Raw genomic sequence first — 113,772 nt, forward strand, 5'->3', positions numbered from 1 at the left:
GATCGGTCGTCAGCATAGTGAAGGTAGGCGGCTTATTGCCGACACCTTCTCGCCAAAGCCCCGCTATGACCATGAACGGAGAGCCGTTCAGAGTGAATCGATGTTTCGCTTTGGGGTACTTAGTGCCGGTAAATTCGAAGAACGCCGACGCCGGAACGAGACAGCGCTTGCTGTTGCCGAACTGGCGGTCCTCGGAGCGGAAGTTGAAGACAGGTCCGCCTTTTGGTCCGGACGGCGGAAAACCGAAGGTCATCGAGGCCAGTTCGATGGTGTCGCCGGCGGCGCACATGATGGGCGCGGGGTCGTTGATGCGAATGTCATCCGCCTTGGGTAGATCGAGCTCGGTCTGGTGGGCCGGGATCTTGAGCGCGAGCGACCCCATCATCCGGCAATATTCGGCCCAGGCGATATGCTGCTCGTAGTCATTGCACATGAAAAGCTCCGGATCTGTGATCTCCGACAGGCCCATGGCATATCTTGACGAGGACCAGGAGGAAACACATATCGATCGCGGGCGAAGGCTGCTGGTGGCTTGCGCCTATTCAGAAACAGGAAAATTCGTTCGACTTGGAGGATCTGATGAACGATCGGATGTTCGATAGCCCCGTTTTCGTGAAGGACGGAACCAGTCTTATCCAAGAGATTGCTTGCCTCGAAGACGCGCTGGAATTTCTCTACGAGTGGCCCAGGAATCGCCGCGGGCCTATTTACGATACGGCTCTTCGCGCCTGCCAAAGAGCGTTCGACCGTGACTACCCGTTGCCCGCGGCAAGGCAGGCATTCGCCGGCTTCGCAAAGGCTGCTAAAATCCTTGAGGAAGTCGCAACGCCGCTGCCCTGGATGGCCGTCAAATCCGGTCACAGCGGTGGCTTGGCAATCTGATTGCTTCAAATGGGAGGTCATGATGCTTTCGAAGCCATTCGGAAAGCCGATCCGCGTATGGGTCGGCCTTGGTTTTCCCCGCCAACTGAACACCGTAGTCGACGCCTACCAGTTTGCGCAGGAATGGTGCGGAAACAGTCCTGAACAAAAAGCTGCCGTTCGTGCTTGCAAGGCCGCGCTGACCGGTGGCGTTGACGCCGAAACCGCGCGTGGGGTGTTTGTCGCCTTCGCCCGGAAAAAGGATATCCTGATGGAGGATATCGCGATGCCGGTCATGACGGCTGGACCGCGTGCACACCACGCTTGAGGCCCATATAGGGCGGCAGTGGTCGCGCTGCCGCCCAGCGCTACTCCGGTAGCCCCGGGGTAAAATGGATGATGGCATCGAGGATTGTCCGGTAGAGACTGTCGACGTCCTCGTCGATTTCGTGGCGCTTGATCCCGACCGCCTTGGCGTCAGCAATCAGTTTGTGCGTTAGCTCGTCGATCGAAACCGCATCGGCGTTCGCCGTCTCGGGAAGGTTGTTTTCAATCCACTTGTGCAGGAAGTCGATGCCGCGTTTGCTCATCGCACTTAAGCCGGCTTACGACATTAGGTTCCGGCGGGCGGCTCGCTAACGCCGGTTTCGTCAAGCTCTGCCCTCCAGCCGGTCACTCACGGGCCTGGCTTTACCAACACCTGCCACGGGCTCGCCGTCAAGCTTTGGAGCCACACGTCCCGAACGCAACTCAGTTCGCACGGCTATATTAGGTTCCAGAATGTACTCGGTAACTTCGTGGGGAACAACTCTGACGTCCCTAGCTTGATAGCGCAGGGGCTACGGGCAATGGACAACGAACTGGCCGACCTTGATCACAAAAAGGAACTTCAGGCGAATGCGCTCGCCCGTGAGACTGGGATTACCGTTGACGAGGCGCTGATGCTCATCGAGCTGGTAGGGCCCCATCGCGGAGCTATGCTGCGGGTGGCCAAGATAGTGCAGGCACAAAAGTCCGGTGGCCCCGCGGCAAAGCAACTCGATCCAACTCCGACAACCGATGCCAGTTGGGGCGGTTGACCTATACCTGCCGCTGCCGGGGAACTTTAAGCTTGCATCTCTGTTTTCAGGGGTAGGAGAAAACAACAATGCCCGACAACAAGACCAAACTCGATTTCCGCGACCGAAATAGAGTTGCAGGCGACGAGGAATATGAGGTTGGCTACTTCGCCAGTAAGTTCGGACTGACTATTCCGGAGGTGAGGGAGCTTATCGCCAAGCACGGCAATGATCGCGAGACGCTGGAACGAGAAGCCAAGGCGCTCGGATCAAGGTAGCCGCGGTGACAAAGCCTGCCGGCCCCGGACAGTCCCGAAAATTAGGGAAACGTCGCAATTGCCCGTTTGCGCACCAGGCGATCATCTCACCCCCTGCGCAGGTCACGGTCTCGCCCCCTGTGCAGGTCACGGTCGCTTGATCCCGACGCCTGATTTGGCCCGGCAAAGTCTGTCGATGTGCGCGGAGCAAGCGCGCTTTCCCGTCCAAAGGAGACGCCTATGGCGCCTACCAAGTCGACGAGATGGGCGACGATCAAGTTGTCGCACGAAGCGCCGTCACACCACTTCAGCAATTGCTGCCGTGGAGGGTGTCACGGGGCGCCCGATAGCCCCCCGAACCTCCGAAGAGCATTGGTTTCGAGTGGTCGATGAAACAGCGTCTGCCGTGTTTGAATTCACGGTCGCCCATAAGGAATTTGCGGCCGGCTATCGCCGAGCGGCATAAAGAAAGAGCCCGCTGGCTCTTTACTCCGTTCGTACTTGGCGTTCCTGTGGTCGGAGCCCGGTGGGCCCGCCCCTCTGGCGGGGAAGCGGGCCCGGTCAAGGTTTGCCATTCTTGACCAGCAGCGAGGGGGTGCTGCCACTATTGAAACCAATCGCCAAATATCAGGTTCCGCTAATGCAGAAAAAAGCCCGCCCCTCCCTAAGGAACGACGGGCTTCCAAGCGACCGAAGAATGGGTTGGGTCGTTAGGTCGCTATCGCTTGCTTTGCGGGCTCCCGACATCTCCAACATTGTCTCGCAGGTTTTGTCCAGAAGGCACTACGAAGGATGTCGCAGTCGAAAGCCGCAATCCTGTTTCTGAATTGACATCTGCCGGTCCGTCTCCCCCAACTATGGCGGGAGCACCTGAGTTGGCTTCCAAGCGTCCGTTTGCAATGCAAGGTGCGGGCGATACTGAAAACTACGCCTTACGGCCCGCAAGCGAATCGCCTCGCCAGTTAGTATGCAAACATCGGCTTACTTTCGACCCTAAAAATCAATCACCGCTTGGAACATGCACATGGGGTCGAATGTTCAACTATAGGTCGATCTAAACGGTGTCCCGTGCAAGAATACTATGTTGAACAGATGATCGGCGATGCGATCACCACGTGGCACGTGGTGAGGGCCGGAACGCCAGAGGAGGCAGCGCGCAACGCTACTGGCCGCAACGTAACAGTTCGGACTGCCGAGCATATCTGGGTCAGGGTGACCGACGAGGATCTGCGACGCGTATATGAGTTCTGCTTTGCCCAGGGCCAATAATGGAAGCCTTTACGCGATGCTGTGTAGGAGGATAGGGAGGAATTCATGCGGCGGCTTTTGGCGGGCATTATCTTCGCTGGCGGCGCTGTGGCGGTCCCTGCCGGCGAGATTGAGCGGGGGGAATTCTATCCACTTTCATACTCGGAAGTGGAGACTATGGAGGCCGCCGTCCGACAGGTTTCGAAAGTTCCATCATCGGCCCAATTTTCCGGAGTGCAGGCTACACGCACCGATAAAGACCTGCTGAACGTCTGTGGCTTTGTGATCAGGGCAGAAGCCGGCTCAATTCCGTTTATCGGAGTCATGGAGCCTGGTGGCCGCTTCATGTTGGTTCTCTTAGGCAAGGACGAAGCCACTCGAGTTACGGTCATCGATCTGTGCAAGCGCGGCGGAATTGACCTCTAGGATCAGAAATGCCGCTTTCGTCACTCAAGGCCGATGGTTTTATTATGACGGACTTGCGCGATCTCCGGGGCGCCCGGCGGCTTCTGCTTCAACCTTGGCCAACCTCGCCTTGATCTCTTTCGGGTCGGCGTGTTCTAGCCCGACAACGTCGTTTCGCGTTTCATTGAGTGCAACGATGATCTCATCGAGCTTGGCGTGAATGGCGGCAGTGTCCCGGTAGCCCTGTATCAAAACGACGCCGGTGATTATGATTGCTGCTACTGACAGGCCGTAAGTCACGACATTCGTCAGGCCGAAAGGCACCAAGGCGCTACAGACCACCATCGCTATGACCATTACATAGAAGCCCGGCGGGCGTGACAGAAAATCGGCCGCGACGAAAAGGATCTTGTTCATCCAAGTCCACCATCTTTGTAGTGCATGGCGGCAAGAATGACCTTGAACACGCTGCCAACCTCCGGCGATTTTTCCTGGGGGCGATCCCGTTCCTTCAGTGGCTTTCGTGGCCAAGCCGCGCGGATCGCTGATGGCTCTAGGGATCGCGGTGATAGCGTCCGGCAATACTCAGTCATCCGTTTGCCGAGGAAATGCCGCGTGTACTCATCAAGCTCTCACGACAGAAATAACTAAGCAGCGGCTGCCCAACGCACTAGGCAAACGCTCCTCATGAGCACTCCCTTTTCGGCAGGAGGGGTCGGGACGAATGGCCACATTTTTGTTTATACCGACGTAAGCCAGACAGAGAGAACGACGATCGCGACAGAGAGCGGCACGGCTAGAATTAGGCCAGTTTCAACTAAGCGGGTTTCGGTATCGCTGAACACTTGGCGATCTCCTATGCATGATGCATTGAAGGTAAAATCTCCGAACACCGATCCGGTTCCACTTTCGCTATAGAAAGCGAAGCTCCCCTTTAGCTTTCGCGGCCCTTTGAGAGGGCTTGGAATGGCGTTGGACCCTGGGAACGTGCGACTCTCAATACACTTCAACAATCTTTCGCCTCGGTCTTCCAGAACACGACCGGCGGCTCGCCGGTCCTGGTTCGGCGCCTTCGATGCATTGAGTGAGCGGTTGTTCTCGCAGACGTGCCTATTTTCGCTTCGCGAACTTGGCGCTCGGCCCAACCGCAATTCGATACGCCCGATCAGCGGCCGGCGACCACCACCGCGAACGCGGGCCGACTAAGATGGCGTACACCTTCCGATCCTTGCCAACCCGCAATGCCTAACGCAAACCTAACCGGTGTGCGCTACGTCGTTTTGGACGCCTCATCCGACCCGAGCACGCGCTCTCGAATGGCCTCTTCGGTCTTGTGTGCAGTCGATCTGACGACGTTGCCAACACGCCCCGCCAATGTCTCCGCGTCACCGCTCGAACTTTGGCGGTCAGCCTCGTCCTTGACCGTTTCATATGCCTCGGCCGCGACTTCCTTGACCTGCTCCAGACCTTTGTCGAAAACATTCTGAGCAGACTCGCGCAGCTTGTCGCGGTATTCGCCGAGTTGCTCGTCCTCCATGGCGGTGTGGGGGAGCATCACCCCAATCGCGGTGCCGATTGCAAGGCCGAGGGCTGCGATAGCTAGAGGCTCGCGCTGGAACACCTCCTGTACTGTATGCCGCGCGCTAGCAGACATATCTCCTGCACTCGAGGCAAACTGCGCTGCAGTCTGCTTCAGTCTCTCGCCCGCGTCTGTTGTCGCGTTGACTGCTACCCCGGCTGCATCGCTTACCACTGATGCAGCTAGCTTACTGGCGTCAGAAACCCTTACTCCGATTCCGGAAACTTCATTGCCGAAGTCATCATCATCACGGTCCCCATCCTGGGATACGTCGTTAGCGTTTCTACCGGCCCGATATGCACCGGTGGCAGCGCTTCCATGCGACGCGCCACTTCCAAGCATCAACCAAGCCAGCCCTGCGCCAACGAGCGTGAGTGGCAACGGGTTGTCCCTGACCTGTGCCCTAAGATTACCGAGCATTGCGGATCCGTCACCGCCAGTGAATATTCCGGCAAATTCATCGATCAATTGGCCCGGGCTCATTTTGTTGCGGATCGAATCCGCAGTGTCAGACACTTTCGCTCGAGCAATGTCGGCCTCCCGCTCAAGCTCGGCTGCAGATTTGTCGCTCATCTTATTTGTTCCTTGATCACGCGCACGTCGCGCTTAAGTTGGTCTTGTGTGCGATCGGGTGTCAGCTCGGACGGGGCCATGCTGGCAATTCCGGAGCGCATGAGAATAGCTCCGAGTGCCGCGACAACTATGCCGACCAATAGCGAGGACCATCCGGCCCCCAACCCGACATTCGCCAAGGCGATCACGAGCGCTTGCAAAAGCACGACCAAAGCGGCCAGAAGACATATTGCGCCTCCGACAATCTCGACTGCACCCGCGCCTGCCTTACTCAGTTTTTCCGACATTTCCGCCCGCAGCAGATTGCCTTCGGTCTGAAGCAAAGTCGTAACCTGCTGTGCCAGATCGCTTACAAGCGTGGCGAGGCTGCGGTTGTCCTGGTTGTCAGTCATGGGTTTGCTCCAGGGTTTGCGTTACTCCAGTCATCGGCAGGCTCGCCGGCCTGCTGCACAGTTTTGTTTTCATTTGGCGAAGCCCAATCGGTTTGCGATTGGCGTTTTGCTTCGGCCGACGCAGACTGGGGCGAACTCTTGATAAATCGCCCGAGCGCCAAGCCTGCCAACACTGAACCGGCGATCAACGCCCCTGGGTTGTCCCTGCCGAATGATTGGATCTCACCAAGAACTTCTTCGAATGGTTTGTCTTTCACGGAAGAAGAAAGTCGCTCGAGGCCGCCTGCGGCATCAAGGACGAACTTCGAAGCGGTGCGTTGGTCGCTGTTGGCCAAATGCTCGCTTGCCGCTCGCAACGCTCCGCCAAAGGCGCTCAGGTTGGCGCTGACATCACGCTGTGTCCCTTCAGCCTTGTTGAATAGCGCTTGCTTAACTTCCGAAGCGTAGTCACCGGCTTTCCTCGTGAGTTCGTCGCGAGCGTCATGCAGCGTCTCTGTCGCAGTCTGCTTTTCCTGCTGAAAGCGATCGGACAACTCGTTCTTTGCTGTTTCGAAATCGGCCTGCTTAGGGCCCTGATCGTCTTTGCGTGGCATGGTATCTCCTAATGGAATCCGAGGAAGGAGAGGATCGCAAGCACAACGACGACAAGGCCGATGAGATAAATAACGCTGTTCATGATGCAATCTCCTCCACTCCAAAACGAACTAGCCCGAGACCCTCAGGTTCCTCGGCGACAAAAATTTTTCTTGGTGAGAGCCAGCCCACCTCCCAACTTCCCTTTCCGCTTTCCTGCTGCAGCAGGTCTGGGTTCTCAAACCACCTCCAATCGCGATCGCATCGGCACTCCCGCGATGACGCCGAAGTGGCACCGAGACCGATTGGGTACCAGAGGGTGAAGAGGCCAACAGTGGCTCCCGGGAACGGGTCTAAACCACCTAGGCTTAGCCCAGGACCGGCAAGCGCAACGACAAGTGAAAAGCTGCAACAAGCAACACCCCAACGACAACCGAAGGCCAACGATCAAGCGAAAGTATTAGACAGCACTACTAGTTATTGTCCGACACGGTAGGTTCGCTTTATCCGCGCCATCGTTGCTTGGCCGCAAAGCCAGCACGAGAGTTCATCAGGAAGGAACTCTAGGCGCGATGTGATGCCGGTGTTGCAATGTCTACGAAGCTGCCATCAGGCTCGGCAATCCAAATGGTCCGCTAATATCCTGCGTGTGGTTCTCTTAAGGAACAAGTAATGTATTATGCGCCTCATGCCTTTAGAGCGGAGATTATGGCCCCTCTCCAAGTCATCCTCCAGAAACGGCTTGGGGAGACGAGCAATGTCCGCCGGGACGCCGTCGGGAAGCTCGCAGTTTCGGGAATATTGTTTTCAATCCACTTGTGCAGGAAATCGATGCCGCGCTTGCTCATCGCCCTCAAGCCGGCTAACGGCATTAAGTTCCGATCGCAGCGCTTGATATCAAATGAGGGCGCGCAGTCTCTAAAAGGCTCTATTGTCTAGCCAGGTCGCCGCCCATCCGGCAAAGGCGCTTGGATGTAGGTGCTTTCGCCCGCAAGAAGAAAGCGAATGCCTCATCAGGAGATTTCGGCTTCGTTGAGATCGCGGAAAAGCCCGGAACAGGAAATAGGATCAACAATGGGAAAAGCCCAAGCCAGTGCAGACCCTGAAGCTCACGATCATCCCTATGATGCTGATGTCTTCGCCGAAAAGTATGGGCTGACGCAGAAGGCGGCAGAGGTGATACTTTTTTCGAATGGCCCTTCAAAGATCGCTTGTGACGCAGCTGCCCGTGCATTCCGGGCTGCGGTAGCGATGAGAAGCAATCGTCAGCGCGATCATTAGTTTTCGTCGCTAAAATCCCGCGGCGAGACAACGTCTTCCTCACCTCGCATGTGGCCGAGTTTCCGCGCAGCTAGAAGGTTTCGCAGATGAAAGGTCCCGCTGACATAATTTCTTGGGAACAAGTGTCGGCATCAAAGCTTCCTGACTGATGATCAGGAGAAGCGGTGATGGGCGACAAAGACGATGCGGGACGCTCTCGGCCGCAGGATCTCCAAGCGCAAGCGCTTGCACGAGAAACCGGTATAACCTTTGAACAGGCACTGGAGCTTATACAGCTAATCGGGCCTGAACGATCATCATTGCTGCGAGAAGCGAGAATCCTAAAGAACCGGGAACCGGGATGCGAACCATGACAGAGTTAGCAGCTCTTGGTACCCGGGCGGTACCTGATTAGTGGCGTCGTGCAAAGTGGTGGAGCACTTCCTTCCTCAAGGCGCCCAAGCAATTGGCCTTTCCCGTCCCGGGATTGGCACTAAACTTGGGATCACGAGCTGGTCCTGATCTGCGATCTGTTCAACGGTGCCATTTGCCGTCAAGAAGCAGGGTGGCCTGAAAAACAGGAGCGGGCTCACCGTCACGCACGGAGATGATGATTTTCATCATTCGAGGCAATGCCTCCCTGGCAATTTCTAGCGCCAACTCCAGCGCCAAATCCGGCACGAGAGTGCGCGCGAGAAGTTCGGTCCCAACCAAATCGGGTTCGTCAATCTCGTCTCTTTGAACGTCGAAGTAGAATCTGGCCACCGCCATCGTCCTCGGTTTGCGAAGAAACCGATTGACCGGCCGATCCCGCGCAGGGTTCTGGCTTCCGCCGCAGCAACAGACAAAGGGAAGTCAATCCTTACAATTCGCGACGAACCATACTCAACATAGGGCAGCAGGAGATTCGTTGCTAGGGCTGCGCTAACCTATGTTAAGGTGAAAGCCGGATTTGGCCTTAAATCTCAGGTGACGCGTCACGACAGGTTTGCATATGGCCCCCAACTTTCTCAGCCGGAAACTTCGCAATTTCATGCATCTCGATAAGATCGATCTTGCGCTCCTGGACTCCGTCATTAGCAAGACGCGCACTGTCGCTGCACATGTCGATTTGATATCCGAAGGCGAGAAACCAAGCGACGTCCATTTAGTCCTTCAGGGCTTTGCCTGCCGCTACAAAATTCTCCAAGATGGGCGGCGCCAGATAATGGCCTACCTCGTCCCCGGTGACATCTGCGATCTACACGTCTTCCTACTTGATCATATGGACCATTCGCTTGGGACATTATCAACATGTGAGATCGTTGATCTTCCGCGTACGGTCGTCTTGGAACTGCTCGATCGCCCCAACATCGCCAGAGGCCTGCTCCTAAGCACGATGGTTGATGAGGGCACGCTGCGGGAGTGGCTGGTCAACATCGGGCAGAGGGAAGCTGAGCCGAGGGTAGCTCATTTGCTCTGTGAGCTTTTGGCAAGACTGCGATCGGTGGGGCTGGTGAGCGATCAGAAATATACGCTGCCTCTTACGCAGGTGGAATTGGCTGACACCATGGGCATGACCCCAGTCCACATGAATCGAGTGCTGCAGTCGTTGCGGCGCAAGGCGCTCATCAGCCTCGAAAGCAATCAGCTCACAGTTCTGAATTCGAAGAGGCTGGAAAGCGAAGCGGGCTGGAATCCCAACTACCTTCACCTTCGAAAGGTTGCGGCAGCCGCTGCGGAGTGAACGGCACCTCCTTGTTTGCGTATCATTTTAGGTTTGCTGTATTCACATATGTTGTGGCCCTCGTTTCGCCAGAGGGCTTAGATCGAGCGATGGGAAGAGCGAACCGAACCCGGAACCTGATTTCCGAAGCCCATCCGTACGATGCCAGCTACTTTGCCAGAAAGTGGGGGCTTTCGCCTAAGGCGGCCGAGGTGCTTCTCTTTGCGAATGGACCTTCTCGAAGACGGTGTGACGCTGCTGCGCGGGCGTTTGTGGAGGCGGTAGCCTTTCGGAATAAAGTGATGGCAGCGGATTAAGAACTAGCTTTCAGCCGGAAATTTCCCTGAGGTTTGATGTTCAACGCCAACCGCCGCTCACGCAGCTGAGCAGTCTTCTCCTGTCGTGCTTTCCGCTCAGCCTCTACGGCGAGCCGAAACTCACGGTCAGCCCGTTCAAGTTTTTCTTATCGACCCGTCGTTGAGCCAATCTGCTAAACCATGCACATAAGATTTTCGCGTCGCCGGACGCGCGCTTGTGCGAGCAGCCGGGCTTCGTCGCGCACCCCGGCCTGGAACATTTCAATCAATGATGCTCCGATCAGTTCAGCCTCTTCCGAACCCCTTTGAAGACCCACGTCTGCACAAAGCTGATCAAATACCCGTTGCAAAAGCTGAATCTCTTCAGGTTGAATTCCGCAATGGCAGTTTCGAAACATCTCTGCGACCCCTTTGGAGCGGCGAGAGCGTCTATGCTCCCAGCATCGGTGGCCGTTTCGTCCCGCTGCTGGCTGGAATTAAGCGACCGCGTGATGAAGTTGGTCAATAACATATGTGAAGGGGCGGCAGCTAACGGCGATGCCATAGTAAGGGCTGGAAATGATTCTACTGAGCGCGGGAGACGGCGCGCAGTGACTCAAGGGAATCCTCGACAGGCCATCTTGCCGCGTGCGCTCACTCCGTAACCTAAGGCGCGGCCGGCTGCGCCGGCTGTAGGCCCTGTTGGTCTCCGCCTGTGCTCGATTGTGGAGTCGGACTCCTATCGACCTTGGGGTTCTGATCGACCGGCTCGACATTCATAGTGTCTGTCTTCGATTTTACAAGATCGCCCGACGGAGAGGCTGGGCCGGTAGACGCCGGCCCCCCGCCTTGTTCCGTAGATGGTGTCTTTGCCTGCTCCCCGTAGAGCTCAGCGATGCCCCAAGCGGCTGCCGTCAGGAGCAGTGCCGATATCAGGATTGTGAAACCGTGGCGGCCCCATCCACCTTGGCGAGCTTCAATTTCGGGGATGTTTTTCGGCATGTCCAAACTCCGGTGAGATGGCCCGCGCCGACTCGGCAAGATGGGCGATGGATCCAAGCGTACACCTTCCGGCGCGCGCCCTCGCTGCCCCAACCCGCCATTGCTATCCAGGTTCCCAGTCCAACAAAAAAAAGCCCGCCATTGCTGTGAAATGGCGGGCTTTGCCGATCGGGGGAGGGTTGGAGAAATGCCAATTGGGTGCTTGGCAACTCGTCCCGCCAAGAGAGGTTCCTGCTCGCAACCAAAATGCTCCTGCACCGTTATGCCGCTCAAAAAATTGGAGATGCGGGCATGGGCAAATTTCTTCCGCTAACGGTTAAGTTTCTCGATGGCCAATCAATGGTGGTCTCTTCGCTATACGAAGCCGAGATCGCCCTGCAAGCACAGTGGCCCAACAAGCAAGCTGCTGTTTTCAAGGACGCTGGTCGGCTGATTGCCGGAGCCAAAGACGGGACGTGCAATCCGGCGGTTGCATTTGCGGCGTTTAAAGCCGCTGCCGCAGCACAACGAGTGCTTCAGCCTACGAAGCAGAGTGCAGCCCTTGGGATGCTGGACGATGTGGCTAAAGGTTTCACAAAGTCAGATTCTTCCTGAGGCCCCAGCGGCAGTCTCGCGGCTCAGCAACACATGGCGCGCCGCCAATGACGACCTACTTTCTGCGCTTCAGAGGGAACGTGGCGTCGCCGTCGTCCTTGCCGGACAAGATCCGGGGGTTGGCGCTCGAAACACCATCGTTCTTTCCGCCCTCGTGGTTTTTCTCAGACTGGCCTTGCGCGTCTGCTTCCGGGCTCTTCCTTGTAGAGCCTTTGGACGTGCGAGCATTTTGGATGTCGGGTTTCGTAGACATGATGCCTCTCCTTTGACCCGACCAACTCAGAAAGGCAGCTTAAAGTTCCTGCGACCGTCGAGCGTGCGCGTCCTTCGGGCTCGACGGGGAGTCTAGGGCCGAAGGCCGTCCTGCCGGATTGATTGTGCATCCAATCGATTGCGGGAGATGCGACGCAGACGCTGCAAGCGGCTTTGGCACGGGTCTTCGGTTCTACCCCGAAGTGAGCATCCTCCAAGCACGGCTGTTGACCTCGTTCATTGTCCCACACCGCCCGCGTTTCGCTTATCTGGCAAAGCAGTTCCAAATTGAACGACGTTCTAGGGAACGCAGTCTCTCTGGAGCCCAATTCAGCGAAAAGCTCCGAGCCAAGGCATCCAATAGCGATTTGAGACGTTGGGACTGACGTCACAAGGCGTCCAGTTGGACCAGCCGTCCGTTGGCGCAATTTTGGAGACAATAAAATATGTACATTCCCAAGGGAGCAACCGTCGCGGTGGCTGACGGCGAGAGGCTGAACTTATTTCGCAATTCAGGCGACGAAGCCAATCCCAAGCTGACAGCCTCGGTGGTCGAAGACGTGACTAACGAGAACAAGGGATCTGGTGCACGTCACCAGAGCAGCTCCGCCAATCCGGACAACGGTCAAATCGAGGAAGATAGTTTCGCCGCTGGGACCGCCGAGTTGCTCAACCGCCAGGTGCTAGGCGGGAAAATCGCCGACCTGATCATTATCGCGGCCCCCCGAACGCTGGGGGAGCTTCGAAAGCACTATCATCAAAAGCTCTCGGCCGTGCTGATCGGAGAAATCGCTAAGGATCTCACCGGTCATTCGGTGCAGGACATAGAGAAGACTGTAGCGAGCGCTTAGGCGGCCCAATCCGAGCTTTACCTCCATTCCGCTCCAATCAATTGAAGGGACTTTTACGTTTGAAAAAATCAACTGGGCTGCTGGCCGCAGCAATGTTCTCCCTGGCGGGGCCGGCTCATGCCACTGACGCCGACTTCCTGAAATCGTTTGGCGGAAGCTGGTCCGGCAAGGGCACAGTCAAGGTGGAGGCTGACTCCAAGCCGATTGCGATCAACTGCAAATTTGCTTCTCAAGCGACTGACAACACGTTGTCGCTAGATGGCAAATGTACAGGTTATGTGGTTTTCTCGCGGGCGATCGGAGCCGACGTCAAAACCAATGGCAAAACCTATACCGGTATCTACACTGGTTCGAGTACTGGCCCTGCCGGTCTGAATGGCAAGCGTTCGGGCAGCGCTCTGATCCTTGGCATTCACTGGGCGAAAGAGGTCAACGGGGACCGATCGGCTCAATTGAAGCTGGAAAAAGTCGGCAGCAATGGAATGCGTCTGACGACGATGGACAAAGACCCGGCGACGGGCAAGACCATCGTGATCAGCGACATTAATCTCGTCCGCTGATTGCATCACACCCCGATGTTGGGGACCTAGGATGGCAGGAGCTACCGCGTCAACCCCGCCGCGCGGAGAGCGTCCTCGATTACTTTCGTGATGCCGACGGCAGAATTTCGCGGCGGCGCAGGTCGCTGCGATTGTTCTTGCGGTTCAAGTCGAACCACGTGCGGTTTCTCTGCCAGACCATTAGTTTGCAAGGCTGTAGCGGGTGCAGTTACCATTTTGGCATCTTGCGTCGCCGTGCGCTTGTCACTTGACACTCCGAGGCCCCAGAAACTGGCTATATCACGCGTGGACGATATCCCGACCTCCAACATGAATGGCCCCGCCGCGCCTAGTCCATCATCACCGGCTGTCTTCAATGGAGTGCCATGTCCCATACCGGCAACGGTAAGTTTCTCTATCACCTCTTGGCCGTTGACGTCGCACCATATTTGCCTCGTTTTGCCACCGGTTTTTTCTGTGTGCGCCGGCAAATCGTCCACGCCGTGAACCCCTTGCCATTGCGCCACGATCGCATCCGCGTTGGCAGGCACGACTATGTTGTCGGATGACCCTTGCCAAATAGCGATTTTAGGCCAGGGTCCTTTGTGGGATGCTGCTTCACGCAACAGCCGCTGCATTCTTGCAGTGGACGGGCCGCCATGACCACGCATGCGATCGAAGGCTTCGGGGATTGTCGACGCGATGCCATAGGCAAGCCCTGCTATGATCGCGCCACCAGCGAATACCTCCGGATAGGCCGCCAACATCACATTTGCCATGGCGCCGCCAGCCGAAAGGCCAGTGATAAAAATTCGCTCACGATCGAGCCCATACGCTTCGACCACCGCCTCGATCATCTGGCGGATGGAGAGCGCTTCCCCCCCGCCGCGCTTGATATCTCCAGGCGCAAACCAATTGAAGCAAAGATTGGCATTGTTAGCCCGTCGCTGTTCGGGGAAGAGAACGGCGAATCCCTGCTCGACCGCAAGTTGCGACCAGCCGGAACCATGATCATAGGCGGCTGCGCTCTGGGTACAACCATGGAGGACGACTACCAGCGCAGCTCCATCTTCCAAATTGTCGGGAACGAAGAGGCGTGCTCGCAAGGCGCCAGGATTGGAACCGAACTCGGCAATCTCGGAAAAACGCGTATGGCCGGGTGGCTCGGAGAAACCCGGTCGGCTACGCGTCGCCGCAAGGCGGGCAATCGTATCTGAGAGATTTCGCAAATGCGTATCCTGTCTACCGTTATGGTGCGCAATGCACTCGCACAACATCGTTGCCGTGCGGCACAATAGCAAACTTACCAAGGGTCAACCCCAGTGGAAGCCTTTGCCCCTGTCTATCGAGGGAAGTTACCTTCGGATGCGAGCAACCAAGCGAAGAGATTAACCTGGTTTTATCGCATATCGTTCGGAACAAAGCCGTCAGGCGCTTGTTAGGGTCCATAGCACATGTGTGCCTAACAAGGATCCACTATTCATGAAAATCCGATTGCTTTTGGCCTCACTGGCCACCGCTACAGCTATGACCTTCGTACTGCCGGCCTTCGCTGCAGACAATGCGCAAGACTTCGTCGACAAGGCCGCCATCGGCGGCATGTTCGAAGTGGATACGAGCAAGATCGTCGAAGGCAGGGCTCAGGATCAAGGTGTCAAGGACTTCGCGCGGAAGATGATCGACGATCATGGCGCGGCCAACGCCAAGCTCGAGACAATTGCCGGCGAACAGAAGCTGAAGGTGCCGACGGAACTGGACGCCAAGCACAAGAGCGAGCTGGACGCTCTGCAAAACAGCAAGGACCCGGTGGACGGAACCTATGTCCAGATGCAGCGCGATGCGCATTCCGATGCGGTCAAGCTATTCGAGAGCTATGCCCAGGACGGCGACAACGCCCAGCTGAAAACCTTCGCGCAGGAGACCGTCCCGACGCTCAAGATGCACCAGGAGATGATCGAAAAGATCGCGGCGACTATGGGCACCGAGCCTTCAGCGACAAGTTCCGAGACGCCGACCGCCACGGTGGGTGACGCGCCAGATCCGACTCCTCCGCTTTCCGGCGCAAACAGCTTCACCGAGGACCAGGCCAAAACCCGCATCCAGGATGCCGGGTTCTCGGATGTGTCGAAGCTAACCAAGGACGATCAGGGCATCTGGCGAGGCCAGGCAAACAAGGACGGCAAGAACACCACCGTGGCGCTGGACTACAAGGGCAACATCGTTGCCGGCACCAACTGAAACAGAGATCGAGGAGATCAAAGACATGAAAACCGTAACCGGACTATTCGACAATTACGATGACGCCTCCGATGCTGTCGGCCAGTTGGAAGCCAGCGGCGTCCCCCATTCCGATATCAGCATCGTCGCCAGCAACTCGACCGAATGGTATGACAACGGCGACAGCTCCAAGGCCGCAGAAGATGCAGCCGGCGGTGCCGGCGTTGGCGCCGTCATCGGCGGTGCTGGCGGGTTGCTCACCGGCCTAGGCATCATGGCCATTCCGGGCGTCGGTCCGGTCGTGGCTGCCGGATGGCTGGCCGCCACTGCTGTCGGCGCCTTGGGCGGCGCGGCCGTTGGAGGGGCTGCGGGCGGCATCGTCGGCGCCCTCACTGATTCCGGCGTGCCGGAAGAGGATGCCAACGTCTATGCAGAGGGCGTGCGCCGCGGTGGAACTCTGGTCACAGCCAAGGTCGACGAGGACCTTGTCGCTGATGCCGAGAGGATCCTGGGCCAGAGCAAAGTGAATCTCGATGAACGCCGCTCTAAATATCAGGCGGGCGGCTGGAACGAGTTTGATGCCGCTGCTGAGAACTACACGCCAGAGGAATTTGGCCGCGACGGCGCTCGCGACGTCAACCGGGTTTGATCACGTCTACCGGCCGAAGCACTAAGTTTCGGCCGGTAGGTTCTTTGGATAGCGACAGACGAGTTTCACGGATTTTCCATGGCTGTCGGAAGGTCGTACCCTGAAGAAGCCAGCAGACCGATGGCTAAATACCTCATCATCCCGTTTTAGGCTGGGAACGCTAAATTACCAGGAATCGGCCCCTTGAATCGCATGACCATCCGCGTTCTGCGGTTATGCAGTCGAAATCTGCGTTATAGTTCTCTGTCATGATGCCATTTATTATGAGTCTGAACGTTTTACCGGTTTTCGCTAGTCAAACAAATCGAATTGCGACTCCAAAAATCGTCAAATGGACATCAATCGTTTTCTGGTGGGAACATCACTGTCGCATAGCAGTTGCGCCTCAGTGAACTCTAACCAAGGAAACTGAAATGTTTTTACGTGTCGATAAATTACAAATAGAACTCCCCGCCCCTACCCTGGCGGATCCCAATGCCGGTGCTGCTTTGCAAGAATTGCTGGGCGGAAAATATGGTGAAATGTCGACTCTTGGAAATTACCTGTTCCAGAGTTTCAATTTTCGCAGCAAGTCCAAGCTGAAGCCATTCTACAGCCTCGTCGCTGCAATCACCGCCGAGGAACTCGGGCACGTCGAATTGGTTAGCAACGGCGTCGCGATGTTGAACAATGGCCCCGACCTTGAGGGCGCCGATGAGGAGGATGGCGGAGACATCTCCGGCGCTCCCTACGAAGCGATGAAGGACGTTCGGCTTGCGGGAGCCTTCTTTTCCAACGCCGGCGGCGCCATGCCAATGAACGCCAATGGCTCATCCTGGAATATGGATTTCGTCACGACGACCGGAAATGTTATCGTCGATCTCCTTCATAATTTTCATCTCGAATGCGGCGCCCGGCTGCACAAGTTGCGGGTCTACGAATCCTTGACAGATGCAACTGGTCGCGAAATCTGCGGGTATCTTTTGGTGCGCGGATCAGTGCACGCACACGCATATGCGCTGGCCATCAAAAATCTGACAGGCGTCGAAATTGAGAAGATGCTACCAACGCCCAATATCTACCTCGGCAACATTCCGGAGTGTCAGAAATACCTCGACGAAGGCTCGCATCGCCGCCTCTATACGTTCAGCCCGGAGGACTACACCGATATCGCCGGAATCTGGGGCCAGGGTGAGATGGCGCTGCCCGGTGACCCGCCTGGCGAACTGGAAGTTATCGAAGGGATGCCGGACGGTGGCAAGATCCATCAGCTCAGCGGCGTGCCCTCTGCATTCACTCCGGACTATGCGCCCGAAGAAATGATGGAAATCGCAGCCAAGCTTTACAAAGCTTCGCGCTGATTGCCCGGCGTGGTCGCAAATGGCCGCGCTTTCCGCCTTTCCGACTTTGAGCCCTTCATCCGAATGCTCGATGTGCCAGTGGAATCTTACCGTCGATCTTCGATCGCCGCGTCGTCAAAGCAATGGAACTCTCCGAGGGGGGCAGAGTTGTGCTCGACATAAGGAGACGAGGGAAGGTGCGACCAGCAGAAGCATCAGTGCAGATCCTGCATCCGGGTATGATGCAAAACACACTGGCCGTGCTTGATCGAGCGCGGAGCCTGACCCTCCAGACCTCTAGTCCCATACGGGCGTGTGTCACGGAGCCGAAATGCTTGAGTCACTCTACCTGAACCTTGGCCAGCACGATGCACTTTCGGACGAGGAGAAGGCGCTGCTGGCAGGCGCAATGGTCTTCGAGAAGCATTTCGCGACCGGACAGGATCTGGTTTCGGTCGGCTCGAGGCCCACCTACAGCACACTGATCCTCGATGGCCTGGCGGCGCGATACAAGGTCTTGGAGGATGGTGGACGGCAGTTTACCTCACTGCAGGTGCCCGGCGACTTTGTCGATCTTCACGCCTTCCTCCTGAAGACAATGGACCACGGCATTATTGCGCTTTCGCCTTGCCGCGTGGTCGTTGCCGACCACAGTCGTTTGCGCACTATTACCGAGCAGGCTCCCCATCTCACACGGTTGTTGTGGCTGAATACGTTGGTGGACGGCGCCATCCACCGTGAATGGATAGTGGCTATGGGCAGGCGGTCGAAGGCAGCTCATCTGGCGCATCTTGTGTGCGAACTCTTCGTCCGACTTCAGGTGGTGGAGCGGACGAACGGCATGAGTTTCCACCTGCCAATTTCGCAGACCGAACTGGCTGACGTGCTTGGCCTCTCGGTCGTGCATATGAACCGGGTGATCAGCGCCTTGCGAAAAGTGGGCGTCATTAGCTGGGGCAACCACATCGTCACCATTCTTGATTGGAATCGACTAACGGAAATCGCCGAGTTCGACCCTACCTATCTCAGCATGAACCGAGAACCTCGATAAACCCGTTCTTGCCATCCGCTTAACATTTGAGCGCGACAACGTCCCTGGAAGGTTGTCTCCTGGTCTGTCGCCGGCCAACAATGGGCTCCGGCGCTTGAGAGCTCGCTGTGCTCCCGCCCCCTAAGGAGCCAAGATGGAAGACAACAATCCCGTGCGGGTGTCCGCATTCGACATTCATATCGTGCGAGAGGCCTTCAGGTCGTCCATCGCCGATGGCCTGGTGGGAGAGAGCCGCTGGAACCAACACGCAACAGAGCTGCTCAGGGAATTGACGGGCACCGTCCATGTCGATGCCGAAATTGTCGAATGGATCATTCGCAAGGAGCCGATCAAAGGCCCAAGTCCTAGTTGATCCGAATCCTCGGTCGAACAACCACTCGGCGGCTGGTGTACCGAGAAGATTTGGGGCAGCGCAAGAGGCCTGAGGTTAGGAACCTAACACTACGCTATGTCTTATTCCACGACGGCATTTTCCCGCTCGTCATCGGAGGAAGTCGAGATGGCGCGCTACTTTTTGCGATATACATGACGGCAACGAATTTACAGGTGACGAGGACGGAGAAATCTGTGGTTCCCTATCCGACGTCAGTGACTACGCGGTAAGCGTCTTGCCTGATATTGCCCGTGAGGAACTCCCAAACGGTCCCAATCGGCTCTTCTGGATTAAGGTGCGTGATGAAGACGGGACATATATCTTCCGTGCTTCGCTTGCCTTGGCCTCAGCCCGGCTGGTTGAAAATGCCAACGGTCACCCCCACCCTGGAGAAAATCTGAAGTTGGCGGCTCTCAGACGGACGAGAGACCAAGTCAAGGCAATCAGGCGCGACCTGGCCGAGGATGGCTTGTCAGCCGAGATGCACGAGATTGATGCTCTTATCGGCATAGCGCAAACCGAAGCTGAACGGATGATCAAAAGCCTGTTCGCATCTGCTGCTACGCTGCCTGGCTCTGGATAGGCTCGGCGCAACCAACAAGGGGCGCCCCCGGGCCTTCAGACGGCTCAAACGAGCGGACTATTAGCGCGAATGTCTACCTGCAGGTTCCCGCCGAGCATTCTGGAATATGATTGAACCTGCCGGCGATCTTTCAACTTCGACAGGAACAAGCACCCCTTCCACGCATTGCCTTTCGGACGGACAGGAGATGTCAAATGGAACTCATGAACACAGTGGTACGCCGGGACATATCCGGCAACGTCGTGGAATTTCTCGGCGAAGGCGGCGAAGCGGTGAGTGTCACCATCGCCCCAGGCTACGAGGGCAAAGCAGACAATGAACTCGTTGAAACTGCGAAGCAAATGATGGTTCAGATTGTAGCTTTCGGTCGGCCGACTGTCGGCATCCCAGTGAGCCGGGCACCTTCTGAGCTCTACACTTTTGAATACCAGGACAAGGGAATTGTCCGGATAATGGCGGGCATATCCTTGCCAAATCTGAAGGCGGTTCAGGATGAGGTCAACCGATCTGCAGAGGATCTTTGGAGGGACGCACTCGATAAGGCTGAGGCACCGGTGGGATGGGCCGTAAGGGCTCGAAATGCAAGCGGCGAGATCGTGGCGGCTTGCACCTACGAGGAGCTTCAACTCCGCGACACATAAAATTTACTTCCGCCGGGAACGAGTAGTCAAACGGATGGTTATTGGGGCGCCTCCAGTCGACGAGGCGGTGACAACAACAAAAAGGAAAAACGCGATGGCGACGAACAAGGCATCGTCCAAAGGCCTCAACGAACTTTTTCACGACACTCTCAAGGACATTTACTTCGCAGAAAAGAAGATCCTCGCGACTCTGCCGAAGATGGCAAAGGCGTCGCAGAGCGCCGATCTGAAAGCTGCTTTCGAAAAGCATCGAGGCGAAACGCAGGAGCACGTTTCTCGTCTCGAAGAGGTGTTCGAAGTGATCGGCAAGAAGCCGGCCGCGAAGACATGTGCTGCCATCATGGGCATCACCGAGGAGGGCGCCGAGATCATGGAGGAATACAAGGGGACCCCTGCCCTCGACGCTGGCCTGCTCGCGGCAGCACAGGCTGTGGAGCACTACGAAATCTCTCGCTACGGGACTCTGCGCACCTGGGCTTCCGAACTCGGCCTGACCGAAGCGGTCAATCTCCTTGACCTGACACTCGGCGAGGAAAAAGCAACCGACGAGGCGCTCACCGAGCTTGCTGAGTCGGCCGTGAATGTCGCGGCGGAAGCAGCCTGACGAGGACGGGTTCCATTGATCCTGGCGTCGCGAGCCCTGGTGGTGGACCACCCGGGCTCGCCCGCGCCACTTATCGTGCACCGGCATCAAAACTCGAAGGAGAATGAGATGGGCTTTTTCGGCAAATATTTCTCCGGCCTCGGCGGCAAGAAGCCGGCAGAGAAAGAGAAGACCGGCGACATGCGCAAGGATACCGGGGCGGGTCCGGCGATAGCGGCCCACTCTAAGGACGCCAAGACATCGGCTGCCACAGGCCAAAATCCCACGGCCGCAAGGAAGAAGGCAGGTAATTGATGAGGTCGGGAGGTTCGCCGGCGAATTAGGCACCGATCGAGAGACGTCAAACAAGAAGCAAGACGACGGCAGATAAAGCTCACGCGACCTGCGAAAGAACCGCTCCATCCAGGTCGCATTTGGCAATGCCATAGCGCCAACGATGGTTCGTGCCTTCGCGCCTGCATTGATAGAACAAGGTCAGTTCACGCCCTTCGATGATAACGGTCGAGTGTCCATTTTCTCCAGGCTCGCCGGGTTCAAGCACCGGACCGAAAGTGCGATACGGCCCTTCAACGCGGTCGGCGATAGCGAAGAAGACGCGCTGTCGGCTGCCGCGAGGGCCATCAGGCAGGAAGCACGTTGCGTTCAGCAGGATTCGCGCATCCGGCAACTCGACTAGCTGGGCCCCTTCGATACCCCATTCATAGTCAGGGTGCTGGCGCGGATTGTGGTGTGGCAATTCTGTGTGGTCGAGAATCTTGCCTACGCGCTTCCATGGTCCAAACCAGGAGTCTGACTGGCTGCGTGCAAGATAGACGTCCGGCTGCGGCACCTTTGTAAATTTCGGCATGCCCGAATAGACGATGTAACGCTTGCCGCCGATGATCGCTGGATGCGGGTCGTAGATCCCGTCTTCATCGGTGCCTGGCAAGGCCAGAATCGCCGAACTGACAAGGACCCAATGAAACCCATCATTGGAAACAACATGCTCACAACGGCCGCCCGACTTCATGAATTCGGTTTGAATGAACATATGAAAGACGCCGCTTTCATGGATGACGCCGGGAGCGGCTACGCCCGACCCGCTAACCGGCAGGACGATGGGCCCGTGTTCCGTCCATGGACCATAGAGATCAGCTGCGGTGGCGTGAAGAATTCTCCAGGTTTCGCTGGCAACGGTGCCGCTCGAGCCGAACATGTGCCAAAGCTTCCCGTCGAAGACAGGACAGGGATCTTTCACATCATCCACAGCGGCTGGATGAAACAGTGGAAAAACGTTCGATTCAAAGTTGATCGACATCGGTTCACCCAATCGCTGTCCGGCACCAATTCGCTGTCCAATTCCTATGCGAGGCGCCTGACTCGTTTCATCGGCTGTTAGCTTTGTAATAGCGTCGATTAACGCACGATTAACAATTGTTGCGCGCCCCTCGCGGTTGGGACGCTCGGCCCTGCCGATCGACATCTCTCTCCGGTCCGTGGGCATCGACCAGTGAATCGGATTCGTAGCGGAACGAGTTCCTTTTTGGAAAGTTAGAGCCCTGGGTAATAAATCACAATTGAACGCTGTGATTAACATTTGTTGTACGAACGTCCACCGTTCCTGTCGAAAGGGCTTTAAAATGGAAATCGCTGTCGGAAAATCAAACCTCAGAATATCGGCAGCAGATCCATCGACCATTCTGTGTTTATCGCATCTACGTTGGAATTTCGTACATCAACGACCCCAACACCTCCTCACTCTTGCTTCCAAGACGAAGAATATAGTCTATTTCGAGGAACCCATTTTTGAGGACGTCCCTCAAGCATTTATGCGTTCTAACAAGGTTTCGCCGACTATCAGAGTCGTCACGCCGATCCTTCCCCTTGGAACAAGTCAGTTGCACGCAGACGCGGCCCAACGCCGGTTCCTCGACCTGCTAGTCGCCGCTATCCCCCAGGAGCGGCTGACCACCTGGTATTACACCCCTATGGCACTGCGTTTCAGCGACCATCTCCTTTGTGATGTGTGCGTCTACGACTGTATGGACGAGCTTTCGGCTTTCAAGGACGCGCCACCTGAACTCGTCGAGTTGGAACGGCAGCTGTTGGAACGTGCTGACGTCGTGTTTACGGGAGGCCAGAGCCTCTATGAAGCCAAACGAAGCATGCATCGAGCGATCTTTCCGTTTCCCAGCAGCATCGACTTCACGCACTTTCATCAGGCCAGAGGTCCAGGAACGGACCCGGTCGATCAGGAACATATACCGCATCCCCGGGTGGGCTATTTCGGCGTGATTGATGAGCGACTGGATGTCGACCTTGTTGCAAAGACGGCCTTGGCGATGCCTGACGTCCACTTCGTCATGATCGGACCGGTGGTCAAGATAGATCCCGCTGGTCTTCCTGCCGCAGACAATCTGCATTGGCTGGGTGGGAAGGATTACGCTGACCTGCCCCAGTACCTCAGGCATTGGGACGTCGGATGGATGCCCTTCGCCCTGAATGCAGCCACCCGCTACATCAGTCCAACCAAAACACCAGAATTTCTTGCTGCGGGCGTGCCGCTTGCTTCAACCGCGGTCGTGGACGTCGTGCGGACCTATGGCGCCGAAGGTCTGGTGGACATCGTGGACGCCGATGACGTTGAGCTGACACTTCGGTCGGTTTTGGCTCGACCTCGCGACCACGTGTTGACGCAGGTGGATGCCTATCTGTTGGACATGTCGTGGGAGAGAACGTGGGCTGGAATGGCGGCTCGCATCCAGCAAGCTCGCTCGACCAAAAACGTATTGCCGTTTCGGCGGAGCGCCTGACCATGTTCGACTGGTTGATCGTCGGTGCCGGTTTCGCCGGCAGTGTGCTCGCGGAGCGCATCGCATCGCAGAGGAACGAAAGCGTTTTGCTAATCGACAGGCGGAGCCACATCGGCGGCAACGCCTATGACCGCTACAATGAGGCCGGAATTCTTGTTCATCAATACGGGCCCCACATCTTCCATACCAATGCTCAGTCGATTGTTGACTATCTCTCGCAGTTCACAGCGTGGCGGCCTTACGAGCACCGTGTGCTGTCGTCGGTGGATGGGAAGCTCCTACCGATTCCGATCAATCTCGACACCATCAACAAGCTATACGATCTCGATTTGACATCGGAACAACTCGAGCAGTTTTTCCTCTCCCACCGGGAGCCGGTGGATGAAGTGCGAACGGCCGAAGATGTAGTCGTAGGCACAGTCGGTAGGGAGCTCTACGAGAAATTCTTTCGTGGCTACACCAGGAAGCAGTGGGGTGTGGATCCGTCTCAATTGAATAAGTCGGTGACAGCTCGCGTCCCGACCCGCACCGATCGCGATGACCGCTATTTCGGCGACAGTTTTCAGAGCATGCCGGCCGGCGGCTATACCCGCATGTTCCAGCGCATGGTCGACAACCCCAAAATCAAGATCATGCTGCAAACCGACTACAGGGAGATCCGGGACAGGATTCCGTTTCGGCGCATGATTTATACGGGGCCGGTAGACGAATACTTTGACTGGAGTCTTGGTCGCCTGCCTTACCGATCATTGAGGTTCGAGCATGTGACGCTTGATTGCGCCCAGTTCCAGCCCGTCGCTGTCGTCAACTTTCCGCAAGCGGAAGAGTACACCCGTATCACGGAGTACAAACATCTTACGGGGCAGACGAGTCCTCAGACGAGCCTGACCTACGAATATCCGACCGACATCGGCGACCCATACTATCCCGTGCCGCGGGCTGAGAACGAGGCCCTCTACAAAAGATATGAAGCGCTGGCGCGAGCCACTGCCGACGTTTGGTTTGTAGGCCGACTGGCTACATATCGCTACTACAACATGGATCAGGTGGTAGGTCAGGCGTTGGCGACCTTCGCTCGAATTCAGAAAAATTTGCCTGTAAGCAACGCGCTGCTCCGGGCTGAGGCCGCCGAGTGAACAATCCGCTCGAGATGTGGGGCGGCGTGGAATGCAGCCATGTCCGCACTCACGAGGCGGTGCGCAACCAGTTGGATGAAACAGGGCATGTAAACCGGATTGAGGACCTCGATCTGATCGCTGGCCTCGGCATCCGAACGCTTCGCTACCCAGTGCTTTGGGAAATGGTTGAGCACACGTCGGGCTCCTACGACTGGAATTGGGTGGACAAGCGCCTGCTACACATCAGCGAACTCGGAATGCGACCAATAGCCGGGCTGATGCACCACGGAAGCGGTCCGACATGGACCCAAATCCTCGATCCCGACTTTCCCGAGATGCTCGCTCAATATGCAGGCCGAGTTGCACAACGCTATCCATGGATAGAGCTGTACACACCCATCAACGAGCCGCTCACGACTGCCCGCATTAGCGGGCTATACGGGCTGTGGTATCCGCATAGCACTGACGAGGCCACGTGCCTGCAGCTGACGGTCGCGCAATGCCGGGCGATAGCGCTGGCGATGAAGGCGATCCACAAACATGTCCCGTCGGCTCGCCTTGTGCAGACAGAGGACGTCGGGCGTGTTTTTGCAACTCGGCGGCTCGCTTACCAAGCGGATCATGAGAACCAACGCCGATGGCTGGCCCTGGATCTCTTGGCCGGCCGCGTCGATGGTAGGCATTCCTTCTACCGAAGGCTGTTGGATGCCGGGATTGATGGTCGACATTTGTCGGCTCTAGTCGAAGAGCCTTGCGTACCAGATGTCATCGGCATTGATTATTACCTGACCAGCGACCGAATGCTCGATGACAAGATAGATCGGTATCCCGACGAGCAAATAGGTGGAAACGGCATCGACAGGTATGTCGATATCGCCGCTGTTCGGTCCAACTGCCAAGATGATTCAGGCCTGGAGCAAAGGATCAACGAACTCTGGAACCGCTATCACCTGCCCATCGCGGTAACGGAATTACACAACGGATCCACTCGCGACGAACAGGTGCGTTGGCTCGTCGATGGATGGAATGCAGCGCAAGCAGCAAGAGACAGTGGGGTCGACATCTGTGCGGTCACGGCGTGGTCGCTTTTTGGCGCAGTCGATTGGAACTCGATGTTGCAGAAGCAGGATGGGTTCTATGAGAATGGTGCGTTCGACATACGCGCAGGAGTACCTCGGCCGACTGCTGTCGCCTATGCGATTACAGATCTCGCCAAGCATGGGTCTACCGATCATCCCATATTGGATCGCCCCGGTTGGTGGCGAGAAGAAAGCGCTTACGAGAACGGCGGGCGGCCACTCTTGTTGGTAGGATTTGGTCGACTAATCTCAATCATCGAGGAACGCTGTTCCCTGAGAAGGCTGACGGTCTGCGCAGCAAGGCCAGACAACATTCAACCACTCCTTGCGAAACATGGCGCATGGGCAGCAATAGGAGTCGAAGAAGGTCACCCGGCACGCAGTGGCTCATCCGCTGCGCCCGTCAAGATTTCTTGCCGCTACCCCGATGGCGGGGATTTATTGCTGCAAAGTGACTACACACGCTCCCCTATCGAAGTGGCGAACGCAGTTCTGGATCTGATTATAGACGATCAGAGGGGCGCGTTTGAGTTGTTACACTACGGCCCTGGCAATCAGTATGAGCTGGTGCCTCTACCTGATGTGAATAGCGACGGACATTCTCGGAAAATAGCACGCAACGTCGGCTTTCTTTGCCAAGCTCGCTGAAACAGCCTAGCGACGCTAGCGACGAAGGCGATCGAGTGCCAAATGCGAGCTGCCGTGGTCCCTCCTTTTAGTAACTTTGGATCAGCACAGCAGACAGCGACGAGCTCGGCAGCATCCGCACATGCAGGCCGCGTCGTCGAATTACCCGGTTAGACTCGGACAAAATGCATGTGGCCGATTCAAATGAAGAGTCGTCACACTGGAACTCGGGCTCGCTCGTCACGTTGACCCAGACCCGAATGGAGAGTGATATGGCCCATGACTTGTCCCCGAAACTTAGGGAACTTTCCGCTGGCCTGAAGACCAGGGCCAACGAGCTGACACAAGCCGGACAAGATGGCGATATCGCAAGGTTGATGTCGGGCATGGCTGCAACGTTGGATGCTTTACAGGTCCTCGCCGATGAAATCAGGACGCCGCGCTCAGGACCCTCCGAAGAATAGACTACTCAGATCAAACGCAAGCGGCTTAAACGCCAAGACCTTGTGCCATTGAGGAGATATGGTGATCCGACTGACCCGGGAGCAATGCCGCGCAGCACGGGGGCTGCTAGATTGGCCCCAAGCAAGGCTTGGGGCTAAATCGAATGTAAGTGAAGGAACAGTTCGGGATTTTGAAAACGGCAAGCGTGTTCCCACTCCCGATAAACTCGTCGCGATACAAACGGCATTTGAAACGGCAGGTGTCACTTTTTTTGGCAATGGCGAGACCGCTCAAGGAGGACCTGGAGTCCTCCTAAGGACGCTAATGGCTCCACGCACCCTCGTTCGGGATGGCGAAGCAGGTATTATCGAGAACAGCGAAATGTAGTCTGGCTTTAGCTGCGGTCAGATCTGATTGTTGTAAGGCTCTTTCGTTCTCCCAACCATCTTCGCCAGCTCCGAAAATGACGGGACGTCCGATTCGCCTTGTGCGTTGTTTGCGATCTGCAGTAGCCGGATCGGGAAGCAGATAGCATCGCGATTGGCTGGCGACATATCCTCAAAGGTCCGCTTGTCACCCGTAATTGAAGCCTCCACCTTTCGCAAAGCAGTATCGATGTCGTCGATCGAAAGCAGGCCTTTGTGGACCAGCACGTTATTGATCGAAGCGAAGGCCATCATCAGGCCTTCGAGTTGAAGGTTGGCGACGTTCATTGCCGGCTCTTTTCGCGGCTCGGCTTTGCCTGTCCTGGAGGGTTCTGACCATCTGACTGGTGCGTCTTGTCGTCCACCTCGTTGACCCGGCGCGTCAGTCCGACCCCGCTCTTGGGCTTCTTGTTGCCAGCTGCGTCCTGAGAGAACGCATCCGAAGGATCGGCACCCGTTTTGGCGGGATATTTTGTTGCTCCGGTTTCGCGATGATTTTCATTGTCAGGCATTTTCGATTCTCCCGTGGGATGATCGATAACAGCCCGGCAAGCTGCGAGTTCCGCGTCATATGGAACATTCCTTAGCGCCGGTCGTTGGCCAGCGAAGGAGATAACGAATGGCTAAGGTCAGAAATCTCAACAAAGCAATTGTTAAGGAGCCAGAGGTTGCCGGCGTCGAGATCGAGCGCAAAAGCCCAAAGGTCTATGAAGCCAGCGAAGCGCCGGTTGCCCCCAAAACCGCGGGTACTCGGCCCAACCGCGAAAGCCCTCTTACAGAGCCTTTCCCAGCCAGACAGACCGCGGCTCGACCGGGGGCCGGCGAGACACCCCGTCCAACCGACAATCGCTGAGAGTAGCCATGCCGCCCAAACCAGATCCGACCGAACAACCGCCAGTGGACGCGCCAATCTGGACGCCAGACGTGCGTGAACCTGATCCCGATCTTCTTCCCGACGAGCAGCCCGTCCCAGATCCCGACGAGAACAGTGACCCTCCAATGAGAGCTCTCACATGAGCGAAGATGACGTTCGCAACGGTGGCTGCCTTTGTGGAGCCGTTCGCTTCTCTGTTAAGGGCGCTCCGCTCCGCGTCGGGCTATGCCACTGTCATGATTGCCGGCGCACGAGCGGAAGCGCATTCAACTTCTTCGGGGTCTGGCCGCGATCTGCTTACCTAGGAACGGGTGAACTCAGTACGTTTGAAGGCCGAAGTTTTTGCCAAATTTGCGGATCTCGCGTGACATCCTTGCGGGATGACGAGGCGGAGATCATGCTCGGTGCTCTCGATCTTGCTCCCAGCGACATCGTTCCCGGCTATGAACTCTGGATCGATCGGCGCGAACCTTGGCTCATGGATGTGCAATGGGCTGAGCAGTTTGAACACGATCGAGAGGCCCAGTCATCGATCGCCCTCCTACCTCAACAGTCGGATACCTGACCCGGCGCCCGCGTGAGCTATTCGACCCGGACGTCTGGGTCCTGCGGCGATTGCGCTGTCGACGGAACTTTTTCGGAGAAACGTAGTTTGTGATGCGGCCGCGGGGATTTTCAGTTGGACACCTTCACCAGGATCGATACGCTGATCGAAATGAACAGCCGCGACGGCGTCGATGAAGCCAAATCGCTATTGTCCAGGTTCAAAGGCAAATCAGAGGCACTCTCAAACGCTATCGACGAGTTCCTTCTTGATTTCATCACTCTGGTATTTCTGATCGAGAGCGGCGAAGAGGGATTTCAGACCTCCATTCGCAAGCTGGCACGGACCAGACTTTCGAAAATCAAGCTTCTAGTGGGTTCGTAGCCGCAGAGCGTCCATTCGTACCGCCGTCAATCGGCGTGCGTTCACTGGACGAATATCTGCTCGACCGTGCACTGCATGGGGTGCTTGTCCGGACGCCATCGCAAGAATTTGGTGCCATGACGGAAGCGATCGCCGGTGACGTGGTCGAAACGCACTTCTGCAACCAACTCGGGCCGCAACGGCTCCCATTGCCCGCTTCTCTCCGTGCTCCATCGGCTTGGACCTCCAGGCGCCTTGCCGGTAAAGCCGGGAGGCGACCTCAAAGCTTCGAGTTGTGTTGTCAGCTTTGACCGATCTTCCTGAGCAATCGTTGACGTAAATCCCACATGGTCGAGTTGGCCCTGATCGTTGTAGAGGCCGAGCAGCAACGAGCCGACCTCGCGCGACTTCGCCAGGTATCGAAACCCGCCCACGACACAATCAGCCGTACGTAAGCGCTTGACCTTGACCATCGCCCGCTCACCAGGCCGATATTCATCTTCGAGAAGCTTTGCCACAACGCCGTCAGTTGAACCACGACCAGAGTCGGCAAGCCACTTTGTCGCTATCGTCAAATTTTGCGTACAGCGCGACAACTCAAGATCGGTGCGCCCAGCTAACTCCACGAACGCTTCCAGCGCCTCGCGCCGCACAGTTAGAGGTTTATGCATTAGGCCCGCATCGGCACCCGCGAGTATGTCAAACAGGATCAGTTTGGCAGGCGTGGCGATGGATAGTCTCCGAATCCTGCTTTCTGCCGGATGCAGTCGCATCTGCAGCGCGTCAAAAGATAGCGAGCCATCGACGTCGATGACGATCTCACCATCGACAACGAACTCCTTGGATTTCAGCGCGCGCAACATCGAGACGATTTCGGGAAAATATCGGCCGAGCGGCTTTCCTGACTTTGCTCGCAAGTCCACATTATCGCCTGCTTTGAAGGCCAGGCATCGAAACCCGTCCCATTTAGGTTCGTATTGCCATCGGCCGATGTCACTCGGCAACGCGTCCGCTGCCTTTGCCTCCATCGGTGAAGTGTCCAACGGAAAGCGAAAAGACAGTTTCACATTTTTCGATGTCATGCGGCGAGCTTCGTTGAACCTATCCGTTTGATGGCACTGCTGATCGACCGTTCGCCATCGTCATAGTCCGCCCACGCCACGGTCTTCTTCAGGAGGCTCGGCACGGTGCGGACGGTGTATCTTTGGGGATCGAGATCCGCCCTGACCTGGCCCCATGTCACCGGCATGGATACTGTCGCCCCCTCTCTGGCGCGAGGAGACAGCGGGGCAACGGCGGTCGCCATGCGATCATTTCTAAGATAGTCGAGAAAGATCCGCGAGGTCCGGAGCTTCTTGGCCATGTTGACGAGGTAGAGATCTGGCCGGTCGGCCGCCATTTGCATGCAGACCGCCTTTGCGAAGGCCTTGGCCTCCGGCCAAGTCGTTTTGCCGCGCTGACTCGCCAACGGGGTGACTACATGCAGGCCCTTCCCGCCCGTGGTCTTGCAAAAGCTCACCAGGCCCAGATCCTCTAGCCGATCCCGCATTTCCTTGGCGGCATCGACTACGCTCGAAAATGCAACCTCGGGACCCGGGTCGAGATCGAAGACAAGCCGGCCGGGAACGTCAGGATGGCTCGGCTGGCAATTCCATGGATGCAGTTCCAGACCACCAATTTGGGCGATCGCGGCGAGGCCCTCAACACGATCGATCTGCAGATACGGCTTGTGGTCACCGAACACTTTCACGAGCTCCAGGAGGTTGGACGTTCCTGGCATTGCGTGGCGCTGGAAGAACTGCTCGCCGGCATAGCCATCGGGTGCCCGTACGAGCGAACATGGACGACCTTTGAGATGTTTGATCATCCAGGGGCCGATGGCCTCGAAATACTCCGCCAGGTCGAGCTTGGTGACCGGCTGGCCCCCATCGCCGGCATTCGGCCAGAGTGGTTTATCCGGCTTCGAAATGATGACACCCATAACGAGCGGACTCTTCCCAGTCCTTGCAGTTACTTTGGCCGGTTCGGCGATCTGCGTCTCTTGAGGGTCTGCGGGCCGCTCGGTCTCTACCTCTTTTGCGGATTTGTCTTCGCGCAAGCCTTTGAAGGCCGCCTGCCTGACATTGCCACCACCAGTCCAGCCGGCAAATTCGATTTCGGCGACCAGTTCCGGCTTGGTCCAAAAGACTGTCGGATCCTTCTTCGGTGCGCCATCGCCAGTGAACGGCGATTTGGCCGCCTTCATCTCCTTGAGCCTTGGCAGCAGTTGCTTAACCTTTGCCTCGCTGTAGCCGGTCCCGACGCGACCAATGTAAGCGAAATGCTCTCCACGATTGACGCCAACCAGCAATGAGCGGAACCTCCCATTCGTGGTCGACCAGCCCCCAATCACGACCTCATGTCCCGCGCGGCATTTGGATTTTGCCCAGGTATCGGTCCTTCCCGACACATAAGCCGCATCCGCCTTTTTGGAGATAATACCTTCAAGCGAAAGACGACAGGCCGAACGCAGCACCGCATCGCCGCCATTTGAGAAGTGCTCGACATAACGAATGAGATTTGCCTCACCGCGGTCGACGTCCTCAAGCATCTCGCCCAGCCGTTCCTTGCGTTCTGACAGGGGCAGCTCTCGCAGATCGACGCCGTTTGCGAACAGCAGGTCAAAGGCAAAAAAGATCAGGTCCTTCGTCCTGCGCTCCGACAATGCGGCTTGCAGAGCGGCAAAATCGGGCGCTCCATTTTCGCCGAGCGCCACAATCTCGCCATCGATCATGACATCGGGCAGGCTTGCCGCCTCTTTTGCAATGGCCCCAAACTTCTCCGTCCAGTCCAGGCCTTTTCTAGTCTTCAGCGTGGCTGTGTTGTCCTCGACACGCAGTTGGACCCGATAGCCGTCGAATTTGATTTCATGTACCCAGTTTGCCCCTACCGGCGGCCGGGATAGCGTGGCGCAAAGTTGCGGTGCGACGAAGTCGGGCATTTTCACCGCCAAAGGACGAGCGGCTCGTTTGGGTCGCGGAGGTGGCTTTGCGGACTTGGCGGTACGCTCATCGGCAGCATGGCCGCGATTGCTGTCCCACACCGCATCGGCATCGGCCACCGATGAACCTCGCATCATGAATGGCTTCGGTCCGGCGCCTTTTCCCGCCGCAATCTTTTCCATAGTCCGGCCCGAGGCGACGGACCGGTCCTGCGCCAACACCGCGTTGCCCTCGCCATCTGTCGCGTACTTGTCGCGGTGTTTGATCAGTAGCCAGTGGGTCCGTTTGCCGCCGCTGCGATCATGCTTCATGCGCACGAGCACAAAGCTTCCGTGCAGGCGCTTGCCGTCAAGCGTGAACTTCAGATCGCCTTTCTCCAACGCCTGTTCGGGAGCCATTGAGCCTTCTGGCGCCCAATATCCGCGATCCCACAGCTGCACAGTGCCACCGCCATACTGCCCCTTGGGAATAGTGCCTTCGAAGTCGCCGTAATCCAGCGGGTGATCCTCAACCTCGACCGCCAAGCGCTTTTCGTGAGGATTCAGAGACGGCCCCTTCGTGACGGCCCACGACTTGAAGACACCGCCGAGCTCAAGGCGAATGTCGTAGTGAAGCCGGGTGGCGTCGTGTTTCTGAATAACAAATCGAAGCCGGTTCGATTTCGCAATCGAGGTTTCTCCGCTCGGTTCTTTCGTCTTCGTGAAATCGCGTTTGGCGCGATAGGTGGAAAGCTCGCCCTTGTTCATGGAAGACCCCGGTTGGTGACGCAACGCGCGACTCAACGCCGTGGGTGGGATTTGGTTCTGACAACGCCGCAAGAACCCGCTACAGGACGCACCTTCTTAAGCTTAGCATTGCGTCAGGGCCGGCCTCGCACCCGCAGCGTCTCGGTCGACGAAAGGGTCGACCGATCTGCTTGGACGCGACGGTAGTCGCTAAGGCTTGATGACGACCTTAATGCAGCCGTCATTCTTGTCGCGGAAAGTCGTGTAGGCCTCAGGGCTCTCTTCAAGGCCGATACGATGGGTGATTAGAAACGACGGGTCGATTTGCCGTCCTTGATGAGTTTCAACAATGGCTCAAGATAGCGTTGAACACGGGTCTGCCCGGTTTTCATCGTCAGCCCTTTTCCCACGAACATCCCCATAGGCACGGTGACACTGCCAACGAAAACGCCAGGCAGCGACACGGGTGCCGCCGGGACGGCAGGCCCTTACCGTGCCAAGTCAGCGGCCTTCATCCGTCATGCTCCTATTGTTGACTGAGCAAACCAGCGGCCCGACGAAACGTTCCTGAGAGATTGCGATTTGCTGACATCAGTTGCGTAGCGCCTGGAATAAAGCGACTGCGCGCTGAGGTCATCGTTGCGCAGAAATCGCTTCAACGTATTGGACGGAGGATCGAGGCCATAATGGATCCTCTCACGGGGAGGCATCCGTCCCTGCGAAGGCGTTTTCAACCGCTGCCATATTCCCGTCCGACGGCGGGGAACGGGTGCGCCCTGCCAGCGTTCATAGGCACGCTTCGGACATTGGCTCGGGCACAGGGGACGAGCAATGAAGGATCAAGTCTTCGATATTCCGGTGAAAGTGCGTCTGCGAGAGGGAGCTAAAACTCGGCGGATCGCTTCTGGGCACGAGGCGTACGTTTTGCTCGAAAGTGCCGATTGGCTCACAGCCCAATCCCAGGCACATCGTGACGCCTGCAGAATGGCCGAGGACGCGCTTGCCGGCCATCGGCAGGACGCAGAGGTTTTCGATGCCTTCGGCTTGGCAGCCAAGGAAGCAGGCATTCTCGTAAAGTCGTCTACCGAAGATGACATCGTGCCAAGCCGTTTTTATTTCGAAAGTATTGTGTGCCTTCAGCCGCGAGGCGGTAGCACTGTGCGCGAGGTCAAATCGGTCAACGGCGCCTGCGAGGTCCTGATCGACTGGCCGCACGCCAAACGCGGCCCCTATTATCAATCCGCGCGTGAAGTGGTGCATGCTGCGCTGGATGGCAAGGCAACGCCGGACCAGGCCAGGGAAGCCTTCGCATTGGCAGGGCACGCCGGCATCCTGGTCGAGCGTGGCATTTAGGAAAGCGAGATGGCTTTCAAAGCGACACCGGGCCTTAATCCTAAAAGTACTCAATCCTCGTTAATCGATGGAGAAGCAGCCGCCCGAGCATCGTCAACAACAGAAGACGACGAGGCAGCCCTTAGGTCGGAACCAGGAGCCCGTGGCCGCGATGCGGCTTGGCCATCACAAATTCCAGGTCTGGGTTGGAAGGATATTTTCTGGCGGCTCTGGGAAGAATTCAACAAGGACCGCGTTCTGCTGGTGGCGGCAGGAGCAACATTCTATCTGCTTCTCGCTCTGTTCCCGGCTCTGGCCGCGTTCATCTCGATCTATGGTTTTGTCGCGGATCCAATCACGGTCGCAGACCATGTCGCGTATCTCGGTGGGTTGCTGCCCTCGGGCGGGCTCGATCTCATCCGAGGGCAACTCCAGGCTTTGGCGAGACAGAAACCAGGCGCACTGGGGACCGGCTTTTTCATCGGACTCGCCATCGCTCTCTGGAGCGCAAACAGCGGAATGAAGGCCCTCTTCGACGCGATGAACATCGCCTATGAGGAAAGCGAGAAACGCAGCTTCCTGACCCTGAACCTGATGTCGATATTGTTCACGGTTGGTGCCCTGCTTATTGCGATCGTGCTCTTTCTGACGGTGGGCGTCGTTCCCGCACTTTTGCGCTATTTCTACCTTGATGCATGGACGGAAACGCTGGTTACGCTGGCTCGGTGGCCAATCCTGGTGATCGCGATGCTCACCGGCATTTCATTGCTCTATCGCTTTGGGCCTAGCCGGGAACGTGCAAAGTGGCGATGGCTAAGCTGGGGGGCTTTGGCCGCGACGGCAGTGTGGATTGCCGCTTCGTGGCTCTTCTCGTTCTATTTGCAGCATTTCGCCAACTACAACGCCACATACGGTTCCCTTGGCGCCGTTGTCGGCTTGATGATGTGGACGTGGATTTCAGTCATTATTTTCATCGCCGGTGCCGCCATCAACGCAGAGATGGAACATCAGACGGCCTGTGACTCAACCACAGGCCCCGCACTCCCCATGGGTGAACGTGGGGCGGTCGTCGCCGACACCTTGGGAAAGATTGCAGAGTGATACGAGTGCGGATCATCGTAGAGCACCGCTGGCGATCCTAGCTGAACTTCAGGAAGCGCTGGGTGCCGGCTACAGCTGAGACTCGATGGGAAGATGGCGGACCAAGGCCGCCAGGACACGACGAAAAATTCCGGCTTCCGGTTCTCTGGTATAGTCTTGGAGTTCACCCTCGTCGCATCCATGCCAGTGCAGAACGTTGTCTTTCAGCTCAAGCCGGTAACTGGTTTCAGCCGATATCTCAGTTTGAAATCGGCGTTGAAGTTCAGCCACCAATTCCTGATCCTCAAAGAGCACACCCATCTCCGAATTCAAAGACACCGAGCGCGGGTCAAAATTGAAGGAACCGACGAATCCGATCTTGTCGTCAACGGTGAAGGCTTTCGTGTGCAGACTGGCACCCTTGGACCCAAATACCGAAATCGACGGTTGACGCGTGAAGGGTTGGAGCTCGAAAAGTTTTACGCCATTCCTCAGCAGTCGCTTGCGATAGTTTGCATAGGCGCCATGAACCGCTGCGACATCTGTGGCTGCCAGGGAATTGGTCAGAACTGAAACATCAACCCTATTGCTGACGAGTTCCGACAAGATTGCGGAGCCCCTCCTACCAGGGATGAAATAAGGAGATACGATTTCGAGACGGCGCCGCGCAGACTGAATGATGGGGCGTAACTCCTTCATCAGCCAACTGCGACGTCTCCAACCGCGCACCTTCTCTGGAGGATCGGAAATTACGCGCACACGGTCCACCCAATGGACGTCGTTGCTTGCTGCAATGAACTCGGTGACTGAAGCATGATCACCAATGCCGCTCAGAAGAGTCGAGGCAGCTTCAGGGTCAATCCCCTCGAAGAAGTTAACGTGCTCGTTCTTGGCGTCCGAACCAAGTGCACTGATCGGTTTGGCTTCCTCACAAGCCCAGAAGGCCTCGAATATTTGAGCGGTTTGCTGGACGGCAGGTCCAAGGAGCAGCACGTCGAGGTCGCGAAAATTTGTTTGTGCGGCATCGAAATAGGCATCGCCAACATTCCGCCCCCCAACGATTGCGATGTTGTCGTCTGCGATCCAGGCCTTGTTGTGCATCCGCCGGGTCAGCGCAAAAAGGCGCAGCAGAACTTCCACACCGCGCACGATGCTGCGTTGTCTAATGCCACTAGGATTGAACAACTTGAGTTCAATGTTCGGATGATTGCCCAATGCCAGATATGAAGAATCATTTTTGCGGGGATTTACGTCGTCCAGGAGCATCCGCACTCGCACGCCGCGCTCTGCGGCCTGGAAAACCTCGTGAAGAAGCATGCGACCCGTGTGATCGTCATGCCAAAGGTAATACATTAGGTCGAGGCTGCGAACGGCGCCTCTAGCCGCCAGAACGCGCACGGCGAACGCGTCATAATTGTCAGGCACCAGCAGCAAGCCGCTCTTGCCTACTTTTATGTTATCATCCGCACTCCGCGAAACGGATACATCCATTTATCGACTACCTCGGACGGCGTGCGATGCCGCGTTGACTCAAATCACAGCAAGAACCTTTCACTTTGGTTCTGGTTGCATGTGAGATGTCTAATCCCCTGATGCAGGTCCAATCGGGCCTTGATTGGCAGATGATCAGAGGCGATCCGCGAAGGCCCGAAGCATCGCGGTTTATGAATTGTTTTGGTGGATGAGCGGGGCGGCAAGACGCCATGGGTCTCACCCTCCGAGATGTGTCATTGGCAGGATCAAGCAGAAGCTGACAGGCGGCTGAGAATCCGCGGGGCAGCCCGGTGTCGCGAGCCTCCCCGGCCATCATGTTTATCGGCGGTCGTCTGGCCGGGATCTGCTTGTCGCGCCTTCTCGAAGGCGGCATCAAAGCGGAAGATGCCTTACGTACCCCCGCCGCAAAAACCCGGTTTGGGCACAGGCGGCTACAAGGTCTGGAGCAAAGTAGGGGGAAGGAAAATAAGCACGGTCCTTGTAGTTCACGGCACATGGTCGGCTGCTTGGGCATGAAGAAAAATGCGCGGCCGGCTGCGTGATCGCGGACATGAGTTGAGAACTCCTACGCTGACCCAGCCACACCTGGCCGGCCATTTTCCCGTGAAGCTTCTTTTGTTGGCAGCCGTCCGCACTTTCGATCGAAATGAGCGCTCTGGCGCAAACGGAAAAAACCGAAAAAAGTTTCAAGGTTTACTCAGAAATATTTTGCTCGGTTTTGGCCCGTTCCGCGCAAAGCCCGGAACCTTGATCCCTTCCTGTCGTTTTGAAAATGATCGTTGCTTGAACGGTCTCAAGGCAACAGGAGGACTACATTATGAACATCAAGATGATCTGCTTCAGCGCCATGGCGCTTTCGATGGTTGCGGGCTCGGCCCTCGCCGCTGGGGATACAGGCACGTCGGCACTCGACGATCCGGCCAAGATGCAGCCCTTCTATACAGACTCCAGCATGAAGACGATGGTCGGTAGCGACGATTTCGTGAAGGCCTGGAAGGCGCTGTCACCTGAGGATCAGGCCGCAATGATGACGGCCTGCGAGGACGAGGCGAAGGACGCCAACGCAGCCAAGGCCCATCCGGAGTTCTGCAGCAGCGTCAAGCAGAATGGCGGCAGCAAGTAGGCAGCATTACACTGCGTAAAAAACGGTCCCTTGCGGGGCCGTTTTTTGCAAGACGGCGTTGTATCGCGACTGCGAGCCGCGCTAGTAGGCAAGGGGCACTAGACGCACTTCCGCGATCACGCCATTTCGTATTACGCCCATCCCTCTACTTTTCACGATTGTGGATCCCCAATCCGCACGCCGGCGCCCTACCAAGGATCTACCCCAACGCTCCCCAAGCGGCGCCGGCCACCTTTCACCTCGACTTTTTGATGGAACAACACGCTTGAGACTTGTGCGAAGCATAGGAATATGATCCTCTTAGCCACGGTGCGGCGATCCACTCAAACGGAGATCGCCATGATGGCCAGAACCCAACCTTCCAAGCAACTTTCCCAGGCTGAAATTGAGCGCTTCATGTCGGCTGCGGAAGGGCTTCACAAAAGCATTGTCCAGCCATTGATTTCGCCAAGCTGCGAACACTATCGAGCGCTGCGAGAGGTGCACGAAGCGCTGTTGAAATCGGTGAAGGACATTACCGGCAGGGACGCGGCGTTCATCAAGTGGAATGGGACGGGGCAAGTGAATTAAGGCCCCAGAGGAGCCTTGGCCGGCTTAGTTCATTCTGATGTTTCGTTGGGCGCGCTTCTGCTCAGAATGTGCAGGCCGGCGGTACCTGCCAGTTCGCTGGTCTGGCCCTGCGGCCAACCCACTACCCTGGCCCAGCCGCAGGGCCATGTTGCTGTGCCGGCAATCGGCTTAGCCTCGAAACCGCTCGGTGTGCCAGACGATCCTGCCATCGACCTTCATGGGCTTGTGGATCATCAGTCGCTTTGGAAGGTGCTCGGGGTGCACCTCCAAAAGCGTAATCTTGATCTCGGGCCTGCACCGGCTGCAGTCGAATTTGAGCTTTAACGGATCGACGCCGCCGCCATAGACCATCATCAGATCCGCAGAACGACAGTAGCGCACGTTACCGCAACTGCACTCCGCCTTGACCAGCATATTGTGCCGCGTAGCCTTGCCCAGAGTTTCGATCGGATCGTGTGCCATTCCTTGAAATGAGGAACATATTCCTGTCTCGTCAAGCCGGCCTTGACTCTTTTGTTCTCATTTCGTTCACTGTTGGCAGGATAGCCACAGGAGGCCACCATGGACCTGCTTATGAAAGCCAGCGGCGCAACGCCCGAGGAAAAGCAGAGAGGGATTGACGCGGCCAAGGCCGTGCTTGACCGCGCCGGAATAGCGGCCGAGGACGCCGCCAGCGGCGCGTTTGCCGTCGAAGGCTGGGACGACATGGGATTCCCGGAAGACGAGGAGCCATCGGAAACAGAATATAAGGCGGCCGACGTCTGGTACGAGGCGAACAATGCCGCGCTGGACGCGTGCTGTGCGGGCTGGCCGGCAGCGAAGCGCCTGCAGGCGGCTGGATTGGAATTGCTCGACAATCCAGAGGAGCAGCTCGCGGATCGCGAGACGGCTTTGACAAAACTCCGTGCCATTATCCAAGCAGAAGACGGTCGAAACGAATATTCCGATGACCGCGTTTTCCTGCTTGCCCTTGCAGTGACTGCCGACATGGCCAACGGAACCCAAGCAAGAGATCTCGTCAGCGCGGTGATTGTTGCCTATACGTCGCTGGCGCATGCCGGCTTCGAACCGGATGAGCCTATCGAGCCCAAGCGGCAGGCTGTGTTCGCCGCGATCGATGCATTGGAAAAGGCATCGGCCCCCTAAACTGAGGTGCGAAGATGTGCGGGCGGTTTACTAGATATCTGCCTTGGTCGGAAATCCATCGCCTATATCGGCTGACCGCACCGGCAGAGACCGGTCGCAATGACGCCCCTCGCTATAACATCGCGCCGACCGAGGAGGTGCCATTTATCACCGCTGGTCAAGATGGCGACCACAAGCTCCGGCAGGGCCGTTGGTGGCTGGTGCCGTTCTGGGCGAAGGAACTGCCGAAGTACCCAACCTTCAACGCCAGGTCCGAAGAGGCCGAGACCAAGTCATCATTCCGCGATGCCTTCAAATCGAAGCGCTGCCTCATCCCGGCCGATGGATTTTACGAATGGACGATCTCGCCGGCCGACAAGAAACGCGACCCCTGGCACATCTTCCTACCGGGGCATCAGCCGTTTTCCTTTGCAGGCCTGTGGGCCTACAATTCTGCTCTCGACATAACGAGCTGCACGATCCTGACCGCGCCGGCTCAAATGCCGATGCAGCAGCTCCACGATCGCCAGCCGGTCATACTTGATCCCACGGCCTATGACGCCTGGCTTGATCCGACGACACCGGCGGCCGCCGCAAAACAGTTGCTTGACGTCAACCTGGACGGCCAGTTGGAGTTCTACCGGGTCAGCAGGGACGTCAACGCCTCATCTCGGGAAACCGCACCGAACGATGATGCGCACATGATCGAACCGATTGCCTTGCTATGAGCGACGAGCTCAGGATTCCAAGGCCGGAACACGTCACTGCGCCAGGCGTTCAGCACCATGTCTGCGAGCATCCGGGATGCGGCAAGCATGCTGGCCGGGGTTTCGCAAAGCCGAAGCTGGCGCCGCGCTGGTTTTGCTTCGGGCACCGCGGCGACGGCGAACGCTATTTGTAGGGGGCAGCATGATCAGACAGCCACGACAACTGGGCGATTACTTAGATCGCGAGATCGATTGCCAGGAAGCGATGGAGCCGGGTTTTCAGGCAATCGTTGAATGCATGGTCGAGGCAGGCTGGACGCGCGGCGAGATAATGCGATCGCTTCGCCGCCTCGTAGCCGCCGACAACGTGACCCAGAAACAGAATGCCAAGGTTGAAGCGGAATTAGCGATTGCCCGCGCCATGTTACGCGCCGGAAAATCTCTATAGCTGGCGTTATTTGGGCCTGCGAGCGTCAGCGATGGCATGCATCAGATGGATGCTGTCCACGTCAGGATCGCTTGACTGGGCAACAGCAAGTGCCACTGCGTCCGCCATTCTAGCGACATCATCGCTGCTGATCGTCCCACGCTTTTCCAGCAAATTCAGAAGTTCGACAACCAACAGAAGGGCGTTTACGCCATACCTCTCGGCTTTGAGCTCAAACTCCCCACGCGCCAATTTCTCCGCGTCTGTCTCAGCCCTTTTATCCACGAACGGTCGCCTCCTTGCTACAAACTATCCGCCATAGAGGGCCTAATCTTCGCTGATTTTTCAGGCCGATGATCACACAAAGATGAGAGCTGCCAGCAAACTCACAAGAATGATCGACAGTGGGACGGCAAGCAGGCAGCTCGCCTCCAGTATGATGGTTTGTCGAGAGTCCATTGTGCGCTCCTAACCCCTCCTCGTTCCGGGTTGCCCGCCGCTCTCCTCCGAAGCGGCGGGCTCCCCCCTGCCCGCAAATCGTCAGGTCACTCGATGATCTTGACGATCTTGCGTGTGCCCGGGTCGACGAGGACGGTGCGGTTGTCGACGACGACGTACCGATATTTGACGTTGGGGACTTCATGGAGCTCGACAGTGTCGGGCAGCGGTGAGCCGATATTGAGCTCCACTCCGGGAATCTTCACAGACGCGAGCGGCTGCTTCTTCACATATTCCTTGATGACAGTCTCCTGCTCAGGCGCGATGATCACATCCTGAGCGGCAGCGGCTCCGATACCTGCCAGCAGAAGAAAGCCGGCGGCAGCAGTGGAAAGATGCACTCTCATAATAGTCTCCTTATGGGCCTCTTGCGCTTGGATGACATCATCCTCGCGCCACGCTGAGCCCAACCCGGCACGCTCCTGAACGTTCCTCAACTGGTCTTCAGTCCCAACCTGCATAGGACTTAAGTCTGAGCTGCTGCCCGCAATGGGGTGGACGCCGAGTCTGCGAGGAACCGCCATGACCGATCCCCATTGGTCATTCAAAGGGAGGATCTAATGAACAAGAGCGTTCACCAAGCCCGCTGGTTGCTGGCTCCGATTTTCGTGGTCTCAATCGCCTTCCTGGCGATCGGCATGATCGTTGGTTGAGATGGGACTTTTCCTCGTGGGAATGAATATCTGCGCAGCTCCGACCCTTCCTACGCCGATAGGGAAGTGCCACCCGCCATTTTTCGATTTGGCCGGTGGCACTTCCCTTGCGGTTCCTTTTCGTCGCACGCCTGTACCGAATCGAGGCACTACGGACGGATGGGAGCCCCTGCTCCAACTAGCCCGTGCGGGGGACTGAAATTGTCACGCGCCAAACTAGCTGCGCTTCAGTGCAGATGAAGGCCGAGCGGGCGGGCCGCAATGAACCCGTCACTATAACATCGCGCCGACCGGCGGTCGTCGCTAAGCGATGAACACGCGTTTAAACGACCGCCGATAGCCAGCAGTATCGCCGCCCTCACGCCAGTGCTGGTTCAGCCCAGACAGTCGCACCCCCTCCGCCGCTGTTATGGGGGAGACGGGCTGTTGCCGGGCACGGTGGCGGATCATCGTCGTCGTCCCGACGACGGCGGCGCACCCACGAACTCCATTTGTATGGACGCCGTGCGAAGGGGGCGCGCCGCGACCTGGCAAAGCAATAACGGACCTCTTTGTCTTGCTGCTCGCCGTCCAGAGCCGACAAGGCACGCAAGATGTCGTCAATTATTGCAACCGAGCCGTTGTCCCATTGACGAAGTATCGGGACGCCGGGGATGGCGCGTGCGTCGGAGGCCCATGAGGCGAGTAATGCACGCTTTTCGGCGACGCTCATGTCTGGGTGGTGGAGTATATCGCCAGGGCTCCCGAGCGTCTCCGTTACGCTGAGGGGAACTGCAGGGCCTGACTTGGTTTGGAGAAAATCTTCGGTTTCGGGTGTCATCTCCGTTCTCCGCAATCTGTGCCTCACGGCTGGGGCCGTGAGGCGGGACCGCAGATTTTAGTGTGTGTGGTCAGGCTACCTTGCTTTGTGGCTGAGTATCCTGGCTGATCTGCTTGTTCTGAGAGGCCGGCTTTTCCGTGCTGATGCCAATTCGACGAGGCTTCAATTCCTCGGGAATGTCGCGCACCAGGTCCACAGACAGCAAGCCATTCTCCAGCGTGGCATTCGCCACCTTCACATAGTCTGCCAGCCTGAAGACATGTTTGAAGTTGCGAGTCGCCATACCACGGTGGAGAATTTGCCGGTCGCTATCCTCGGTCTGTTTTTGACCGACCACGATCAGTTCAGGGCCATGCTGTGTGAGCTCGACCTCCTCAGGGGTGAAGCCAGCAATTGCCATGGTGATGCGATAGTCGTTATCACCGGTTTTCTCGATATTGTACGGCGGCCAATCCGTCCGCACGCTGTTATCGAGCAGGTCGAAGAGACGATCAAAGCCGACCGTCGAGCGGTAAAGGGGGGCATAATCCAAGCTTCTCATAGCCATATCCTCCGTAAAGCAACATGGGTTACAAGCAGCGTCGCAGCGTCACTACGACGCCAAGACAGTCGAGCCTAAGCCTCGACGGCAATCGATTTGGCGAGGTCATAAAAAATTTCAAGGGCGCGCCGAAAATTTTTTTGGGAGCCTTCGACAGCCCGGGAATACTCGCGAGATGGAAACTAATCGTCACGTCGTGTGATGGCTTTGTGAAGCTCTGCGAAGTCGGATAAGCCAGCTTCATTATGACAATCTCGCCGTCAATGATGGCGTTGTCGAGCCAGAGCTATTTCGCTGCCCCGACCAGTTCCGATACTTAGCCGTTCAGTTGGCGCCGTTGCGCGTGAAGATGCGAATGTCTGGTCGAAGACCATCTGCGATCGGTAGCCATCCATCGATGGGCTTCGGGAGGTCTCTCCACCAAAGTCGGCAACAAAGGCTCGACGAACTTCAGACGCATGCACCTACTCGTACACCCGCGATTCAATTAGCTCGCACTAAATGGTTCCTACCCCTGAAACAAAGATGCGGGCTGCGCGTTGCGCATCGTCACAATAGTCGAAGGGAGGAAAGGAAGTGGCAGACGACAAGAGCAAGCGCGATTTCCGCGACCGCGACCGGATATCCGGCGACGAGGATTATGAGGTCGAGTACTTTGCCAACAAGGTCGGCATCACGGCTGACCAGGTAAAGGAACTGATTGCCAAGTATGGGAGCGACCGCGAGACTTTGGAACGGGAAGCGAAGGCTCTTCGCGGCCGCTGATGCCCCGCAACACGCATCAGGGGCGGGCTGCACGGCCGGCCGGCCACCAATGAGCGAGAGCATTTCATCCTTTGTTCGGTGGGCGGCCAGTCGATAGACTGCCGCGACCTCGGCCAGGTGTTCCATCATGAGCAGTCCGGGCATGAGCCGTTGCCGAATGACGCCCTGGAACGCTGCAAATCCGTTCGCGCATTTGGCAGGAGCTTTTGCCGTCATGAGCACACTCGTCACCAACTTCGTCCACGAGTGGATTTCCAACAACATTCCCAATACAGCCGGATGCGACGCCATCTCAGTCACCGAGTTGACTGAAAAGCTGTTCGCCGACGCAAAAGCGGTGGGCATCACTAGCTCCGAGGTGGAGGAAGACACCGGTAGAATCTATGCGATGATCTTAGATGCCATCGTGCAGCAGGATGCAGACTGGACATACTAAGGGGACCGATCATCGAACTGTTGCGAGGCTAACCATGAAGCGGGCCTGAAAAAAACTCCTGCATATATCGTCTATGCCCCACCGGTGCCCGGCTTGCCGTTCCTCGCCGTGACGCTGAAAGCGGATGGCAGCGTCAGCGCGAAAAGCTTCGACAGTGCCGAGGAGGCCGCGGCATTCAACAAACAGGCAGCGAGGCCGGCAAAGCACTAGCGTCAGCGTTGAGGAACAAACCGGCTGGACGGCCGTTCAGGCGTCAATGCCATTCAACGAGGTAGATCAATGGTCGCGCCGCGCGCCGCTTGGAAAGGCTTCCTGAAATTCGGTTCTGTTTCATGTGGGGTCAAGGTTGTTGGCGCCACAAGCGAGGCCTCGAAAATTCATTTCAAGATCCTGAATCGCAAGAACGGTTTGCCCGTCAAGAGCGCCTATGTCGACGAAGAAACCGACGAAGTGGTGCCGACTGAGGACCAGGTAAAAGGATTTGAGGTGGAAAAGGACGACTTCATCCAGATCGAGCCTGATGAAGTCAAGAAGCTGAAGCTGACTTCACAGCATACGCTGGAAATCGGAGTATTCGTTCCCCTCAGCGAGGTCGACACCCGCTATCTCGAAAAGCCTTATTATTTGATCCCTGCCGATGGCGCGTCCGTCGAAGCCTTTGAGGTCCTCCGGAAGGCGATGGAGAACAAGGGTGTGGCTGCGCGCTCGTGCATCGTGCTCTATCAGCGCGGTCGCGAGGTTCTCATAGAACCATACGGCAAGGGTATGGTGATGATCGAACTGCGCACTCACAACGAAATGGTGTCCGAAGAAAGCGTCTTCGGAGATCTCAAAAAACAGACCTACGACGAAGAACTGCTGGACATTGCCGGGATGCTCATCGACAAGAAAGTGACAACATTCGACCCGTCGAATTTCGAGGATACATACGAGAACGCGTTGATCGAGATGATCGACGCCAAGCGCAAGGGTAAAAAACCACCGAAGCCGGCGCCGAAACCCAGTGAGAATGTTGTCAACCTGTCGGAGGTTTTGCGGAAGAGCCTTGCAAAGGAGGGCATACAAACCAAAGCCAAAAGAACGGCTAACAAGAAGAGCGCGGCTTGATATGCCAGGCTGGCTATTCCGGAAGTCCACCATCTCTGTGCAGCATGGCTTCAAAAATTACCTCGAACACGTTTCCGACTTCCTCTTCGATCTCGTAAGTCGTGATGCCGCTTTGCTCAGCCTCCTTCGTGACATTGTCCGCAAAATCGCGGATGGCGAAGGGGTCGCTCGTCATTGCGTTGGGCAGATGCTCTGCCATCCATTCGTAGAGGAAGTTGATGCCGCGTGTGGTCATGCGCCAATAAGCTCACCGTCTGCATTAGGTTCCGGGAGCTCTTGACGTTCGACGAGTGAGCGCCAGAATCTTGATATGGCTTGGGAAATTTCTGACTCAACATCGGCGATGAGGTGACGAATACCGTCACCGTGCTGAAAATGGTCGACGACGGCCGCGCCAGCGTCAGCATCCCGTCATATGCTTTCCCCTATCCGATTCAGGCGCCGAAGAAGACGAAGGCCGGCGACGAACTTGAACTAAGGGGCGAGATCACCCGCGTCGATGAGGACGTTCGCCAACTCACGAGCAAGGCCGGCGATCTGATCACCGTGGAAGTGGACGCCATCACCGAATGGAACCCGGCGCCGCGCAAGCGTGCGCCGCTGAGGGACAGTTCAGATTGATATGCGAAAAGCCCGCCGTTCACAGGAAACGACGGGCTCCCGGCGACCGCGAACCGGGTGGGTCTTTTGGCCGCCTGTCGGGGCTTTGCGACGGCTACTACCCGACGCTAGCCAACTTTCCCTTGCTGCTTTTGTTCCGACGTCACCGCAATAAAGCTCAGCATCGGATTTTTACCTGCCGAGCGGCAATTTGGACGCCGAAGCCAGCTCATCCTCGTCGGAGATTCCAGCCTCAAAATTTGCGATTATTCGCGACGCGAGCGCTTCTCTTTGATGCTCGGATTGCCCCTCGAACTTGAGCCGGTCAAAGACGCGGCCCAGCAAGGCAACTTCGGATGGATTGAATACGCCAGCCTCTTCGGCTTTTCGACGAATCGGCATGTAGCCCTCCCACACCAAATACGTTTGCGGAGCTAATCCGACTTGGAGGTTTGCGCAACAGAAAAGCCCGCCACCTGTTGCGGATGACGGGCCTCGCCAACTGAGAGAGAGGGTCGAATTCACTCTCAGCCGGCTGTTGCCCAACGCGTCTCTATAGGGGAGGTTCCGGCTCGCAACCAAAATGCTCCTGCCTCGTTATGCCGCTCGAAATTGGGAGGCGAGCTGTGGGCAAATTTCTTCCGCTCACGGTTACGTTTCTCGATGGCAAAACAATGATGGTCTCTTTGATTTGCGAAGCCGTCAAAGCTCTCCAGCAGCAGTGGCCGAATAATCATGCTGCCGCTTCAGGGACGCCAAGCACCTGATCGCTGAGGCGAAGGAGGGACGGTGCAGGCCACATTGCTTTTGCGGCATTCAAAGCCGTCGCGATCGAGCAGCGGGTGCTACAGCCGATGAAACCGAGCACCGCGCTCAACATGTTTCGAAGATTCGGTAACATGAAGTCAGCCGCTATCCGGCCGGGGCTAGACTGAAAAACCTCCCGGACGGTACCGCGTTCTTTGCCGATAACATTTGAAACCTGCCAACGTCGTTGTTTGTGAGAATGGACCGTCGACAGTAGCGTGCCGCGTGATGGCGAAGTCAAAAGGTTTGACTTCGCCTGCCTTCTTGATTGCAGGGTCCAGAGCTCACTGCAATCCCTGCAAGCACGCCGATGGAGTGCTGGCATGGCACTAAGCCGCTTTTGCGGCCGCCGAGGTTTTGTTGATCGATGTCACCGCCAAATTTGTCAGCTTATTGTTAGTCGCCTTCTCCTGATCAAGGATCTCACTCAGGAGCTTATGGGCTTGATCGTGGCCAAGGTCTTTCGCCCATTCACGAAGCGATCCATACCTCGAAATCTCGTAGTGTTCGACGGCTTGGCACGCTGCCAACAGGCCAGCGTTGAGAGCGGTCCCGGAGGCTTCTTCTATAAGACCATCCGCTTCCTTGATCAGTCCCTCGATCGCGTCGCACTTTTGTCCGGCCGCTCTCTTGCCTATCGATCTAAAGACCTCCTCCAGTTTCCTGATTTGGTCCTTGGTCTCTTCAAGGTGCTCCTCAACCGCCTTCTTCAACTTCGCATCCGTCGCCGCCCTAGCCACCTTGGGCAGCGCCTTAGTAATGGCATTTTCGGCAAAGTAGACGTCTTCAAGCGTGTGCTCGAATATTTCAGCCAGGGTCTTCATGATAACTCCTCCAAGCCGGGAATGGCTTGGAGAAGAATGAAGTCGGCTGCCCTTGGTTCCTCGGCCAGTTTCCCTGAAGTTGTCGAAAAATCGGCTGCAGGATCGCCTTCGTTGCCCGCGCCTTTTAGGATTATCCGCAATAAGTGTAAGTGAACGAGCGCCTCATCCCGATTTCGGAAACCCGCACACAAGCTGGCCCGCCAGAACACAGCGTTATCAGGCGACCGGTCGCATTGGCGGCAGCTTTGAACGCCGAGGGGGGACAATGCCATGAGACGCGGTGACCGTACTCCCGTGTGGCGGTGGAAGCGGCTGCAAAGGGTCTACAGCCTCGGAGCCTGTTCAACCATGCCGTAAGAAAAGCCGCAAATACCGCGATACCTACGACACGGAGGGGCATAGAATGCCCCTCCGTCAACGGGTGCGCTAAGAAGCGGCGCACCCGTTGAAACTGTCAGACATTAAGCCAGCGGCGCACCTCCAGGTGCTTGGCGAGAGCAGTTGGCATCCTGTCTGCTGTCGCCAGCACCTTCCGCCCGAATTTCAGCTTCGATTTTCCTAAGTTTCGTAAGGCGATCCTGAATCTCATACCTGGCATCTACGAGCCCAAACGTTTCCTCTGTCATAGGTTTTTGGGCCAGTTCCTCGATCTTTGCGTCTATCCGTTTTCTTAGGTCCCAAAGTTCTCTATCCGCAGCTTCGGCTTCCTCAAGGGTCTCAATGTCATCGAGATCAACTTCGTTGATCTCGTGCGCGAGGACTCCGCCTGCTTCATAGCAAGAAAAGAACTCGCTAGCGACCCAACGAAGATGATCTGCGTGTCGTCTCTCATGCGCCGGCAGCGCATCTGCCTTCCATCTCAAAATATCAGAAATCAGGAACGATATACTCCCCAGACGAGTTTCTTTGGTCATTTTCGGGGAGAAGAAGACCACAATCTCCTCATAATTGTTCATACTATTTTTAATCTTTGGATTTGCTTCTATGTAATGATCCACGTCATGGCCCGGGAGGTTTAAAGGCGCGTGGTCGGCGCTAGCTGACTCCGATCCCGATTCTTCATCGGATCCGACCTTTTGCAACTGATCCAACACGCCCTGAACATCGGCCCGTGTAAGTTTGTCTTCATGCATTTGTTTGCTCCATTCGAACGAGTACCTTGCTCACTCGGATATAGCGAAATCAGCAACGGATCGCATAAAGGACGAATCGATTCGCGTCCGTTCCAAATACAAGTAGGTGCCTTCGACGCCGCGGAATCTGAGGGTCCGATAGTGAACCCGGCGTGCCTGTGACACGCTTCAACGCCGGTGGGTGGCGACGAAATTAGGCGGTCCAAGCAAAACGATGGTGCCATTTCCGCGCGCCAATTTATCGTCGGCAGGACTACCATATCCTTGTTCACACCTATTCAACCTTCCCTCGCTCAGCGAGGTCGAACACCGCTTCCTGCATCTCTATGCCCACGCGGCGACGCTGGATATGGATTTACCAACCCTTCCAGTTTGTATCCGTATACGTCCAGGATAGGTATTTGCCCTTAGCCTGCCCACCTTTCCCAGCTCGGCGCAGATTCGCAATTTGCCGGATGGCTAATGTTTGAAAATAGTATTGGGAATGTCAAAGGCGTTACTGCTCTTGCCTCTCTTTGGGCATGGAATGGCCCTGAGATGCGGCAGCGGATCGTATTTTGCACCATCCTGCCTAAGACCATCTTAGGTTTACCTCTTTGCAAAAATGGGGTTTTCGGCCTCTGCAGGTATACTCCGTGGAAACATGCGGTAATTCCCGTCATATTTGCCCAATCAAAGTATACAGACCGAGTTCTCTCGCCGGCAACCAATCGGACGTGTTGAGTGCTTGAGAGTGCCGTATCAGGGGCTCAGGTTGACATGGGCGGCAACTGCTTAATCGTCGATCGGCCCCCCTCCTCCCACGGAGAGCGGTGGTCTCGGAGAAAAATTGGCCGGGGCAACAGAAGGCATCCCCATCGCGGAAATTAAAAAACCCTAGGACTTCGATGGTTCCCCGCAATGGAATTGGCTGGGGACCGAATGTGATTGGTTCCTAGCCGATCCAGAGGAGCGGTAAGCGTCGACCTCCCCGGCAATCAGATGCTCACAACATTCACTGGATATCGCGTCCCGTGCCTTGCTGCGCCGACGCGGCCAATCCCAAGAAGCGTTCGGCCTACGCTCAGAGACAAACGACTTGATGATCGATCGCGCACGTTCTGAGCAGCGCAATCAGTCCGGCGTGCGTAACCAGGCTTAACGTCCAACATCCCGGTTAATGTGGCGCTCGACATCCCTCACTCCTGAGACAAGGCCCCTTTCTTGCAAAGCTATAGCTCACTCAGAAGCAAACTGAGCTTTTGTTCGAGAAAGGAAACGACAATGTTTGGAAGAGCAGAACCCGGGTCGAGAAGCAATCTGGCGGTCTTCATCGAGAAGCATGCTAAACTATCGAACCTCGACTACACCGATCTCGGGATCATGGCTGGATACTCCAACGCTAACATGATCCACGCATTCATCGAAGACCAGGCAAAGCTGCCACTCGACCGGGTCCCAGCCCTCGCGTATGCACTAGGATGCGATGGCTCCCAGCTGCTGGGACTGTGCCTCGAACGTCATTTCAAGCCGGAGATGTTGTCTCGGGTGCGTCTGCTGTTCGTCAAGGATATCACCGCTAACGAACGGGCATGGCTGGCAGCGCTTCAAGAGGCATCAGGAGAGCCGGATCCGGAGGTCACTGAAGAACGCTCTGCCAGGCTGAAGAAGATCTTCACATGAGTTTCTAGGGACACTGGGCGGGTTTGTCGGCCTGGCGCCTACGATCAGGGCCTGCCTGACGTGATCGCTCGTGGAAGTCGGCACGAGCAATCTCGCGCATTCCGCGGGAGATAAAAGTGATCTTGTCGATTCCCAGTTCATGGCAGATCTTGCGCCGAGTTTTCCGCAGATACGCATGCCATCCGGCCGGGTAATAAAGTTCCCTAAAAACGCACTGTCTAGAACCTGCCTTGCCGTGGATCTTGCCTGCCGCAGCGACAAGCGCTCTTTTCAGCTCGTTCAGACTCGACGGGTCGTATGAGCTATCCACAACGGCACCGTGAACATGAAGCCTACCCGCAGGCGAAATTTCGAAACGAATAGAGTAGGCAGCAGCTAAGCCAGCTTTGCCCAACTCTCGATTGATGTATGTCGATAGAAGCCGCGCCGGATCCTTGCTGGCTCTCAGAGTGATCTCTCTCTCCTTAGACAGGTTCAACGTGAGAGCGATGCCTTGACGTCGTCCAGCCGCCTCTATCGTCGCCACGAACCGGTCTTCTGCGCTCAATCGCTCCCAGGTGGTTCTACGAGGGTTGAGGCGTGAGGAGAGTCTGCTGCGATCACTATTACGGTTCTTAAGGGAACTAGCTCGTATCAACGGTGCAGATATGGGTGCAACTGGACAAGCTTTCGGATCATTGCCGCTAACCCCCTGTGGTGGCTGATGTTCCTCGGGTCGACGGCTAGTGTCTGCTGTCGCAAAACCGTTGACGGCAGCTGTCGCGGTTTTGTCGTCGCCGTTTCCTGAGCCTGGTGCAATTCTGCTTTGCAATTCGAGTTCGTCCACAATAGCATCGAACTGCGCAAGAGCGGCTACGTCGTCACTGTGCAGGGGGGCGCTTGGAGCCGGAAAGAGCGAAGCCACTTCAAACGGAACAGGATGCCCATAGGCGCGACTGACACGCAGTTGCTGGATGAATCCTGCTCTATGCTCATCTGGCGACCGCTCTCGCGCCGGTCGGACATCGGGGGATGGAGAATGTGAGCTGTCGGTTTCCATGGCCTTCTCGAATAAAAGGGGATGAGGTAAGCCTCTAGGCTTTCGCGTGGCAATATAGCGGAAGCTGGATCGGACGGCAGGTAAGACAGTAGATGTATCTACGCCGATTTTGAGTTGGTTACCCGACAGCTTGATGGCAATCTCGCGTCCAACACCATCACGACGACGCGCTAGAATCAGATGCCAAGACCTCAGAAGCGGGATAGCCGATACTACAAACGACGCCTCGAACAAGAGCACCCTGCAATCAATGCGGACCTTCTTGCGGGTGTCTACACATCGGTTCGACAGGCGGCTATTGTCGCGGGCCTGGTAAAACCCCCAACGAGGCTGGGCGCGTTGAAGGCAGCGTGGAAGAACGCGTCAAAGAGCGACCAAAAAGCATTCCTCTCCTGGGCCCGAATGCAGAATGCGGCGTCGGCAGGATCCAAGTCATGCTCAGCCGACGGCTACCTGCTTACCTGGGCTCATGCCAGGATCCAAGAAATCATGAAGAGGCGGGGGATCACTCAAAGGGCGGTCAGACTCGAGCTCGGCTTCGGCACATACGACACGTCACTTTGGACTGCCTTGAGGAAGCCGCCAGGCAAATCAAAGATTGCTCCGAAACTGATCCTGGCTCTCGATCGATGGCTCGAGGTCAACCGAAAGGTCTAACGTAGACGCATCTACCAACTCGCCATGGGGGTAGTGCCATTCAGGCTCTTATCACGCCAGGACTGCGTGCAACCTTCCGTCTGAACCGGATACGAGGTCCGCCGTCGTGCTGGAGATCAATCGCGAATTCCTTTGTTCGCTGGACGAGGCTGAGCAGGTTGCGATGCCCATATGTCCGCGGATCGAAGTCCGCTCGAAACCTTCGCAGGAGTTGTTCAACGTCCTGGAGCAAAGCCCATCCCTCTTGGGTTTGCGCGTGCATAAGCGCCCTTCGAACAACGCCGGCGGCTTGGGCTACGGGCACCAAAACTTTGGCATTGGGGGGCATTGACGCTGAAACGTCTCTCGCAGGAAGATTCTCGAGATAAATAAAGCGTCTGCACGCCTGCCTAAAACGCTCGGGTGTGTCAGCCCTTCCGAACCCATAGAGCGCGATACCTCGCTCCCGGATCCGGACCGCGAGAGGCGAAAAATCACTGTCGCTTGAAACCAGGCAGATCCCGTCGAGTGTGGTGTCGCTCAATAGCTCCATTGCATCCACGACAAGGGCAATGTCGGCAGAGTTCTTTCCACTGCCCGCCCTGAAGTGTTGTCGTGGAACAACCGCATGACGTGCAAACGCCGCTGCCCAGGCAGTGGACCATAGACCGGTGAAATCGCCATACGACCGCCTCACACTGGCATAACCGATGGTGGCCACCTCCTCAAAGATTCGGTCCGCAAAGCGCGCCGGAATATTTTCGGCGTCAATCAACACCGCTACGCTAGGAAGGGACTCACCGTCCATTAAGAGACTCTTTAGTGGACATAGGGATTCAGCGGACCTGGGCTTGAGCCGACTACGGACTTATCTCAACGTCGGTGCACCGCTCGCAAGGCCTTCACCCAACCACACTCATTTGGGTTGCGCTCATTTATGCTAAGCTGGCAGATATCGTAGATAAGATCAGACTTAAAATACTGTTGAAATGCGAGAAAGAAGAGATGAATAGCATCTACCCTTAGTGCTGTGGCCAGTGCCGGAATCCAATTAAAAGGCACTTCGACTCTCCCACTGATGACCAAATCGAGCGTATGCACACTGATGCCCGTTTGCTCCTCGATATCCTTTAGACTCTGGTTCGTGGATTTAACATTCTCTTTAATAAAAATTGCGACCGGCGTTTTTCCATAGCTTGAACCCATTTCCTATTCTCCACAACTAATGCGTCATGATTCTATATAATATAGTCATATTCGCTTATAAGCAATATTTTGACATCGATGATATCTGTTAGCCTTTTAGCCTTTTAGCCTTTTAGCCTTGTCGCTTTTTATTCTGCTATATGGAGGTGCGACAGATCAAGCGCTGGGTAGCTAATCGATTTCACCAGATCGACGCGCAGCTTAAGGGTGCCTTCCCGCCTTTTCCCATATTTGCTGGTCTGCGTCCGCTTCTCATGGCCGACGATGGTTTCAATCTCATTGTCCATGAAACCGGCAGTCCGAAGCTGATCTACGACAGTGTGACGAAGGCTGTAGGTAACGATTTTCTTGCTGGTCTTAACCCCGATGTCAGACAAGTAACGATTGAATTCACGCGAGAACTGCGCAGCAATCTGGCCTTCCTTCGGTATCTCGACTTCAGGAAACATCTGCTTTTCACCGGCAGCGGCCATACGTTTGCAGTGCCCCACAAAGCCGATACGGATCAATTCAGGGTGGATTGGCACAACGCGCTTGGAGTTCTGGTTTTTGGTCCTCTTGTTCTCGCCCTCGTCGTTGATGTCCATGATCCAAACATTATCATCCTGCCGAATATCGGCGGTGTGAAGCTGCGCAATTTCTGCGGGTCGAGCGCCGCTAAAGGCCATGATCAGCGGTATCCAGAAACGATGATCGCGCACCGCGACGTTGCCGGACTTGTCGAGATCGCGCCATTCCGCGCTTTTGCAAGTCCTGAACAGCGGCGACGTGAACAGGGCTGTCAGAGCTTCGTCGGTGAACGTGTCGCGCTCGTTCGTCGGGCCGTTCTTCTTCGGCAGCATGTCGACGACGGGGTTGGCGTCGAGATAGTCATTCTTCGCCAGCCACCGGCAGAAGCCGCCAAGGCTCGCGAGGTAGCGCCGGAGCGTATTTCGGGTAAGGGTCGGCTTGGGCTTCGCCAAGGTCTTGTTCTTGGCGACAACTTCACGGATGCTCAAATCCTTGAACGCGGCGGTTTCGGTCGCCTTCACCGGCCATTCGGCGAGAACTTCCTTCCACTCGCGAACCATGCGCTTGTCGATCTTGGACACCCGGACGCGCGGTCCAACAAGGTCCGCGAAATGCTGCACGTCACGGCGCGCTTGTGTGAACGTCTCAGGCCGGATGTTATTCGGGTTCTCCGCCTCATACTTGGCGAAGACCTGCATAATCCCCTCCCCAGCCGAGCCTATAGGTTCCGGCCGGTTTACCGGCTCGACAACAATCGGGTCTTTCGGGATGCCGGAGAAGTCGCCCTGGTCGCGCTCAAGGGTGCGCTGCAAGCCTTCAACCTCTGCCCGTATCATGAGGGCGCAAAGCTCGCGGTGTTCATCGGAGCCGATGCCAATCAGCAAGCGGTTGCGGGAAATGAAGTCCAGAACGGCAGCTTCAATTATTGTGGTGTTGCCAGACGCTAGCGCGGATTTAAGGCCTGTGAGGCGGCGGGCGCGATTGTTCGCGTCATCTGTGCGCGCCCGCAACATAAGTTCAAACTCGGTGAAGGCGTTGATCATGCCGATGAAATCGGCAGAACTGATCTCGCCCTTGTCGATGCGTCGAAACAGTCGCTGCTCTTCCGCCTCAATATCGGTAGGCGTCGGCATCGCGCGACGCTTTTGCTCATCGAGAGCTAGGATCGCTTCATAGTGGTCCCATACCGCAACGGCCTTGTCGTCGGAGGTGAGTTCACGGCGACGGCGCATATCGTCAAAGGTTGCCACCCACTGATTTAAGACGGTGGGCTGTCGGCGCTTCGCCTCTTCGCGGTCCTTTGTGCGAAGCGAAACCCACTTTTGTTTCTGCCCATTCATGGCCGAGATTAAATCAGTCGGAACATGGACTAGAGCGTAGTAGACGGCCTTGCGCCGGTGCAGTTTGTTCATTTGAGAGATACCCCACCCAGGTGCATAACATTAGCACCTTTCGTTAGCACCTCTTCTATCACCAACCCTATGAATCACAACATCTTTTTGCGATTTCAATGACTTAACAGTGCCGAAAAGTGGCTTTGCTTAAATTCCAGGTTCCCCAGCCAAATATTTTCTTCAATAAAAACAAGTATTTAAGTGAAATGAAAAATCGCAGCCGGAACACTTTTCCGGTGCATAATGCCGGAACGCGGACGTCCCTTTTTACTCGACAAATCCGGCCGAGGATTAACGCGGCTGAGTTGGCTGGTTTGTTTGTTGGTGCTGCCTAGAGACACTGACTCCCACGCTTGCTTAAGCGACGAGTGATGATGCGGGCAGAGTGAACGGCATTTGGGTTCCTCGCCGAACTAGCAACGAATGATCGATCCTCAGTATTCTGCGAACACTCGCCAGCGCCGCCTCATTCACGTCGATATACGCGACGATATACCATTCACCGTTTTCTTCCCGCGCCATGCCCATCGGCTCGGCCCGCCACTTCAGCGCGCCGTGATGGGGCATGAAATACGTTTCCTGGACACCGCCCACAGCACTCAGGCCCTCGTCGAGCGCGTATTCCATCACCGCGCAGCACAGCTGCGTCAGCGTGCCACGCAGCCCGGCCGAGCGTTTGTCGGGAACGACGAAGGTGCGCGTCCATTCGGCCCAGTCGGGACGCCGGGGGACGCCGGATCTCTCGCACATATGAGGAAAAACCTCCGAGACCATGTGCGGCTCGCTCGTTGGGATTAACCGGGCCGAGGTCACAACGCGTCCGTCTTCGATACCGAGCAGATAAGTTGCTGCGTCGGTATCGAACTGGTCTAGCTCGCGACCATCCGGGCTCGGAGGGCGCCAATGTTTCTGGTGCACGAAGAAATCGTGCCGCCGGCGCAAAAACTCGTCGAATTCGTTCTCGTAGAGATGCTTGTTCTGCGCATTGACGACATGAGCCGTGATCATAGCGCACCCCCAATTATTCTTTGGGGGAATAGTTGCAGTCATCCTAATATGCGTCACCTGTCCGATCGAACAGTTGACGCGGCTAGAACAGGACGGTCGTCCTGTTCTAGCTCTTTGTTTTTGATCTTGTCCGAAAAGTCTGCAACTTTTTTGCTACGGTGACCTTCGGTTCGGGATCATGCTCTAAGGGTGGATCAGACGCCTGCGCACGGCTTCAACGACGGCTTGCGTGGTCGTGGCGACGCCAAAAGCCTCGCGAGCCCGCGTTGAGTGCCATTTGACTGTGCGCTCGGTCAGACCAAGGATTTGGGATGTTTCCGACGAGGTCTTGCCGGCCGCAGCCCACAAGAGCACTTCCCTCTCCCGTTCGGTCAGTGGGCCTTCATCACCGTCATCCTCATTCGACAAAGCCTGGATCGACATGCCGGCATAGACCGCCATCGTCACCAGTTGCACTTGCTGGCGCGGCGACAGGCTGCAGCGCTTTTGCGAGGAGGCAAATGACAGCACGGATTGCCAATGGTGGACGCTGAGCATCGGCACCGCAAAGCCGCTGCAAATGCCGAACTCCGTCGCTTCACCGGCCACACGTCGGGAGTCGTCCGTGTCGGACCATTTTGCGGGAACATCGGCCCAGAAGAAGGGCTTCAGTGTCTTTGCCGAGTAAATGCAAACCCCGTCAACGGCAGCATGCTCGGCTTCGACATAGCGCTCGAACCAGCCCCTGGGCCAACCATTCAGTTCGACCATCGGCGCAAGTTTCTGACCACTGAGCGGAACCCCGCTCAGGATAAGATGCTCGAAGCCGAGATTTCTCACGGTTTCAAGAAGGTCGTCCAGGAGCGGCGCTGTTGCCGTGTGCTTTCTGCAGCGTTCGACAAAGTCGAACACCTCTGAATCAATCATGCCAGAGACCCCACCTCCATGCCGAAAGATGAGTATACATTAAATTAGAATATTCGAATATCCAATCACTGCATGGCGAAGCTGCCAGGGCGGCGGGAGGGTTCCTGCACTCAACCGGAGCGGCCCATCCAAAATCCCTTAGGCAGGATCAAAAGTCAGCTGACAGCGCGCAGACGCCGGGATCGAACAAAGGCCTTCAATCCATCGGAATTCAACGCCTTCCCAAAGGCATAACCCTGCAGTATGTCGCAGCCCAAGCTCTTGAGTATCCGGGCGTGCTCCATCGTCTCGACACCTTCCGCTACGACCTCGATACCCAGGGACTGGCCGATTTCAATGATCGACGAGACGACCTGCCTTCGTTGTGGCGATTTGACAATTGGGATGACCAGTTGGCGATCTATCTTCAGCCGGCGAGGCTGCAGCTTGAGCAGGCTGACTATAGAGGCATAGCCAGTACCAAAATCGTCTATTTCCAGGTCAATTCCGAGTTCTTTTATCTGCTCAATATTCCAGGTAACAAAATCATCATTTTCGTCGAGGAAAATTGACTCAACGAGCTCGAACGAAATTGTCCCCTTCTTGATATTCAGTTTTTTCAAACTCTTTATGAGTTCCTCATCTTGAAGGCGCCGCGCCGAAACGTTGACTGATATCCGCGGAATTTGAATATTCGCAGCAGACCATGCTTCGAAATCCGCAAGCGATTGCTCGAGTATGGTTCGATCGATTGTCGAGACGACATTCAGTTCCTCCGCGGTCCTCAGGAAGACATCGGGCGCCAAAATCCCCTTCGCCGGATGCCTCCATCGCGCCAGCGCCTCAACCCCAACAATTTCGAGCGTTTTTGCGTCAAATTGCGGCTGGTAGAAGGGAACGAACTCGTTGCGCTCAAGGCCGCCGAGAATTTCGTCGGCAACCCGTTTTGTGTCGACGATTTCGCTTTGCATCGCCTCGGCGAAGAATTCGTATCGATTGCGCCCGCGCCTCTTTGCCCGGTAAAGCGCGATGTCAGCGTTGACCAGCAGGTGTTTGGCTTCGATATCTTTTCCATTATCGACTGCAATTCCCACGCTGACGCCAAAACGGCATCGATGGCCCTGATAGTAGACGGGTTCGCGCATCTGGCAGATGACGCGGTCAGCGAGCAGCGCCAATTGCTTGATATCGTCATGCACCACGCAGAGCACGATGAATTCGTCTCCTCCGATGCGAGCGACAAATCCCTCACCATCGACCTTGGATCGGAGCACAGTCGACGCGTGAACAAGCATTGCGTCGCCTGCGGCGTGACCAAGTGTGTCGTTGATGTGCTTGAACCGGTCCAGATCTATATGAAGCAGTGCCGCATACCCGCCTGAGCGCCTGGCGTTTGCCACGTAATCTTCCAGCACCTGGTCGAGATAGCGCCGGTTGGGCAAACCGGTCAGCGAATCGTGAAGCGCAATGTGCTCTATGCGCGCCCTGGCCGACTCGAGTTCCACATTTTTCGACTCGGAAAGCTGTTTTGCGCGAACCAGGTCCTTGTTCAACAGGACATCGGCTGTCACATCCCATTCCGCGCCAATCATTTTTGGGGTCTCGTCAGCGGCCCGGTAAATGATCGCCTTGGATCGAACATACCGAATCTCGCCATCCGGACGAATAATCCGGTACTCCGACAAATATGGTCCGCCGCCGGCCACGGCCTTGTCGAAATCTGCGTTGGCGCCAGCCAAATCATCCGGGTGGATTGCTCCCGCCCAGTCCAGGTAGCCGCGGCCCTCCCCAGTTGGTCTGCCATATATTTCATTGACGCGATCGTCCCAGGCAAGTTCGTTGGTCGCGAGATCGTGCTCCCAAACGCCAATAGCCGACGCCTCCAGGGCGAGTTCCAGGCGTCTCGACAATCGACGCAGTTCCGCATAGTTGCGCTGTCTCTCGCCGAGCAGGCGACCCGTAACCAGGAAGGGGATCACAACCAGCGCCCCGGCCGCCGCCATGATTGCGCGCAAGAGCCACGCGTTGGCAGGCGTCGACGGCCAGCCATTCTTGGGAATGGCTGCGATCCGCCACGAACCGGACGGGAGCAGAACGTCGACCGTCACCGGATCGCTTTTGACGACGCCCTCATTGCCGAAGAATTGTTCTCCACTTGGACCGAGAGCGTCCTTGCCGATCAGCGCTATGTCAATCCCGAGATCATCGTCAAGCAGGCCGCTCGCCTTATAAAGACGCTGCACGTCGACAACGGCCGAAATGATGCCCCAGAACCTTTCGGTGTTGCCCGCACTCGGTACAAAAACCGGAATACGGCCGATGAAGCCTTGCCCTCCCTGCCGCAAGTCGACGGGACCGGCAAGAATGAGCTTGCGCTCGTCTCGCGCCCTCAGCGCTGCCGCACGTTGCCGTTCGTCCTTGCGGTAATCGAGGCCGATTGCCTTCTCGCTGCCCTTCATCGGGTAAATCAGGGAAATGACCAGATCGGGCGCGCCGGCAATGTTCTTCAATTGCGAGCCCGGGCCAAACAGGTTTTTCGCGAGCGAGGCGAAGCGTTGCTGTCCCATATAGGGCTCAGTCACGACCGTCGCGACCAGTCCCTGCACGAGTTGAAGGTTTCCGTTGATGTTACCTTCGAGCTTGGCGCGGATAAGATTGACCTTGGCCAGAACATCCGCACGGGCGGCTTGGTCCGATAGGACTTTGTTCTGGTGGTCCGCGAATACTGCGCTGATGGCAATAACCAGCACGGCCATTGCCGCCGGAATATTTGCCGACGAAAACACAGCCTTTTTAACACCGCCGAACCTAGCGCGGAAAAGAGCCAATAGGCGATTCCTCAGCTGCCAATCGAATTCTCGGGCCGACCCAACGATGGAATATTAGCTTTCAAGTATTTAATTTTGACCTTCACGGGTCTTAAAACTTTTTGCACTTTTCGATCACTGGCGGCCGAGTGCTGGAACGAATCAGCGTCTCCGCTTGACATCCTGGAGCTGTTGCCGTCTCCGACGCCGGTTATGGGGCCGACACCATCGTCCGCTGCTCTCGACGGCCGGCACAGCCTTGCCGACGCTGCCGCCTCGCATCTCTTCGGCGAGATCGATCCAGCCCTCTTCGAAGAGCGAGTTCCCGTCCTCGCCGGTCCACATGCGAATGCAACGTGTCCTCGCTAGCCTCCTGTCGCTTTGATTCTCCGGTGGCCGGCTAGGGCCAGGCACAGGCCGATCGCGATAGCTGCGGTGACGACCGTGGCCGTGACAGCAAGTCCGATCGTCTCGCCGATCAGAGCAGGCGATGCGCCCGAGCTGGCGTTCATGATGGAAAGACCGCCAATCCCGGCACGGAAGGCATAGGAGCCGGGAATCATTGCGACGATGCCTGGAAAGGCGAAAACGACTGGAGGGACGCGGAAGCGCTGCGCGAGAAGCCGTGCGACCAATGTCGCCACAAAGGCGCCGACCAGGGACGCAACGCTCAACTCGAGGCCGAGATGCTCCAGAGCAGTACGCAGGCCATGCCCGGCCATGCCGCACAGGACGCAAGCCCAAGCCGCGCGCGCTGGAACGTTGAACAGCAGCGCATACCCGCCTCCGGCCAGCGCGGAGAACAGGAAGTCCTCGCCCACCGGGAGCAAAGGAAGCGTTTCGCCGACCGGAAGCGTGTCGCCTGCGACACTTGCGGCCAGGAAAAGGCCAAGCGCGATCGCCAGAACGGTCACTGTACCCATAGTCAGGCGCGCGATCCCGGTACCGACATGATTTCCCAGCGTGTCGCGCACGCCGTTGAGTAAAGGCACGCCAGGCACGAGGATCATACCGGCCGCGACAAGGCAGAGCGTCGGCGAGGCCCCGGGGAACGCCTTCATCACAAGCGCTCCGAGCAATCCGCCGCCAAAGGCGGCGAGTGCGGCGCCCGCTACGGGGTTGGCGGACGAGGCCCCGAGACGTTGGCGCAGAAGCTGGGTGGCGATCCCGACCAGCACCGAGACGCCGACTACGGCCCATACGGCGCCGAACAGCCGCGCGAGCGAGGCTGCGGTCAGCCCCATGCCGAGGACCACGAGCCAATGCGGATAGCGATTGCCACTGTGCTCGAGCTGGTTCAATTCCCGATCGATTTTCGCGATGTCGGACGGCGCACAAATCTCGCGCCGGCGAATCTCGTCGAGCGTTGCGAGCGCGCCCATATTGACGGCGGTGCCAGCGATGGTCGGGCCAAGCCGGGTGTGAAACCCTTCGCCATCCTCGAGCGTGAGAAGCAGGCCCTCGGAAAAGACCAGCAAATGCGCGGAATATTCGAGCCGCCGCGCGAACTCGATCACCGCTTCCATGACATGTACCGTGTCAGCCCCATTGGCCAGCATCAGCCGACCCAGTCGCAACGCGACATGCGCCACGTCGCGGGCTGGCGGGCGCTCCGTCAGCATCAAGCGCCCGCGAGGCCGCTACCGACCATCTCGATCGGCTTGACGGTCTTGGTGAACAACGCCTCGTACACCTTGCCGGACGCCAGCGCCGCCTGCTTCAGCGTCAGCCCTTCGGCGATCGCCTTTTCGGCGATGTGGGCGGCGTTCTGATACCCAATCACCGGCGAAAGCGCGGTCACAAGCATCACGCTTCCCTCGACATACTCCCGGATCTTGTCGCGGTTGAGCTCGGTGCCTTCCACCGAATGCTCGCGGAACTTTCCGCAGCCATCGGCAAGGATCCGCGTCGAGTGCAGGAAGTTGTTGATGATCACCGGGCGCATTGCATTGAGCTCGAAATTGCCCTGGCTGCCGGCGAAGGCGACGGCGTTGTCGTTGCCCATCACCTGGATGCAAATCATCACCATCGCCTCGCACTGCGTTGGATTGACCTTGCCCGGCATGATGGACGAGCCCGGCTCATTGCTGGGCAGCAGGAGTTCGCCGAAGCCGCATCGCGGCCCTGAGGCGAGCCAGCGCATGTCGTTGGCTATCTTCATCAGGGCCACGGCCAAGTTGCGCAGCGCGCCATGAGCGCGGACCATCGCATCAAGCGAGCCTTGCGCCGCGAACTTGTTCGGCGCGGTGACGAAGGGCTTGCCGGTCAGCTCGGCGATCTTGGCAGCGACGTCCCTAGCGAAGCCTTTCGGCGCGTTGAGGCCCGTGCCGACGGCCGTGCCACCCACCGCAAGCTGGTAGAGACCGGCCCGGCTCGCCTCGATCCCGACGATGGCGTCGCGGATCTGGCCGGCCCAGCCATGCCATTCCTGACCGACCGTCAGCGGCACGGCGTCCTCCAAATGGGTGCGGCCGATTTTGACGACATCCATCCAGCCATCCGCCTTGCGCTCGATCGTCTCCACAAGCCTGATCACCTGCGGAACAAGAAGCCTATCGATGGCTTCGACGGCCGCGATATGCATGGCGGTCGGAAAGGTGTCGTTCGACGATTGACCCATGTTTACGTCGTCATTCGGGCCAATCGGCTTCTGCGTGCCGAGGGTACCGCCGAGCAGCTGGATTGCTCGGTTGGAAATCACCTCATTCACGTTCATATTGCTCTGGGTGCCGGACCCGGTCTGCCAGACGAACAGCGGATAGTGATCGTCGAGCGCGCCGCCGATGGTCTCGTCGGCCGCGCGGACGATGGCGTCCTTCTTCCATCCGGGCAGTCTGCCCGCAGCATGATTCACGAGGGCGCAGGCTTTCTTCACATAGCCATAGGCGTGGTAGACCGCCTTGGGCATACGATCGTCGCCGATCGAGAAATGCTGCAGCGAGCGCTGGGTTTGGGCGCCCCAGTAGCGGTCGGCCGAGACCTCGACTTCACCCATGCTATCGAATTCCCGGCGTGTGCCCGTCGTGTGAAGACCGATGGCCAGATCATGCATTGCCGGTGATTTGAGATCCGCGCCCATTCCGAATGCCTCCTGGTTCCGCCGGCCGCCGTGAGCAAGTGCTTGCCTGAGCGACCTTGAGATCGAATGTGAGCGCGATCGTATTGATAGACCCGTTAGAAGCAATATAGGGCCGCAAAATCTGCAAATCCCGACCTGCCTTTCAGAAAAAATTCGTGCGTTCCCGCAACCGTGCTTATCGTTTTAAATACCGGTCAGCAAAGGCAGCACATATATCCTGTTATCTCCGGAGCAAATCGGGGTGTACCGGCGGCCATTATGCTTCGCAATCGTGGTCCGGTCACGCAATGGGTCAGCTGGGAATACGCGAAGTCATCGTTGTTACTGACGCTTCAAATGGAATTGGAAGGGTCACAAGCAAGGAGTTGGCGCTTGCGGGGCACACAGCCTGTGCCCCGATGCGCGCAACGAAAACTCGCAACGTCCAATGTGTGGAAGCTCGAAACCGTGCTCACAATGGCCAAGCGCCGCGACTTGATCCCGGTAAAGTGAATGCCAACTAAGGGTTTCTCGGAAGATCGCGGGCCTGACGAGCGCCGTTGCATGCTTTGATCTCGGAGAGGACCATAGCTCCGCGATGACAATGCAAACGGGATCAATAGTAGGACTAGTGGCCCTCAATCGCCTTGGGAGTAACAAGGTATGGTATCTTGCCGACGCTACGCTTCGTCGCGCCTATGGAATAGGCCATTGGGATCTTGGGGGAGTTCTCCGGCAAGCCGTACATATCCTTGCCGGCCCTTACCGCAAATGAAAAGTGCTGCCACGAAACCGTGTCATGCTCATTGAGAAAATCAAGCGTCAGCCCGGCTGAAATCAGCGCGTTCACCACGTCACTGACCGGATGAATCCACTCATAATAACGTGGGTGTTTCAAGATGCGGTCGTCGCCGGTATAGGTCCGTTCCTCGTTCCACGTGAGTGGCCGCGCTATTGGCGTTCGCCAGTCGTGCTTGAACTGCAGTGCCGCAGCCTTGCGGTCGCACTGGAACATCAGGGGATGGCCCTCGGCCAGATAGAGCCGGCCGCCGGGCCGCAGGAGATCGGCAACCACCCGCGCCCAGCGGAACACGTCGTCCAGCCAGTTTACCGAACCCCAGGTAACATAAGCGATGTCAAAGGTTCGCCCGAGCGCTTCGACTGCCTCGAATAGCGGCGCTTCCACGAAACGCACATCATCTGTGCCTGCCTTCGCAGCGAAATCCCGTGCCGCTGCGATCGCGGTCGGTGAAAAGTCGAGGCCGGTCACACTGCCCGCACCCAGATTCTTCAAGCTGATCGTGTCAAGCCCGATATGGCATTGCAAATGGACGATATCCTTGCCGATGATATCACCGACCTCGCGCGTTTCCAGTTCATAGAGATTGGACCCGCCTGCCAGCACATTTTCGATGTGGTAGCTGCCCGTCGTGTCGGTCGAATGCAGTTCGGCCCGATCATCCCAATTGAGGCGGTTCGCACCCAGAAACGGTTCCAAAAATGACCCCCAAGTCCTGCCGCGACTAATATTTGGTAAACAGAACGTTAATATACTTTGCAGCTAATGGGTCACGCGTCAATCCGAGGCAGGCGGGTGCACCAACACGTCGCAAGGTCGCCCCTTGAGGACGCTTCTCACAGCGGTTGCGTTTGTCATGCGCATTCAGCACAAATTGATCGCAGATGAATCCGGCTCAGGCTCGCCGGCAAGACTTGCGCGAGAAGAGAATGGATCGCTTCAACCTCGGCGGCTACCACCGCTCCATCTCCACCCGCTCAGCGGAGACCCAGCGCTGGTTCGATATCGGCTTGAACTGGTGCTACGGCTTCAACCACGAAGAAGGCATCAAGTGTTTCGAGAAGGCGCTGGAAACAGGTGCTGATTGCCCGATGGTGCATTGGGGCATCGCCTATGCCGCCGGACCTTTCTACAACCTGACCTGGAAGGAGCATGGTGAGGCTGAAGCCGCCAGGGCGGCCAAGCGTTGCTTCGAGCATGTCCAGTTGGCGCGCGCCAACGCCGCTCGCGCCAGCGATGTGGAAAGGTGGTTGATCGAGGCGCTGGCCTGCCGTTTCCCTGAGCCGCATGTCTCGACGCCGCCGAAATTCGAGCAATGGGACGATGCCTACGCCGCCGCGATGCGGCACGTCTATGTCAGCTTTCCCGACGACCATGACGTGATGGCGCTGTTCGTTGAGGCGCTGATGATGCGCACCGTGCGGCGCCTGTGGGACCTCAAGACCGGCAAGCCCGCACCGAATTCGGATGTTCTGGAAGCGCTCGAGGTTTGCGAGCAGTCGATCCGGCTCGCCGACGAGGCCGGCGCGGCGCAACACCCGGCGATCGTCCATTTGCACATCCACCTTCTGGAAATGTCCACCATGCCCGAACGCGGGATGCGCTCGGCCGATCTGCTCGGCACGATGTGCCCCGATGCCGGGCATATGAACCACATGCCGGCGCACATCTACGTGCTGTGCGGTGAATACGAGAAGGCGAAGCTTGCTAGCGAGAAGGCGGTTCGCGCCAACGACCTCTATCTCGCCTATGCGGGCGAGCCGACCTACTATCTACTTGGCTGCTGCCACGACCTGCATCTGATGATGTTCACCTGCATGTTCCTCGGCCAGCACAAGCCGGCGCTGTGGGCCGCCGACAAGGTGCGCAGCCTGGTCACGCCAAGTGTGGTGAGCATCCCGGACCGGCCAAAGCTCACCCAGACGGTGGAAGGCTACCACGCCATGAGATCGCATGTGCTGGTGCGCTTCGGCCGCTGGCCGGAAATCATCGACGAACCGATGAATGACGAGCCTGAACTTTACGTGCTGACCACGGCCATGCAGCACTACGCCAAGGGCGTCGCGCATGCGACGCTCGGGGATTTCGCCAAAGCGGAGCAGGAACGCGGGCGGTTTCACCAGCACCTCGCGCGCATCCCGCCCGAGCGGCGGTTCCTCAGCAACCCAACACGGGCCTCGCTGGCCGTCGGTGCGGCCTTGCTCGATGGCGAACTTGCCTATCACCAGGGCCGCCATGACGAGGCCTATGTGCGTCTGCGGCAAGCGGTCGAGCTCGATGATAATCTCTCCTACACCGAGCCGTGGGCGTGGATGCACCCGCCGCGCCATGCGCTGGCGGCACTGCTGCTGGACCAGGGCCACCGCGAGGAGGCCGAGCAGGTCTACCGCGACGATCTCGGCCTAAGCGGCACGGTGCAACGCTGTGCCCGGCACCCGAACAATGTGTGGGCGCTGCACGGGCTGGTGGAGTGCCTGAAACTGCGCGGCGAGACCGAGGAGCTGCCCGCGCTGCAGGCCAGGCTCACCGAAGCACTCGCCAAGGCGGACGTGCCGATCAGCTCGTCCTGCCTGTGTAGAACGAGCGTGCAACCGGAGCAAAGTTGTTGCCATTGAGGCGCGCCCGGCTTCCCGGACAAAATCTTCTTATTCCAAAGAGATAGCGCAGCTCCCTGCGACCATGCCTCACGCGGCCGCGTCGAGCCCTTGCGCCGGCACGTAGTTTAGAATCGGCCCGAGCCAGCGCTCGACCTCGGCCAACGGCATGGCCTTGCGCCGCGCATAGTCCTCGACCTGGTCGCGTTCGACCTTGGCCACGCCGAAATAATAGCTCTCCGGATGCGACAGATAGAGGCCGGAGACGGAGGAGCCCGGCCACATGGCGAAACTCTCGGTCAGACTGACGCCGGCATTGCGCTCACCGTCGAGCAGCCGGAAAAGTGTCGCCTTCTCGGTGTGGTCGGGCTGCGCCGGATAGCCGGGCGCGGGGCGGATGCCACGATAGGGTTCGCCGATCAGGTCGTCCGGCGCCAGGTTCTCATCTGGCGCATAGGCCCAGAACTCCTTGCGCACCTTCTCATGCATGCGCTCGGCGAAGGCTTCGGCGAAGCGATCGGCCAGCGCCTTGACCATGATCGAGGAATAATCGTCGTTGGCCCGCTCGAAACGCTCGGCGATCGCCACTTCCTCGATGCCGGCGGTGACGATGAAGCCGCCGAGATAGTCGGCCTTGCCGCTGTCGGCGGGCGCGACGAAATCCGACAGCGCGACATTGGCCTTGCCGTCGCGCTTGGCCAGTTGCTGGCGCAGTGTGAAGAAGGTCGCCAGTTCCTGCGAGCGCTTATCGTTCGTGAACAGCCTGATATCGTCGCCGACGGTATTGGCCGGCCAGAAGCCGATCACGCCCTTGGGCGCGAACCATTTTTCGGCAATGACCTTCTTCAGCATCGCCTGGGCATCTTCGAAGAGCTGGCGTGCAGCCGGCCCTTGCGCTTCGTCCTCAAGGATCTTGGGGTAACGGCCCTTCAACTCCCAGGTCTGGAAGAATGGCGTCCAGTCGATATAGCGCGCGAGCTCCGCCAGATCCCAACCTTCGAAGGCTTTGACGCCGAGGAACGACGGTTTTGGCGGCTCGTAGCCCGCCCAGTCGATACTGTGGGCGTTGGCCCGCGCTTTGGCCAGCGGCAGCCGCTGCTTGTCGGCTTCTGAGCGCGCATGCGCATCGGCGACCTTCTTGTACTCGGCGCGAACGTTCTCGACATAGCCGCCCTTGGCCTCATTCGAGAGCAGCGCCGATACCACACCGACGGCGCGGCTGGCGTCGGCGACATAGACCGTCTGGCCGCTGGTGTAGCGTGGGTGGATCTTTACCGCCGTATGCACGCGGCTGGTGGTCGCGCCGCCGATCAACAGCGGAATGTCAAAACCTTCGCGTTCCATCTCGGCGGCCATATGCGCCATCTCGTCGAGCGACGGCGTGATCAGGCCGGACAGGCCGATAATGTCGACCTGCTGCTCGCGCGCCGTCTGCAGGATCTTCGCCGCCGGCACCATGACGCCGAGGTCGATGATCTCGTAATTGTTGCAGGCCAGAACCACACCGACGATGTTCTTGCCGATGTCGTGGACATCGCCCTTAACCGTCGCCATCAGGATCTTGCCGGCGGTCTGGCGCTCGCCATTGTCGACGCCATTGGCGGCGTTGGCCAGCTTCTCCGCCTCCATATACGGCAGCAGCCCGGCCACCGCCTGCTTCATGACGCGCGCGGACTTCACCACTTGCGGCAGGAACATTTTTCCCGCGCCGAACAGGTCGCCGACGACATTCATGCCGGCCATCAGCGGACCTTCGATGACATGCAGCGGCCGTTCGGCGGCGCGCCGCGCCTCGTCCGTGTCCGCGTCGATGAATTCGGTGATGCCGTTGACCAGGGCGTGCGAAATGCGCTGCTCGACAGGCCAGTCGCGCCAGGCGAGATCGCGCTCCTGCGCCTCCTTGCCGGCCGTGCCCTTGAAGCGTTCGGCGAGTTCCAGCATGCGTTCGGTCGCCGTGCCACCACCTTTCGGTTCACGGTTGTTAACGACATCCTCGCAGGCTTCGCGCAGCTCCGGATCGATGGTGTCGTAGACGGCAAGCTGTCCGGCATTGACGATGCCCATGTCCATGCCCGCCTGAATGGCGTGGTAGAGGAACACGGCATGCATGGCCTCGCGCACCGGTTCGTTGCCGCGGAACGAGAAGGAGAGGTTCGACACGCCGCCCGAAATATGAACATGCGGCAGCGTCGTGGTGATCTGCCTAGCGGCTTCGATGAAGTCGACGCCGTAATTGTTGTGCTCCTCGATGCCGGTGGCGATGGCAAAGACGTTCGGATCGAAAACGATGTCCTCTGGCGGGAAGCCGGCCTGCTCGGTCAACAGCTTGTAGGCGCGAGTGCAGATTTCGACCTTGCGCGCTTTGGTGTCGGCCTGACCGTCCTCGTCGAAGGCCATGACGACAACCGCCGCACCATAGGCACGCACCAGCCTGGCATGATGCAGGAAGGCTTCTTCGCCCTCCTTCATCGAGATGGAATTGACCAGTGGCTTGCCCTGCACACATTTCAGGCCGGCCTCGATGATCTCCCATTTGGAACTGTCGATCATCACCGGGACGCGGGCGATATCGGGTTCGGCCGCGATCAGGTTGAGATACTCGACCATCGCCTTCTTCGAATCGATCAGGCCCTCGTCCATGTTGATGTCGATGATCTGGGCGCCGTTGGCGACCTGGTCGCGGGCGACATCAAGCGCGGTGACATAGTCGCCCGCCGTGATCAGCTTCCTGAATTTCGCCGAGCCCGTGACGTTGGTGCGCTCGCCGACATTGACGAAGGGGATCTCATCGGTCAGCGTGAACGGCTCGAGGCCGGACAGGCGCATCCTGGGTTCGATGTCGGGAACAGCGCGCGGCGGATATTTCTTCACCGCCGCCGCGATGGCGCGGATATGGTCCGGCGTCGAGCCGCAGCAGCCGCCGACGATGTTGACCAGGCCCTCGCGGGCGAAATCCTCGATCTGCGCCGCCATGAATTCCGGACGTTCGTCGTAGCGGCCGAATTCATTGGGTAGGCCGGCATTCGGATAGGCGCAGGTAAAGGTGTTGGCGACGCCTGATATTTCGTCCAGATGCGCGCGCATAGCGTTGGCGCCTAGTGCGCAATTGAGGCCTATCGTGAACGGGTTGGCGTGACGGACCGAATGCCAGAACGCCGTCGGCGTCTGGCCGGACAGCGTGCGGCCGGACAGGTCGGTGATGGTGCCGGAGATCATCACCGGCAGATGCACGTCCTTCTCGATGAAGATCTCATTGCAGGCGAAGATCGCCGCCTTGGCGTTCAGCGTGTCGAAGATGGTCTCGATCAGGATGATGTCGGCGCCGCCGTCGATGAGACCACGCAGCTGCTCGCCATAGGCAAGGCTCAACTCATCGAAGGTCACGGCGCGGTAGCCGGGATTGTTGACATCCGGCGACATCGAGGCGGTGCGGTTGGTCGGCCCCAGCGCGCCGGCGACGAAGCGGCGCCTGCCGTCCTCCTGCTCGGCCCGCAGCGCTGCCCTGCGGACCAGCCGGGCGCCGTCGCGGTTCAGCGCATAGACCGCATCCTCCATGCCGTAATCCGCCTGGGCGATGGCGGTCGAGGAGAAGGTGTTGGTTTCAAGAATGTCAGCCCCGGCGATGGCGTATTGATAGTGGATCTCCTCGATCGCCCTGGGCTGCGTCAGGATCAGCAGGTCATTGTTGCCCTGCTGATGGCAGGCGCAATCGGCGAATTGGTCGCCACGGAAGTGGCTTTCGTCAAAACCCAGGCCCTGGATCTGCGTGCCCATGGCGCCGTCGAGGATGAGGATGCGTTCGCGCGCCGCCGCCGTCAGCGCCGCCAGCACTTCCGAACCGTCGGGCTTGGCGGCGACGGGGCCGAACAAATCGTCCAGCGATGAAGGGTTTTGCGACATTTTTTATCCTCAAGGCGACGGTCGCGCTTAAGTCACATAAAGACATCTTTATGTCAATATACGCTATTTGCCTGCCGATGTCACGCCGGACGCGGGAGCGTTACAATACGGCCTGCTCCGTCTTCGCTGCCGTCGCTGCTCTAAGCAGCATACCGAACAGATCGCGCGGTTCGTCGGGATCGGCCAGCATGTCGAGTTCCTGGTAGAGGCCGGTCGATATCAACTGGTCTCTAACATAGCGCAGCGCCGAGAAATCCTCGATGGCGAAGCCAACCGAATCGAACAGCGTGATCTGCGCTGGGTCGCGCCGGCCTGGCGCTGCACCGGTGATGACCTGCCACAGCTCGGTCACCTCATGGCCGGCTGGAAGCTGCTGTATCTCGCCCTCGATGCGGGTCTGTGGGGGATATTCGACGAAGATATCCGAGCGCAGCAGAATGTCGCGATGCAATTCGGTCTTGCCGGGGCAATCGCCGCCGACCGCGTTGATGTGCACGCCAGAGCCGACCATGTTGTCGGTGAGGATGGTGGCGTACTGCTTGTCGGCGGTGACGGTGGTGATGATGTCAGCCCCCTCGACCGCCTCCTCCGTGGTTCTACAAGCCACCATGTCAAAACCCAGCCCGGCGAGATTGCGGATGCATTTTTCCGTCGCGGCACGGTCGATGTCGTAGAAGCGCAGTTTGCGCACACCCAGCAAAGCCTTGAAGGCCAGCGCCTGGAACTCGGCCTGGGCGCCGTTGCCGATCAGCGCCATGCAGTCGGCGCCTGCTGGCGCCAGATGCTTGGCCGCCAGCGCCGACATCGCGGCGGTGCGCAGCGCGGTGAGGATGGTCATTTCCGACAGCAGCACCGGGTAGCCATTGTGGACATCGGCGAGCATGCCGAAGGCTGTCACGGTCTGGCGGCCTTCGCGCATGTTCTTCGGATGACCGTTGACATATTTGAAGCCATAGACCTCGCCGTCGCTGGTCGGCATCAGCTCGATCACGCCCTCGGCGCTGTGCGAGGCGACACGCGGCGTCTTGTCGAATAGCTCCCAGCGGCGGAAATCATCCTCGATGTAGGAGGCCAACTCGGTGAGGACGCGCTCGACGCCGATCTTCAGCACCAGCCTCATCATGTGGTCGACGCTGACGAAGGGAACAATGTTGAGATTGGGGATCATGGGTCTCACTTCCTCCCGCAATCAGTCTTTGCGGTGCGCATTGCGCGCCTTCATCATAGCGGCAAGCGTGGGATCGCGCGCCTCCAGCGCGCTAATCGCGGCATTGGTGTCGTAGAGACGTTCGTCCTGCCCCATCTTGAACTTGGCCTCGAGCCGCTCGATCGGCAGGTCGAAGCCAAGGATGTGCGGCAGGCGCCGCTCCATGCCGCCTGGGCCGAGTTCGCGCATGCGCCAGCGATCCTCGCGATCCTTTTCCAGCACATCGACCAGCCGCATGAGGTGCCGGGCGGTGGCGTGATCGTCGAGCGGCACCGGCCGGCCATGGCAATGGACGACCGCGAAATTCCAGGTCGGGGCGCTGTCGCGCACCGGATTGCGCGGATACCAGGACGGCGAGATGTAGCCATGCGGCCCCTGGAAGACGGCGATCGTCTCCTTGCCCTCTGCTATCAGCGCGCTGTGCGGGTTCTGCCGGGCGAGATGCGAGACAAGCGCGCCGTTTGGCCCTCTCTCCCGGTCGAGCACGAAAGGCAGATGCGAGGCGACCAGGCCTTGCGGCCCTGATGTCACCACTGTGCCGAAGGCGGTCCCCTCGATCAGGTCGAACACCTCGTCGCGCGACAAAGGCGCAAATTCAGGCTTGCTGTACATCAGCTGCGCTGCACGCGGACGGCCGGGATCAGGCCTTGCGGGCGCACCAGCAGCACGGCGATGACGCCCGACAGCACGATGGCGTCGCGATAGGGTGCGACCGCTGCCGGCAGCGTCGCCTGCAGCAGCACCTCGATGATGCCGAGCAGGAAACCGCCGGCGACGGCACCTGGCAGGCTGCCCAGTCCACCGACGACGGCGGCGATGAAGGCCTTCAGCACCGGCGTGAAACCCATCAGCGGATCAACGGAGGCGCGCTGCGCCACCCACAGCATCGCCGCCAGTCCGGCCAGCAGGCCGGAAAGCAGGAAGGCGGTGGCGATGATGCGGCTGGCCGGAATACCCATCAGGCGCACGACGTTGAAATCCTCCGCCGCGGCGCGCATCGCCGTGCCGGTGACGGTGCGGCGCAGGAAGAGTTCCAGCGCAATTAGCGCCAGCGCGGAGACGACGATGGAAATGCTTGGCCCGACGCCGATGGTGAAATCGCCGAAGGAGAAGGCGCCGGTCATCCAGCCAGGCATGGCGACGGCCTGCGGCCGGGCCGAGATGCCGTTCTGGAAGACGACCTTGAGCAGGCTGGAAACGGCAAAGCTGGTCAACAAAAGGCTGGTGACGCTGGCGTCGCGCATCGGCCGGAAGGCGACGCGCTCCATGGCGACGGCTGCGAGCGCGCCGCAGGAGACGGCGACGAGCACGGCCAGCGGGAACGGCAGGCCGAACACCAGCGCCGCCAGCAGTGCATAACCCGACAGCGTCATCAGCTCGCCATGGGCGAAATTGATCAGGCCGACAATGGAAAAGACGATCGCCAAGCCGAGCGCCAGGAGCGCGTAGACGCCGCCAAGGCTCACCGCATTGATGATCTGCTGCGCGATCATGGTCAGGCTCCGAGATAGGCTTGGCGGACGAGGTCCGAGCTGGCGAGTTCTTTCGCCGTGCCCGACAGCACCACCTCGCCATTAGCAAGGACGATGGCGCGATCAGCGATCTCAAGTGCCAGCGCCACGTTCTGTTCGACCAGCAGGATGGTCAGGCCGGTGCGGCGCAATTCGGCGATCAGGTCGAAGACGGTGTCGATCAGTTGCGGGGCAAGGCCGAGCGAAGGTTCGTCGAGCAGCACCATGCGCGGCTTGCCCATCAAGGCGCGCGCGATCGCCAGCATCTGCTGCTCGCCGCCGGAGAGGTTGCCGCCCTTGGCGCGGTGGTAGCGCCTGAGAATCGGGAACAGGTCCAGCATCTCCTCCTCGCGCGCCCTCGCCTCCGGAGCCGACAGGTGCACGGCGCCGCCGAGACGCAGATTGTCGGCCACGGTCAGGCCGGCAAAAATGCGCCGGCCTTCGGGCACCAGCGACACACCCTTGCGAGCGATCGCCTCCGGCGCCAGGCCGGTGATGTCGACGCCGTCGAAGACCACCTTGCCTGACGCGGCCGGCACCAGCCCGGCGATGGCGCCGAGCGTCGAGCTCTTGCCGGCGCCATTGGCACCAACCAGCGCGATGATCTCGCCGCTGTCGACGGCAAGGTCGACGCGGCGCACCGCCTCGACTTCGCCGTAGCGTATTTTCAGGGCTTCGACGCTCAGCATGATGTCACGGCGCCGGCACGTCGGCGGCGTCGGGGATCATGGTCTGGATGTGCTTGCCCTCGCCGCCCTCATAGCGCATCAGCGCCACGGGTCTCAGCGGCATGCGGTCGGTGCCGGCATAGGTGATCTTGCCTGTGATCCCCTCGAAATCCTTGAGGCCGGCAATGGCGTCGCGGACCGCCTTGGGATCATCGGAGCCGGCCGTCTTGACCGCTTGGTCGAGGATCAGGCCGATCTCGTAGCCGTTCACCTCATAGGTCGATTCCGGCGCATGTCCGGCATATTTGGTGAAGGCGGCGTTGAAGGCTTCCAGCTTGCTGCCCGGCTCGGCGTAGCCGGCCGCCGTATAGACGACGCCGTCGACCAGCTTGCCTAACCCCTTGATGGTCGGCGTGCCGATGGCATCGGCGCCATAGACCGGAATGGTCACGCCAGCGCCGCGCAATTGCTGGATGAAGGCCGGGAAATCGGGCTCGTAGGCGGCCGTCATGATCAGGTCAGGCTGGTCAGCCAGGCCCTTGATGTTGGTGATCTCGGCGGAAAAGTCCGGCTGGCCCATGGTGTAAGTGCCGCGGCCGGCAATGGCGCCGCCCTTCTTCTCGAACACCTTGCCGAAATATTCGGGCAGATTGGCGGTGTAGGTGGAATCCGGCGACGTCAGCAGAAAAACCTTCTTCTTGCCTTCTGAGATGGCGAAGTCGGCGACCGCGGTCGCCTGCACATTGTCGGCCGGATAGGTGCCGAACATGACGTCGCCGACCGCGGCGGTGAGCACCGGGGCGGAGCCGCACAGCGTCAATGTCGGAATGCCGAGCGGCTGGGTGAGCTGGCCGGCCGAGATCGAGGGATCGGCGTCGCAAGGCGTGATCATGATCTTGGCGCCGGCGTCGATCAGCTCCTGGGCGACTGTGGCGGTCTGCGCGGTATCGGAGCGCGTGTCCTTGATCACAAGCTTGACGGTGTATTTGCCGGCGAGACCGCCCTTGGCGTTGAGTTCGTCGAATGCCATGCGCAGGCCGGCAAGCGCCGGCTGGTCGTAAGGGGCGAGGCCGCCGGTCTGGGCGGTGGCGGCACCGATGATGATCTCCTCGGCTCTGGCTGTCGAAACGGCAGCAATGCCGAATACCGCCGCATAGAGGGCGGCGCGGTGAAGGCAATAAAGCGTTGGCATGTCGGTTCTCCTTCTGGATTTATTATCGTTGGCTGTCGTTGTGGGTCATGCGGTTTCGTTTGCGGTGGCTTGACTGGCGGTCTTGGCGCGGGCGGTGCGACTGCCGAGATAGGCGGCGATGACGGCAGGGTTGTTTTGCACCTCGCTTGGCGTGCCGTCGGCAATCACGCGGCCGTGGTCGATGACGACGATGCGTTCGCAGAGATTCATCACCAGCCGCATGTCGTGCTCGATCAGCACGACGCCGATGCGGCGCTCGGCGCGGACCGCCGACAGGATCGAGACCAGCTCGGCGGTCTCGACCGCGTTCATGCCGGCGGCCGGCTCGTCGAGCAGCAGGAAGCGCGGCTTCAGCGCGAGCGCTCGTGCCACTTCCAGGCGGCGGCGCTGGCCATAGGCAAGCCTGGCCGCCGGCTGATCGGCTGACTTCTCCAGCCCCATGCGCGAGAGCTCGCGCATCGCCGCCGCCTCGGCCTGGCCAAGATCCGGCTCGACCTGGCGGGCGGCGACAACGACGTTTTCCAGCACCGTCATAGCGGGGAAGACGCGGATGTTCTGGAAGGTGCGGGCAACGCCCGAACGGGCGAAGCGGAAGGCGGACGCCGCTCTCACCGCGCCGCCGATCGAGACCGTGCCGGCGCTCGGTTCGACATCGCCGGCCAGCATGTTGAGCAGCGTTGTCTTGCCGGCGCCGTTCGGACCGATGATGCCGGTGATGCTGTCGGTGTCGAAGGCGAGCGTCACGTCGTCGACGGCGACGACTCCGGCATAGCGCCGCGACAGATGGTCGGCCGCAAGGCGGTCGTGCTCGACATGCAGCGGGGGCTGAGCCGAAGCCGGTACTGCTCGACCGCCGGGCCGGCGCAAAATGTTCAGCTCGCGCTCGCCGAACAGGCCGGTCGGCCGCCGCCAGATGACCAGGATCATGGCGATGGCAAGCACGCCCTGGGTGAGCCCGAACAGCACCGGCAGATGCAGGCCGAACATTTCGCCGCCGCCTTCGAAGCGGCGCACGATTTCAATCACGGCAATGGTGACGACAACGCCGATGAAGGCGCCGAGCGAGGAGTTCATGCCGCCGACGATCAGCATGGCGAGCAAGGTGAAACCGAGGTCGAAATAGAAATCGCGCGGCGAGAATGCGCCAAGGAACTGCGCCATCATGGCGCCGGCGGCCATGGCGGCAACCGCGCCCACCACCCAGGCGGCCAGCCGCGCGGTCCGCTGGTCGACGCCGACGGCGGCGGCACCGCGCTCGTCATTGGCGGCGGCGCGCGTGGCAAGGCCGAAAGCCGTTTCCCGAAACAGCCTTGCCGCCACCAACGCCACCGAGGTGATGCCGGCGGCAGTCCACAATCCGACTTCGCGCGGGACGCCGTAGAAAGGCTGGCTGCCCCGCGTGATCTCGCGGCCGGCGACCAGCAGCGTGTAGACGATGATCAGCATGGCCAGCGTGGCGATTGACGCGCTCGATCCAGTCAGCCGCAGCAAAGGCGTGCCGGTTAAAAAACCGATGACGACCGCAAGGACAAGCACCACGGCGAGTGCAGCGAAGAAAGAGAGTTCATAGCCAGCGAGGAATTGCGGCAGATCGCGCAAAGCCGTGCGCTGCAATGCGGCCGGCATGGTCAAGATACCGGTGGCATAGGCGCCCAAACCGACAAAGGCGGCGTGGCCGAAAGAGACGATGCCGCTGTTGCCGGAAAAGATCTGCAGGCCGAGCACCGCCGTCAGCATGATCGCGGCATAGGTGACGACGCGCTGCATGGCGGCGCCGCCGAACAGGAAGATGATGAGCGCGGCCAGCAGCAGCACCGCCACCATGCAGGCGGCATCCGCGCTGGCATTACGGAAGGCGGCCGGCATCAGGGACCGTGCCCTGCGCTCGCTCATCGCGACCTCGGCCATCACGCCGCCTTGAAGCGGCTGGGCGAGAATGGCGCCAGGATGGGCTGGGCGCCTTCGGTCACCAGCTTCGCGATCGCCTCGCCCACCGCCGGGCCGGTCTTGAAGCCATGGCCGGAAGAGCCGGCCGAGACGAACAGCCCGTCGACGCCTGGCATGGCGCCGATGACCGGCAGGTCGTCGGGGCTCATGTCGTAGAGCCCGGCATAGCCTGGGCGGATACCGAGCTCGGCCATCGCCGGCACCCGCATCGCGAAAGTCTCGAGGATCTCGACCGATTCCGCTTCCTCGACGCCTTCCATGTAGTCATCGGGATTGTCGACGAAACGCGGACGGCCGGCATGCTCATGGCGCAAGCCGGTGCCGCCACCGGCCCAGGTGCCGGCGAGGATGACGCCGTCATTGTCGGGCCGCGCATAGTTGCAGGAAATGTCGTCGCACCAGGCGAAGGGCATGACTTTCCGCGCCTTGCCGGCGGCGTCGAGCACCGCCATCGGATGACGCTCGACATGTAGCGGCAGATCGAAGCCGACCGTCGCCAGCAGGCGGCGTGTCCACGGCCCGGCGGCGAGCACCACGGCATCGGCCTTCAACACGGTGCCGTCGGCGAGCGCGACGCCGCTGATACGGTCGCCTTCCTTCACCAGCCGCTCGACGAGCGTGTTCTGCATGATTTTGGCACCGCGCGCCTTGGCGGCGCGGGCGATCGCATTGGTGGCGCCGAAGGCATCGGCATAGCCATATTCGGGTTCCCACAGCGCCAGCGCGACATTGTCCAACGCAAAGCCCGGTGCCGCATCTCCGAAGGCTTGCGGCGACAGCGTTTCGATCAATGCGCCCTCGCCGCGAATGCGTTCAGCGGCAGCCTTCCAGCTCGCTTCATTGTCGTTGCCGCATACCCACATCATGCCGACTTCGGTGACGAAGGAGCCCTCGCCAACGATCTCAGGCAGCGACACCAGTATCTCGCGGCCGCGAATGGCGAGCTGTGACAGTTCCGGCATCAGGTAGAAAGCGTGCAGCAGCGCTGAAGACTTGCCGGACGGCCCGCCGGCGGGATGGGTCTGCTCGACCAGCGTCACCGCCACGCCAGCCTCGGCCAGATGATAGGCGGCGCTCGATCCCACAATACCCGCGCCAACGACGATGACGTCGCTTCCGTTCCGCATGGCTGTTCCCCACAGTCTCTTGGCTACTTTCGAACAAGCTAAGACCAGTCGTTCGATTATGTCAATATCTCTTCATTGTTGACCGAAATCAAAATCCCTGTAATAAACTAAACACAACGAGGCAGAGAGCCCAACACGGATTTCGGGGAGGCCAATGGCGATACGCGATGTTCTGATGCGACAGGATTTGGCGCTGACGCCGTCGGAGGAAAAAATCGTCCGGCTGCTTCTGACCGACTATCCGACATCCGGCCTCGGCACCGCCTCGGCGCTGGCGCGGCGCGCCGGCGTCAGCGACCCGACCGTGGTCAGGCTGGTGGTAAAGCTCGGCTATGAGGGTTTTCCGGATTTCCAGGCCAAGCTGCTGGCCGAGGTCGAGGCAAGGCTGCATTCGCCGCTGCTGATGATGGAGGCCAAGCGGCCGTCCGGCGCCGAAGACAGCGCCATCCTCGCCTATCTCGGCTCGGTCAGCACGGCACTCGAGAAATCGGTCAGCCTGACGCCGCTGCAGAGCTATGATCGCGCCGCCCGCCTGCTAATGGAGACAAAGGGCGAAGTTGCCCTGCTCGGCGGCCGTTTCAGCCGCCATGTCGCCAGCATGTTCGCCGGTTACCTGCTGCAGTTCAGGCCGGGCGTGCGCGACATCGGCACATTGTCGGCACAGGCCTTCGACACGCTGGCCGATCTTGGCCGTCGTGACGTACTCGTCGTCTTCGATTACCGCCGCTATCAGTTCGATGTCATCGAATACTCCAGGCAGGCAGCGGCGCGTGATGTCCACATCGTGCTGTTCACCGACCAATGGCTGTCGCCGATCGCCGATCTCGCCGAGGTCACCATCGTCAGCCCGCTCGAAGTCGCCTCCCCATATGACACCCTGGTGCCGGCGATCGCGCAAATGGAGGCGCTGGTCGCCCACATCATCTCGACGCTGAGCGACGCCGCCCGCGAACGCATCGAGCGGCTGGAGGAGATACGGCACGCCAATGCCGTGACCCTCGACAGCGCAGAAGAGAACAGAAGGGCGGAAGAAAGCGGGGCACGCGGCACGCCCGGACCCAAATCAACCCAAGCCAACTCAGCCCAAGCCAAGTCAGCCCAGGCCAAATCAGCCCAAACCAAATCAGCAAAGCAGGACCAGAAAGCATGAGCCAGCCACTGCCCGAACGAAACGAACCCTTCCGCGCCGGCGAAACCGCGCTGCTTCTGGTCGATATGCAACGCGTCTGGCTGGAGCCTGGCGCCGACCCGGGGCACCCCGAGCGTGGCCCCGATCATTATTTCTACAGGCAGACAGCGTCGCAGACGATCCCCAACCAGGAACGCCTCTTGGCGGCAGCCCGTGCCAACGGCGTCGAGGTCATCCACACCATCATCCAGAGCCTGACGGAAGACGGCCGCGACCGCTCGCTCGACCACAAGCTGACGCCAATCCATATCGCGCCCAGCCTGCCGGAAGGCCTGCCGGTGCCGTCGCTGGCGCCGGTCGGCGATGAGATCATGCTGCCGAAGACGTCGTCCGGCATCTTCAATTCGACCAATGTCGACTATCTGCTGAAGAACCTCGGCATTCGCTACCTCGTCGTGGTCGGCGTGCTCACCGATCAATGCGTTGACATGACGGTGCGCGACGGCGCCGACCGCGGCTACCTCATAACCTGTGTATCCGACGCCTGCGCCACCATCACCCAGGAACGCCACGACATCGCTCTCAAGGCATTCGGCGGATATTGCTGGGTCACCGACACCGACACGGTCGTCGCCCGCTTCGAAGCCTTGGGAAAAGCTGCATGACATCGACCGTCGAACCTCTCGTTGCCGTCGTCACCACCGATCTTTCCGCCATCACGCGCGGCCGCTCGGTGGTCGAAAGCAAGCTGCAGAAGATTGCCGCCACCGGCGTCGGCTGGCTGCAGGCCAATCTGTCGCTGACGCCGTTCAATTCCATCGTCGATCCCAATCCCTGGGGTTCGTCCGGCGACGTGCGGCTGCTGCCCGATCTCAATGCGCGCTTTCGCACGACGCTGACCGGGTCGGCGACGCCCTTCGACATGGTCGCCGGCAACATCGTCGAACTCGACGGCAGCCCATGGGTCGGCTGCACGCGCACCATGCTGATCGACGCGCTGGCGGAGCTGAAGGCCGCCACCGGGCTTTCCGTCATCGCAGCCTTCGAGCACGAATTCCACATTGCCGACGCCGGTTTCGCGCCGGGTCACTCGATGTCTTTCGCCGCGCTGCGCCGCGCCGACCCGTTCGCGCCCAATCTGATGGCGGCGCTGGAGGAAGCAGGCGTTGCGCCCGAAGTGGTTATCGCCGAATTCGGCAACGAGCAGTTCGAGGTGACGCACGAGCCGACCGATGCGCTTGCCGCAGCCGACCGTGCCGTCGCCATCCGCGAGATCACGCGCGAAATGGCGCGCATCGCCGGCTGGCGCGCTAGCTTCACGCCCAAGGCAGCCCCCGATGCCGTCGGCAACGGCGTCCACATCCATTTCAGCTTCGTCGACGAGGCCGGCAAGCCAGCGACCTACGATCCTGAGGGTCCGGGCGGTCTGTCCAGCCGGGCCGGCGCCTTCTGCGCCGGGGTGTTGCGGCACCTGCCCGGGATCATCGCCATGACGGCGTCGAGCGTGTCGTCCTACTACCGGCTGAAACCGCATAGCTGGAGCTCGTCCTATACCTGGTTGGCCGACCGCGACCGCGAGGCGTCCCTGCGCATCTGCCCGACGGTGACGATCGGCGGCCGCGATCCGGCCAGGCAGTACAATATCGAGTATCGGGCGGCCGACGCGACCGGCAATCCCTACCTGTCGCTGGCGGCCATCGTGCGCGCGGGACTCGAAGGGCTGAAGGCCAAGCTGCCAACGCCGCCGTTGGTGACTGGCGATCCGACGCTGATGAGCGAGGCGGAGCGCACCAAGCTCGGCCTCGTGCGGCTGCCGGAAACACTGCCGGCGGCGCTCGATGCGCTCACTGCCGACAGCACCGTCACCGGATGGTTCGCGCCTGTGTTCGTCGAGACCTTCGTCGGCCTCAAGCGGCATGAGAGCGAGCGCCTAGCAGGCCTCGATCCCGTGGCTGTCTGCGATCTCTACCGGACGCTCTATTGATGGCCTTCCAGCATGAAACCGGGCCTAAGAAAGGTTGGCCGGCAGCCGTCGAGGTGCTCAACGAGAACGGGCGCTCCGATATCGTGTTTTTGTGCGAGCATGCGTCGAACCATATGCCGGCCGAATATAGCCAGCTTGGGCTCGATGCCAGCCATCTGCAGCGTCATATCGCTTGGGATATCGGTGCCGCCGAGGTGACGCGCCTGCTGTCGGCATTGCTCGACGCGCCGGCCTTCCTCAGCGGTTATTCGAGGCTGCTGATCGACCTCAACCGGCCGCTCGGGACCAGCGGTAGCATTCCGGTGCTGTCCGAGGACACCGAGATTCCTGGCAATGTCGGGCTCGATGCGGCCGAGCGCGCAAAGCGCGCCGAGATCATGTTCACGCCCTTCCACGATCGGGTCGCCGCCCATCTCGACCGTCGCGCGAAGGCGGGCCGACCGACGCGGATCGCCACGATCCACTCCTTCACGCCGGTCTTCCTCGGCAAATCCAGGCCTTGGCATGCCGGTGTGCTTTACGCCGGCGGCAAGGATTTCGGCGAAGCCATCCTTGCCGGCTTGCGCGTCGACACAGCGCTCAACGTCGCCGCCAACGTGCCTTACGTGATCAGCCGGGACGCCGACTATGCTGTTCCGATCCATGGCGACGATCACGGCATCCCCGCCGTTCTCATAGAAATCCGCCAGGATCTTCTGGCGAACCGCTCTGGCATCGAGGCGTGGGCGAACCGCCTGGCTGCCGCCTTGCCCAGGCACCAAAAGGAGAATGCTTCATGAGCAATCTCAGCTTGCGCGAGCGCGACGCGGCAACCATCGCTCAAATCGGCAAGCTGCGCTTCTCACCGCTCAGCCTCATTGGGGGCCGGGGCAACCGGCTGATCGAGGAAGGCGGACGCTCGCTGCTCGATTTGTCGGGTTCGGCCGGTCCGGCCATTCTCGGCTACGGCCACCCAGCCATCGTCGAGGCGGTCGAAGCCTCGATCCGCGACATGGCGGGCGCCAGCCTCCTGCTCTACCCGAACGAGCCGGCGGTTTCGCTGGCCGAGCGGCTGCTGGCGATCACGCCCGGCAATGGTGAACGCCGCGTCTGGTTCGGCCATTCCGGCTCGGATGCCAATGACTGCGCCGTGCGTGTGCTGCAGGCCGCCACCGGCCGCTCGCGCTTCATCTCATTCATCGGCTCCTATCATGGCAATCTCTCCGGCTCGATGGGCATCAGCGGCCACACCGCCATGACCCACACGCTGCCGCGGCCGGGCGTGCTGTTGCTCCCCTACCCCGATCCCTTCCGGCCGCAGTTCAGCGCCGAGGCCGTGCTTGCCCTGCTCGACTACCAGTTCGAGACCACCTGCCCGCCGCATCAGGTGGCGGCCGTGTTCATCGAGCCGCTGATGTCGGATGGCGGGCTGATCGTACCGCCGCCGGGTTTCCTCAAGGCGTTGCAGGAGCGTTGCCGCAAGCACGGCATCAGGATCGTGGTTGACGAGGTCAAGGTCGGGCTGGCGCGCACGGGCATGATGCATTGTTTCCAGCATGAAGGCCTGACCCCTGACCTCGTCGTCTTCGGCAAGGGCATTGGCGGCGGCCTGCCACTGTCGGCCGCCATCGGCCCGAAGGAGATCATGGACCACGCGCCGGCTTTCGCGCTGCAGACGACCGCCGGTAACCCGGTGGCGACCTCCGCTGGCAATGCGGTACTTAAGGCGATTGAAAGCGAAGGGCTGGTCGAGCGCTCGGCACGCGTCGGCGCGCTGTTCTCAGACGGGCTCAGGGCGCTCGGCACAAAACACGAGATCATCGGCGATGTGCGCGGTCGTGGCCTTGCCGTCGGCATCGACCTGGTCAAAGGCCGTTCGACGCGCGAGCCCGTGGCGCCGGCGACGACGGCCAAGATCATCTATCGCGGCTACGAACTAGGCGCTGCCTTCACCTATGTCGGACTGAAGGCCAATGTGCTCGAATTCATGCCGCCGCTGACGCTGACCGAGGACGAAGTGACCGAAGGCGTGGCGATTGTCGATCAGGCGATGGCCGATGTCAGCGCCGGCAAGGTTTCCGACGCGGATGTCGCAACGTTCATGATGTGGTAGATCGGCCCGCTATGAGAAGATTTCCGCCAGTTCGTCGACGCTGGTGCCTTCCTTGACCTGCCGCAACTCGACATAGCTGACCGCCGGGGCGACCGATGTCACCACGGACACGACTGATGTCACCAGGGCGTCCAGGATGAGAGCCACGGTCATGCCGAAGATCGTGACGAGTTGGCTCAGCACAAGCTGGATGGCGATCGCGGCAATGATCAGGACAATCCAGAATCCGAACAGCGCCCAACGGCTGCCCTTGGTGAGGTCGCGGCTGCGCTTCATACTGCCGAACACCCCCAGCCGCTCCTGAACCAGAACCGGCACGGCGACCGACCAGCGAAGCCACAATATGATGCCGGGAACGATGAGGAGCATGAAACCCAGTCCCGCGCCAAGCGTGACGAGCACCGCAATGCCTATCACCGGCAGCAAAAGAGAGAGCGCAGTCCCGATGCAATCGCCTATTGCAGGCCGCTTGCCGTTCAGATCCTCGATGGCCGCGCGCACCAGTGCCGCCTGCAAAATGGCGGCCAGGACCATGGAAACCAGTACGACGACGACCGTGACGGTGGCGCGTTGGGCCGAGAATTCCGGGGCGGCTATCCCGATGCCGGTCACCGATTGCCAGATCCAAAGCTGATAGAGGAGTGTTGGCAAACCCGAAAACAGCACTGCAAGCCCGAGGCAAAGAACGGGATTTCGGCTGATGACCGCAAAGCTGTCGTTGAAAACCCTGCCGATGCGAAACTTGTCCGGCCGCTCGCTCGCGATTGAAGCCATATATATTATCCCCTGCTTATAGATATATGCAATCAGAAAGTATAATTCGCCAGGATTGATACTTGTGGTTGGACGCGCTTGCAATTGTCTTGCAGCATTGCCAGTGTCCGCGTGGAACCGCAGGTTGCGTGGGGGAGCGGTGAAGTGGCAGCGGCAGAGCCGGACATCGGGGGGCTGGTGGAACTGCACAAGCAGTTGCTTGCGGACGATTCGATCCAGTTCGATCTGCCGGCCTATGTGCCGCCTAAGCCACCCGATTGGCTGAAGCCGTTGCTGGACATGTTGTCGAGCCTCGGTCCCTACATGATCTATCTGTTCTGGGGGGCGGTGATAACAGGCGCCGCGATCATCCTGCTGCTGATTGTCCTTGAGCTGAAAGGGGTCGCCTGGCGCCTGCCGTGGCGGCGGACCGGGCAGGAGATCGAAGCGGAGGAGGCGTGGCGCCCCGATGCCGGCGCCGCGCAGATCCTGCTGTCGGAAGCCGACGCGCTGGCGGCGCGAGGCGACTATGATGAAGCAGTCCATCTCCTGCTTCGCCGCAGCGTCGCCGACATCGCCGGCCGGCTGCCCGATTTCCTGCGCCCGTCGCTGACGGCGCGCGACATCGCCAATGCCCCTTCCCTGCCGGCAAGAGCGCGCCACGCATTCGGCGATATCGCGCGCATCGTCGAGGCCGCGCTGTTCGCACGCAGGCCGGTCGGCGCCGACGGCTGGCAACAGGCGCGCGGCGCCTATGAGCGTTTCGCCTTCCGGGATGCCTGGACATGAGCGCACCGGCGATCGAGGCGCAGGAACCGTTCAATCGAAGAACGCTGTTCTGGGGGATTTTCGCCAGCCTGCTCGCGGCGGCGGGTTTCTTCCTGCTGTCCACCTATGCTCCCGACTTCCGGCAACCCAGCGATGGCGGGGCGACGCCGCTGTCCAGCGGTGGCACTGGTTATGCAGGGCTGGTGAAATGGCTGCGCCTGACCGGCGATTCACCGTCCATGGCGCGTAACGAAAGCGACCTGACCCAGGCTGATTTGCTGATCGTCACCATTTCGCCCGACAGCGACCCGGAAGCGCTCGGCCGTATCCTCGAGCTTCGTGAGGAACTGGCCACGCTGTTCGTGCTGCCCAAATGGCAGACCATGCCCTTACGGCAACATGAGGGATGGGAGATGAAAACCGAGCGGCTGCCCGATTCGGTGGTCAACAGCTGGCTCGGCCGGATCGCCAACGCGAAGCTCGGCAATGGCGAGAGCACGGTAAAGCAGTTCGATGTCGCGGGCCAGATGGTCAACGTTCCCGATCAGGTGCAATGGGTGGCCGACCAAACCCCGCTCATTGCCGCCGGCAACGGCAAGGCCGTGCTGACCGAGGTGGAAGACAAGCCGTTCTACATACTGACCGACCCCGACCTGATCAACAATGCCGGGCTCAAGGATCCCGACAAGGCGGCCGCAGCGCTGAATCTGATCGCCTTCCTGCAGCCCGAAGAAGGCCCTGTCATGTTCGACCTGACGCTGCATGGCGCTGGCCGCAAATACGATCTCGCCAAGCTTTTGGTCGAGCCGCCGTTCCTGGCGCCGACATTGACGATCCTGATCGCGGCGGCGCTGGCGTTCCTGCATGGCCTTGGCCGTTTCGGCCCACCGCGTACCGAATTGCGCGCCATTGCCTTCGGCAAGCGCGCCCTGGTGGATACGACGGCAATGCTGTTACGGCGCGCCGGGCGACTCGAGGAACTGGGAGACCGCTATGCGGCCCTGGCACGGGTGCGCGCCGGCGCGCTGCTGGGAGCACCGCACGGGCTGCAAGGAGAAGCGCTCGACCATTGGCTTGATTCCCGCGACAAGGATGAAGCCAAGGGATTCACCGCGCGGGCGCAAGCCGCCGGTGAGGCGAAAAACCTGACGCAAATGAACGAGGCAGCGGAGCGGCTGCACGACTGGACGGCAAGGAGGCTTAGTGAACGTCGATGATGTGAAGACCCTGGCGACAGCGATCAGGGAAGAAGTGGCCAAGGCGATCACCGGGCAGCACGACACGGTCGACCTGATGCTGACCGCCCTGTTCGCCGGCGGACATATCTTGCTGGAGGGACCGCCGGGCACCGCCAAGACGATGACGGCGCGCTGCTTCGCCCAGGCGCTGGGCGTCGCCTATGGACGCATCCAGTTCACCCCGGACCTGATGCCCGGCGATATCGTCGGATCCAACATCTACAATTTCCAGACCGGGCAGTTCACGCTGACGCGCGGCCCGATCTTCTGCGACCTGCTGCTCGCCGACGAGATCAACCGGACGCCGCCCAAGACCCAGGCGGCGCTTCTGGAGGCCATGCAGGAGCATGCGGTCACATTCGACGGCACCACGCATGCGCTTGGCCGCAACTTCATGGTGGTGGCGACCCAGAACCCGATCGAACACCAGGGCGTCTATCCCCTGCCCGAGGCACAGCTCGACCGCTTCCTGTTCAAGCACCGGGTCAGCTATCCCGACGCGCAAGAGGAACGGGCCATCGTCGTCCATCACGGCGGCGGTTCCGCTTCGCATGACATCGCGCAGTATGGCATCAAGGCGCAGACGGACCGCAAGACGCTGGAGAAGGCACTCGATACTGTCGGCTCCGTCACGCTTGTCGACGACGTCGTCGGCTACATCGTGGCGCTGGTGCGTGCCACGCGCGAAAGCCCGGACCTGGAAGTCGGCGCCAGCCCACGCGCGGGCGCCATGCTAGCCAGGGCAGCTCGGGCGCGCGCAGCACTGGACGGGCGCGCCTATGTGATCCCCGACGACGTCAAGGCGCTGGCGGTACCGGCGCTGCGCCATCGCGTCATCCTGTCGCCGGCCGCCCAGATCGACGGCCGCCTGGTCGAGCAGATCGTCTCCGACCTTGTCGACCAGACGGAAGCGCCACGTTGATCTATCCAAGCGGCCGAGCGGTGTGGGCGGCGGCAGCAGGCGCGGTGCCGGCCTTCCTGGTCGCGCTGGCGCTGCCGTCGCTCTGGTATCTCGGATTGCTGTGGATCTGTGTGCTGCTCGCTTTCCTGGCGGTGGACGCGGCGGCGGGACGCGGGCGGGCATCGTTGGCCGCCAGCCTCGACGCGCCACCGCAAGTCGGCATCGGCGGCGAGTTCACCGTCCACGTCGCCGCACGCTTCTCAGGCCGGCCGCGCGCCCTGCAAGCGCGCGTCGGCCACGATGAACGCCTGGCGCCGCTGAACGGCACCGGCGGCGCCCTGGCCCCGACCGGCGATGGCGGGTCGCTCGACCTTCGGTTCCGGGCGCTGCGGCGCGGCGTGGCCAGCTTCGACCGTCTGTGGCTGCGCTGGCGCGGGCCGTTCGGACTGGTCTGGAACCAGGTAATCCTGCCGATGGAAAGCAAGGTTGCAGTGCTGCCCGATGTCAGCGACGCGCGCGACCAGGCCATTACGCTGCTGCAGCGTGAAGCCTTGCCCGACGGCCACGCACAACGCCGGGCCGGCCAGGGCCGGGAGTTCGAGGCGCTCAAGGACTATCAGCCCGGCATGGGCCGACGGATGATCGACTGGAAGCGCAGCGCCCGCCACGGCAAGCTTCTGGCGCGCGAGTTCCGCATCGAGGAAAACAACAACATCGTGCTGGCCATCGACAGCGGACGCCTGATGTGCGAGCCGGTCGACGGCGTACCAAAGGTGGACCGGGCCGTGACGGCCGCCTTGCTGTCAGCGTTCATCGCGCTGAAGGGCGGCGACATGGTCAGCCTGTGCGGCTTCGATGCGCGGCCACGCATCGCCAGCGGCGCGGTGCGCGGCTCCGCCAGTTTCGCGATGATCCAGAAGCTGGCGGCGGAGATCGACTATTCAAACGAGGAGACCAACTTCACCCTGGCGCTGACCACGCTCGCGGGGCGGCTTGACCGACGCTCGCTGGTGATCATCTTCACCGATTTCGTCGATCCGATCAGCGCGGAGTTGATGCTGCGCACCGTCGGCCGGCTCACCGAGCGGCATCTGGTGCTGTTCATGCTGACCAGGGATGTCGAGTTGGAGACCCTGGCCGACATGCCGCCAAAGTCCGGCGAGGATGTAGCGCGCGCCGTCGTCGCTGGCGGACTTCTGCGCGAAAGGCAGGTTGTCATCGGCCGGCTGCGGCTGCTTGGCGCGCATGTGATCGAGGCCGACCATCAAGAGCTCGGGCCTGCGCTGGTCGAGCGCTACCTGCAGTTCAAGCGGGAGGATCTGTTGTGAACGCGCCAGTGCCCGGCAATGCTGTACGCGGTAATGCCGTACGCCAGTCGCTCGCCAGCTTCCGTCGGGAGCGCGAGGCCGACTGGAAGGCGTTGGAGGCGCTTCTCGCCCGGGTCGAGAAGCGCGCGCCGCGAACCTTGTCGGAAGAGGAGCTGCTGTCGCTGCCGCTGCTCTACCGGTCGGCGCTGTCTTCCCTCTCGGTGGCGCGAGCGACCTCTCTCGACAGCGCGCTGGTGGCCTATCTCGAATCCCTGTCGCTGCGGGGTTATTTCTATCTCTACGGGGCACGCCGCGGGCTTGGACAGCGCATCGCCGATTTCTTCCTGCACGATTGGCCCGGGGCGATCCGTGATCTGTGGCGCGAAACGCTGGTGTCGGTGGCGCTGATGCTGATCGGCATCGGCGCTGGCGCCTGGCTGGTGGCGTCCGACAAGGATTGGTTCGACGCGATCATTCCCTCAGGCCTGGCGGGAGGCCGCGGCCCCGATGCTTCGGCCGAGTTGCTGCGCGGGATGCTCTATGATGGCGACAATGGTTTCCTGTCGGGTTTTGCCGCTTATCTTTTCACGCACAATGTCCAGGTCGCGATCCTGGCCTTTGCGCTTGGCTTCGCCTTTGCGGTGCCGACGGTGCTGCTGATGCTGTTCAACGGCTGTATGCTGGGCGCGATGTTCCAAGTCTATTGGGCAAAGGGGCTTGGCATGGAACTCGGCGGCTGGCTGGCCATTCACGGCACCACCGAATTGTTCGCCATCGCGCTGGCGGGTGCCGCCGGCATGCGCATCGGCACGCGCATCGCCTTTCCCGGGGAGTTGACCCGTATGGCGGCGGCGGCCAATGCCGGGCGCGTGGCGGCGACCGCGATGGTGGGCGTTTCGGTCATGCTGCTGTTTGCCGGACTGCTCGAGGGCATCGGCAGGCAGACGATCACCAGCGATGTCACGCGCTATGCCATCGGTGGCGGCATGCTGGCGCTGTGGACCGGCTATTTCTACCTGTTCCTGGCGGTGAAGAATGGCGACCGCTAGCCGCCCCGCGCTGGCGACCGTCCGCTCGCTGATCACGCCTGAAGGCGTCGATCTGCGGATAAAGCTGGCCGATGCCGGCACGCGGGCTGCCGCCTTCCTGCTCGATGTAGTGTTCATCGCCACGGCTGCCATCGTGGTCACGATCGTCGCGCTGTTCGGGCTGAGGGGGCTTGGCTCCGGCGAATTGCAACCGCTCTTCGTCGTCTGGATCATCCTGATCTTTTTTCTGCGCAACGTCTATTTCATCGCCTTCGAAGCCGGCCGGCGCGCCTCGACGCCCGGCAAGCGGATCGTCGGCATCAGGGTGGCGTCGCGCAATGGAGCCGGCCTGTCGGTCGATCAGGTCATCGCCCGCAATCTGATGCGCGAGATCGAGGTGTTCCTGCCGCTGTCGATCATCGCGGCGCGCGGCGGCACCGGCGTCGCCGATACGCTGACGACGATCTTCGGGCTGGTATGGGCGCTTCTCTTTTCCCTGTTTCCGCTTTTCAATCGCGACCGCATGCGGATCGGCGACCTGCTGGCGGGAACCTGGGTCGTCGAGGCGCCGAAGCGCGCACTGATGGAGGATTTGTCGGCAAGGCAGGATCCGGTGGCCAAGGCCTTTCAGTTCAGCCCAGCTCAACTCGACGCCTATGGCATCGCCGAACTGCACAAGCTGGAAGAGGTGTTGCGCCGCGACGATTATTTCGCGCAGAAAGCAGTGGCGGAGACGATCGGACGCAAGATCGGCGTGAAGATCGAGCCGATCGATTCCAAGGCCTTCCTGAGCGCCTATTACGGCGAGCTCAGGGCGCATCTCGAGCGCAAGCTGCTGCTCGGCAACCGCAAGGTGGACAAGCACGACCGGTGAGCGCGTATCAGGAAATGGCCTGTCTGGGGATATCCGGCGATTGCCCGACCGACATCCGCTCGATGATCCTTGTCGGCATGACGACCCTTTCGGGCGGTCTATCATCCCCCTTCAGGCGGCGTATCAGAAGCTCGGCGACGCATTTGCCGAGCGCATAGACCGGTTGGTCGACGACGGTGATGGGTGGTGTTGTCACGCTCGTCCAGTCGGCGTCGTGGAAGGTGATGAGCGAGATGTCCTGCGGAATACGCAGGCCGCATTCCCGGATGGCCTTGAACACTTCGAGCGCCACGACGCTGTCTGATGCGAGGATCGCTGTCGGCCGGTCGGAGCGCTCGAGCAGCGTATGCGTCGCCGCCAGCGATCTTTCGGAGCGCCCGGCTCCAAAATGGATGTTGCGCTCGGCTCCCTCTATGCCGGCTTCCCGGCAGGCGTCGAGAAAACCCAGAATGCGCTCACGCACACTGGACGTGTTGATCTTCGAGTCGCTGCCGCAAAAATCTCCCGACAATTCCGCGGCGGTCAGATAGCCGATCCTGGTGTGCCCCGCTCGTGTCAGGATGCGGGTTGCGCGCAGGGCGGCGTCACGGTCATCGACCGTGACCGTATCGACATCGAGGTCCGGCTGGGCCCGGTCAAGAAGCGCCAAGGGACAGGCGGACCGGGCAACCTCCACAAGATGCGCGATCTCTCCCGATTGGGCCGGTGTGACGATCAGGCCATCAACCTGCTTTGCCATGAGGACACGTATCGCACTCTTTTCCGCTTCGACCTGCTCGCCCGAATTGGCCAGGATGACGTTGATGCCTGACAGACGCGCGGCGTCGCTGATGCCGCGCACCGCCAGCGAGAAGAACGGATTTTCGATGTCGCCGACGACCACGCCGATGCTGCCGGAGCGTCCGGTCGTCATGCTGCGCGCCAGTTCGTTCGGGCGATAGTCGAGCACCTTCGCAGCCTCGAGCACGGCGGTGCGCACCGTCTTGCTCACCCTACCATAGCCACCCAGGACACGCGCTGCCGTCGCTTTCGAGACCTTCGCCCGACGGGCGACGTCGCTGACGGTGATGGAAGGAGCCTTGGGCGGACGTTTCATCGTGGAAAATCGCTTCTGAATTCGTTGACGGATGGTCCATCTGGTGGTTACAAATGTCAAGAGACCGGTCTCAATCGAATTTGAGACCGGTCTCACAACCAAAAGAGCGCCCCAAGGCGCCGCTGTCGAAAGCCGTAGCGAAAATTGGCGCGTGTCCGTTGTGGAAGCTTCAGCGGCGGACCGATCTTCAGAGTGGAGACAACAATGAGCATCAGTGGCCTTCTCACATCGAGCCCGCGGCAGCGCATCGGCTCTATCATCTTCGCCCTCGCACTGGCTGCCCTGTCCTTGCCCAAGGCATGGGCCGCCGGCGACAACCCCTATAATCTGATCGATGCCAAGACCATCAGCGTCGGCACGATGGGCGACGCCAAGCCGTATGCCTTCGCGACGACGGACGGGAAATTCACCGGCTTCGACATCGAATTCTTCCTCAACGTCGTGAGCCGGATGGGCTTCAAGGCGGATCAGGTGACCTTCACCGGCCAGGAGTTCTCGGCCCTCATGCCCTCGGTTGCCAATGAACGCTTCGATGTCGCGGTAGCCGCTATCGGCACGACGGCGGAGCGGAAGAAAAACGTCGATTTCTCCGATGGCTATCTGGCCGGATATCTGTCGGTGCTGACGGCCGACGCCAAGATCACCAGTGCCGAAGGGCTGGCCGGCAAGCGCCTCGGGGTCGTCCAGGGCACGCTGCAGGAGATCTATGCCGTGAAAAGCTTCAAGAATACGGACCTGGTAAAATTCCCGGACAACAACTCCGCGATCGCAGCGCTCAACAACGGCACCGTCGACGCGCACTTCCTCGACTACGAGGCGGCGAAACAATATGGCGAGCGCTATCCGGCCTTGAAGATAGCGATAAACATCCCCTCCTTCGATGCGCCGGCCGGCTTTGTCATTCGCAAGGGCAACGATAAATTCCGTGAAGCGCTCAACAAGGGCATTCACGAGGCCATGGAAGACGGCACCTGGAGGGATCTCTACCAGAAATGGTTCCCTGGATCGCCGATGCCGGAGCAGTATCTTCCCAAGAAGAACTGACCTGCATGAGGCCGCCGGCGTTGGTGCCGGCGGCCCCAAGGCGCGACGCGCGTTTGGTCTTTGTTTTCATGCATGTCGAGATCGCGCGACCGGCGAAGCCGCCGTGGTCGCCGAACAGGTTGGCAAATGAATTGGCTTGAGAACCTTCAACGCAGCTTTTTCGACTGGGAGGCGATGGCATCGGTCTTGCCAACGATGCTTGCCGTCGGGCTGAAAAATACGCTTATCCTGGCCGCGGCTTCGACCGTGATCGGCGTCCTCCTCGGCATGGTCCTTGCGGTGATGGGCATATCGCGCTCCGCCTGGCTGCGCATTCCGGCGCGGGTCTACACCGACATTTTCCGCGGACTGCCTGCCATTCTTACCATCCTGCTGATCGGCCAGGGATTCGCGCGCGTCGGCCGGGACATCTTTGGCCCCTCCCCCTATCCTCTTGGCATCCTCGCGCTCAGCCTCATCGCCAGCGCCTATATCGGCGAGATCTTTCGCTCGGGCATCCAGAGTGTCGAAACCGGCCAGATGGAAGCGTGCCGCGCGCTCAGCATGAGCTACGGCCAGGGCATGCGGCTGATCGTGATCCCGCAGGGCGTGCGCCGCGTGCTTCCTGCCCTGGTCAACCAGTTCATCGGCAACGTCAAGGATTCCAGTCTCGTCTACTTTCTCGGCCTGCTTGCCTCTGAACGCGAGATTTTCCGGATCGGACAAGATCAGGCGGTTGTCACCGGGAACCTGTCGCCTTTGCTGCTGGCCGGCATATTCTACCTGATCATCACCGTGCCACTGACCCATGTGGTCAATTACATCGACAATGGCTTGCGGCTCGGCAAACAGAAACCTGATGGCGTTGTCAGCGGCCTCGTTGAGGTCGGCGAACTGGAGGGCGGCGAAGCCTCGGCGTCGCCCGACGGAAGTGCTGCGCCGCCGGCTTTCAAGGCCGGCAGCCTGGACGTCCGCGATCTCGACATGGCCTATGGCGAATTGCAGGTCCTCAAGCAGATCCGGCTCAAGGTCGAGCCGGGAACGGTCACCTGCATCATCGGGCCATCGGGCTCCGGAAAATCGACGCTGCTGCGCTGCCTCAACCGGCTGGTCGAGCCGAAGGCCGGCGACGTGCTGCTCGACGGCGAGAGCATCCTTGCGATGAGACCGGAGAGACTGCGCCGGCGCGTCGGCATGGTCTTTCAGCATTTCAACCTGTTCCCGAACCATACGGCGCTGGAGAACGTCATGCTCGCCCTTACCGAGATCAAGGGCGTGGCGACAAGCCAGGCCAGGCGCCAGGCGGAAGCGCGCCTTGCCGAAGTGGGGCTTGCCGCGCGAAAGGACTACCGGCCCAGCCGCCTTTCCGGTGGCCAGCAGCAGCGCGTGGCGATCGCCCGCGCACTGGCGATGGACCCAGAGATCATCCTCTTCGACGAGGTGACGAGCGCGCTCGATCCCGAACTCGTCAAGGGCGTGCTCAACCTCATGGCCGATCTCGGTCGGCGCGGCATGACGATGATCGTCGTCACCCATGAGATGGGATTTGCCCGCAAGGTCGCCGATCAGGTCGCCTTCATGGATGAGGGCCGTATCGTCGAGGTCGGCCCGCCCGCGGACATATTCGACAGACCGAAGAGCCCACGGCTCAAGCAATTCCTCGCCGAGGTTCTATGAACGATGCCGCCGCGAGCGAGCCGACCGAACCAAGTCGCTCAACCCCATGCAATGGCGGACGCAACCGAAACCAATCGTCTGATCATCGAAAGCTGCATTCATGACCCATAATTCTGCCCTCAAGATCGTCGTCATCGGCGGTGGTATCTTCGGCGTCTCCTCGGCCGTCCATCTCGCCCGCCTCGGCGTTGAGACGACGATCATCAACGACGGACCGGTCGCCAATGGCGCGTCATCGCGCTCGCTTGCCTGGCTCAACTCCGCACGCAAGCGCTCGGCCGTGTATCACAAGCTCCGCATGCTGGGCCTCGACCGCTACCGGACGCTTGCGGCCGGGCATGCCAGCGACACCTGGCTGCGCTTCGATGGCGGGCTCACCTGGGATGCAGACGATGCCTCCAACCAGATCCCCGAGATGTTCCGTCATGAACAGGCGATCGGCTATGAGACACGGCTGCTGGCGCCTAGCGATATCGCTGCCGTCACTCCGGGCGTCGACGCAAGAGCCGTTTCACCCCAGGGCGCGATCTTCAATGCTGGCGAAGGCTGGGTCGATCTGCCCTCGCTCATCGGCCTCCTGCTGAAGGAATTTCTTGCGCGTGGCGGCCGTATCATTGCCGATTCCGGTCGCGCGGAAATCACCCTTGCCAACGGCCGCGTCAGCGGCGTCAAGACCACCTCCGGCCATGCCATTGCCGCCGATGCCGTTGTGGTTGCTACAGGCCCGGCGGTTCCGCGCATGGCGGCGGAAGTGGGCAAGCGGATAGGCGACGGCACGACTCGTGCGCTGCTGGTTGTCACCAAACCGCTCCAACACCCGCTTCGCGCGGTGCTGAACACGCCACGCGTCGCCATCCGGCCGACGCCGAACGGTGCCTTCGCGCTCGACTCGGCATGGTCCGAAGACGAAGTCATTGTGCGCGACGACGGCGCCTACGACGCAACGCCATTGACAATTGCAGGACTGCTCGATGAAGCCTCAAACGTGCTGGATGGAAATCCGATGCTCGTCCTGGAGAGCTATCACACCGGGCCAAAGCCAATTCCGGCAGACGGCGAGCCGGTGATCGGCCAATTGACCGGCATTCCGGGTTATCACGTCATCTTCAGCCATAGCGGTGCGACGCTCGGCCTGGTCGCGGGAGAGCTGTTGGCCGAAGAGATCGTCACCGGCACGCCCAATCCGATGCTTGCGGCGTTCCGCCCTGGAAGGTTCGACGACTGATTGGGAGAAGGCGCCTGCCGCAGGCTGAAGCCGATGGCAACGCCCTTCTGCGTCCCCCTGTCTACCCCACCCACTTCTCATAGTCGGACACGAGCAGGTGCAGCGGCGCGACATCCTCGTCGATGTCCGCGAAGCGGCCGATCGGTTCGCGGAAGACATTGTCGGTGAGATCGTCATTGACGGTCGACACCTCGCCGATCAGCACATCCTTGCCCTCGGCCCAGAAGGCATGCCAGACGCCTGGCAGCAACGTGACGCTCTGGCCGGGGTCGAGCTTCAGGAGCCCGCCCGCCGGCAGCCTGTGGATGGTTCCGTCGACGGGCACCGAGACCTCGGCCTTCGGATCGATGCCGCCATCGCGATCGTGCATGAACAGCTCCAGCACCAGTTTGCCGCCACCACGGTTGATGATGTCTTCGGCCTTGATGTTGTGGCGGTGCATTGGCGACAGCTGATCCTTGCGCGAGATCATGATCTTCTCGGCATAGAGCATGCCCATGCCCCTCTTCATGTCCTCGTAGCGACCGTTGCGAACGGTGAACAGGAAGAGGCCGAGCTCGCCAAACTTGCCCTGGCCGTAATCGGTGATATCCCAGCCGAGCCGGGAGGAGAAGATGGCCGACGAATCCTGCCGGCGCGCCTTCATCTCTTCCGGCGACCAATAGGCGAAGGGCGGCATGATGTAGCCGAACGAGCGGATGAAGGTGTCGGCATCGCGGATGATGTCGTTGACGGTGGAGCGTTTCATGGTCGTGATCCCTTCTTCAGGCGGCGCCTACTGCGCATAGCCGAACACTGATCCGGTGTCGACGCAAACCCCATGCTGGCCTCATGACATTCGGGCCGATCAAGGCCATAAGTCCAGGCAAATTCCCAAGGTGACAATCCATGCGCAGCATAGACGACCTCGATACGCCGGCAATCCTGATCGACGCCGCCCGCGCCGAAGCCAACATCGTCCGCGCCCAGGCTCATGCAGACAGCCATGGGCTGAAGCTCAGGCCGCATATCAAGACCCACAAGCTGCCCTATTGGGCCAAGAAGCAGGTCGCGGCGGGCGCGGCCGGCATCACTTGCCAGAAGATCGGCGAAGCCGAGGTCATGGCCGATGCCGGGCTGGCCGACATTTTTCTGCCCTACAATATTGTTGGCCGCGCCAAGCTGGAGCGTCTCAAGGCGCTGCATGACCGCGTAACCCTCTCGGTCACGGTGGACAGTGGGGAGACGCTCGACGGGCTTGCCGCCACCTTCACCGATCCCGGGCACCGGTTACAGGTGCTGGTGGAATGCGACACCGGCATGGGCCGCTGCGGCGTGCAGTCGCCCGGCGAGGCGGTGGCGCTGGCCAAAGAGATCGCCAAGGCCAAGGGGCTTGTCTTTGGCGGGCTGATGACCTATCCGGCCGCCGGCCGCGCCGCGGAGGCCGAAGCCTGGCTTGCCGGCGCACGCGATGCGCTCGCCACTTCCGGCCTTGAATGCCAGCGCATCTCCAGCGGCGGCACACCGGATATGTGGCGTTCCGGCGAGGACAGCGTGGTCACGGAATACCGGCCCGGCACGTACATCTATCTCGACCGCTATCAGGTCGCCAAAGGCGTCGGCAGTCTCGACGATTGCGCGCTGACCGTGCTGTCGACCGTGGTCAGCCACCCGACACCGGCGCGCGCCATCCTCGATGCCGGCAGCAAGGCGCTCTCCAGTGACACGCTGGGGCTTGCCGATTTCGGCGAATTGCTGGGTATTCCCGGCGCCAGAGTGACCGGCCTCAGCGAAGAGCATGGCAATGTCACGCTTTCGGGCGAGGCAAAACTTCGCATCGGCGAGCGCGTGCGCGTCGTGCCAGACCATTGCTGCGTCGTCACCAATCTGTTCGACCAGGTGCATCTGGTCGACGGCGACAAGGTGCTGGAAACGCTGCCGGTGGCAGCGCGCGGTCGGATGGGGTGAGCTTGGCGTTGTTCGGACCGAACGCTCGTTCCGCTCAGGGTTGGACAAGTGGACCCAGCGCAGCCCTCAATGGGTCGAGGGCATCGCCATACAGTTTCCAGCGCTCGACCGAGGACGAATAGATCGGCTGGCGCACCTGCCAACGGCTCGGCGTGCGCACCGTGCGCTCGGTTTCGTGGAAACGCAGACAAGCATCGTCCCATTCCACGCCGAGAAATCCGATCAATCCACGAGCGCGGGTTTCGAAATCGGCCACGGTTTCTTCGTAAGGCATGTCGTGGATGGCCAGCGGAACGACCTTGGCCCAATGGCGCATCAAACGATCATATTGCCGGTAATACTGCCCAAGCTTGCTCAGATCGGCATTGTAGCCGTGGGCATCGGAGAAATTGTGCATGAAACAGGACGTGCAATTGTCCATCGGGTCACGCCGGCAGTGGACGGTGCGGGCATTTGGCAAAATGAGGCTGATAAAAGCCAGCAGCTCGAAATTATGCGGCATCTTGTCGACGACACGCGCCGCCTTGCCGTTGCGCTTGTCGAGATGATCGAGATATTTCGAGCCGAGTTCCCTCGCCTTCGTCGGCGTGAGCGCCGCCATGGCCTTGGCGAAAATCGCCGGATCAAGCTGGTCGAATCCAAGTTCGCCGGCCAATGAACGGATGATCGGGAGCTCACCAGCGCCATAGATATCGTGATGGCTGGCGCATATTTGCTCGGTCAACGTCGTTCCTGAACGTGGCATACCGACGATGAAGACCGGACGTTCGGACGGATTGCCGAATTTTACCCGCGCTTCGAAAAAACCGGCGTCGAACGTTTCGATGAAACTGTCATAGAGTCGCGTGTGCAGGGCAATGTCGAAATCATTGCCGGAAATTGCCTTCGCCCTGGCGAAGTGATGGATGGCAAGGCGGTACTCGCGCTGGTCGTTGAGGATTTTTCCGGCGGCGTGATGCAGGATGACACGCTCGCGATCGGTGGTCATCGGCAATTCGAGGCGGGCCTGCACCAAGGCCAGGGCTGGATCGCCCTCGACGGCCCGGCGCGCGAGCGCCAGCCCGGACAGCGCCTCGACACTTCCCTTGTCGATGGCGATGGCGCGGTCAAAGCATTCGACCGCCTCGGCTTGCCGGCCCATATCGGTGAGCAGATCGCCCATACCGACAAGCGCCGTTAGCGATCGGCTGTCGACCGCCAGCGCACGGCGGTAGAAACCCTCGGCAATGTCACCCTCGAGTTGGCTCCGGTAGGATTTGCCGAGATTGCACAAGGCCTCGACAAGCCGCCCGTCGAGTTCGATCGCCTTTCTAAGGTGCTTGCGCGCCAGCTCGATGTTGCCGGTCAGGTTGTAGGCGTTGCCGAGATTGTTGCGGAAAATGGCGTTGCCCGGTTCGAGCTTGACCGCGCTCTTCATAAAGTCGATGGCCGTCTCAATTTGTTGGGCCTCGATTGCCAGCGTGCCCATCAGATTGAGCGCCATGGCATTTTTGGGTTGCCGGCGAAGCACGGTCTGATAGCAGAACTCGGCTTCGCGAAAACGCTTGCGGCGCTGCAGGTCGATGCCGCGCTGCAAGGTCTGCGGCACCGGCTCGCCGGCGCTAGGCAGTAAATCCCGGACCATTGTCGGCACGCCGACGGGTTGCCGGCGCGGTAGGTGCGGCATCCTTCACCCCCAATTGCCTGCGACGGCAGTCAAAATGCAGCAGGAATTCGAAGCAATCAGAATTTGAATGTGACGCCAAGTTGCAGATTGTGGGAATTCAACTTGCCGTTCGAGAATTCAGCATCGCTATCGCGGGAGGAATCGAAGTCGACGCTGGAGACGGCCTTGAACCTGTAGCCGAAATCGAGGTCGATATTCTGCGCCAGCGCATAGGTGACGCCGGCTCCCGCCTGGCCAGCGAAACCCCACCCACCAGATCCGTATCCGTAGTCGTGACCACCCCAAGTTGTGTCGGCGGTCACATAGGCGGCGCCGATGCCGCCGCCGACGTAGAGCTTGGCATCTCCAAACTGAGCAACGTCGGCCCAGACGTTGGCGAGCAGATAGGTAGCGGACAAATCGCCGTCAGCCGGGTATCCGTGAAAGATACCCTCGTCATATGTATTCGCCTTGTAGCGTGCATAAGACAGTTCGCCTTCGACGCGGAAGATATCATTGATCCGCCTGCCGACGGCGCCGCCGACCACGAAGCCGGTGTTGAAGTCCATCGAAAAGTCTTGGTTGTAGTAGTCGGAATGCGTTTTCACGTCACTGGGGAAGCTGGCGCCGCCAAATAGCGTGATGTACCAGAGATTCTGAGCCGCCGGAACTTCGACCGCCGCGTCTGCGGCATTGGCTGAGTTCCAGCCAAGCGTCAAGGCCATTGCGGAGACACCAGCTAGCAGACGCACTTTCATCGACAAGATTCCCCCACTGCAATTAACAGGCAAACATAATGCATCACTTCCGGTGCAAGGCTTAGCTGTCAACGGTGAAAACGAGGCTGGAGTCGACCTTCTAGAGATGGGTGTTACAACATTGCAACAGTTCTGCTGCGCCCGTCGTCTCGGGCGTATTCGAGTGAACGGCCAGTGACGGCCAAGTCAGGCGCCCCCTAGTGGCGCTTGTCGGCGTTCCGGGCCGCGACCCGGCGCATGGAAATGACGCGGCGGCGGTGGATTTCGGTTCGCATCGCCGTCAAATGCAGCGCGAAGAACAACACGGTGAAGCCGAGCGCCATCACGAGCAGCGGTCTCAGCATGGAGGGATCGATGGTGGAGCCGCCCATGCGGAACACCGAAGCCGGCTGATGCAGCGTGTTCCACCAGTCGACCGAGAATTTGATGATCGGGATGTTGATGAAGCCGACCAGGGTGATGATGGCGGCGGCCCAGGCGGCGCGGCTGGCGTCGTCAAGCGCCCGCGTCAGCGCGATGATGCCGAGATACATCAGGAACAGAACGAAGACCGAAGTCAGCCGCGCGTCCCACACCCACCAGGTGCCCCACATCGGCTTGCCCCAGATCGAACCGGTGATCAGCGCAAGGGCTGTAAAGATGGCGCCGATCGGTGCCGCCGACTTCAGCGCGACGTCGGCCAGCGGATGGCGCCAGACCAGCGTGCCAAGTGCCGCGACCGCCATCAGCGTGTAACACATCATGGCCAGCCAGGCGAAAGGCACATGGATATACATGATGCGCACGGTGATGCCCTGTTGGAAATCCTCCGGCGCCGTGAAGCTCATGTAAAGGCCGACTGCGAGCAGAATGGCGGCGATGGACGCCAGCCACGGCACGAACCTGTCGGCCAGCCCGACAAACCGAGTCGGGTTGGCAAGGTCCATCAAGCCTGTCAGGCGTGAAGTCGTGTCGCTCATGCGGCTCTACATAGACCGGCGGGGCGTTTGTCGCAATCGAGCGGTGGTGTCGCAGGTCGCACTTCCCTTCTCCCTTGTGGGCGAAGGTGGCCGAGCGAAGCTTCGGTCGGATGAGGGTGCTGGACGGAGTGGGGCGCTGGAATTCAGGCGCATGGAATTTCTTCCAACATCCCTCATCCGGCTCGGCACTGCGCGCCGATCCACCTTCTCCCACAAGAAGGGGAGAAGGGAAAGCCGCGCAGGCTCAGGCGGCCTCGCCCGTCACGGTGCGGCTGAGGCGGCGGACCTCCTCGTCGTTGAGCAGGCCGCCGGCGCGTAGCAGGCTGGCAAAGCGGCCATTGCGCATCGACAGTTCGGCGAAGCCACCCATCTCGACCACCTTGCCCTTGTCCATGAACACAACCAGATCGGCGTCGCGAACGGTGGTCAGGCGGTGGGCGATGATGAAGGTGGTGCGGTCGCGCCTCAGCTCATCGATCGCCTCCTTGACGCGATCTTCCGTCTCGACGTCGAGCGCGCTGGTCGCTTCGTCGAGCACCAGGATCGGCGCGTCCTTCAGCACGGCGCGGGCAATGGCGATGCGCTGGCGCTCGCCGCCCGAAAGTTGGCCACCGCGTTCGCCGACAAGCGTGTCATAGCCTTCGCTCTTCGACAGGATGAAATCCTGCGCGGCGGCGGCTAAGGCGGCAGCATGGACCTCATCATAGGTCGCATCGGCCCGGCCAACACGGATGTTGTCCTCGATCGAGCGGTTGAGCAGGCCGGCATCCTGGAACACGGTGGCGATCGAGTGGCGCAGCGACTTGCGGGTCACCGAGCGGATGTCGATGCCGTCGATCAGGATACGGCCGCTGGCCGGGTTGAACACACGCTGCAGAAGGTTGATCAGCGTGGTCTTGCCTGCGCCGGTCGGACCAACGATGGCGACAGTCTGGCCGGCCTGGACCTCGAACGACACGTCGTCGACGCCCTGTCCGGAATTGGCGAATTCGAAACCGACATTCTCGAAGCGCACATGGCCGGTGACGCTGCCCAGTTCGCGCAAGCCTTCCGGTTCCGCCGCATCCGCGGCCGAATCTTCCAGCCGGTAGAACTCTTCCAGCTTCGCCCTCGCCTCGGAAATCTGATTGGCGAAAGCCGACATCTGGTCGAGACGAGCGATGAGCAGCGTGGCAAAGCCGGTAAAGGCGATGACGTCGCCAATGCGCAACTGGCCGTGCGTCACCAGATAGGCGCCGATCAAGAGCACGACCATCATCGAGATGGTCGACGACAGGCGGTGCAGCGCATTAGCCATCGCCCACCAGTCGAGCACCGGGTTCTGGGCGTCGAGCAGGTTCTTGACATAGCGCTTCAGCGCATCGGTTTCGTGGCCGATGCGGTTGTAGCTCTGCAGCACGGCGACATTGTTGACCGAGTCGGTCACATGCGCGAACACCTTGTGGTAGTGCCGCTCCACAGCCGCCTGGCCTGCCTTGGTGCGCCGCATCACCAGCCTGCCGATGCCGACATAAAGCACGCCGAGCGCGAGCAGGACCATCGACATGCGGATATCCATGCTCAGCGCCGTGGGCACGAGCAGGACCAGGGCGACGGCGGTGGACAGATGCTGCCGCATGAATTCGAGCCAGAGGCTGAACAGCGTTTCGACCGCGCGCAACAAGGTGTGCAGCGAATTCGACGTGCCGCGCTGGTGGTGCCAGGCGAGCGGCATGGTGATGACGCGCTCGAACGACTCGCAAAGAACCTCGCTACGGCGTGCGTGGGCAAAGCGGTCGGCGCCGCGTGCCACCAGCACGAAAGCAATGATGTTGAAGGCGCCAAGGCCAGCCCACAGCCCGAGCGTCGAAAAGACCGAGCCGCGATCCGAAATGGCGTCGATCACCCGTCCGAACATGATTGGCTCGAGGATCGCGATGATGGCGAGAGCAACGTTGGCGCCGCAGATCAACGACACGCGTTTCTTGTCGGCCGCGAGGTAACCGAGCGCTCTCCAGTAGATTTGCAGAAGGGACACTTCAGCTACTCCGCCAAACTATTATTGTGCACTGCATCATTTCCAAAGTCGTACCGGTTGATGCGTCGCAAAACAATGCTCCTGTACCGTGTCAGTTCCCATTTCGCGAACAAAACATAGCGACGGTACGAAATCTGCCGTGATCACCTAACGGTTTGAGATAAAAGGTGAAATGTCAGCCTTGCGGCGAAATCATGGCAGCGGGCGGGCGCTGCCACAATTTCAGGCAGCAGGCCCTCAGGCCGGGATCCTGACGACCACTTCGGTATTGTCGCCAGTCTTCAGTTCCAGCGACGAAGCTTTCGTCTTTGTCCCATTCACCTCAAGCGAGATGGTCTTGGACTTCTTGTCGCGGACAACGCGAACCCTGAGTTCGGCCCCCAACATCTTGAGGGTTGCTGAATAACCATCCCAATGGCTAGGGAGTTTCGGCTTGAACTGGATACGCTCTCCCCGGCGCTCTATGCCGAGGATGCCTTCGACCGCGGCACGATAAAGCCAACCGGCCGAGCCGGTATACCAGGTCCAGCCGCCGCGACCGCCCTTGCCCTCGCCAGCGTAAACGTCTGCAGCCACGACATAGGGCTCGACGCGATAATGCTCCGCAGAGGCCTCATCAAGCGCGTGGTTGACTGGATTGAGCATCGAAAAACAGCGGTAGGCATCATCGGTGCGCCCCATTTCGGCGAGCGCGATGACAAACCATGTGGCCGCATGGGTGTATTGGCCACCGTTTTCACGGACACCCGGCGGATAGCTCTTGATGTAGCCTGGGTCCTTCTCTGTCCGGGAGAAGGGCGGGGTGAACAGCTTGACGATCTTCAGCTCGTCGTCGACGAGCATCTTCATCGCTTGCTGCATCGCCGTCGTCGAGCGCGCCGGATCGCCCTCGCCCGACAGCACGCTCCAGGACTGTGCGATCGAGTCGATCTTGCACTCCTCGGAATTGCGCGACCCGAGCGGTGTGCCGTCGTCGAAGCTGCCGCGACGATACCATTCCCCGTCCCAGGCCGTGCTTTCCAATGCCCGCTTCAGCGCATCCGCGTGCTTTGTCCAGGCCTGCGCGCGCTTGGTGTCGCCTTGCGCCTTGGCGACGGGGGCAAAGTCGCCCAGCGTCTTCAAGAGGAACCAGCCCAACCAGACGCTCTCGCCCTTGCCGTGCTCGCCGACGCGGTTCATGCCGTCGTTCCAGTCGCCGCCAAGGATCAGCGGCAGCCCGGCCGGGCTGCTGCGCTTGACGGCAAGGTCGAGCGCTCGCGCACAATGATCGTAGAGCGAAGCGGTCTTCTTCGAGATCTCCGGGGTGAAGAAGGCATCGTGCTCGCCTTCGCCCAGCGCCTGTCCGTCGATGAAGGGAAGCTGTTCCTTGAGGATCGTGGTGTCACCGGTTACCAGCAGGTAACGTGCCGTGGCGTGGGCGAGCCAGACGACGTCGTCCGAGATCATGGTGCGGACGCCTGCCTCGGTGCGCGGCAGCCACCAGTGCTGCACGTCGCCTTCGGGGAATTGCCGCCGCGCCGCGTTGAGGATCTGGTCACGCGCCAGTTTCGGATCATGGGCCAGCAGCGCCAGCGTGTCCTGCAACTGGTCGCGGAAGCCGAAGGCGCCGCTCGCCTGGTAGAACGCCGAGCGGGCGCGGATGCGACAGGCAAGGCTCTGGTAGGGCAGCCAGTGGTTGACCATGGCGTCGAGCGCCTTGTCCGGCGTCTCGACCTGTATGGTGTCGAGAAAGCCTCGCCAAACGCGCTCGTTATCGGCCAGCCGCTGATCGAAATCCTTGCCGCGATGATGCTGCACCAGGGTGCTGGCCTCCTCAGCGGAGGCCGCATCACCGAGCAGCCAGATGAGCGTCACGTCGCCGCCGGCAGGGATATCGACGTCGCGCGCGATTGCAGCGCACGGATCGTCGCCGGCCTCGACCCTACCCGACAGAGTGGCGCCGGTAAGCACCGCATGCGGAAACTCGCTGCTGCCGTGCCTGCCCAGGAACTCCGTGCGGTCGGCCGTCACCGACTGTGCCGCACCATCGGCAGCCAGGAAGGCGACCCGCTCGCTGAAATCGAGCCCGTAGGGGTTTTGTGCCAGCAATGCGCCGGTCGCGGTGTCCCTGGACGGAACGATGGTCGCCGCCGTGCGCGACCGATGGCTGCCAAGAACCCATTCCGCATAGGCATAAATGCGCAGCCGCGCCGGCACCGAACCCGAATTCTGGATGCGCAGCCTCGAGATCCTCACCGGATCGACCGGGTCCACCACATGGGTGAGGTCCATCGACAGTGGTCCACGCTTCGAACGGAAGGTCGAAAAACCCTGCCCGTGCCATGTCTCGTAGGTCATGGCGGGATCGCGCACCATGGCGGCCAGCGGCGAGAATGCCTTGCCGCTGGCATGATCGTAGACGTAGATGCCCTCGCCCGGCCGGTTGGAGACCGGGTCGTTCGACCATGGCGTGAGCTGATAGTCGCGGCTGTTGCGGCTCCAGGTGAAGGCCGCGCCCTCAGCCGAAACATGGAAGCCGAACGAGGCGTTGGAGACGACGTTGATCCAGGGCTGCGGCGTCGCGCGCCGGCCGGCAAGGCGCATGACATAGTGACGTCCGTCGCCGTCAAAGCCGCCAAAACCGTTCCAGAGGCTCAGCCCGCTGCCGTCGGCGCTGCTTTCGATCAAAGACTGGGCCGCCAATGCTTGCGCGCTGATCGGCGCCGGCAAGGACGGCTCGCGAGGCGCCATGGCGCCGCCCGGCTGCAGTGTATCCCGTGCCTGAAGTGCGGCGGCCTCGGCGCGCTCGATCTGATCGAAGATGGTGCCGTTGCGTGTATGCAGCACAATGCGCGCCGCAGCGAGCAGCGTCTTGTAGGTCGCCTCGTCCATCAGGTCGCGGCGCACCGCGAAGATGTGCTGGCGCGGTCCCAGCTCCTTGCCGCGCAAGCGGCTGTTTTCGCACAGTGTCTCGACAGCCCGCTGCAGGTCCTGCACGTAGGACGAGGCCTGTTCGTTGACGACGACGAAATCGATCATCATGCCGCGGGCGCGCATATATTCCTGGAAGCGGAGCGCCTGGGCGACAATTTCCAGGTCGGCGACGTCGCCGATCCTGACCAGGAAGATCGGAAAATCGCCGGATATGCTGGTCGGCCACAGGTTGGATTGCTTGCCGAGCCCGGAGGCGATGGATTCCGCGGGAAGGCGCAGGAATGGATCGGGATAGATCAGATAGCGCGCCAGCTTCTGCACATTGGCGGCGTCGGTCAGGCTGAGGCCGAGGTGACGGGTCTGCACCTGTGAACGAGTCCAGGCGAGCATCGCCTGGCGGGCGAAGCTTTCCGGATGGTCGAGACGAGCAATGGCTTCGTCGAGTTCGGCGCGGTTGGCGCCGACGATGGTCCAGAAGGTCAGTGAGATCTTCTTGTTGGCAGGCACACGCACCTGCCGGCGCAGCGAGGCGACCGGGTCCAGCGTGAAGCCAGAATGGCCGCCGAGCTTAGCGCCCGGATCGAAGGCGGCGGCCTCAGCGATGGTGCGGCCGCGGCCGATGAAGGCGCGCCGGTCGGTTTCGGCCTCGGCGTCGCGCGCCGGTCCAGACGGATCGGTGACGAAATGCACCATTGTGACATCAGGTTCGTCGGTTTCGCGTTTGCGTCGCGTGGCGAAGATCGCACCTTTGTTGGCAGCGATTTCGGTTTCCACGAACATCTTCGAGAACGCCGGATGTGCGTAGTCCGATGCCTCGGATCCCAGCACCAGTTCGGCAAACGAGGTCACTTCGATGTGCCGGTCGGTGGCGCCATCATTGTAGAGCGTTACCCGCCGGCCTTCGCCGTTGCCTTCGGAAATGACGATGCATTCGACCTCCGAGCGCAGCGATCCCACGGATTTGACGAAGCTCGCCTTGTCGTCGGAAAACAGCGTCTGCACGCGCTCATCCGTCGCGCGCTTTGGCTCCGCGGTAGTCGACCACCAGTCGCCGGTGCCGGCGTCGCGCAAGAAGATATAGGAGCCAAGCCGGTCCTCGGTCGGATCCGGCTGCCAGCGCGTGACAGCAAGCTCGCCCCAGCGGCTGTAGCCCGAGCCGGTGGCGGTGACCATGACCGAGTAGCGGCCATTGGACATGACGCTGGTCGAACGCAACGCCCTGAGCGGATCGAGCACAATGCGCATGTCCGGGCTCTCGGTCTCGGTCTCGTCCTTCGAGCGCTCGTCGGCCTCGGTCCTGACGGTCGCGGTCGGGATGTCGCGCGGCGCCCTTTCCTGCAGCAACAACTCGGCCGACTCGATCACCGGATCCGAGTGGAAGCGGTCGCGCAGGCGCCCTTCGAAGATGGCGTCGGCAACGGCGGCGATCGACATGCCGGAATGGTGGGCCATGTAGTTGAGCACGACGGCATGGTCGGTGCCTTCGGGCACGCGCTGCGGCGTGAAATCGACCGCATCATAATAGCCGTGCCGGCCAAGCGCGCCGATGGCCCTCAGCCTGGCCAGGTTCTGCACGGATTCGCGTGGCGTGAACTGCGCCGCAAGGATCGTCGCGTAAGGCGCGATCACGGTGTTTTGGCCAAGGCCGCGCTTCAGGCCGAGCCCGGGTACGCCGAAATTGGTGTACTGGTAAGTCAGCTCGCGGTCGCGGGCGTTGTAGGCCGCTTCCGAAATGCCCCACGGCACGTTCTTCGAGCGGGCATACTGCATCTGCCGCTTGATGATCAGCTTGCTGGTCTGATTGAGGATCGAGCCCTGCGGCTCCTTCATCACCAGCGGCGGCATCAGATATTCGAACATCGAGCCGGACCATGACATCAGCGCGCCCTGGAAACCGATCTCGACGATCGGCCGGCCGAGCCGGAACCAGTGTTCGGTCGGCAGGTCGCCCTTGGCGATGGCGAACAGGCTGGTCAGCCGCGCCTCGGAGGCGAGAAGGTCATAGCAGCTTTCGTCGAGCTGATGCTCCTCGACCCGGTAGCCGATCGACAGCAGCTTGCGCTCCTGCCGCATCAGGAAGGAGAAATCCATCTCGAAGGCGAAGCGGCGGGTGCGCTCGCGCAGCGCCAGGAGCTTGGCACGCAGGGCCTCGACGGCATTGTCGTCGCTGTGCGCGTCATGGACATGCGCCTCGCAGGTTGCCTCCAGCCTGGCCGCCCAGTCCGCGATGACGTCGCTGCGCGTCGACGCGGCCTCGGTGTGGATTGCTACGGCGAGCTTACGGATCTCGCCAGCGAGGACAGCCAGGTTGATGGTGCGGATCGACGCCATCTCGGGCTGCGCCTTGATCGACAGGACCGCCCGCCGCATGCCATCGAGGCGGTCGGCGAGACGCTGGCGCAACGGCCGCAACTGGCGGCGGTCGTCGGGCAATTCCTCAAGGCTTTCGTCGAGGATCGTCACCGTATCGAGGATGCCCTCGAAGTCGCCCTGGAGGTGAACGGAAGGCGCTTCCGCCCATTCGGCGCAGGCGGCGGCCACCGCCACCAGATGGCCAGCGAGATTGCCGCTGTCGACGGCGGAAATATAGAGCGGATAGAGCGGCTTCAGCGTTGTCGTGTCATACCAGTTGAAGAGATGGCCGCGGTCGCGCGGCATGCTCTCGATGGTGGTCATGGTCGCGTCGATACGGGTGATGGCGTCGGACAGGCTGATCCAGCCGAAGTCGCGCGCCGAAACCACGGACAGAAGATAGACGCCGATATTGGTCGGTGACGTGCGCGGCGCCACGACCGGCGCCGGGCTCTCCTGGAAATTGTCGGGCGGCAGATTGTGGTGCTCGGCCGTGACGAAGGTCTCGAAATAATGCCATGTGCGCCGCGCGACGGTGCGCAGCGCATGGATGTCGGCCGCCGATATGCGCAGCCGGTCCTCGGTTTCGGCCGAGCGGCTGATCCAGCAGGCGACGGCCGGCGAGCCGATCCAGAACAGCGCGAAGAAAAAGGCGACGAAGGCGCCGGTGGAATCGGCCAGCACCGGAATGGCGAGGCCGACGACGCCGATGATCACAGCGCCATACATCATGCCGTAGTAGGAGCGGAGATCATTGTCGCCGTTCTTGTGCGCCTGCGAGGCGGTGCGCCATTCGAGCAGGTTCTGCCGGCTGACGAACAGGCGGTAGAGCGTGCGGATGATGGCGTCGCCCATCATCCAGGCATTGTGCGCCATCAGCACGATTTTCAGCGCCACCAGGGCTGTGCCGAAGACCACGTCGTGCGCCAGCGCCGAGAAATGCCCGCGCGGCGTCTGATCGCCGCTTTTCGGCAGGATCGAATTGACGATGTCGAAGGTCGGCGCCATGAACAGCGTGAGGATCAGCAGCGCCTGCCACTGCGCGGCCTGCGTGAAGGGCAGGAGCGTCCAGCCGGCGATCGCCGCCATCACCCAGAAGATCGGTGTCAGAGAACGGCGCAGATTGTCGACCATCTTCCAGCGCGACAGCGCCGGGACGCCGGAGCGCGGGTCGAGGATGAAGCCCAGAAGCTGCCAGTCGCCGCGTGCCCAGCGATGGTGGCGCGAGGCGTCGACCGAATAGCGGGTGGGATAGTCCTCGACCAGCTCGACGTCGGTAACGAGCGCCGAACGTGCCAGCGCGCCTTCGAGCAGATCATGGCTGAGGATGGTGTTTTCCTCGATGCGGCCCTTCAGCGCCGCCTCGAAGGCGTCGACATGGTAGAGGCCCTTACCGGTGAAGGAGCCGTCGCCGAAGACGTCCTGGTAGAGATCCGACACGGCAAAGACATAAGGATCGAGGCCGCGATTGGCCGAAAAGATCCGCTGGAAGAAGGAGGAGTCGTCGCCACTGGTCAGCGAGGCGGTGATACGCGGCTGCAGAATGGTGTAACCTGATGTGACGACCCGCTTTGCGGCATCGAAATGCGGGCGATTGAGCGGGTGGCAAAGCTTGCCGACCAGAGTGGCGACGGCATCGCGGGTGGTGCGCGTGTCGGCGTCCAGCGTCATCACATGGACGACGTTTTCCGGCAATGGCACATCCAGCGGCAGGAAGGTGGTATCGCTGTCGCCGCGCAGCAGAAGGTCCAGTTCGTGCAGCTTGCCGCGCTTGCGCTCCCAGCCCATCCAGACACCCTGGGATTCGTTGTAGAGCCGCCGGCGGTGCAGGAGATAAAATCGCGGCACGCCTGCGCTGGGATAGCGGGCATTCAGCCGCGCGATCTCGTCACGCGCATATTGGAGGATCTCGATATCCGCTGCATCGATTTCGGTCTTCGAGTCCGGCCAGTCCGAAAGCAGCGCGAAATGGATTTCGTCCTCGGTGTTGGCGAGATGATGCACTTCTATGTTGCGGATATTTTCCTCGACATCGTCGCGCGAGCCGATCAGCGACGGGACCACCACCAGCGTGCGCGCCTCGGGCGGCAGACCCTGCCGATAATCGTAGCCGATCAGACGCGTCGGCTTCAGGAACAACGATACGACGGTGTTGAAGAATGCCAGCGCGCCTTCGCTCGCCGGCACCGCAAACAGCGCCAGCATCAAGACGATCGAGGGCACGGACAATCCGAGATTGGCAAGCGCATTGCCTGAGAGGACCAGAAGCAGCACCGTCAGCGCGAACACCGGCACGACAATGCCCAGCCACCCCGTGCTGGCGAAGGCTCGTTTGGTGGCGACGGTGATGGTCGGCCGGTAGCCGATCGCCTTTTCCAGTTCCAGCCGGCGCGGGCCGACGAGAAAGAAGCCGACATCGGTGTGAGCGACCGGACCGGTTTCGGCCAACGAAACTGGGGCATCCGTAACGGAGGCATGACCGGCGAGTTCGATCGCCTTTTCGGCGACGCGAAATTCGGAAAGATCGGAGCGGCGCGCCAACGCCTCGATAGCGGTCCGGTACTGGTCGCGCGAGAAGAAATCGAGCGCGGCGAAATCGGTGCGCTCGCGCAGAAGCGTATCGATGCGGCTGACACCTTCGAACCACACCGTCCAGTCGATATCGTTGATCAGCCTTAGGCCGCGGATGATGTTGCCGGTGGTCACATTGCCGCTGGACAGCGTCCGATGCTCGCCGATGATGATTTCCTCGGCGTCGGAGCCGGTCTTTTCAAGCTCGCCTTCCAGCCATTCCAGCGCCCTGCCGGCGTTCTGCGATCCGTCGCGCAGACGGTAGAGCAACTGGGTGGCAAAGGTGGTGTCCTGGGCATGGGCGCCATAGCTCGACAGGATGGCCTGGCGGTCGGCGCTGTCGTCGGTCGACAGAACGCGGTCGGCGACCTCGTTGGCGATCTGGCGCATCTGCCTTGTGCGATTGACCCTCACCGCGATCCGGCGAAGATTTTCGATCAGAACGAAACGCAGCAGCGACGGCAGCGCCCAGAGCTCGCCGATCTTCAGCGGTTCGATCGACTGAAAGCCTTCAACGATCGCTTTGAACATGGTCGCCGAGACGGAACTGTCGGAATGCGCGACATAGGTCCAGGCCAACGCCAGCGCGCGAGGCACGCTGGCGCCATCGGCCAGCTTCAGGGTCGGCAACTGCCGGTAGAAACGGCGTGGCAGGTCACGCTTGACCTGAAAGATGGTTTCCTCGACCAGATAGTTGTTGTCGAGCAGCCATTGCGCTGCCGGCGTGATCGTTTCGCCCCTTGCCTGTGCGGCATTGGTCGAGCGGTAAACTTCGAGGATCTTCTTGGCGCTGTCGCGGATGCGCGCCTGAAAGTCGAACGGGGTCAGGCCAAACAATTCCGTGAGGTCGCCCTTGGCGAGGCTTTCGCCCAGCGCGCGCAGGCGATCTTCTGGCAGGAAATGGGAGCGTATCGGCTCTTCGGTGATGGCCGGGAAGCTCGCGCTCGTCTTTTCCATTTGGGTGGGATTTGTTTGGATATTCATTGAAAATTCCGCATGGAGGGACGCAGTGCGGCGTCACCGCCACGGCAATGTCCCTAAAACCGGTTCAAATGCAATTGGTTGCATCACGACAATTGGCCGAAAGTTATGTCTGCACCACGACAGGGCGTCGTCTTCGACAACTTCCGGACGAGCGCCCCTCTCTTCCATCCGATTTGATCGAAGAAAGGATTCGGGCTTTTTCGTGATGTGGGTCGCAGCTTACGCCAAATTCGGCCCGGGCCGCGATCATGTTTGGAGACAGGCGTTAATCGTTTGCTGGGACGCGGTCGATGCGGATCACGAATAGCGTCGCCGTTCGGGCAGGCTCCAGGTGCATTTCCGGGGCATCCCATCCGATCATCAGCGTATCGAAGGGATCCAGCTTTACGGCCCCCGCGAGGCCGGCCGTGACGCTGTGGTCAACGCACAGAATGAGCGTCGTCGCGGTCTCCGCGCGGATGTCGAGTGGAGCTGAAATGATCAGGCGTTCGACCTTGTGCGTCATCCGCCCGCGGCGGGTCATGACGTTGAGATCGGTGATTGGGCCGGCGATCAGGGATGCTTGCGTCGGCACGTCGGCCGGAAACGAAAACGGCGCCGACACCTCGGTCAGTTCCGTCGGGGCTCGGCCGGCGATGTCGAGCACGACGCCCTCGCCCCCCAGCACAGCCAGCGTGCGATCGACGCCGGCGAAGCCGGAAAATGCACCGTCGCTTTCGATGCGCGCCATCGAAACGCGCCAGTCGAAATCGTCGAGCCCCGCGCCATCAGGCGAGACGGCGATCTCCGTCGTCGTGCCGCCGCCGTTCTTCCATGGCATGACGCGGTATTCGGCGGCCCTGAGGATACGCATGGTCGGCTCAGCCGAGAATACCCGGCAGGTTGAGCTGGTGCTCCCTGGCGCAATCAATCGCGATGTCATAACCGGCATCGGCATGGCGCATGACGCCGGTCGCCGGGTCGTTCCACAGCACGCGTTCCAGGCGCCTGGCCGCTTCGCGCGTGCCGTCGGCGACGATGACCATGCCGGCATGCTGTGAAAAACCCATGCCGACGCCGCCACCATGATGCAGCGACACCCAGGTCGCGCCGGAGGCGGTGTTGAGCAGCGCGTTCAGCAGCGGCCAGTCGGAGACGGCGTCCGAGCCGTCCTTCATCGATTCCGTCTCGCGGTTCGGCGAGGCGACCGAGCCGGAATCGAGGTGATCGCGGCCGATGACCACCGGCGCCTTGAGCTCGCCCTTGGCCACCATCTCGTTGAAGGCAAGGCCGAGCCGGTGGCGGTCGCCAAGGCCGACCCAGCAGATGCGCGCCGGCAGGCCCTGAAAGGCGATGCGCTCTCGCGCCATGTCGAGCCAGTTGTGCAGATGGGTGTTGCCGGGCGTCAGTTCGCGCACCTTGGCGTCGGTCTTGTAGATGTCTTCCGGGTCGCCTGAGAGGGCAGTCCAGCGGAACGGGCCGATGCCGCGGCAAAACAGCGGGCGGATATAGGCAGGCACGAAGCCGGGGAAGGCAAAGGCGTTCTCGAACCCCTCTTCCTTGGCGACCTGGCGGATGTTGTTGCCATAGTCGAGCGTCGGCACGCCGGCGTTCCAGAACGCCACCATCGCCTCGACATGTTCGCGCATCGAGGCGCGGGCGGCTTTTTCGACAGCCCTGGGATCGGACGTCCGCTTCTCGCGCCATTCGGCCAGCGACCAGCCCTTTGGCAGATAGCCGTTCAGCGGATCATGCGCCGACGTCTGGTCGGTCACCATGTCGGGACGCACGCCGCGCCGCACCAGCTCCGGCACGATGTCGGCGGTGTTGCCGACCAGGCCCACCGACTTCGCCTCTCCCGCCTTGGTCCAGCGCTCGATCTTCTCCAGCGCCTCGTCTAGCGTATCGGCGCGCTCGTCAACATAGCGGGTGCGCAGCCGGAAATCGATGCGATCGGGATCGCATTCGATGGCCAGGCAGCAGGCGCCGGCCATGACCGCGGCGAGCGGCTGGGCGCCGCCCATGCCGCCAAGGCCGCCGGTCAGGATCCATTTTCCCCTGAGGTTGCCGCCATAATGCTGGCGACCGGCCTCGACAAAAGTCTCGTAAGTGCCCTGCACGATGCCTTGCGTGCCGATATAGATCCATGAGCCGGCCGTCATCTGGCCGTACATCATCAGGCCCTTCTTATCGAGCTCGTTGAATTTCTCCCAGGTCGCCCAGTGCGGCACGAGGTTGGAATTGGCGATCAGCACGCGCGGCGCGTCGGCATGGGTGCGGAAGACGCCGACCGGCTTGCCCGACTGCACCAGCAGCGTCTCGTCGTCGCCAAGCGTCTTCAGCGATGCGACGATACGGTCGAAATCGTTCCAGGTGCGCGCGGCACGGCCAATACCGCCATAAACGACCAATTCGTTGGGATTCTCGGCGACATCGGGATCGAGATTGTTCATCAGCATGCGCAGCGGCGCTTCCGTCAGCCATGTCCGGGCATTGAGTTCGGTGC

Annotated in this window: 107 protein-coding genes (2 of these 107 cut by a window edge); 54 read left to right on the forward strand and 53 right to left on the reverse strand. The window is 59.9% G+C overall.

Translation table 11 applies throughout. The features are described 5' to 3' along the window. Positions 1-433 carry the 5' portion of an SOS response-associated peptidase gene (locus OHD62_RS19215; protein WP_263786803.1) on the reverse strand. It extends 161 nt beyond the left edge of the window, so only the first 433 of its 594 coding nucleotides appear in the window; the start codon lies at positions 431-433; the stop codon falls past the left edge of the window. A 146-nt stretch (positions 434-579) separates the two neighbouring features. Between OHD62_RS19215 and OHD62_RS19220 the strand changes: the two genes are divergently transcribed. Continuing rightward, on the forward strand, positions 580-882 hold the full coding sequence (locus tag OHD62_RS19220) for a DUF982 domain-containing protein (RefSeq protein WP_263784895.1): 303 nt from the start codon (positions 580-582) through the stop codon (positions 880-882). A gap of 22 nt (positions 883-904) precedes the next feature. Continuing rightward, positions 905-1,189 (forward strand): DUF982 domain-containing protein, encoded by a 285-nt coding sequence (locus OHD62_RS19225; RefSeq protein ID WP_263784897.1) that lies wholly within the window; start codon positions 905-907, stop codon positions 1,187-1,189. Between the two features lie 40 nt (positions 1,190-1,229). On the opposite strand, the gene OHD62_RS19230 is transcribed toward OHD62_RS19225, so the two are convergent. Beyond that, positions 1,230-1,451, reverse strand: a complete 222-nt coding sequence (locus tag OHD62_RS19230) for a DUF768 domain-containing protein (protein WP_263784899.1) — start codon at positions 1,449-1,451, stop codon at positions 1,230-1,232. A gap of 258 nt (positions 1,452-1,709) precedes the next feature. Here OHD62_RS19230 and OHD62_RS19235 point away from each other — a divergent pair, with 258 nt between their 5' ends. From OHD62_RS19235 to OHD62_RS19245, 3 genes are all read left to right on the forward strand, one after another. After that, positions 1,710-1,940 (forward strand): hypothetical protein, encoded by a 231-nt coding sequence (locus tag OHD62_RS19235; protein ID WP_263784901.1) that lies wholly within the window; start codon positions 1,710-1,712, stop codon positions 1,938-1,940. Positions 1,941-2,008: 68 nt separating this feature from the next. Then, a complete protein-coding gene (locus tag OHD62_RS19240; RefSeq protein WP_263784903.1) occupies positions 2,009-2,197 on the forward strand; it encodes a DUF3606 domain-containing protein in 189 nt (62 codons plus the stop codon). Positions 2,198-3,490: 1,293 nt separating this feature from the next. Beyond that, a complete protein-coding gene (locus tag OHD62_RS19245) occupies positions 3,491-3,850 on the forward strand; it encodes a hypothetical protein (RefSeq protein WP_263784905.1) in 360 nt (119 codons plus the stop codon). A gap of 42 nt (positions 3,851-3,892) precedes the next feature. On the opposite strand, the gene OHD62_RS19250 is transcribed toward OHD62_RS19245, so the two are convergent. From OHD62_RS19250 to OHD62_RS19265, 4 genes are all read right to left on the reverse strand, one after another. Then, on the reverse strand, positions 3,893-4,246 hold the full coding sequence (locus OHD62_RS19250) for a low affinity iron permease family protein (RefSeq protein ID WP_263784907.1): 354 nt from the start codon (positions 4,244-4,246) through the stop codon (positions 3,893-3,895). Between the two features lie 853 nt (positions 4,247-5,099). Beyond that, a complete protein-coding gene (locus OHD62_RS19255; RefSeq protein WP_263784909.1) occupies positions 5,100-5,981 on the reverse strand; it encodes a hypothetical protein in 882 nt (293 codons plus the stop codon). Next, positions 5,978-6,373 carry a phage holin family protein gene (locus OHD62_RS19260; protein ID WP_263784910.1) on the reverse strand — a complete coding sequence of 132 codons (396 nt, stop codon included), beginning with the start codon at positions 6,371-6,373 and terminating at the stop codon, positions 5,978-5,980. Before OHD62_RS19260 ends, OHD62_RS19255 begins: the two co-directional genes overlap by 4 nt. Further along, positions 6,370-6,966, reverse strand: coding sequence for a hypothetical protein (locus tag OHD62_RS19265; protein WP_263784912.1), 597 nt, complete (start codon positions 6,964-6,966; stop codon positions 6,370-6,372). The genes OHD62_RS19260 and OHD62_RS19265 overlap by 4 nt, the downstream gene beginning before the upstream one ends. 1,054 nt (positions 6,967-8,020) lie before the next feature. On the opposite strand from OHD62_RS19265, the gene OHD62_RS19270 reads away from it, so the two are divergent. Beyond that, a complete protein-coding gene (locus OHD62_RS19270; protein ID WP_263784914.1) occupies positions 8,021-8,227 on the forward strand; it encodes a hypothetical protein in 207 nt (68 codons plus the stop codon). Between the two features lie 513 nt (positions 8,228-8,740). Here OHD62_RS19270 and OHD62_RS19275 read toward each other — a convergent pair. Then, positions 8,741-8,971, reverse strand: coding sequence for a DUF6894 family protein (locus OHD62_RS19275; protein ID WP_263784916.1), 231 nt, complete (start codon positions 8,969-8,971; stop codon positions 8,741-8,743). Between the two features lie 268 nt (positions 8,972-9,239). Here OHD62_RS19275 and OHD62_RS19280 point away from each other — a divergent pair, with 268 nt between their 5' ends. Next, entirely contained in the window at positions 9,240-9,932 is a 693-nt protein-coding gene (locus OHD62_RS19280) for a Crp/Fnr family transcriptional regulator (protein ID WP_263784917.1), read from the forward strand. A gap of 469 nt (positions 9,933-10,401) precedes the next feature. Here OHD62_RS19280 and OHD62_RS19285 read toward each other — a convergent pair whose 3' ends face one another. Then, positions 10,402-10,626 (reverse strand): hypothetical protein, encoded by a 225-nt coding sequence (locus OHD62_RS19285; protein WP_263784919.1) that lies wholly within the window; start codon positions 10,624-10,626, stop codon positions 10,402-10,404. An 874-nt stretch (positions 10,627-11,500) separates the two neighbouring features. Between OHD62_RS19285 and OHD62_RS19290 the strand changes: the two genes are divergently transcribed. Beyond that, positions 11,501-11,803, forward strand: a complete 303-nt coding sequence (locus OHD62_RS19290; RefSeq protein WP_006337413.1) for a DUF982 domain-containing protein — start codon at positions 11,501-11,503, stop codon at positions 11,801-11,803. A gap of 55 nt (positions 11,804-11,858) precedes the next feature. Here the strand turns inward: OHD62_RS19290 and OHD62_RS19295 are convergent, their stop codons facing one another. Beyond that, positions 11,859-12,056, reverse strand: coding sequence for a hypothetical protein (locus OHD62_RS19295; RefSeq protein WP_263784924.1), 198 nt, complete (start codon positions 12,054-12,056; stop codon positions 11,859-11,861). A gap of 445 nt (positions 12,057-12,501) precedes the next feature. Here OHD62_RS19295 and OHD62_RS19300 point away from each other — a divergent pair, with 445 nt between their 5' ends. Next, positions 12,502-12,906 (forward strand): host attachment family protein, encoded by a 405-nt coding sequence (locus OHD62_RS19300; protein ID WP_263784927.1) that lies wholly within the window; start codon positions 12,502-12,504, stop codon positions 12,904-12,906. A 59-nt stretch (positions 12,907-12,965) separates the two neighbouring features. Then, complete coding sequence (locus OHD62_RS19305) at positions 12,966-13,466, forward strand: hypothetical protein (protein WP_263784929.1); 501 nt, start codon at positions 12,966-12,968, stop codon at positions 13,464-13,466. A 41-nt stretch (positions 13,467-13,507) separates the two neighbouring features. Here OHD62_RS19305 and OHD62_RS19310 read toward each other — a convergent pair whose 3' ends face one another. Continuing rightward, on the reverse strand, positions 13,508-14,674 hold the full coding sequence (locus OHD62_RS19310) for an alpha/beta hydrolase family esterase (protein ID WP_263784931.1): 1,167 nt from the start codon (positions 14,672-14,674) through the stop codon (positions 13,508-13,510). Positions 14,675-14,927: 253 nt separating this feature from the next. On the opposite strand from OHD62_RS19310, the gene OHD62_RS19315 reads away from it, so the two are divergent. From OHD62_RS19315 to OHD62_RS19355, 9 genes are all read left to right on the forward strand, one after another. After that, on the forward strand, positions 14,928-15,683 hold the full coding sequence (locus tag OHD62_RS19315; protein ID WP_263784933.1) for a DUF4142 domain-containing protein: 756 nt from the start codon (positions 14,928-14,930) through the stop codon (positions 15,681-15,683). A gap of 25 nt (positions 15,684-15,708) precedes the next feature. Further along, positions 15,709-16,311, forward strand: a complete 603-nt coding sequence (locus OHD62_RS19320; RefSeq protein ID WP_263784935.1) for a general stress protein — start codon at positions 15,709-15,711, stop codon at positions 16,309-16,311. Between the two features lie 413 nt (positions 16,312-16,724). Further along, positions 16,725-17,651, forward strand: a complete 927-nt coding sequence (locus OHD62_RS19325) for a manganese catalase family protein (RefSeq protein WP_006337428.1) — start codon at positions 16,725-16,727, stop codon at positions 17,649-17,651. 310 nt (positions 17,652-17,961) lie between these two features. Continuing rightward, positions 17,962-18,681 carry a Crp/Fnr family transcriptional regulator gene (locus tag OHD62_RS19330; protein ID WP_263784938.1) on the forward strand — a complete coding sequence of 240 codons (720 nt, stop codon included), beginning with the start codon at positions 17,962-17,964 and terminating at the stop codon, positions 18,679-18,681. A gap of 133 nt (positions 18,682-18,814) precedes the next feature. Then, positions 18,815-19,033 carry a hypothetical protein gene (locus OHD62_RS19335; protein WP_263784940.1) on the forward strand — a complete coding sequence of 73 codons (219 nt, stop codon included), beginning with the start codon at positions 18,815-18,817 and terminating at the stop codon, positions 19,031-19,033. Positions 19,034-19,202: 169 nt separating this feature from the next. Next, a complete protein-coding gene (locus tag OHD62_RS19340; RefSeq protein ID WP_412177403.1) occupies positions 19,203-19,637 on the forward strand; it encodes a DUF6894 family protein in 435 nt (144 codons plus the stop codon). A 194-nt stretch (positions 19,638-19,831) separates the two neighbouring features. After that, the gene (locus tag OHD62_RS19345) at positions 19,832-20,278 is read left to right on the forward strand and encodes a DUF6894 family protein (RefSeq protein ID WP_263784943.1); all 447 of its coding nucleotides are present in this window, start codon (positions 19,832-19,834) and stop codon (positions 20,276-20,278) included. Between the two features lie 94 nt (positions 20,279-20,372). Then, positions 20,373-20,882, forward strand: coding sequence for a ferritin-like domain-containing protein (locus tag OHD62_RS19350; protein WP_263784946.1), 510 nt, complete (start codon positions 20,373-20,375; stop codon positions 20,880-20,882). A 15-nt stretch (positions 20,883-20,897) separates the two neighbouring features. Then, on the forward strand, positions 20,898-21,176 hold the full coding sequence (locus tag OHD62_RS19355; protein ID WP_263784949.1) for a hypothetical protein: 279 nt from the start codon (positions 20,898-20,900) through the stop codon (positions 21,174-21,176). 79 nt (positions 21,177-21,255) lie between these two features. Here OHD62_RS19355 and OHD62_RS19360 read toward each other — a convergent pair whose 3' ends face one another. After that, the gene (locus OHD62_RS19360; RefSeq protein WP_263784951.1) at positions 21,256-22,344 is read right to left on the reverse strand and encodes a hypothetical protein; all 1,089 of its coding nucleotides are present in this window, start codon (positions 22,342-22,344) and stop codon (positions 21,256-21,258) included. A gap of 157 nt (positions 22,345-22,501) precedes the next feature. Here OHD62_RS19360 and OHD62_RS19365 point away from each other — a divergent pair, with 157 nt between their 5' ends. From OHD62_RS19365 to OHD62_RS19385, 5 genes are all read left to right on the forward strand, one after another. Then, complete coding sequence (locus tag OHD62_RS19365) at positions 22,502-23,674, forward strand: glycosyltransferase family 1 protein (protein ID WP_263784953.1); 1,173 nt, start codon at positions 22,502-22,504, stop codon at positions 23,672-23,674. A gap of 2 nt (positions 23,675-23,676) precedes the next feature. Next, entirely contained in the window at positions 23,677-24,810 is a 1,134-nt protein-coding gene (gene glf / locus OHD62_RS19370; RefSeq protein WP_263786805.1) for a UDP-galactopyranose mutase, read from the forward strand. Further along, positions 24,807-26,519 carry a family 1 glycosylhydrolase gene (locus OHD62_RS19375; RefSeq protein ID WP_263784955.1) on the forward strand — a complete coding sequence of 571 codons (1,713 nt, stop codon included), beginning with the start codon at positions 24,807-24,809 and terminating at the stop codon, positions 26,517-26,519. Before glf ends, OHD62_RS19375 begins: the two co-directional genes overlap by 4 nt. Positions 26,520-26,770: 251 nt before the next feature. Next, a complete protein-coding gene (locus tag OHD62_RS19380; RefSeq protein ID WP_263784956.1) occupies positions 26,771-26,962 on the forward strand; it encodes a hypothetical protein in 192 nt (63 codons plus the stop codon). A gap of 58 nt (positions 26,963-27,020) precedes the next feature. After that, complete coding sequence (locus OHD62_RS19385; RefSeq protein WP_263784958.1) at positions 27,021-27,329, forward strand: helix-turn-helix domain-containing protein; 309 nt, start codon at positions 27,021-27,023, stop codon at positions 27,327-27,329. Between the two features lie 17 nt (positions 27,330-27,346). Here the strand turns inward: OHD62_RS19385 and OHD62_RS19390 are convergent, their stop codons facing one another. Together OHD62_RS19390 and OHD62_RS19395 are read right to left on the reverse strand one after the other, a co-directional pair. Then, positions 27,347-27,655 carry a hypothetical protein gene (locus OHD62_RS19390; protein ID WP_263784961.1) on the reverse strand — a complete coding sequence of 103 codons (309 nt, stop codon included), beginning with the start codon at positions 27,653-27,655 and terminating at the stop codon, positions 27,347-27,349. Further along, on the reverse strand, positions 27,652-27,879 hold the full coding sequence (locus tag OHD62_RS19395; protein ID WP_263784963.1) for a hypothetical protein: 228 nt from the start codon (positions 27,877-27,879) through the stop codon (positions 27,652-27,654). The genes OHD62_RS19390 and OHD62_RS19395 overlap by 4 nt, the downstream gene beginning before the upstream one ends. 501 nt (positions 27,880-28,380) lie before the next feature. On the opposite strand from OHD62_RS19395, the gene OHD62_RS19400 reads away from it, so the two are divergent. Continuing rightward, positions 28,381-28,806: a GFA family protein gene (locus OHD62_RS19400; RefSeq protein ID WP_263784964.1), complete on the forward strand. Its 426-nt coding sequence runs from the start codon at positions 28,381-28,383 to the stop codon at positions 28,804-28,806. A gap of 114 nt (positions 28,807-28,920) precedes the next feature. Then, entirely contained in the window at positions 28,921-29,169 is a 249-nt protein-coding gene (locus OHD62_RS19405; protein ID WP_263784967.1) for a hypothetical protein, read from the forward strand. A gap of 41 nt (positions 29,170-29,210) precedes the next feature. Here OHD62_RS19405 and OHD62_RS19410 read toward each other — a convergent pair whose 3' ends face one another. The 3 genes from OHD62_RS19410 to OHD62_RS35755 all read right to left on the reverse strand — a co-directional run bounded on the left by OHD62_RS19410 (position 29,211) and on the right by OHD62_RS35755 (position 33,318). Continuing rightward, positions 29,211-30,230: an ATP-dependent DNA ligase gene (locus tag OHD62_RS19410; RefSeq protein ID WP_263784969.1), complete on the reverse strand. Its 1,020-nt coding sequence runs from the start codon at positions 30,228-30,230 to the stop codon at positions 29,211-29,213. After that, positions 30,227-32,875, reverse strand: coding sequence for a DNA ligase D (gene ligD, locus OHD62_RS19415; protein WP_263784971.1), 2,649 nt, complete (start codon positions 32,873-32,875; stop codon positions 30,227-30,229). Before ligD ends, OHD62_RS19410 begins: the two co-directional genes overlap by 4 nt. A 284-nt stretch (positions 32,876-33,159) precedes the next feature. After that, positions 33,160-33,318 carry a hypothetical protein gene (locus OHD62_RS35755; protein ID WP_412177394.1) on the reverse strand — a complete coding sequence of 53 codons (159 nt, stop codon included), beginning with the start codon at positions 33,316-33,318 and terminating at the stop codon, positions 33,160-33,162. A 367-nt stretch (positions 33,319-33,685) separates the two neighbouring features. Between OHD62_RS35755 and OHD62_RS19425 the strand changes: the two genes are divergently transcribed. Both OHD62_RS19425 and OHD62_RS19430 read left to right on the forward strand, forming a co-directional pair. Then, entirely contained in the window at positions 33,686-34,207 is a 522-nt protein-coding gene (locus OHD62_RS19425; RefSeq protein ID WP_263784974.1) for a DUF982 domain-containing protein, read from the forward strand. 9 nt (positions 34,208-34,216) lie between these two features. After that, positions 34,217-35,287, forward strand: a complete 1,071-nt coding sequence (locus OHD62_RS19430; protein WP_263784976.1) for a YihY/virulence factor BrkB family protein — start codon at positions 34,217-34,219, stop codon at positions 35,285-35,287. A 69-nt stretch (positions 35,288-35,356) separates the two neighbouring features. Here the strand turns inward: OHD62_RS19430 and OHD62_RS19435 are convergent, their stop codons facing one another. Continuing rightward, entirely contained in the window at positions 35,357-36,757 is a 1,401-nt protein-coding gene (locus tag OHD62_RS19435) for a phospholipase D family protein (RefSeq protein ID WP_263784979.1), read from the reverse strand. A gap of 820 nt (positions 36,758-37,577) precedes the next feature. Here OHD62_RS19435 and OHD62_RS19440 point away from each other — a divergent pair. Then, entirely contained in the window at positions 37,578-37,883 is a 306-nt protein-coding gene (locus OHD62_RS19440) for a hypothetical protein (RefSeq protein ID WP_263784980.1), read from the forward strand. Positions 37,884-38,222: 339 nt separating this feature from the next. Further along, positions 38,223-38,453, forward strand: coding sequence for a hypothetical protein (locus OHD62_RS19445; RefSeq protein WP_318528639.1), 231 nt, complete (start codon positions 38,223-38,225; stop codon positions 38,451-38,453). 168 nt (positions 38,454-38,621) lie between these two features. Here the strand turns inward: OHD62_RS19445 and OHD62_RS19450 are convergent, their stop codons facing one another. Next, positions 38,622-38,915 carry a hypothetical protein gene (locus OHD62_RS19450; protein ID WP_263784982.1) on the reverse strand — a complete coding sequence of 98 codons (294 nt, stop codon included), beginning with the start codon at positions 38,913-38,915 and terminating at the stop codon, positions 38,622-38,624. 99 nt (positions 38,916-39,014) lie between these two features. Between OHD62_RS19450 and OHD62_RS19455 the strand changes: the two genes are divergently transcribed. The 3 genes from OHD62_RS19455 (at position 39,015) to OHD62_RS19465 (ending at position 40,733) form a co-directional block, all read left to right on the forward strand. Further along, the gene (locus OHD62_RS19455; RefSeq protein ID WP_263784984.1) at positions 39,015-39,599 is read left to right on the forward strand and encodes a hypothetical protein; all 585 of its coding nucleotides are present in this window, start codon (positions 39,015-39,017) and stop codon (positions 39,597-39,599) included. Positions 39,600-39,613: 14 nt separating this feature from the next. Beyond that, positions 39,614-40,306, forward strand: coding sequence for an SOS response-associated peptidase (locus OHD62_RS19460; protein WP_263784987.1), 693 nt, complete (start codon positions 39,614-39,616; stop codon positions 40,304-40,306). A gap of 181 nt (positions 40,307-40,487) precedes the next feature. Next, positions 40,488-40,733 carry a hypothetical protein gene (locus tag OHD62_RS19465; RefSeq protein ID WP_263784989.1) on the forward strand — a complete coding sequence of 82 codons (246 nt, stop codon included), beginning with the start codon at positions 40,488-40,490 and terminating at the stop codon, positions 40,731-40,733. Between the two features lie 6 nt (positions 40,734-40,739). Here the strand turns inward: OHD62_RS19465 and OHD62_RS19470 are convergent, their stop codons facing one another. From OHD62_RS19470 to OHD62_RS19480, 3 genes are all read right to left on the reverse strand, one after another. After that, on the reverse strand, positions 40,740-40,997 hold the full coding sequence (locus tag OHD62_RS19470; protein ID WP_263784991.1) for a hypothetical protein: 258 nt from the start codon (positions 40,995-40,997) through the stop codon (positions 40,740-40,742). A gap of 260 nt (positions 40,998-41,257) precedes the next feature. Then, positions 41,258-41,557, reverse strand: a complete 300-nt coding sequence (locus OHD62_RS19475; RefSeq protein WP_263784993.1) for a DUF1236 domain-containing protein — start codon at positions 41,555-41,557, stop codon at positions 41,258-41,260. Between the two features lie 1,196 nt (positions 41,558-42,753). Continuing rightward, complete coding sequence (locus OHD62_RS19480) at positions 42,754-43,224, reverse strand: Hsp20 family protein (protein ID WP_263784994.1); 471 nt, start codon at positions 43,222-43,224, stop codon at positions 42,754-42,756. 576 nt (positions 43,225-43,800) lie between these two features. Between OHD62_RS19480 and OHD62_RS19485 the strand changes: the two genes are divergently transcribed. The 3 genes from OHD62_RS19485 to OHD62_RS19495 all read left to right on the forward strand — a co-directional run bounded on the left by OHD62_RS19485 (position 43,801) and on the right by OHD62_RS19495 (position 45,532). After that, positions 43,801-43,989: a DUF3606 domain-containing protein gene (locus OHD62_RS19485; RefSeq protein WP_263784996.1), complete on the forward strand. Its 189-nt coding sequence runs from the start codon at positions 43,801-43,803 to the stop codon at positions 43,987-43,989. 127 nt (positions 43,990-44,116) lie between these two features. Beyond that, positions 44,117-44,425 (forward strand): DUF768 domain-containing protein, encoded by a 309-nt coding sequence (locus OHD62_RS19490; RefSeq protein WP_318528640.1) that lies wholly within the window; start codon positions 44,117-44,119, stop codon positions 44,423-44,425. A gap of 279 nt (positions 44,426-44,704) precedes the next feature. Further along, positions 44,705-45,532 carry a Ku protein gene (locus tag OHD62_RS19495; protein ID WP_263784998.1) on the forward strand — a complete coding sequence of 276 codons (828 nt, stop codon included), beginning with the start codon at positions 44,705-44,707 and terminating at the stop codon, positions 45,530-45,532. Between the two features lie 13 nt (positions 45,533-45,545). Here the strand turns inward: OHD62_RS19495 and OHD62_RS19500 are convergent, their stop codons facing one another. Further along, on the reverse strand, positions 45,546-45,767 hold the full coding sequence (locus OHD62_RS19500) for a hypothetical protein (protein WP_263784999.1): 222 nt from the start codon (positions 45,765-45,767) through the stop codon (positions 45,546-45,548). Positions 45,768-45,880: 113 nt separating this feature from the next. Here OHD62_RS19500 and OHD62_RS19505 point away from each other — a divergent pair, with 113 nt between their 5' ends. Continuing rightward, positions 45,881-46,153 (forward strand): hypothetical protein, encoded by a 273-nt coding sequence (locus tag OHD62_RS19505; RefSeq protein ID WP_263785001.1) that lies wholly within the window; start codon positions 45,881-45,883, stop codon positions 46,151-46,153. Between the two features lie 171 nt (positions 46,154-46,324). On the opposite strand, the gene OHD62_RS19510 is transcribed toward OHD62_RS19505, so the two are convergent. The 3 genes from OHD62_RS19510 to OHD62_RS19520 form a co-directional block, all read right to left on the reverse strand. Then, entirely contained in the window at positions 46,325-46,534 is a 210-nt protein-coding gene (locus OHD62_RS19510) for a hypothetical protein (protein WP_263785004.1), read from the reverse strand. Between the two features lie 734 nt (positions 46,535-47,268). Further along, complete coding sequence (locus tag OHD62_RS19515; protein ID WP_263785006.1) at positions 47,269-47,763, reverse strand: ferritin-like domain-containing protein; 495 nt, start codon at positions 47,761-47,763, stop codon at positions 47,269-47,271. A gap of 461 nt (positions 47,764-48,224) precedes the next feature. Next, positions 48,225-48,896 carry a hypothetical protein gene (locus OHD62_RS19520; protein ID WP_263785008.1) on the reverse strand — a complete coding sequence of 224 codons (672 nt, stop codon included), beginning with the start codon at positions 48,894-48,896 and terminating at the stop codon, positions 48,225-48,227. A gap of 1,263 nt (positions 48,897-50,159) precedes the next feature. Here OHD62_RS19520 and OHD62_RS19525 point away from each other — a divergent pair. Next, positions 50,160-50,558, forward strand: coding sequence for a hypothetical protein (locus tag OHD62_RS19525; RefSeq protein ID WP_263785009.1), 399 nt, complete (start codon positions 50,160-50,162; stop codon positions 50,556-50,558). Between the two features lie 4 nt (positions 50,559-50,562). Here OHD62_RS19525 and OHD62_RS19530 read toward each other — a convergent pair whose 3' ends face one another. From OHD62_RS19530 to OHD62_RS19575, 10 genes are all read right to left on the reverse strand, one after another. Then, positions 50,563-51,597, reverse strand: coding sequence for a hypothetical protein (locus OHD62_RS19530; protein WP_263785012.1), 1,035 nt, complete (start codon positions 51,595-51,597; stop codon positions 50,563-50,565). Between the two features lie 697 nt (positions 51,598-52,294). After that, positions 52,295-53,041, reverse strand: a complete 747-nt coding sequence (locus tag OHD62_RS19535; RefSeq protein ID WP_263785014.1) for an NYN domain-containing protein — start codon at positions 53,039-53,041, stop codon at positions 52,295-52,297. Positions 53,042-53,106: 65 nt separating this feature from the next. After that, on the reverse strand, positions 53,107-53,439 hold the full coding sequence (locus OHD62_RS19540; protein WP_263785017.1) for a hypothetical protein: 333 nt from the start codon (positions 53,437-53,439) through the stop codon (positions 53,107-53,109). A gap of 128 nt (positions 53,440-53,567) precedes the next feature. Then, positions 53,568-55,361, reverse strand: coding sequence for a site-specific integrase (locus OHD62_RS19545; protein ID WP_263785019.1), 1,794 nt, complete (start codon positions 55,359-55,361; stop codon positions 53,568-53,570). A 339-nt stretch (positions 55,362-55,700) separates the two neighbouring features. Beyond that, positions 55,701-56,351, reverse strand: a complete 651-nt coding sequence (locus OHD62_RS19550; RefSeq protein ID WP_263785021.1) for an acyl-homoserine-lactone synthase — start codon at positions 56,349-56,351, stop codon at positions 55,701-55,703. Positions 56,352-56,534: 183 nt separating this feature from the next. Next, the gene (locus tag OHD62_RS19555; RefSeq protein ID WP_263785023.1) at positions 56,535-57,257 is read right to left on the reverse strand and encodes a LuxR family transcriptional regulator; all 723 of its coding nucleotides are present in this window, start codon (positions 57,255-57,257) and stop codon (positions 56,535-56,537) included. A gap of 155 nt (positions 57,258-57,412) precedes the next feature. Continuing rightward, positions 57,413-59,992 (reverse strand): EAL domain-containing protein, encoded by a 2,580-nt coding sequence (locus tag OHD62_RS19560; protein ID WP_263786811.1) that lies wholly within the window; start codon positions 59,990-59,992, stop codon positions 57,413-57,415. A 416-nt stretch (positions 59,993-60,408) separates the two neighbouring features. Then, positions 60,409-61,665: a threonine/serine ThrE exporter family protein gene (locus OHD62_RS19565; RefSeq protein ID WP_263785025.1), complete on the reverse strand. Its 1,257-nt coding sequence runs from the start codon at positions 61,663-61,665 to the stop codon at positions 60,409-60,411. Then, positions 61,665-63,122: a class II fumarate hydratase gene (fumC, locus tag OHD62_RS19570; RefSeq protein ID WP_263785027.1), complete on the reverse strand. Its 1,458-nt coding sequence runs from the start codon at positions 63,120-63,122 to the stop codon at positions 61,665-61,667. The genes OHD62_RS19565 and fumC overlap by 1 nt, the downstream gene beginning before the upstream one ends. A gap of 607 nt (positions 63,123-63,729) precedes the next feature. Further along, the gene (locus OHD62_RS19575; protein WP_263785029.1) at positions 63,730-64,599 is read right to left on the reverse strand and encodes a class I SAM-dependent methyltransferase; all 870 of its coding nucleotides are present in this window, start codon (positions 64,597-64,599) and stop codon (positions 63,730-63,732) included. 230 nt (positions 64,600-64,829) lie between these two features. On the opposite strand from OHD62_RS19575, the gene OHD62_RS19580 reads away from it, so the two are divergent. Then, positions 64,830-66,515, forward strand: coding sequence for a tetratricopeptide repeat protein (locus OHD62_RS19580; protein WP_263785031.1), 1,686 nt, complete (start codon positions 64,830-64,832; stop codon positions 66,513-66,515). 69 nt (positions 66,516-66,584) lie between these two features. Here the strand turns inward: OHD62_RS19580 and metH are convergent, their stop codons facing one another. The 8 genes from metH to OHD62_RS19620 all read right to left on the reverse strand — a co-directional run bounded on the left by metH (position 66,585) and on the right by OHD62_RS19620 (position 78,046). After that, complete coding sequence (gene metH, locus OHD62_RS19585) at positions 66,585-70,394, reverse strand: methionine synthase (RefSeq protein ID WP_263785033.1); 3,810 nt, start codon at positions 70,392-70,394, stop codon at positions 66,585-66,587. A 100-nt stretch (positions 70,395-70,494) separates the two neighbouring features. Further along, positions 70,495-71,562 carry an ornithine cyclodeaminase gene (locus OHD62_RS19590; RefSeq protein ID WP_263785035.1) on the reverse strand — a complete coding sequence of 356 codons (1,068 nt, stop codon included), beginning with the start codon at positions 71,560-71,562 and terminating at the stop codon, positions 70,495-70,497. Positions 71,563-71,583: 21 nt separating this feature from the next. Then, positions 71,584-72,213: an FMN-binding negative transcriptional regulator gene (locus OHD62_RS19595; RefSeq protein ID WP_263785037.1), complete on the reverse strand. Its 630-nt coding sequence runs from the start codon at positions 72,211-72,213 to the stop codon at positions 71,584-71,586. Then, positions 72,213-73,094, reverse strand: a complete 882-nt coding sequence (locus OHD62_RS19600; RefSeq protein WP_263785039.1) for a branched-chain amino acid ABC transporter permease — start codon at positions 73,092-73,094, stop codon at positions 72,213-72,215. Before OHD62_RS19600 ends, OHD62_RS19595 begins: the two co-directional genes overlap by 1 nt. Before the next feature lie 2 nt (positions 73,095-73,096). Then, positions 73,097-73,801, reverse strand: coding sequence for an ABC transporter ATP-binding protein (locus tag OHD62_RS19605; RefSeq protein ID WP_263785041.1), 705 nt, complete (start codon positions 73,799-73,801; stop codon positions 73,097-73,099). 4 nt (positions 73,802-73,805) lie between these two features. After that, entirely contained in the window at positions 73,806-74,972 is a 1,167-nt protein-coding gene (locus OHD62_RS19610) for an ABC transporter substrate-binding protein (RefSeq protein WP_263785043.1), read from the reverse strand. 45 nt (positions 74,973-75,017) lie between these two features. Then, positions 75,018-76,880 (reverse strand): branched-chain amino acid ABC transporter ATP-binding protein/permease, encoded by a 1,863-nt coding sequence (locus tag OHD62_RS19615; protein WP_263785045.1) that lies wholly within the window; start codon positions 76,878-76,880, stop codon positions 75,018-75,020. Continuing rightward, entirely contained in the window at positions 76,880-78,046 is a 1,167-nt protein-coding gene (locus tag OHD62_RS19620; RefSeq protein ID WP_263785047.1) for an NAD(P)/FAD-dependent oxidoreductase, read from the reverse strand. Before OHD62_RS19620 ends, OHD62_RS19615 begins: the two co-directional genes overlap by 1 nt. A gap of 154 nt (positions 78,047-78,200) precedes the next feature. Between OHD62_RS19620 and OHD62_RS19625 the strand changes: the two genes are divergently transcribed. From OHD62_RS19625 to OHD62_RS19645, 5 genes are read left to right on the forward strand one after another with little or no spacing between them, the layout of a single operon-like run. Continuing rightward, a complete protein-coding gene (locus OHD62_RS19625; RefSeq protein ID WP_263785049.1) occupies positions 78,201-79,196 on the forward strand; it encodes a MurR/RpiR family transcriptional regulator in 996 nt (331 codons plus the stop codon). Continuing rightward, a complete protein-coding gene (locus OHD62_RS19630; protein WP_263785052.1) occupies positions 79,193-79,840 on the forward strand; it encodes a cysteine hydrolase family protein in 648 nt (215 codons plus the stop codon). Before OHD62_RS19625 ends, OHD62_RS19630 begins: the two co-directional genes overlap by 4 nt. Next, positions 79,837-81,159 (forward strand): glutamine synthetase, encoded by a 1,323-nt coding sequence (locus tag OHD62_RS19635; protein WP_263785054.1) that lies wholly within the window; start codon positions 79,837-79,839, stop codon positions 81,157-81,159. The genes OHD62_RS19630 and OHD62_RS19635 overlap by 4 nt, the downstream gene beginning before the upstream one ends. Beyond that, entirely contained in the window at positions 81,159-81,938 is a 780-nt protein-coding gene (locus tag OHD62_RS19640) for an N-formylglutamate amidohydrolase (RefSeq protein ID WP_263785056.1), read from the forward strand. Before OHD62_RS19635 ends, OHD62_RS19640 begins: the two co-directional genes overlap by 1 nt. Next, on the forward strand, positions 81,935-83,251 hold the full coding sequence (locus tag OHD62_RS19645) for an aspartate aminotransferase family protein (protein WP_263785057.1): 1,317 nt from the start codon (positions 81,935-81,937) through the stop codon (positions 83,249-83,251). Before OHD62_RS19640 ends, OHD62_RS19645 begins: the two co-directional genes overlap by 4 nt. A gap of 9 nt (positions 83,252-83,260) precedes the next feature. Here the strand turns inward: OHD62_RS19645 and OHD62_RS19650 are convergent, their stop codons facing one another. Further along, positions 83,261-84,025 (reverse strand): hypothetical protein, encoded by a 765-nt coding sequence (locus OHD62_RS19650; protein ID WP_263785058.1) that lies wholly within the window; start codon positions 84,023-84,025, stop codon positions 83,261-83,263. Between the two features lie 144 nt (positions 84,026-84,169). Between OHD62_RS19650 and OHD62_RS19655 the strand changes: the two genes are divergently transcribed. From OHD62_RS19655 to OHD62_RS19680, 6 genes are read left to right on the forward strand one after another with little or no spacing between them, the layout of a single operon-like run. Further along, positions 84,170-84,793: a DUF4129 domain-containing protein gene (locus OHD62_RS19655; protein ID WP_263785060.1), complete on the forward strand. Its 624-nt coding sequence runs from the start codon at positions 84,170-84,172 to the stop codon at positions 84,791-84,793. After that, positions 84,790-85,989 carry a DUF4350 domain-containing protein gene (locus tag OHD62_RS19660; protein WP_263785063.1) on the forward strand — a complete coding sequence of 400 codons (1,200 nt, stop codon included), beginning with the start codon at positions 84,790-84,792 and terminating at the stop codon, positions 85,987-85,989. The genes OHD62_RS19655 and OHD62_RS19660 overlap by 4 nt, the downstream gene beginning before the upstream one ends. After that, on the forward strand, positions 85,976-86,932 hold the full coding sequence (locus tag OHD62_RS19665) for an AAA family ATPase (RefSeq protein WP_263785064.1): 957 nt from the start codon (positions 85,976-85,978) through the stop codon (positions 86,930-86,932). Before OHD62_RS19660 ends, OHD62_RS19665 begins: the two co-directional genes overlap by 14 nt. Continuing rightward, positions 86,929-88,239, forward strand: a complete 1,311-nt coding sequence (locus OHD62_RS19670; RefSeq protein WP_263785067.1) for a DUF58 domain-containing protein — start codon at positions 86,929-86,931, stop codon at positions 88,237-88,239. Before OHD62_RS19665 ends, OHD62_RS19670 begins: the two co-directional genes overlap by 4 nt. After that, complete coding sequence (locus tag OHD62_RS19675; RefSeq protein WP_263785069.1) at positions 88,236-89,267, forward strand: stage II sporulation protein M; 1,032 nt, start codon at positions 88,236-88,238, stop codon at positions 89,265-89,267. The genes OHD62_RS19670 and OHD62_RS19675 overlap by 4 nt, the downstream gene beginning before the upstream one ends. After that, the gene (locus OHD62_RS19680; protein ID WP_263785071.1) at positions 89,254-90,120 is read left to right on the forward strand and encodes an RDD family protein; all 867 of its coding nucleotides are present in this window, start codon (positions 89,254-89,256) and stop codon (positions 90,118-90,120) included. Before OHD62_RS19675 ends, OHD62_RS19680 begins: the two co-directional genes overlap by 14 nt. Positions 90,121-90,127: 7 nt before the next feature. Here OHD62_RS19680 and OHD62_RS19685 read toward each other — a convergent pair whose 3' ends face one another. After that, positions 90,128-91,216, reverse strand: coding sequence for a LacI family DNA-binding transcriptional regulator (locus OHD62_RS19685; protein ID WP_263785073.1), 1,089 nt, complete (start codon positions 91,214-91,216; stop codon positions 90,128-90,130). 204 nt (positions 91,217-91,420) lie between these two features. Between OHD62_RS19685 and OHD62_RS19690 the strand changes: the two genes are divergently transcribed. The 3 genes from OHD62_RS19690 (at position 91,421) to OHD62_RS19705 (ending at position 95,141) form a co-directional block, all read left to right on the forward strand. Continuing rightward, positions 91,421-92,260: an ABC transporter substrate-binding protein gene (locus OHD62_RS19690; protein WP_263785075.1), complete on the forward strand. Its 840-nt coding sequence runs from the start codon at positions 91,421-91,423 to the stop codon at positions 92,258-92,260. A 126-nt stretch (positions 92,261-92,386) separates the two neighbouring features. Beyond that, positions 92,387-93,916 carry an amino acid ABC transporter permease/ATP-binding protein gene (locus OHD62_RS35615; RefSeq protein WP_318528641.1) on the forward strand — a complete coding sequence of 510 codons (1,530 nt, stop codon included), beginning with the start codon at positions 92,387-92,389 and terminating at the stop codon, positions 93,914-93,916. Positions 93,917-94,016: 100 nt separating this feature from the next. Then, entirely contained in the window at positions 94,017-95,141 is a 1,125-nt protein-coding gene (locus tag OHD62_RS19705; RefSeq protein ID WP_263785076.1) for an NAD(P)/FAD-dependent oxidoreductase, read from the forward strand. Between the two features lie 61 nt (positions 95,142-95,202). Here the strand turns inward: OHD62_RS19705 and OHD62_RS19710 are convergent, their stop codons facing one another. Beyond that, the gene (locus tag OHD62_RS19710) at positions 95,203-95,889 is read right to left on the reverse strand and encodes a D-lyxose/D-mannose family sugar isomerase (protein ID WP_263785080.1); all 687 of its coding nucleotides are present in this window, start codon (positions 95,887-95,889) and stop codon (positions 95,203-95,205) included. A 140-nt stretch (positions 95,890-96,029) separates the two neighbouring features. Here OHD62_RS19710 and OHD62_RS19715 point away from each other — a divergent pair, with 140 nt between their 5' ends. Further along, complete coding sequence (locus OHD62_RS19715) at positions 96,030-97,088, forward strand: D-TA family PLP-dependent enzyme (RefSeq protein WP_263785082.1); 1,059 nt, start codon at positions 96,030-96,032, stop codon at positions 97,086-97,088. A 34-nt stretch (positions 97,089-97,122) separates the two neighbouring features. Here OHD62_RS19715 and OHD62_RS19720 read toward each other — a convergent pair whose 3' ends face one another. The 7 genes from OHD62_RS19720 to hutU form a co-directional block, all read right to left on the reverse strand. Continuing rightward, positions 97,123-98,712 (reverse strand): tetratricopeptide repeat-containing sulfotransferase family protein, encoded by a 1,590-nt coding sequence (locus tag OHD62_RS19720; RefSeq protein WP_263785084.1) that lies wholly within the window; start codon positions 98,710-98,712, stop codon positions 97,123-97,125. 98 nt (positions 98,713-98,810) lie between these two features. After that, positions 98,811-99,491, reverse strand: a complete 681-nt coding sequence (locus OHD62_RS19725; RefSeq protein ID WP_263785086.1) for an outer membrane protein — start codon at positions 99,489-99,491, stop codon at positions 98,811-98,813. Positions 99,492-99,688: 197 nt separating this feature from the next. Continuing rightward, positions 99,689-100,450, reverse strand: a complete 762-nt coding sequence (locus tag OHD62_RS19730) for a heme ABC transporter permease (RefSeq protein WP_263785088.1) — start codon at positions 100,448-100,450, stop codon at positions 99,689-99,691. A gap of 244 nt (positions 100,451-100,694) precedes the next feature. Beyond that, positions 100,695-102,467 carry a glucan ABC transporter ATP-binding protein/ permease gene (locus OHD62_RS19735; RefSeq protein ID WP_263785090.1) on the reverse strand — a complete coding sequence of 591 codons (1,773 nt, stop codon included), beginning with the start codon at positions 102,465-102,467 and terminating at the stop codon, positions 100,695-100,697. A gap of 237 nt (positions 102,468-102,704) precedes the next feature. Beyond that, entirely contained in the window at positions 102,705-111,287 is an 8,583-nt protein-coding gene (locus OHD62_RS19740) for a GH36-type glycosyl hydrolase domain-containing protein (protein ID WP_263785093.1), read from the reverse strand. 265 nt (positions 111,288-111,552) lie between these two features. Next, entirely contained in the window at positions 111,553-112,140 is a 588-nt protein-coding gene (locus OHD62_RS19745; protein ID WP_263785096.1) for a HutD family protein, read from the reverse strand. A 7-nt stretch (positions 112,141-112,147) separates the two neighbouring features. Further along, positions 112,148-113,772: the 3' portion of a urocanate hydratase gene (gene hutU / locus OHD62_RS19750; RefSeq protein WP_263785100.1), read on the reverse strand. Its footprint extends 46 nt past the window's final position; only the last 1,625 of its 1,671 coding nucleotides appear in the window; its start codon lies off the right edge, out of view; it ends in the stop codon at positions 112,148-112,150.

This window comes from Mesorhizobium sp. YC-39 (genome assembly GCF_025753795.1).
Classification (GTDB): Bacteria; Pseudomonadota; Alphaproteobacteria; order Rhizobiales; family Rhizobiaceae; genus Mesorhizobium.

Bases quoted from the DNA above. Each gene is read 5' to 3' on its own strand.
- OHD62_RS19220 (WP_263784895.1), top strand. From the start codon at position 580: ATGAACGATCGGATGTTCGATAGCCCCGTTTTCGTGAAGGACGGAACC.
- OHD62_RS19225 (WP_263784897.1), top strand. From the start codon at position 905: ATGCTTTCGAAGCCATTCGGAAAGCCGATCCGCGTATGGGTCGGCCTT.
- OHD62_RS19230 (WP_263784899.1), bottom strand. From the start codon at position 1,451: ATGAGCAAACGCGGCATCGACTTCCTGCACAAGTGGATTGAAAACAAC.
- OHD62_RS19235 (WP_263784901.1), top strand. From the start codon at position 1,710: ATGGACAACGAACTGGCCGACCTTGATCACAAAAAGGAACTTCAGGCG.
- OHD62_RS19240 (WP_263784903.1), top strand. From the start codon at position 2,009: ATGCCCGACAACAAGACCAAACTCGATTTCCGCGACCGAAATAGAGTT.
- OHD62_RS19245 (WP_263784905.1), top strand. From the start codon at position 3,491: ATGCGGCGGCTTTTGGCGGGCATTATCTTCGCTGGCGGCGCTGTGGCG.
- OHD62_RS19250 (WP_263784907.1), bottom strand. From the start codon at position 4,246: ATGAACAAGATCCTTTTCGTCGCGGCCGATTTTCTGTCACGCCCGCCG.
- OHD62_RS19255 (WP_263784909.1), bottom strand. From the start codon at position 5,981: ATGAGCGACAAATCTGCAGCCGAGCTTGAGCGGGAGGCCGACATTGCT.
- OHD62_RS19260 (WP_263784910.1), bottom strand. From the start codon at position 6,373: ATGACTGACAACCAGGACAACCGCAGCCTCGCCACGCTTGTAAGCGAT.
- OHD62_RS19265 (WP_263784912.1), bottom strand. From the start codon at position 6,966: ATGCCACGCAAAGACGATCAGGGCCCTAAGCAGGCCGATTTCGAAACA.
- OHD62_RS19270 (WP_263784914.1), top strand. From the start codon at position 8,021: ATGGGAAAAGCCCAAGCCAGTGCAGACCCTGAAGCTCACGATCATCCC.
- OHD62_RS19280 (WP_263784917.1), top strand. From the start codon at position 9,240: ATGCATCTCGATAAGATCGATCTTGCGCTCCTGGACTCCGTCATTAGC.
- OHD62_RS19285 (WP_263784919.1), bottom strand. From the start codon at position 10,626: ATGTTTCGAAACTGCCATTGCGGAATTCAACCTGAAGAGATTCAGCTT.
- OHD62_RS19290 (WP_006337413.1), top strand. From the start codon at position 11,501: ATGGGCAAATTTCTTCCGCTAACGGTTAAGTTTCTCGATGGCCAATCA.
- OHD62_RS19295 (WP_263784924.1), bottom strand. From the start codon at position 12,056: ATGTCTACGAAACCCGACATCCAAAATGCTCGCACGTCCAAAGGCTCT.
- OHD62_RS19300 (WP_263784927.1), top strand. From the start codon at position 12,502: ATGTACATTCCCAAGGGAGCAACCGTCGCGGTGGCTGACGGCGAGAGG.
- OHD62_RS19315 (WP_263784933.1), top strand. From the start codon at position 14,928: ATGAAAATCCGATTGCTTTTGGCCTCACTGGCCACCGCTACAGCTATG.
- OHD62_RS19320 (WP_263784935.1), top strand. From the start codon at position 15,709: ATGAAAACCGTAACCGGACTATTCGACAATTACGATGACGCCTCCGAT.
- OHD62_RS19325 (WP_006337428.1), top strand. From the start codon at position 16,725: ATGTTTTTACGTGTCGATAAATTACAAATAGAACTCCCCGCCCCTACC.
- OHD62_RS19330 (WP_263784938.1), top strand. From the start codon at position 17,962: ATGCTTGAGTCACTCTACCTGAACCTTGGCCAGCACGATGCACTTTCG.
- OHD62_RS19335 (WP_263784940.1), top strand. From the start codon at position 18,815: ATGGAAGACAACAATCCCGTGCGGGTGTCCGCATTCGACATTCATATC.
- OHD62_RS19345 (WP_263784943.1), top strand. From the start codon at position 19,832: ATGGAACTCATGAACACAGTGGTACGCCGGGACATATCCGGCAACGTC.
- OHD62_RS19350 (WP_263784946.1), top strand. From the start codon at position 20,373: ATGGCGACGAACAAGGCATCGTCCAAAGGCCTCAACGAACTTTTTCAC.
- OHD62_RS19360 (WP_263784951.1), bottom strand. From the start codon at position 22,344: ATGTCGATCGGCAGGGCCGAGCGTCCCAACCGCGAGGGGCGCGCAACA.
- OHD62_RS19365 (WP_263784953.1), top strand. From the start codon at position 22,502: ATGGAAATCGCTGTCGGAAAATCAAACCTCAGAATATCGGCAGCAGAT.
- glf (WP_263786805.1), top strand. From the start codon at position 23,677: ATGTTCGACTGGTTGATCGTCGGTGCCGGTTTCGCCGGCAGTGTGCTC.
- OHD62_RS19380 (WP_263784956.1), top strand. From the start codon at position 26,771: ATGGCCCATGACTTGTCCCCGAAACTTAGGGAACTTTCCGCTGGCCTG.
- OHD62_RS19385 (WP_263784958.1), top strand. From the start codon at position 27,021: ATGGTGATCCGACTGACCCGGGAGCAATGCCGCGCAGCACGGGGGCTG.
- OHD62_RS19390 (WP_263784961.1), bottom strand. From the start codon at position 27,655: ATGAACGTCGCCAACCTTCAACTCGAAGGCCTGATGATGGCCTTCGCT.
- OHD62_RS19395 (WP_263784963.1), bottom strand. From the start codon at position 27,879: ATGCCTGACAATGAAAATCATCGCGAAACCGGAGCAACAAAATATCCC.
- OHD62_RS19400 (WP_263784964.1), top strand. From the start codon at position 28,381: ATGAGCGAAGATGACGTTCGCAACGGTGGCTGCCTTTGTGGAGCCGTT.
- OHD62_RS19410 (WP_263784969.1), bottom strand. From the start codon at position 30,230: ATGACATCGAAAAATGTGAAACTGTCTTTTCGCTTTCCGTTGGACACT.
- ligD (WP_263784971.1), bottom strand. From the start codon at position 32,875: ATGAACAAGGGCGAGCTTTCCACCTATCGCGCCAAACGCGATTTCACG.
- OHD62_RS19425 (WP_263784974.1), top strand. From the start codon at position 33,686: ATGAAGGATCAAGTCTTCGATATTCCGGTGAAAGTGCGTCTGCGAGAG.
- OHD62_RS19430 (WP_263784976.1), top strand. From the start codon at position 34,217: ATGGCTTTCAAAGCGACACCGGGCCTTAATCCTAAAAGTACTCAATCC.
- OHD62_RS19435 (WP_263784979.1), bottom strand. From the start codon at position 36,757: ATGGATGTATCCGTTTCGCGGAGTGCGGATGATAACATAAAAGTAGGC.
- OHD62_RS19440 (WP_263784980.1), top strand. From the start codon at position 37,578: ATGAACATCAAGATGATCTGCTTCAGCGCCATGGCGCTTTCGATGGTT.
- OHD62_RS19445 (WP_318528639.1), top strand. From the start codon at position 38,223: ATGATGGCCAGAACCCAACCTTCCAAGCAACTTTCCCAGGCTGAAATT.
- OHD62_RS19450 (WP_263784982.1), bottom strand. From the start codon at position 38,915: ATGGCACACGATCCGATCGAAACTCTGGGCAAGGCTACGCGGCACAAT.
- OHD62_RS19455 (WP_263784984.1), top strand. From the start codon at position 39,015: ATGGACCTGCTTATGAAAGCCAGCGGCGCAACGCCCGAGGAAAAGCAG.
- OHD62_RS19460 (WP_263784987.1), top strand. From the start codon at position 39,614: ATGTGCGGGCGGTTTACTAGATATCTGCCTTGGTCGGAAATCCATCGC.
- OHD62_RS19465 (WP_263784989.1), top strand. From the start codon at position 40,488: ATGATCAGACAGCCACGACAACTGGGCGATTACTTAGATCGCGAGATC.
- OHD62_RS19475 (WP_263784993.1), bottom strand. From the start codon at position 41,557: ATGAGAGTGCATCTTTCCACTGCTGCCGCCGGCTTTCTTCTGCTGGCA.
- OHD62_RS19480 (WP_263784994.1), bottom strand. From the start codon at position 43,224: ATGAGAAGCTTGGATTATGCCCCCCTTTACCGCTCGACGGTCGGCTTT.
- OHD62_RS19490 (WP_318528640.1), top strand. From the start codon at position 44,117: ATGAGCAGTCCGGGCATGAGCCGTTGCCGAATGACGCCCTGGAACGCT.
- OHD62_RS19495 (WP_263784998.1), top strand. From the start codon at position 44,705: ATGGTCGCGCCGCGCGCCGCTTGGAAAGGCTTCCTGAAATTCGGTTCT.
- OHD62_RS19500 (WP_263784999.1), bottom strand. From the start codon at position 45,767: ATGACCACACGCGGCATCAACTTCCTCTACGAATGGATGGCAGAGCAT.
- OHD62_RS19510 (WP_263785004.1), bottom strand. From the start codon at position 46,534: ATGCCGATTCGTCGAAAAGCCGAAGAGGCTGGCGTATTCAATCCATCC.
- OHD62_RS19515 (WP_263785006.1), bottom strand. From the start codon at position 47,763: ATGAAGACCCTGGCTGAAATATTCGAGCACACGCTTGAAGACGTCTAC.
- OHD62_RS19520 (WP_263785008.1), bottom strand. From the start codon at position 48,896: ATGCATGAAGACAAACTTACACGGGCCGATGTTCAGGGCGTGTTGGAT.
- OHD62_RS19525 (WP_263785009.1), top strand. From the start codon at position 50,160: ATGTTTGGAAGAGCAGAACCCGGGTCGAGAAGCAATCTGGCGGTCTTC.
- OHD62_RS19530 (WP_263785012.1), bottom strand. From the start codon at position 51,597: ATGGAAACCGACAGCTCACATTCTCCATCCCCCGATGTCCGACCGGCG.
- OHD62_RS19535 (WP_263785014.1), bottom strand. From the start codon at position 53,041: ATGGACGGTGAGTCCCTTCCTAGCGTAGCGGTGTTGATTGACGCCGAA.
- OHD62_RS19540 (WP_263785017.1), bottom strand. From the start codon at position 53,439: ATGGGTTCAAGCTATGGAAAAACGCCGGTCGCAATTTTTATTAAAGAG.
- OHD62_RS19545 (WP_263785019.1), bottom strand. From the start codon at position 55,361: ATGAACAAACTGCACCGGCGCAAGGCCGTCTACTACGCTCTAGTCCAT.
- OHD62_RS19550 (WP_263785021.1), bottom strand. From the start codon at position 56,351: ATGATCACGGCTCATGTCGTCAATGCGCAGAACAAGCATCTCTACGAG.
- OHD62_RS19555 (WP_263785023.1), bottom strand. From the start codon at position 57,257: ATGATTGATTCAGAGGTGTTCGACTTTGTCGAACGCTGCAGAAAGCAC.
- OHD62_RS19560 (WP_263786811.1), bottom strand. From the start codon at position 59,992: ATGGCCGTGCTGGTTATTGCCATCAGCGCAGTATTCGCGGACCACCAG.
- OHD62_RS19565 (WP_263785025.1), bottom strand. From the start codon at position 61,665: ATGCTGACGGAGCGCCCGCCAGCCCGCGACGTGGCGCATGTCGCGTTG.
- fumC (WP_263785027.1), bottom strand. From the start codon at position 63,122: ATGGGCGCGGATCTCAAATCACCGGCAATGCATGATCTGGCCATCGGT.
- OHD62_RS19580 (WP_263785031.1), top strand. From the start codon at position 64,830: ATGGATCGCTTCAACCTCGGCGGCTACCACCGCTCCATCTCCACCCGC.
- metH (WP_263785033.1), bottom strand. From the start codon at position 70,394: ATGTCGCAAAACCCTTCATCGCTGGACGATTTGTTCGGCCCCGTCGCC.
- OHD62_RS19590 (WP_263785035.1), bottom strand. From the start codon at position 71,562: ATGATCCCCAATCTCAACATTGTTCCCTTCGTCAGCGTCGACCACATG.
- OHD62_RS19595 (WP_263785037.1), bottom strand. From the start codon at position 72,213: ATGTACAGCAAGCCTGAATTTGCGCCTTTGTCGCGCGACGAGGTGTTC.
- OHD62_RS19600 (WP_263785039.1), bottom strand. From the start codon at position 73,094: ATGATCGCGCAGCAGATCATCAATGCGGTGAGCCTTGGCGGCGTCTAC.
- OHD62_RS19605 (WP_263785041.1), bottom strand. From the start codon at position 73,801: ATGCTGAGCGTCGAAGCCCTGAAAATACGCTACGGCGAAGTCGAGGCG.
- OHD62_RS19610 (WP_263785043.1), bottom strand. From the start codon at position 74,972: ATGCCAACGCTTTATTGCCTTCACCGCGCCGCCCTCTATGCGGCGGTA.
- OHD62_RS19615 (WP_263785045.1), bottom strand. From the start codon at position 76,880: ATGGCCGAGGTCGCGATGAGCGAGCGCAGGGCACGGTCCCTGATGCCG.
- OHD62_RS19620 (WP_263785047.1), bottom strand. From the start codon at position 78,046: ATGCGGAACGGAAGCGACGTCATCGTCGTTGGCGCGGGTATTGTGGGA.
- OHD62_RS19625 (WP_263785049.1), top strand. From the start codon at position 78,201: ATGGCGATACGCGATGTTCTGATGCGACAGGATTTGGCGCTGACGCCG.
- OHD62_RS19630 (WP_263785052.1), top strand. From the start codon at position 79,193: ATGAGCCAGCCACTGCCCGAACGAAACGAACCCTTCCGCGCCGGCGAA.
- OHD62_RS19635 (WP_263785054.1), top strand. From the start codon at position 79,837: ATGACATCGACCGTCGAACCTCTCGTTGCCGTCGTCACCACCGATCTT.
- OHD62_RS19640 (WP_263785056.1), top strand. From the start codon at position 81,159: ATGGCCTTCCAGCATGAAACCGGGCCTAAGAAAGGTTGGCCGGCAGCC.
- OHD62_RS19645 (WP_263785057.1), top strand. From the start codon at position 81,935: ATGAGCAATCTCAGCTTGCGCGAGCGCGACGCGGCAACCATCGCTCAA.
- OHD62_RS19650 (WP_263785058.1), bottom strand. From the start codon at position 84,025: ATGGCTTCAATCGCGAGCGAGCGGCCGGACAAGTTTCGCATCGGCAGG.
- OHD62_RS19660 (WP_263785063.1), top strand. From the start codon at position 84,790: ATGAGCGCACCGGCGATCGAGGCGCAGGAACCGTTCAATCGAAGAACG.
- OHD62_RS19680 (WP_263785071.1), top strand. From the start codon at position 89,254: ATGGCGACCGCTAGCCGCCCCGCGCTGGCGACCGTCCGCTCGCTGATC.
- OHD62_RS19685 (WP_263785073.1), bottom strand. From the start codon at position 91,216: ATGAAACGTCCGCCCAAGGCTCCTTCCATCACCGTCAGCGACGTCGCC.
- OHD62_RS19690 (WP_263785075.1), top strand. From the start codon at position 91,421: ATGAGCATCAGTGGCCTTCTCACATCGAGCCCGCGGCAGCGCATCGGC.
- OHD62_RS35615 (WP_318528641.1), top strand. From the start codon at position 92,387: ATGAATTGGCTTGAGAACCTTCAACGCAGCTTTTTCGACTGGGAGGCG.
- OHD62_RS19705 (WP_263785076.1), top strand. From the start codon at position 94,017: ATGACCCATAATTCTGCCCTCAAGATCGTCGTCATCGGCGGTGGTATC.
- OHD62_RS19710 (WP_263785080.1), bottom strand. From the start codon at position 95,889: ATGAAACGCTCCACCGTCAACGACATCATCCGCGATGCCGACACCTTC.
- OHD62_RS19715 (WP_263785082.1), top strand. From the start codon at position 96,030: ATGCGCAGCATAGACGACCTCGATACGCCGGCAATCCTGATCGACGCC.
- OHD62_RS19720 (WP_263785084.1), bottom strand. From the start codon at position 98,712: ATGGTCCGGGATTTACTGCCTAGCGCCGGCGAGCCGGTGCCGCAGACC.
- OHD62_RS19725 (WP_263785086.1), bottom strand. From the start codon at position 99,491: ATGAAAGTGCGTCTGCTAGCTGGTGTCTCCGCAATGGCCTTGACGCTT.
- OHD62_RS19730 (WP_263785088.1), bottom strand. From the start codon at position 100,450: ATGAGCGACACGACTTCACGCCTGACAGGCTTGATGGACCTTGCCAAC.
- OHD62_RS19740 (WP_263785093.1), bottom strand. From the start codon at position 111,287: ATGAATATCCAAACAAATCCCACCCAAATGGAAAAGACGAGCGCGAGC.
- OHD62_RS19745 (WP_263785096.1), bottom strand. From the start codon at position 112,140: ATGCGTATCCTCAGGGCCGCCGAATACCGCGTCATGCCATGGAAGAAC.